This window comes from Micromonospora sp. NPDC049836, assembly GCF_044465125.1.
In the GTDB taxonomy this organism is placed as follows: Bacteria; Actinomycetota; Actinomycetes; order Mycobacteriales; family Micromonosporaceae; genus Micromonospora.
Genome location: NZ_JBITLH010000009.1, coordinates 166,566 through 281,908, shown reverse-complemented (window position 1 = coordinate 281,908; position 115,343 = coordinate 166,566). Strand labels below are relative to the sequence as shown.

Annotated in this window: 92 protein-coding genes (2 of these 92 cut by a window edge); 48 read left to right on the top strand and 44 right to left on the bottom strand. The window is 72.8% G+C overall.

What is annotated here, in order from left to right:
• Positions 1–2,397: the 5' portion of an ATP-binding protein gene (locus ACIBPB_RS24300; protein WP_396841772.1), read on the bottom strand. It extends 354 nt beyond the left edge of the window; only the first 2,397 of its 2,751 coding nucleotides appear in the window; its start codon is at positions 2,395–2,397; its stop codon lies beyond the left edge, outside the window.
• A gap of 85 nt (positions 2,398–2,482) precedes the next feature.
• On the bottom strand, positions 2,483–3,031 hold the full coding sequence (locus tag ACIBPB_RS24295) for a hypothetical protein (protein WP_396841771.1): 549 nt from the start codon (positions 3,029–3,031) through the stop codon (positions 2,483–2,485).
• A gap of 202 nt (positions 3,032–3,233) precedes the next feature.
• Between ACIBPB_RS24295 and ACIBPB_RS24290 the strand changes: the two genes are divergently transcribed.
• Both ACIBPB_RS24290 and ACIBPB_RS24285 read left to right on the top strand, forming a co-directional pair.
• A complete protein-coding gene (locus tag ACIBPB_RS24290) occupies positions 3,234–4,748 on the top strand; it encodes a hypothetical protein (protein ID WP_396841770.1) in 1,515 nt (504 codons plus the stop codon).
• 80 nt (positions 4,749–4,828) lie between these two features.
• The gene (locus ACIBPB_RS24285) at positions 4,829–5,347 is read left to right on the top strand and encodes a hypothetical protein (protein WP_396841769.1); all 519 of its coding nucleotides are present in this window, start codon (positions 4,829–4,831) and stop codon (positions 5,345–5,347) included.
• 12 nt (positions 5,348–5,359) lie between these two features.
• On the opposite strand, the gene ACIBPB_RS24280 is transcribed toward ACIBPB_RS24285, so the two are convergent.
• Both ACIBPB_RS24280 and ACIBPB_RS24275 read right to left on the bottom strand, forming a co-directional pair.
• Positions 5,360–6,046, bottom strand: a complete 687-nt coding sequence (locus tag ACIBPB_RS24280; protein WP_396841768.1) for a DNA alkylation repair protein — start codon at positions 6,044–6,046, stop codon at positions 5,360–5,362.
• Between the two features lie 72 nt (positions 6,047–6,118).
• The gene (locus ACIBPB_RS24275) at positions 6,119–6,874 is read right to left on the bottom strand and encodes a PIG-L deacetylase family protein (RefSeq protein WP_396841767.1); all 756 of its coding nucleotides are present in this window, start codon (positions 6,872–6,874) and stop codon (positions 6,119–6,121) included.
• An 83-nt stretch (positions 6,875–6,957) separates the two neighbouring features.
• Between ACIBPB_RS24275 and ACIBPB_RS24270 the strand changes: the two genes are divergently transcribed.
• The 3 genes from ACIBPB_RS24270 (at position 6,958) to ACIBPB_RS24260 (ending at position 9,456) form a co-directional block, all read left to right on the top strand.
• Positions 6,958–7,857, top strand: coding sequence for an alpha/beta hydrolase (locus tag ACIBPB_RS24270; RefSeq protein WP_357324290.1), 900 nt, complete (start codon positions 6,958–6,960; stop codon positions 7,855–7,857).
• 106 nt (positions 7,858–7,963) lie between these two features.
• On the top strand, positions 7,964–8,578 hold the full coding sequence (locus tag ACIBPB_RS24265; protein ID WP_396841766.1) for a dihydrofolate reductase family protein: 615 nt from the start codon (positions 7,964–7,966) through the stop codon (positions 8,576–8,578).
• A 59-nt stretch (positions 8,579–8,637) separates the two neighbouring features.
• Positions 8,638–9,456: a PIG-L family deacetylase gene (locus ACIBPB_RS24260; RefSeq protein ID WP_396841765.1), complete on the top strand. Its 819-nt coding sequence runs from the start codon at positions 8,638–8,640 to the stop codon at positions 9,454–9,456.
• A 69-nt stretch (positions 9,457–9,525) separates the two neighbouring features.
• Here the strand turns inward: ACIBPB_RS24260 and ACIBPB_RS24255 are convergent, their stop codons facing one another.
• Entirely contained in the window at positions 9,526–10,911 is a 1,386-nt protein-coding gene (locus ACIBPB_RS24255; protein WP_396841764.1) for a PHB depolymerase family esterase, read from the bottom strand.
• Between the two features lie 743 nt (positions 10,912–11,654).
• On the opposite strand from ACIBPB_RS24255, the gene ACIBPB_RS24250 reads away from it, so the two are divergent.
• The 5 genes from ACIBPB_RS24250 to ACIBPB_RS24230 all read left to right on the top strand — a co-directional run bounded on the left by ACIBPB_RS24250 (position 11,655) and on the right by ACIBPB_RS24230 (position 19,803).
• Positions 11,655–13,175, top strand: a complete 1,521-nt coding sequence (locus tag ACIBPB_RS24250; RefSeq protein WP_396841763.1) for an arabinofuranosidase catalytic domain-containing protein — start codon at positions 11,655–11,657, stop codon at positions 13,173–13,175.
• 136 nt (positions 13,176–13,311) lie between these two features.
• The gene (locus ACIBPB_RS24245) at positions 13,312–15,729 is read left to right on the top strand and encodes a ricin-type beta-trefoil lectin domain protein (RefSeq protein WP_396841762.1); all 2,418 of its coding nucleotides are present in this window, start codon (positions 13,312–13,314) and stop codon (positions 15,727–15,729) included.
• A 44-nt stretch (positions 15,730–15,773) separates the two neighbouring features.
• Positions 15,774–17,660: a family 43 glycosylhydrolase gene (locus ACIBPB_RS24240; protein WP_396841761.1), complete on the top strand. Its 1,887-nt coding sequence runs from the start codon at positions 15,774–15,776 to the stop codon at positions 17,658–17,660.
• A 98-nt stretch (positions 17,661–17,758) separates the two neighbouring features.
• Entirely contained in the window at positions 17,759–18,877 is a 1,119-nt protein-coding gene (locus ACIBPB_RS24235; RefSeq protein WP_396841760.1) for an RICIN domain-containing protein, read from the top strand.
• 83 nt (positions 18,878–18,960) lie between these two features.
• The gene (locus tag ACIBPB_RS24230) at positions 18,961–19,803 is read left to right on the top strand and encodes a CPBP family intramembrane glutamic endopeptidase (RefSeq protein ID WP_396841759.1); all 843 of its coding nucleotides are present in this window, start codon (positions 18,961–18,963) and stop codon (positions 19,801–19,803) included.
• A 168-nt stretch (positions 19,804–19,971) separates the two neighbouring features.
• On the opposite strand, the gene ACIBPB_RS24225 is transcribed toward ACIBPB_RS24230, so the two are convergent.
• Positions 19,972–21,459 (bottom strand): endo-1,4-beta-xylanase, encoded by a 1,488-nt coding sequence (locus ACIBPB_RS24225; RefSeq protein ID WP_396841758.1) that lies wholly within the window; start codon positions 21,457–21,459, stop codon positions 19,972–19,974.
• Between the two features lie 43 nt (positions 21,460–21,502).
• The gene (locus ACIBPB_RS24220) at positions 21,503–23,614 is read right to left on the bottom strand and encodes a family 43 glycosylhydrolase (protein WP_396841813.1); all 2,112 of its coding nucleotides are present in this window, start codon (positions 23,612–23,614) and stop codon (positions 21,503–21,505) included.
• 396 nt (positions 23,615–24,010) lie between these two features.
• Here ACIBPB_RS24220 and ACIBPB_RS24215 point away from each other — a divergent pair, with 396 nt between their 5' ends.
• Entirely contained in the window at positions 24,011–25,594 is a 1,584-nt protein-coding gene (locus tag ACIBPB_RS24215; RefSeq protein WP_396841812.1) for a sigma-70 family RNA polymerase sigma factor, read from the top strand.
• Between the two features lie 15 nt (positions 25,595–25,609).
• Here ACIBPB_RS24215 and ACIBPB_RS24210 read toward each other — a convergent pair whose 3' ends face one another.
• A complete protein-coding gene (locus ACIBPB_RS24210; protein WP_396841757.1) occupies positions 25,610–26,995 on the bottom strand; it encodes a ricin-type beta-trefoil lectin domain protein in 1,386 nt (461 codons plus the stop codon).
• Between the two features lie 577 nt (positions 26,996–27,572).
• Here ACIBPB_RS24210 and ACIBPB_RS24205 point away from each other — a divergent pair.
• The 4 genes from ACIBPB_RS24205 to ACIBPB_RS24190 all read left to right on the top strand — a co-directional run bounded on the left by ACIBPB_RS24205 (position 27,573) and on the right by ACIBPB_RS24190 (position 34,797).
• A complete protein-coding gene (locus ACIBPB_RS24205) occupies positions 27,573–28,934 on the top strand; it encodes an RICIN domain-containing protein (protein WP_396841756.1) in 1,362 nt (453 codons plus the stop codon).
• 82 nt (positions 28,935–29,016) lie between these two features.
• A complete protein-coding gene (locus tag ACIBPB_RS24200) occupies positions 29,017–31,398 on the top strand; it encodes a ricin-type beta-trefoil lectin domain protein (protein WP_396841755.1) in 2,382 nt (793 codons plus the stop codon).
• Positions 31,399–31,711: 313 nt separating this feature from the next.
• Positions 31,712–33,250 carry a non-reducing end alpha-L-arabinofuranosidase family hydrolase gene (locus ACIBPB_RS24195; protein WP_396841754.1) on the top strand — a complete coding sequence of 513 codons (1,539 nt, stop codon included), beginning with the start codon at positions 31,712–31,714 and terminating at the stop codon, positions 33,248–33,250.
• Positions 33,251–33,810: 560 nt separating this feature from the next.
• Positions 33,811–34,797: a LacI family DNA-binding transcriptional regulator gene (locus ACIBPB_RS24190; RefSeq protein WP_396841753.1), complete on the top strand. Its 987-nt coding sequence runs from the start codon at positions 33,811–33,813 to the stop codon at positions 34,795–34,797.
• Between the two features lie 108 nt (positions 34,798–34,905).
• On the opposite strand, the gene ACIBPB_RS24185 is transcribed toward ACIBPB_RS24190, so the two are convergent.
• On the bottom strand, positions 34,906–36,387 hold the full coding sequence (locus ACIBPB_RS24185) for an arabinofuranosidase catalytic domain-containing protein (protein ID WP_396841752.1): 1,482 nt from the start codon (positions 36,385–36,387) through the stop codon (positions 34,906–34,908).
• Between the two features lie 540 nt (positions 36,388–36,927).
• Between ACIBPB_RS24185 and ACIBPB_RS24180 the strand changes: the two genes are divergently transcribed.
• From ACIBPB_RS24180 to ACIBPB_RS24130, 11 genes are all read left to right on the top strand, one after another.
• Positions 36,928–38,916 carry an alpha-L-fucosidase gene (locus tag ACIBPB_RS24180; protein WP_396841751.1) on the top strand — a complete coding sequence of 663 codons (1,989 nt, stop codon included), beginning with the start codon at positions 36,928–36,930 and terminating at the stop codon, positions 38,914–38,916.
• Positions 38,917–39,007: 91 nt separating this feature from the next.
• Positions 39,008–41,338 carry a beta-L-arabinofuranosidase domain-containing protein gene (locus ACIBPB_RS24175; RefSeq protein ID WP_396841750.1) on the top strand — a complete coding sequence of 777 codons (2,331 nt, stop codon included), beginning with the start codon at positions 39,008–39,010 and terminating at the stop codon, positions 41,336–41,338.
• Between the two features lie 439 nt (positions 41,339–41,777).
• Positions 41,778–43,460 (top strand): ribulokinase, encoded by a 1,683-nt coding sequence (gene araB, locus ACIBPB_RS24170; protein WP_396841749.1) that lies wholly within the window; start codon positions 41,778–41,780, stop codon positions 43,458–43,460.
• Complete coding sequence (locus ACIBPB_RS24165; RefSeq protein WP_396841748.1) at positions 43,457–44,149, top strand: L-ribulose-5-phosphate 4-epimerase; 693 nt, start codon at positions 43,457–43,459, stop codon at positions 44,147–44,149. Before araB ends, ACIBPB_RS24165 begins: the two co-directional genes overlap by 4 nt.
• Positions 44,150–44,303: 154 nt before the next feature.
• Positions 44,304–45,302: an ABC transporter substrate-binding protein gene (locus ACIBPB_RS24160; RefSeq protein ID WP_396841811.1), complete on the top strand. Its 999-nt coding sequence runs from the start codon at positions 44,304–44,306 to the stop codon at positions 45,300–45,302.
• A gap of 135 nt (positions 45,303–45,437) precedes the next feature.
• On the top strand, positions 45,438–46,979 hold the full coding sequence (locus ACIBPB_RS24155; RefSeq protein ID WP_396841747.1) for a sugar ABC transporter ATP-binding protein: 1,542 nt from the start codon (positions 45,438–45,440) through the stop codon (positions 46,977–46,979).
• Positions 46,976–48,046: an ABC transporter permease gene (locus ACIBPB_RS24150; protein ID WP_357328714.1), complete on the top strand. Its 1,071-nt coding sequence runs from the start codon at positions 46,976–46,978 to the stop codon at positions 48,044–48,046. Before ACIBPB_RS24155 ends, ACIBPB_RS24150 begins: the two co-directional genes overlap by 4 nt.
• On the top strand, positions 48,043–49,032 hold the full coding sequence (gene yjfF, locus ACIBPB_RS24145; RefSeq protein ID WP_396841746.1) for a galactofuranose ABC transporter, permease protein YjfF: 990 nt from the start codon (positions 48,043–48,045) through the stop codon (positions 49,030–49,032). Before ACIBPB_RS24150 ends, yjfF begins: the two co-directional genes overlap by 4 nt.
• Before the next feature lie 26 nt (positions 49,033–49,058).
• A complete protein-coding gene (araA, locus tag ACIBPB_RS24140) occupies positions 49,059–50,561 on the top strand; it encodes an L-arabinose isomerase (protein ID WP_396841745.1) in 1,503 nt (500 codons plus the stop codon).
• Positions 50,562–51,174: 613 nt separating this feature from the next.
• Positions 51,175–52,821: a glycoside hydrolase family 27 protein gene (locus ACIBPB_RS24135; protein ID WP_396841744.1), complete on the top strand. Its 1,647-nt coding sequence runs from the start codon at positions 51,175–51,177 to the stop codon at positions 52,819–52,821.
• 106 nt (positions 52,822–52,927) lie between these two features.
• On the top strand, positions 52,928–53,401 hold the full coding sequence (locus ACIBPB_RS24130) for an OsmC family protein (protein ID WP_396841743.1): 474 nt from the start codon (positions 52,928–52,930) through the stop codon (positions 53,399–53,401).
• 4 nt (positions 53,402–53,405) lie between these two features.
• Here ACIBPB_RS24130 and ACIBPB_RS24125 read toward each other — a convergent pair whose 3' ends face one another.
• The 4 genes from ACIBPB_RS24125 to ACIBPB_RS24110 form a co-directional block, all read right to left on the bottom strand.
• Positions 53,406–54,998: a hypothetical protein gene (locus tag ACIBPB_RS24125; RefSeq protein WP_396841742.1), complete on the bottom strand. Its 1,593-nt coding sequence runs from the start codon at positions 54,996–54,998 to the stop codon at positions 53,406–53,408.
• Positions 54,995–55,897, bottom strand: a complete 903-nt coding sequence (locus ACIBPB_RS24120) for an ATP-binding cassette domain-containing protein (RefSeq protein WP_396841741.1) — start codon at positions 55,895–55,897, stop codon at positions 54,995–54,997. The genes ACIBPB_RS24125 and ACIBPB_RS24120 overlap by 4 nt, the downstream gene beginning before the upstream one ends.
• Positions 55,898–56,031: 134 nt before the next feature.
• Complete coding sequence (locus tag ACIBPB_RS24115; protein ID WP_396841740.1) at positions 56,032–56,706, bottom strand: potassium channel family protein; 675 nt, start codon at positions 56,704–56,706, stop codon at positions 56,032–56,034.
• On the bottom strand, positions 56,699–58,000 hold the full coding sequence (locus tag ACIBPB_RS24110) for a TrkH family potassium uptake protein (RefSeq protein WP_396841810.1): 1,302 nt from the start codon (positions 57,998–58,000) through the stop codon (positions 56,699–56,701). The genes ACIBPB_RS24115 and ACIBPB_RS24110 overlap by 8 nt, the downstream gene beginning before the upstream one ends.
• Before the next feature lie 291 nt (positions 58,001–58,291).
• Between ACIBPB_RS24110 and ACIBPB_RS24105 the strand changes: the two genes are divergently transcribed.
• Positions 58,292–59,608: a cation:proton antiporter gene (locus ACIBPB_RS24105; protein WP_396841739.1), complete on the top strand. Its 1,317-nt coding sequence runs from the start codon at positions 58,292–58,294 to the stop codon at positions 59,606–59,608.
• On the opposite strand, the gene ACIBPB_RS24100 is transcribed toward ACIBPB_RS24105, so the two are convergent.
• The 6 genes from ACIBPB_RS24100 to ACIBPB_RS24075 form a co-directional block, all read right to left on the bottom strand.
• Positions 59,590–60,888, bottom strand: coding sequence for an SLC13 family permease (locus tag ACIBPB_RS24100; protein ID WP_396841738.1), 1,299 nt, complete (start codon positions 60,886–60,888; stop codon positions 59,590–59,592). The genes ACIBPB_RS24105 and ACIBPB_RS24100 overlap by 19 nt on opposite strands.
• Complete coding sequence (locus ACIBPB_RS24095) at positions 60,885–61,331, bottom strand: CBS domain-containing protein (RefSeq protein ID WP_396841737.1); 447 nt, start codon at positions 61,329–61,331, stop codon at positions 60,885–60,887. Before ACIBPB_RS24095 ends, ACIBPB_RS24100 begins: the two co-directional genes overlap by 4 nt.
• A 125-nt stretch (positions 61,332–61,456) precedes the next feature.
• On the bottom strand, positions 61,457–61,744 hold the full coding sequence (locus ACIBPB_RS24090) for a BON domain-containing protein (protein WP_396841736.1): 288 nt from the start codon (positions 61,742–61,744) through the stop codon (positions 61,457–61,459).
• Positions 61,741–62,340, bottom strand: a complete 600-nt coding sequence (locus ACIBPB_RS24085) for an STAS domain-containing protein (protein ID WP_396841735.1) — start codon at positions 62,338–62,340, stop codon at positions 61,741–61,743. Before ACIBPB_RS24085 ends, ACIBPB_RS24090 begins: the two co-directional genes overlap by 4 nt.
• Positions 62,337–62,684, bottom strand: a complete 348-nt coding sequence (locus tag ACIBPB_RS24080; protein ID WP_357328758.1) for a hypothetical protein — start codon at positions 62,682–62,684, stop codon at positions 62,337–62,339. Before ACIBPB_RS24080 ends, ACIBPB_RS24085 begins: the two co-directional genes overlap by 4 nt.
• A 22-nt stretch (positions 62,685–62,706) precedes the next feature.
• Positions 62,707–63,117, bottom strand: a complete 411-nt coding sequence (locus ACIBPB_RS24075; protein ID WP_396841734.1) for an STAS domain-containing protein — start codon at positions 63,115–63,117, stop codon at positions 62,707–62,709.
• Positions 63,118–63,272: 155 nt separating this feature from the next.
• Here ACIBPB_RS24075 and ACIBPB_RS24070 point away from each other — a divergent pair, with 155 nt between their 5' ends.
• The 4 genes from ACIBPB_RS24070 to ACIBPB_RS24055 all read left to right on the top strand — a co-directional run bounded on the left by ACIBPB_RS24070 (position 63,273) and on the right by ACIBPB_RS24055 (position 67,155).
• Positions 63,273–63,944, top strand: coding sequence for a response regulator transcription factor (locus ACIBPB_RS24070; RefSeq protein WP_396841733.1), 672 nt, complete (start codon positions 63,273–63,275; stop codon positions 63,942–63,944).
• Positions 63,941–65,296, top strand: a complete 1,356-nt coding sequence (locus tag ACIBPB_RS24065; RefSeq protein ID WP_396841732.1) for a sensor histidine kinase — start codon at positions 63,941–63,943, stop codon at positions 65,294–65,296. The genes ACIBPB_RS24070 and ACIBPB_RS24065 overlap by 4 nt, the downstream gene beginning before the upstream one ends.
• Positions 65,293–65,856 (top strand): GerMN domain-containing protein, encoded by a 564-nt coding sequence (locus ACIBPB_RS24060; protein ID WP_396841731.1) that lies wholly within the window; start codon positions 65,293–65,295, stop codon positions 65,854–65,856. Before ACIBPB_RS24065 ends, ACIBPB_RS24060 begins: the two co-directional genes overlap by 4 nt.
• 231 nt (positions 65,857–66,087) lie before the next feature.
• Positions 66,088–67,155 (top strand): hypothetical protein, encoded by a 1,068-nt coding sequence (locus ACIBPB_RS24055; RefSeq protein WP_396841809.1) that lies wholly within the window; start codon positions 66,088–66,090, stop codon positions 67,153–67,155.
• A gap of 48 nt (positions 67,156–67,203) precedes the next feature.
• Here ACIBPB_RS24055 and ACIBPB_RS24050 read toward each other — a convergent pair whose 3' ends face one another.
• The gene (locus ACIBPB_RS24050; protein ID WP_396841730.1) at positions 67,204–67,509 is read right to left on the bottom strand and encodes a hypothetical protein; all 306 of its coding nucleotides are present in this window, start codon (positions 67,507–67,509) and stop codon (positions 67,204–67,206) included.
• Between the two features lie 124 nt (positions 67,510–67,633).
• Here ACIBPB_RS24050 and ACIBPB_RS24045 point away from each other — a divergent pair, with 124 nt between their 5' ends.
• Positions 67,634–69,037 carry a protein kinase gene (locus tag ACIBPB_RS24045; protein WP_396841729.1) on the top strand — a complete coding sequence of 468 codons (1,404 nt, stop codon included), beginning with the start codon at positions 67,634–67,636 and terminating at the stop codon, positions 69,035–69,037.
• Between the two features lie 75 nt (positions 69,038–69,112).
• Here the strand turns inward: ACIBPB_RS24045 and ACIBPB_RS24040 are convergent, their stop codons facing one another.
• Both ACIBPB_RS24040 and ACIBPB_RS24035 read right to left on the bottom strand, forming a co-directional pair.
• Positions 69,113–69,907, bottom strand: coding sequence for a hypothetical protein (locus ACIBPB_RS24040; protein WP_396841728.1), 795 nt, complete (start codon positions 69,905–69,907; stop codon positions 69,113–69,115).
• The gene (locus ACIBPB_RS24035; protein WP_396841727.1) at positions 69,898–70,656 is read right to left on the bottom strand and encodes an aminoglycoside adenylyltransferase family protein; all 759 of its coding nucleotides are present in this window, start codon (positions 70,654–70,656) and stop codon (positions 69,898–69,900) included. Before ACIBPB_RS24035 ends, ACIBPB_RS24040 begins: the two co-directional genes overlap by 10 nt.
• An 89-nt stretch (positions 70,657–70,745) precedes the next feature.
• On the opposite strand from ACIBPB_RS24035, the gene ACIBPB_RS24030 reads away from it, so the two are divergent.
• Positions 70,746–70,934 (top strand): ribonuclease, encoded by a 189-nt coding sequence (locus tag ACIBPB_RS24030; protein ID WP_396841726.1) that lies wholly within the window; start codon positions 70,746–70,748, stop codon positions 70,932–70,934.
• Positions 70,935–71,035: 101 nt separating this feature from the next.
• On the opposite strand, the gene ACIBPB_RS24025 is transcribed toward ACIBPB_RS24030, so the two are convergent.
• The 3 genes from ACIBPB_RS24025 to ACIBPB_RS24015 form a co-directional block, all read right to left on the bottom strand.
• The gene (locus ACIBPB_RS24025) at positions 71,036–72,865 is read right to left on the bottom strand and encodes a glycoside hydrolase family 15 protein (RefSeq protein ID WP_396841725.1); all 1,830 of its coding nucleotides are present in this window, start codon (positions 72,863–72,865) and stop codon (positions 71,036–71,038) included.
• A 212-nt stretch (positions 72,866–73,077) separates the two neighbouring features.
• Positions 73,078–74,073: an Acg family FMN-binding oxidoreductase gene (locus ACIBPB_RS24020; protein WP_396841724.1), complete on the bottom strand. Its 996-nt coding sequence runs from the start codon at positions 74,071–74,073 to the stop codon at positions 73,078–73,080.
• Between the two features lie 179 nt (positions 74,074–74,252).
• A complete protein-coding gene (locus ACIBPB_RS24015) occupies positions 74,253–75,479 on the bottom strand; it encodes a PucR family transcriptional regulator (protein WP_396841723.1) in 1,227 nt (408 codons plus the stop codon).
• A gap of 83 nt (positions 75,480–75,562) precedes the next feature.
• Between ACIBPB_RS24015 and ACIBPB_RS24010 the strand changes: the two genes are divergently transcribed.
• From ACIBPB_RS24010 to ACIBPB_RS24000, 3 genes are all read left to right on the top strand, one after another.
• Positions 75,563–76,654 carry a ferredoxin reductase gene (locus tag ACIBPB_RS24010; RefSeq protein ID WP_396841722.1) on the top strand — a complete coding sequence of 364 codons (1,092 nt, stop codon included), beginning with the start codon at positions 75,563–75,565 and terminating at the stop codon, positions 76,652–76,654.
• A gap of 16 nt (positions 76,655–76,670) precedes the next feature.
• Complete coding sequence (locus ACIBPB_RS24005; RefSeq protein ID WP_396841721.1) at positions 76,671–77,810, top strand: fatty acid desaturase family protein; 1,140 nt, start codon at positions 76,671–76,673, stop codon at positions 77,808–77,810.
• A gap of 299 nt (positions 77,811–78,109) precedes the next feature.
• Positions 78,110–79,291 carry an alanine--tRNA ligase-related protein gene (locus ACIBPB_RS24000; RefSeq protein ID WP_396841720.1) on the top strand — a complete coding sequence of 394 codons (1,182 nt, stop codon included), beginning with the start codon at positions 78,110–78,112 and terminating at the stop codon, positions 79,289–79,291.
• Positions 79,292–79,511: 220 nt separating this feature from the next.
• On the opposite strand, the gene ACIBPB_RS23995 is transcribed toward ACIBPB_RS24000, so the two are convergent.
• On the bottom strand, positions 79,512–80,678 hold the full coding sequence (locus ACIBPB_RS23995) for a D-alanyl-D-alanine carboxypeptidase family protein (protein ID WP_396841719.1): 1,167 nt from the start codon (positions 80,676–80,678) through the stop codon (positions 79,512–79,514).
• A gap of 694 nt (positions 80,679–81,372) precedes the next feature.
• On the opposite strand from ACIBPB_RS23995, the gene ACIBPB_RS23990 reads away from it, so the two are divergent.
• From ACIBPB_RS23990 to ACIBPB_RS23975, 4 genes are all read left to right on the top strand, one after another.
• On the top strand, positions 81,373–82,833 hold the full coding sequence (locus ACIBPB_RS23990) for an ATP-binding protein (RefSeq protein ID WP_396841718.1): 1,461 nt from the start codon (positions 81,373–81,375) through the stop codon (positions 82,831–82,833).
• A gap of 23 nt (positions 82,834–82,856) precedes the next feature.
• Positions 82,857–84,674, top strand: a complete 1,818-nt coding sequence (locus ACIBPB_RS23985) for an acyl-CoA dehydrogenase (RefSeq protein ID WP_396841717.1) — start codon at positions 82,857–82,859, stop codon at positions 84,672–84,674.
• A gap of 147 nt (positions 84,675–84,821) precedes the next feature.
• Complete coding sequence (locus tag ACIBPB_RS23980) at positions 84,822–85,211, top strand: hypothetical protein (protein WP_396841716.1); 390 nt, start codon at positions 84,822–84,824, stop codon at positions 85,209–85,211.
• A 206-nt stretch (positions 85,212–85,417) separates the two neighbouring features.
• Positions 85,418–91,057 (top strand): tetratricopeptide repeat protein, encoded by a 5,640-nt coding sequence (locus ACIBPB_RS23975; RefSeq protein WP_396841715.1) that lies wholly within the window; start codon positions 85,418–85,420, stop codon positions 91,055–91,057.
• 98 nt (positions 91,058–91,155) lie between these two features.
• On the opposite strand, the gene ACIBPB_RS23970 is transcribed toward ACIBPB_RS23975, so the two are convergent.
• From ACIBPB_RS23970 to ACIBPB_RS23940, 7 genes are all read right to left on the bottom strand, one after another.
• Positions 91,156–91,572, bottom strand: coding sequence for a RidA family protein (locus tag ACIBPB_RS23970; protein WP_396841714.1), 417 nt, complete (start codon positions 91,570–91,572; stop codon positions 91,156–91,158).
• Between the two features lie 45 nt (positions 91,573–91,617).
• Complete coding sequence (locus tag ACIBPB_RS23965) at positions 91,618–92,130, bottom strand: DinB family protein (RefSeq protein WP_396841713.1); 513 nt, start codon at positions 92,128–92,130, stop codon at positions 91,618–91,620.
• A gap of 137 nt (positions 92,131–92,267) precedes the next feature.
• Positions 92,268–93,359 carry a winged helix DNA-binding domain-containing protein gene (locus ACIBPB_RS23960; RefSeq protein WP_396841712.1) on the bottom strand — a complete coding sequence of 364 codons (1,092 nt, stop codon included), beginning with the start codon at positions 93,357–93,359 and terminating at the stop codon, positions 92,268–92,270.
• Between the two features lie 46 nt (positions 93,360–93,405).
• A complete protein-coding gene (locus ACIBPB_RS23955) occupies positions 93,406–94,479 on the bottom strand; it encodes a hypothetical protein (protein ID WP_396841711.1) in 1,074 nt (357 codons plus the stop codon).
• Between the two features lie 77 nt (positions 94,480–94,556).
• Complete coding sequence (locus ACIBPB_RS23950; RefSeq protein ID WP_396841710.1) at positions 94,557–96,239, bottom strand: long-chain-fatty-acid--CoA ligase; 1,683 nt, start codon at positions 96,237–96,239, stop codon at positions 94,557–94,559.
• A gap of 180 nt (positions 96,240–96,419) precedes the next feature.
• Positions 96,420–96,590, bottom strand: coding sequence for a hypothetical protein (locus ACIBPB_RS23945; RefSeq protein ID WP_396841709.1), 171 nt, complete (start codon positions 96,588–96,590; stop codon positions 96,420–96,422).
• A gap of 70 nt (positions 96,591–96,660) precedes the next feature.
• The gene (locus ACIBPB_RS23940) at positions 96,661–97,374 is read right to left on the bottom strand and encodes a spermidine synthase (RefSeq protein WP_396841708.1); all 714 of its coding nucleotides are present in this window, start codon (positions 97,372–97,374) and stop codon (positions 96,661–96,663) included.
• A gap of 214 nt (positions 97,375–97,588) precedes the next feature.
• On the opposite strand from ACIBPB_RS23940, the gene ACIBPB_RS23935 reads away from it, so the two are divergent.
• Positions 97,589–98,593 (top strand): zinc-binding dehydrogenase, encoded by a 1,005-nt coding sequence (locus ACIBPB_RS23935; RefSeq protein ID WP_396841808.1) that lies wholly within the window; start codon positions 97,589–97,591, stop codon positions 98,591–98,593.
• Positions 98,594–98,612: 19 nt separating this feature from the next.
• Here the strand turns inward: ACIBPB_RS23935 and ACIBPB_RS23930 are convergent, their stop codons facing one another.
• The 5 genes from ACIBPB_RS23930 to ACIBPB_RS23910 all read right to left on the bottom strand — a co-directional run bounded on the left by ACIBPB_RS23930 (position 98,613) and on the right by ACIBPB_RS23910 (position 102,548).
• Positions 98,613–99,221, bottom strand: a complete 609-nt coding sequence (locus ACIBPB_RS23930) for a class I SAM-dependent methyltransferase (protein WP_396841707.1) — start codon at positions 99,219–99,221, stop codon at positions 98,613–98,615.
• On the bottom strand, positions 99,160–100,068 hold the full coding sequence (locus tag ACIBPB_RS23925) for a sulfite exporter TauE/SafE family protein (protein WP_396841706.1): 909 nt from the start codon (positions 100,066–100,068) through the stop codon (positions 99,160–99,162). The genes ACIBPB_RS23930 and ACIBPB_RS23925 overlap by 62 nt, the downstream gene beginning before the upstream one ends.
• Complete coding sequence (locus tag ACIBPB_RS23920; protein ID WP_396841705.1) at positions 100,065–100,664, bottom strand: rhodanese-like domain-containing protein; 600 nt, start codon at positions 100,662–100,664, stop codon at positions 100,065–100,067. Before ACIBPB_RS23920 ends, ACIBPB_RS23925 begins: the two co-directional genes overlap by 4 nt.
• A gap of 93 nt (positions 100,665–100,757) precedes the next feature.
• Positions 100,758–102,158 (bottom strand): rhodanese-like domain-containing protein, encoded by a 1,401-nt coding sequence (locus tag ACIBPB_RS23915; protein WP_396841704.1) that lies wholly within the window; start codon positions 102,156–102,158, stop codon positions 100,758–100,760.
• 120 nt (positions 102,159–102,278) lie between these two features.
• Positions 102,279–102,548 (bottom strand): metal-sensitive transcriptional regulator, encoded by a 270-nt coding sequence (locus tag ACIBPB_RS23910; protein WP_396841703.1) that lies wholly within the window; start codon positions 102,546–102,548, stop codon positions 102,279–102,281.
• Positions 102,549–102,725: 177 nt separating this feature from the next.
• Between ACIBPB_RS23910 and ACIBPB_RS23905 the strand changes: the two genes are divergently transcribed.
• The 4 genes from ACIBPB_RS23905 to eccB all read left to right on the top strand — a co-directional run bounded on the left by ACIBPB_RS23905 (position 102,726) and on the right by eccB (position 106,746).
• A complete protein-coding gene (locus ACIBPB_RS23905) occupies positions 102,726–103,118 on the top strand; it encodes a DUF302 domain-containing protein (protein WP_396841702.1) in 393 nt (130 codons plus the stop codon).
• Positions 103,119–103,327: 209 nt separating this feature from the next.
• Positions 103,328–103,645 (top strand): rhodanese-like domain-containing protein, encoded by a 318-nt coding sequence (locus ACIBPB_RS23900; RefSeq protein ID WP_396841701.1) that lies wholly within the window; start codon positions 103,328–103,330, stop codon positions 103,643–103,645.
• A 112-nt stretch (positions 103,646–103,757) separates the two neighbouring features.
• A complete protein-coding gene (locus ACIBPB_RS23895; protein ID WP_396841700.1) occupies positions 103,758–105,137 on the top strand; it encodes a rhodanese-like domain-containing protein in 1,380 nt (459 codons plus the stop codon).
• Positions 105,138–105,363: 226 nt separating this feature from the next.
• Positions 105,364–106,746, top strand: a complete 1,383-nt coding sequence (gene eccB / locus ACIBPB_RS23890; protein ID WP_396841699.1) for a type VII secretion protein EccB — start codon at positions 105,364–105,366, stop codon at positions 106,744–106,746.
• A gap of 78 nt (positions 106,747–106,824) precedes the next feature.
• Here eccB and ACIBPB_RS23885 read toward each other — a convergent pair whose 3' ends face one another.
• Genes ACIBPB_RS23885 through ACIBPB_RS23870 form a run of 4 tightly spaced genes read right to left on the bottom strand, consistent with a single transcriptional unit; the run spans position 106,825 to position 110,694 of the window.
• Positions 106,825–107,427: a class I SAM-dependent methyltransferase gene (locus ACIBPB_RS23885; protein ID WP_396841698.1), complete on the bottom strand. Its 603-nt coding sequence runs from the start codon at positions 107,425–107,427 to the stop codon at positions 106,825–106,827.
• Between the two features lie 53 nt (positions 107,428–107,480).
• Positions 107,481–108,347, bottom strand: coding sequence for a carbohydrate ABC transporter permease (locus ACIBPB_RS23880; protein WP_396841697.1), 867 nt, complete (start codon positions 108,345–108,347; stop codon positions 107,481–107,483).
• Positions 108,347–109,306: a carbohydrate ABC transporter permease gene (locus ACIBPB_RS23875; protein WP_396841696.1), complete on the bottom strand. Its 960-nt coding sequence runs from the start codon at positions 109,304–109,306 to the stop codon at positions 108,347–108,349. The genes ACIBPB_RS23880 and ACIBPB_RS23875 overlap by 1 nt, the downstream gene beginning before the upstream one ends.
• Positions 109,303–110,694, bottom strand: coding sequence for an ABC transporter substrate-binding protein (locus ACIBPB_RS23870; protein WP_396841695.1), 1,392 nt, complete (start codon positions 110,692–110,694; stop codon positions 109,303–109,305). Before ACIBPB_RS23870 ends, ACIBPB_RS23875 begins: the two co-directional genes overlap by 4 nt.
• 119 nt (positions 110,695–110,813) lie before the next feature.
• Between ACIBPB_RS23870 and ACIBPB_RS23865 the strand changes: the two genes are divergently transcribed.
• The 3 genes from ACIBPB_RS23865 to ACIBPB_RS23855 are packed head-to-tail and all read left to right on the top strand — an operon-like array spanning position 110,814 to position 114,035.
• The gene (locus tag ACIBPB_RS23865) at positions 110,814–111,851 is read left to right on the top strand and encodes a zinc-binding alcohol dehydrogenase (RefSeq protein ID WP_396841694.1); all 1,038 of its coding nucleotides are present in this window, start codon (positions 110,814–110,816) and stop codon (positions 111,849–111,851) included.
• Between the two features lies 1 nt (position 111,852).
• Positions 111,853–112,671, top strand: a complete 819-nt coding sequence (locus ACIBPB_RS23860; RefSeq protein ID WP_396841693.1) for a TIM barrel protein — start codon at positions 111,853–111,855, stop codon at positions 112,669–112,671.
• Positions 112,668–114,035 (top strand): MGH1-like glycoside hydrolase domain-containing protein, encoded by a 1,368-nt coding sequence (locus tag ACIBPB_RS23855; protein WP_396841692.1) that lies wholly within the window; start codon positions 112,668–112,670, stop codon positions 114,033–114,035. Before ACIBPB_RS23860 ends, ACIBPB_RS23855 begins: the two co-directional genes overlap by 4 nt.
• Before the next feature lie 69 nt (positions 114,036–114,104).
• Here ACIBPB_RS23855 and ACIBPB_RS23850 read toward each other — a convergent pair whose 3' ends face one another.
• Together ACIBPB_RS23850 and ACIBPB_RS23845 are read right to left on the bottom strand one after the other, a co-directional pair.
• Positions 114,105–114,803, bottom strand: a complete 699-nt coding sequence (locus ACIBPB_RS23850) for a CBS domain-containing protein (RefSeq protein WP_396841691.1) — start codon at positions 114,801–114,803, stop codon at positions 114,105–114,107.
• A 110-nt stretch (positions 114,804–114,913) separates the two neighbouring features.
• On the bottom strand, positions 114,914–115,343 hold the 3' end of the coding sequence (locus ACIBPB_RS23845) for a molybdopterin-dependent oxidoreductase (RefSeq protein WP_396841690.1). Its footprint extends 1,733 nt past the window's final position; only the last 430 of its 2,163 coding nucleotides appear in the window; its start codon lies off the right edge, out of view — the gene reads right to left on this strand; it ends in the stop codon at positions 114,914–114,916.

The window sequence follows — 115,343 nt, the reverse complement described above, 5'->3', positions numbered from 1 at the left end:
GAGCAGGCAACGGGCGCGGTCCAGCGGCAGCACCCCCGCCGGCACGCTCGCCCGCGCCGCGGCGAGTGCGTCGAGCGCGGCCAGCGGGTCGACCCCGCTCGCGCTGTCCAGCAGCACCCGGCTGCGGGCCAGACCCAGCGTCGTCCACGGCCGGGGCAGCCGTTCGTGCCGCTCCGCGAGCCGGGCCAGCGCCGTGCGGGCCGTCGCCAGGTCACCGGCGCGCACGCACGCCTCGATCCAGTCCGGCTCGAAGCGCTGCGCGAGCGGCTCGACCAGCCCCAGCTCGTCGACGTCGGCGGCGAGGCTGCCGTACGCCCGGGCGGCCTCGTCCGTGCGGCCCGCGCAGAGCGCCACGAAGGCGGCCAGGTGCCGGTAGATCCGGCGGACCCAGCCGTCGCCGGTGTCCTCGGCGCGTCGCAGCCCGGCCTCGGCGACCACGCCCGCCTCGGCCAGCCTGCCCCGGTGCGCGTCGAGCAGCCCCGCCAGCCACCGCTCGCCGTTGAGCCCGGTGCCGAGCTGCTCGCCGAGATCCCGGGCCGCCGCGATGTGCCGCTCGGCGGCCGGCCAGCAGCCGGCCAGCAGCTCGGTCTCGCCGAGATGGCTGAGCAGCTCGTGCTGCAACGGCTGATCGCCGCGCGCGGTGGCCCGGCCGAGCATCCAGTGCAACCGCTGCCGGGCCCGGTCGGCGTCGTCGATGGACTTCCACCAGACCGCGGGTATCGTGCCGGCCAGCCAGGACGGCTCGTCGCCCTCCATCGCCAGCGCCCGGTCCATCAGCCCGGTACGGGCCGGGCGCCCGGCCCGTACCTCCTGGAAGAACAGCTGCAGCAGCGCGGCGGCGGCCAGCCCGCGGTCGTCGGCCCGATCGGCGAGCAGGGCGACGGCCGCCTCCGCGTGCCGGCGAGCGGGCCCCGGCGCGTCGCGGAACCCGGCCAGGTGCGCGTGGATCCGCCCGGCCAGCGGCGACTCCGGCGGCACCGCCGCCAGCGCCCGCTCGGCCGCCCCGACCGCCACCTCGCCCGGCTCGTCGGCGCTCCACGCCACGATCGCCCGCAACAGCAGCGACTCGGCGCGCAGCTCACCGGCGAACTCGTCGGCGATCGACTCGGCCGCGGCGCCCGCCGCCGCGTAGTCGCCGCTGTCGTACCGGCAGCGCGCCGCGGATAGCCGCAGCCGGCCCCGACCGGCCGGATCCTGCGCCGGGACGAGCGCCGCGGCCCGCTCGAAGAGCTGCGCGGCCACCTCCGGCGCGCCCCGGACGTGCTGCCGCTCGGCGGCGCGGGCGATCACGCCGGCGACCGCGAGGTCCGGGCCGACCGTGCAGAGCGCGAGGTGACGGGCCCGCTCGTCCGGGTCGGCGACGACGTCGGCCAGCGCCCGGTGCAGCCGGCGGCGGATTCCCGGCGAGCTGGCCGAGCGGACCGTCGACGCGTACACGGGATGGGTGAACTCGACCGCGACCGGCGTCACGACGAGCAGCCCGGCCTCCTCCGCCGGGTCGAACGCGGCCGGCCGCACCCCGGCGGCGGTCAGGTCGCGCAGCGTCGGGACGGCGAGCAGCGCCGCCAATCGCACCGCGTGCAGGGTCTCGGTGGGCAACCCGGCCAGCACCTCGCCGAGCAACTGCTGCATCGAGGTGGCCACCGGCAGGTCCTCGCCCGGCGACGGCGGCCGGGGCAGCCGCAGCACGGCCCGGGCCAGCTCGATCGCGAGCAGCGGGTTGCCGCCCGCGTCCCGGGCGATCCGGGCCAGCAGCGGACGGCCCAGCGCGGCGCCGAGCCGGTTGCGCAGGATGTGGTGCAGCGCACCCACCCCCAACGGCTCCACGCCGATCCGGGTGAGCCGGCCGCCGGCCGGGCCCTGGCCCAGCCCGAGCGGTACCACCTCCGGCGCCGCCTCGGCCCGGCGGCAGGTGACCAGCGTGGCCAGCCGGGGCGCCACCCGGCGCAGCGCGAACCGCAGGGCCCGTTCGCTGGCCCGGTCCAGCCACGGCGCGTCGTCGATCGCGACCAGCACGGGCACCCCGCTGTCCACCGCCGCGTCCAGCAGCGAGCGGGTGGCGGCACCGATGACCCGCTCGTCGACCGGCTCGTCGCTGTCGGCGGAGAGCAGCACCATCTCGGCGGCGCGGCGCTGCGGGCCGGGCAGCCCGGCCGCCTGCGCGGCGACGGGACGGAGCACGTCGGCCAGCGCCGCGAACGGCAGGTCCAGCTCGGATTCGGTCGGCGCGCAGGCGAGCACCAGCCACCCCGCCCGCTCCGCCTGGGCCACCAGCGCCCGCCACAGGGTCGTCTTCCCGATGCCGGCGGGCCCGTCCAGCAGCACCACGCCGGTCTCGCCGAGACAGCGCCACGCCTGGTCGATCACCGCGTCGCGGCCGACGGTCTCGCCCAGCACGTGATCAATACTGGCACGGGCCCGGACCACGAACCAGGACCGCTCCGGTGGGCCCGGACTGCCGATCCGGATGAATCCGGTGGGCTCAGAGCCGGCCGGCGACCGTACGGGCGACCGTCTCCAGTGGCTTGCGGTTCTCGGCCGGGTCGTTGAGGCGTACCAGCCGGACGGTCACCCAGCGGCCGGACTTGTTGACGAAGACCGCCTCCACGGTGGCGTACGCCTCGTCGCCGACGCCCGACAGTGGCCGCAGTTCGTGCCCGAGGTCGCGTTCGATGTCGAGGTACTTCTTCGCCCCGTCGCCGACGTAGACCTCCACCTGGGCGGTCGGGCCGGTGACCGGGCCGGAGTAGGTGCAGCTGTCCTGGACCGGCTTCGCGTCCGCCAGGGCGGTGCCGGCCAGCCGCTCCGCCTCCGCCTTGGACACCAGGGCGCAGGGGTCGACGGCGGCGGCCGGGCTGGGGGCGGCCTCCTCCGTGGCGGCCGTGGACACGTCGACGCCGGCCGGCTGGTCGGTGGCGGGGGGCGCGGATCGGGGTGCGCTGTCGGAGCCGGCGCAGCCGGCCCCGGCGAGCAGCGGGAGCGTGGCCAGGGCCAGCGCGGCGAGCCGGCGGTACGGGCGGGTGTCGTTCATCGCTGCGGATCTCCCTATCGTCGGACCGGCCGTCGAACAGACCCGCCGACCGGCTCAGCGAGCGGCGCCAGGTGATGCGTCGAACGGTAGGACCCGACGGGCGGTGAGGAATCGGGGGTTTCCCTCTCCTTCGGCCGGAGCCGGCTCTGCATAGGGAATCACCCGATTCGGTGGCCGGCCCTCGCGCCTAGCGTCGGCGGGCATGAGCACCCAAGCGTCCCGACCCGAGCGCGCCGGCCCGACCGGCCTGCTCCGTCACCGGCTCGCCGGCGCGGCCGCACTGGTCTGTCTCGTCGCGCTGACCGCCGGGTGCGGGATGCTCGACCCGGCCCGTTCCGGCCCCGCCGACGCGGCGGACCGGCGGTACGGGTACGCGCCCAGGCCGGACCGCTCGGTGGTGTACCAGCCGGACGTCGTGCTCGTCTCCGGCGGCGGCGACGCGATCCGCTCGGTGAGCGCGGACGGGTTCACGTACGTGCTCGACGGTGACGCCGCCGGCGCCGGCGACCTCGCGCCCGGAAAGATCATGTTCGCCACGAGCGAGGCGCTCGGCCGGGTGGTGCGGGTCGAGCGGGCCCGGGGCGACCTGGCGGTCACCCTGGCTCCGGTCGAGCTGACCGACGTGGTACGCGACGGCCACTTCACCATCGACCAGGCGCTGGATCTCGAGGCGCAGACCTTCGGTCCGCTGCCCGACCTGTTGGGGGAGGTCGCCGGCGAGGCACCCGCCACGCCGGTCCTGCCGGACCCCGAGCAGGCCACCGGGCTGGGCACGAACGCCATCGGGGTGGGCGGCCTGCGGCTCGCCGTGCCGCCGCTGGCGCTCGGGCCGGCCCGCGCGCCGGGAGCGGGCGCGGCCAGCAGCGTCAAACGGAAGGTCGGCGCCTGGGATGTGACGGCCTACAAGGACAACGCGAAGCTGGGGCTCAGCGCCGAGCACTCGACCGCCGCGGCCGGCCTGCGGGTCGACTTCGACATCCAGTTGCTGGTCCGCAACCTGCGCGTCCGCGGTGACCTGCGGGTGACCAACGGCATCATCCCGCACCCCTCGTTCCGCATCGACGGGGTCGAGGGACTCGCCGTGACGATCGCCGCCGGCGCACAGGGCGGGCTCAGCGACAACAAGAAGGCGAAGATCGAGTTTCCGATCGAGGTGAAGCAGCCGATCATCATCGGCGGCTTCCCCGCCACGTTGAAACAGACCTTCAAGTTCCTCGTCGAGACGGCGTTCACGGCGAAGAACGGCAACATCTCCGCGACCGGCCGGTGGGGACTCTCCGGGCCGATCGGCTACGCCGGCTCGTCCGTGCTGACGCCCACCTTCTCCGTGCGGGAGAGCATCATGCAGTCCCTGCGCGGCGTGTCCATCGGCGTCGAGGCGATCGTCCTCGCGGTCGAGTTCCGCTTCGGGTTCCTGATCGGCCTGCCGGTGGCGGGGGCCGGGCCGTTCGTCGCGATCGTGGCCTCGGTGGGCCTGACCAACGGTTCGGCGGCCGGCCGGGTGGGGCTGCCGCTGGCCGGACCGGCGGTGAAGTGTCGCGGGTCCACGCTCGTCGCCACCGTCCGCGCCGGGGAGGGCATCAGCATGTCCGAACCGTTGGCGAAGGCCATCGAGCACGTGCTGAAGGTCACCGTGCCGAAGGAGGCCGACTTCGTCAGGAAGGACATCGTGAACCGCACCGTCGTCGAACCGGACGTGCCCCTCTGCCGGGACTGACGGCCACCGAGACATCCGGCCCGGGCCCGACAGGGTCGCGACCGACACCGACAGCCGAACCGATCAGGAAGGAATGACCCATGGGGATGTTCAGGAAGCTGGCCCAGGTCGCGCTCGTCGGAGGCGCGCTCACCCTGGTCGTGGCGTGTGGCAGCGACGGCGGGCCGGCCGCGTCCGGCCCGGTGGGCGTGCCGGCGGCCGGGGACGAGGCCGCCGACGCCGGGACCGGCGCCAACGGCGACGAGTGCGGGCGCCTGCCGGCGAACGAGGTCGCCGAGGTGATCGGCCCGAACGACGGCGGGCAGCACGACTACGCGCTCGGCGGGTGCATCTGGACGGCGTCCGCCGGGCCCAAGGACGGCATCGTGGAGGCGGTCTCCGCGACCGTGCTGCCCAAGGAGCAGTACGAGGCGGTGGCCGATGCCGGCGGCCCGGTGAGCGGATCCGCCGACGACGCCACCTACAACGACATCCACGGTGAGCTGTGGTTCCCGTGCCGCGGCGGCGACTTCTGCGGGATCAAGGTGAGCATCAGCGACCCGGACAGGCGCAAGGACGCCGCGCTCCGGCTGGGCAAGGTCCTGCAGGGCAAGGTGTAGCGCCCGCGCCAGCTACCCGCCGTGCTGGCGGCGCACCATCTCGGCGATCCAGGCCGGCGCGTACGGGGACGTGCAGCCCGGCGAGGTCGGGTAGTCCTTGAGCACCGCCAGCCGCTCGCCGATGTCGATCGCCCGCGCCCGGTGCTCGGGATGGTCGATGCCGATCTGCGCCAGACAGTGGTTCATCGCCCACTGCAGGCGCTCCGGCGCCGGCTTCAACTCCGCCTCGATGACGTCGAGCAGACCCGCGAGATCGAGGCCCGCGGGCCGGCGCGCCACGCGCTCGGTGGTCAGTGCCCAGCCCGCACTGGCCACCACCGGATCCGCGTCCGCGGACCAGGCCAGGCGCAGCCGCTCGGCGTGCGGGCTCTTCTTCACCACGTAGGTGACCAGCCAGTCGTGCACCTTCGGGGTGCGCGCCTCGCGGAGCATCCCGTCCAACTCGTCCGGCTCGAACGCCTTCGGCCGGCAGATCAGGATTGCCAGCAGCCGCGCCGCGCTGTCACCGCTGCGCCAGAGTTGGCGCGCCAGCTCCGGCTGCGTACCGAGCCGCTTGGCGAGCGCGCGCAGGCTGCCGAGGTTCACCGCGTGGTCGTCACCGTGCCTGCTGTTGACCGCGCGGGTCTTGGGGTCCGCGAGCGCGGCGAGCTCGGCCAGCACCTCGGTCACCGTCGTACCGGTGGGTGTCGTCCCAACCACCGCGGCCTCCTGTCCCGTACGTCCGATCCGGCGCCCCGGGGGGCCCGCCCGCCAGCCTGAGCCGGGGCCGGCTCACAGCCAGGGCGGTGGGCCCTCGAACCGGAGGGCGTGCACGTCGAACAGGACGGCCTCGGCCACGCCCAGCGCCGGCCCGCCCAGCCGGGCCGCCCAGGTGAGGAACGGCCCGGGTTCCGGGCCCGCCACGCCCAGGCCCTTGGTGTACTCGGCGTGCGCGGCCAGCGAGGCGATGCCGCGCCGCAACGGCTCACCCGTGACGTCGACACCGTGTGTGGGGCGCTCGGCGCCGGCGAAGCAGACGTAGCGCACCCCGTCCCAGGGCGACAGCCCCTCGTCCGCCAGCTCGGTGAAGATCCACCGGTTGCCGGCGTCGCGCGCCGCGTCCAACGTGGCCAGCCCCACCGCCCGGTGGTCGGCCTGGTTGGTCATGCCGCCCACCATCCGGATGTCGAACGCGCCGGAGACGATGACGTCGGGCCGGTGCCTTCGGATCGCCCGGACGATGTCCCGACGCAGGTCCGGCCCGTACTCGACGACGCCGTCGCGGTGCGCGAGGAACTCCACGACGTCCACGCCGACCTCCCGGGCGGCGGCGCGCTGCTCCCGCTCGCGCAACGGCCCGGCCTCGTCGGGGTGCACGGCGTCGATCCCCGCCTCGCCCCGGGTGGCCAGCAGGTAGGTGACCTGCTTGCCCTGCGCGGTCCAGCGGGCGATCGCCGAGGCCGTGCCGTACTCGATGTCGTCGGGGTGCGCGGCCACCGCGAGGCAGCGGTCCCAGTCCTCCGGCAGTGCCGGCAGCAACTCCTCCACGTTGCCACCGTAGCCGCCGGCGCGCCGATCCGGCACCGCCGTGTCGCCGACCCGTACCTCGGCCGGGCAGCGATACTGGGCGGGTGGATCCCAGCCGGCTGCACCCGCAGGCACGGGCTGCGATGCAGGTCCAGCAGCGGGTCCCGCTCACCCGGGCGACCCTGCCGGCGGCGCGGCTGAGCATGGTCCGGGCCACGCCCGACGAGGTGGGCGGCGGGCCGGCGATCCGCTCGGTGGTGAGCGTCGACGCGGGCGGGGTGCCGGCCCGCCTCTACCGCGACGCCGGCGACGACCCGCTGCCGGTGGTCCTCTACGCCCACGGCGGCGGCTGGGTGATGGGCGGCGTCGAGACCCACGACGGGTGGTGCCGGCACCTCGCGGCCGCGTCCGGCTGGGCCGTGCTCTCCGTCGACTACCGGCTCGCCCCCGAGCACCCGTACCCGGCCGCGGTCGACGACATGGCGGGCGCGCTCGGCTGGCTGCGCGGGCCCGGGGCGGTGGGGTACGGCCTCGACCCGGGCCGGATCGCGGTGGCCGGTGACTCGGTGGGCGGGCACCTGGCGGCGGTGACCGCCCGGCGGGCCCGGGACGCGGGCATCCGGCTGGCCGGCCAGCTGCTCAGCTGCCCGGTCATCGACCCCGCGGCCGACTATCCGCCGCTGGACGAGTACGGCCTGGACCGGGAGGAGATGCGGTTCTTCTGGGACGCGTACGCGCCCGCCGGGGTGGACCGGACCCACCCGGACCTGGACCCGCTGCGCGCGGACCTCACCGGCCTGCCGCCGGCCGTGGTCATCACGGCCGAGCTCGACCTGCTCGCCGCCGAGGGGGAACGGTACGCCGCCGCGCTGCTGGCCGCCGGCGTGCCGGTCACCGCCACCCGCTACCAGGGGCTCATCCACAACTTCCCGCGCAAGCTCGCCCTCTTCGACGCGGCCCACCTCGCCCTGGCCCAGTTGGCCGCCGCGCTGCGCCGGTGGTGATCCGCCGGGAGGGGTTCCGTGCCGAAACGGGTCGGTGGCCCGCCGATGAGTTTGGAATGCTGCGACGGTCTACCCGTCGACTGGACGCGACTTGAAGGGACTTCCGATGGCAAAGGTCATCTCCACGCTGTTCATCTCCGCCGACGGTGTCGCCGAGATCGACCCGGACTGGCACTTCCCGTACTTCGACGAGAACATGGGCCGGGCCGTCACCGAGGACTACGACACCGCCGACGTGCTGCTCATCGGCCGGGTGACGTACGACAGCTTCGCCGGCGCCTGGCCCGAGCGGGAGGCGGCGGGCGGCGACGACGCCGGCTTCGCCAAGCAGCTCGGTGACGTGCGCAAGGTGGTCGTCTCGCGGCAGCCGCTGACCTTCACCTGGCGCAACTCGGAGCTGGTCGACGGCGATCTCGTGGCGGCCGTCCGCGCGCTCAAGGCCGACGCCGGCAGCAAGGGCATCCTCATCCCCGGGTCCATCTCCGTGGTGCAGCAGCTGCTCGCGGCCGGGCTGGTCGACGAGCTGCGCCTGCTGGTGCACCCGGTCGCCGCGCGCAAGGGGCGCAGGCTGTTCGACGACGGCGACACGCCGTACCACCTGCGGGTGACCGCGACCGAGGTGTTCCCGACGGGTGTGCTGCGGGTGATCTACGCCCCGGCGGAGGCGCCGGGCAAGGTCGGCTACGACGACGTCCAGGACCACGTGCCGTCGGGCAGCTGAACGGCCAGCACCGGAACGGGTCGGCCGCTGCGTGCGGCCGACCCGCCTAAGGTGGTGGGATGGCTGAACGACCATTGACTCTGATGGCGGTGCACGCGCACCCCGACGACGAGGCGACGAGCACCGGCGGGATCCTCGCCCGTTACGCGGCGGAGGGCGTGACGACGGTGCTGGTGACCTGCACGGACGGTCGGTGCGGCGACGGGCTCGGCGGGACCAAGCCGGGCGAGCCGGGGCACGACCCGGGCACGGTGGTGACGATGCGCCAGGCCGAGCTGACGGCCAGTTGCGCGGCGTTGAAGGTCACCCACCTGGAGACGCTCGGCTATGCCGACTCCGGGATGATGGGGTGGCCGGCCAACGACGCCCCGGGGGCCTTCTGGACCACCCCGGTGGCGGCGGCGGCCGACCGGCTGGCCGAGTTGATCCGGCGCTACCGGCCCGACGTGGTGGTGACCTACGACGAGAACGGCTTCTACGGCCACCCGGACCACATTCAGGCCCACCGGATCACGATGGCCGCCGTCGAGCAGACGGGCATCCCCGCGAAGGTCTACTGGACCACCGTGCCGCGCAGCGCGTTCCGGCAGTTCGGGCAGGTCATGAAGGAGATCGGCGTCGAGTTCCCCGAGCCGGACGGGCAGCCGGAGCTGGGCCTGCCGGACGACGAGATCACCACCTGGGTGGACGTCGGCGCCTACGGCGGGCAGAAGTTCGAGTCGCTGGCCGCGCACGCCAGCCAGGCCGAGAACATCTTCTTCCTGCAACTGGGCGAGGAGCGGTTCACCGAGCTGATGGGCGTGGAGACCTTCGTCCGGGTCCGGGACACCACCGGTGCCCCCGTTCCGGAGGACGACCTGTTCGCCGGCCTGCGCTGACCGGGGAGACCGGTACCGGCCGGCACGCCGGGGATGCCCACGGGTTGGGCATCCCCGGCGTGCCGGGCGTCAGCCGATCGTGCAGGGCGCGCCGTTGAGGGTGAACGAGGTGGGCGCGGCCGGGTTACCGGTGTGCGTGGCCTGGAAGCCGATGGTGACGGATCCGTTGGCCGGGATGGTCGGGTTGTAGGCGACGTTCCGGGCCGTGACCTGGCCGGAGGCGGGGGAGTAGGAGGCGTTCCAGCCCGAGGTGATGGTCTGCCCGCCGGGCAGGGTGAACCCCAGGGACCAGCCGTTGACGGTGCTCGTGCCGGTGTTGGTGACGATGATGTTCTCGGTCAGCCCGTTGTTCCAGGCGTTGACGGCCACGGCGACCCGGCAGGCCCCGCCCGGCGACACCGTCGGGCTGGGAGAGAACGTCGGGCTCGGCGACACCGTCGGGCTGGGGGAGAACGTCGGGCTCGGCGAGGTCGTCGGGCTGGCCGAGATCGTCGGGCTCGTCGAGACGGTCGGGCTGGGCGGGGCGGTCAGGCCGAAGAAGCCGATGGCGACCGCGGCCATCCCGCTGGACGGCAGGCTGTGCCCGGCGCCCTGGATGCTGTACGCCTCGACCTGGACGGTGCCGGTCGCGTCGGCGTACCGGCGGCGGTTCCAGTTGGTCTGCGGGGTGTCGGTGGAGGTCGGCGTCTGGCTGAGCCCGAACACGTTGGTCCACTGCTCGATGGTCTCCTGGAGCAGTTGGTACGGCACGAGCGTGTCACTGGTGCCGTGCCACAGCTGCACCCGCGGGCGAGGGCCGGTGTAGCCGGGGTAGGCCTGGCGGACGGCGTCGCCCCACTGCTGCGGCGTCCGGTTCATGTTGCCGCCGGTGCACTGGCTGGAACCGGGCGGGTAGTCCGCCGCGTTGGCGAAGCAGTTGAAGGGCACCCCCATGAAGGCGGCGCCGGCCTTGAACACGTCGGGGTAGAGGGCCAGCATGTGGTTGGTCATCATGCCGCCGGACGAGCTGCCGGTGGCGTAGACCCGGTCGGGGTCGGCGCTGTACCGCTGCTGCACGTACTGGATCATGGAGATGATCGACACCGGGTCGCTGCCGCCGCCGCGCCGCTTGGCGGCGTCGGACCAGGTGTCGAAGCAGTTGCCGAAGCCGGCCTGCTGGGTCGCGGTCGGGTAGATCACGATGAAGCCGTACCGGTCGGCGAGGCTGGCGAATTCGCTGCCGGAGTAGAAGCCCGGGCCCGATCCGCCGCAGCCGTGCATGGCCACCACGGTCGCCGGTCGGGCCGGGCGGGAGTCGGGAACGTAGACGTGCATGCGCATCCCGCCGGGATTGTCGCCGAAGCTGGTCACCTCGACCAGCGACGCCGCGTACGCGGGACGCAGGGTGGGTAGCACCAGGCCGGCGGCGGCCAACGACGCGGCCAGGACGAGCAGCAGTCTTCTTCTGATGGTCACGGGGACGACTCCTTCTATCACCTGTACAGGCGGAGGTCGGGCACGCGCGGTGCGGTCGCGGGAACGCCCGGTTCCCCGCGGTGATCGCGCCCTGCCCGCGTTCGGGGTGGCTCGCCCTGCCCGGCTCCGGATGGCGATGTATGGCAAACAGTGTTCCTGTCGGTCCACAAAGTGTCAATCGATGTGACTCGATGCAGCCGGCCCGTCGCGGCCGGCTTCCGGCCGGCTGGAGTCGTGGCACCCGTCCGGTCGGGTCGCGGGCGCCGTGGTGGGCGCCTTCGCCATCGGGGGAGCGGTGTGCGAGGACGAGGGAGTCGCGTGCTGCGGCTGGCATGGCGACAGGGGGTGTGACGCGACCCCTGCTGGCGGATCAGGTCCTGCGCGCCGGTGCCCGCGCTGCCGTCCGTCGCCATCATCGCGCTGATCAGGGGCCGTGCCGACGGCGGGCTGCCCGGCATCCGGGCGCAGCTCACGGCGGGCCTTCTCCGCGGCGTACGCGGGCACCCGAACACTCCCGCCATCGACGCCGCTGTGCTTTAATCAGGTTACGTCGATGTTATCGATAACATCCCTGCCGAGACGCCACCACCGCAGGCATTCCGGCAGCCTGGCCCGCCGGGACTCACCGGTCCTCCGGGTGTCGTCGGCATCAGCTCCTGCCGCGGATGTTAACGCATCCATCGGCGGCCATCACCCATGAGGCCGCGCCACCGGCGCGGCACCAAGGTATCCGAGGAGCCGTCATGGTGGTCTCTCCCGCCCGGCCCGTCCGGTCCACACTGTCGCGTCCCCTGCGGTGGGCGCTGGCGCTCGTCCTGGTCGTCGGCGGCCTGGCCCTGGTGGCCCGGACCCACCCGGCCGTCGCCGCCGCCGGGCCTGGTGCGATCGTCGGCGTGCAGTCCGGTCGCTGCGTCGACGTGCCGAACGGCAGCACCACCAACGGCACCCAGGTCCAGCTCTACGACTGTTGGGGCGGTGCCGGGCAGACCTGGACGTACACGACGGCGCGGCAGTTCACCGGGAACGGTGGCACCTGCCTGGACGCCAACGGTCAGGGCACCAGCCCCGGCACCCAGGTGATCATCTGGGCCTGCAACGGCCAGCTCAACCAGCAGTGGAACGTCAACGCGGACGGCACCATCACCGGTGTCCAGTCCGGACTCTGCCTGGACGCCAACGGCGCCGGCACCGCCAACGGCACCAAGATCATCCTCTGGACCTGCAACGGCCAGGCCAACCAGCGGTGGACCACCTCGACGACCCCGTCGTCCCCGCCGCCCACCTCGCCGCCACCGACCGGCGGGCGGCCGTGCGACATCTACGCCGCCGGCGGCACGCCCTGCGTCGCCGCGCACAGCACCACCCGGGCGTTGTTCTCGGCGTACGCCGGCAACCTCTACCAGGTCCGCCGCTCCTCCGACAGCGCGACGCGCGACATCGGCGTGCTGAGCGCCGGTGGCTACGCCAACGCGACGACCCAGGACAGCTTCTGCGCCGGCACCACCTGCGTCATCACCGTCGTCTACGACCAGTCCGGGCGCGGCAACCACCTGTGGTACCAGGGCTCGCCGCAGGTCCCCGGGTCCACCTCCAGCCGGCCGGCCACCGCGACCAGCGAGTCGCTGACCGTGGGCGGCGCCAAGGCCTACTCGCTCTACATCAACCCCGGCAACAGCTACTGGCGGGACGGGCACACCACCGGCATCCCCACCGGCAGCGCGCCGGAGGGCATGTACATGGTCACCAGCGGCACCCACGTCAACAGCGGCTGCTGTTTCGACTACGGCAACAGCGAGACCACCCGGTCCGCCGACGCCGCCGGCGCGATGGACGCGATCAACTTCAGCACCAGTTGCTGGTTCGGCGGCTGCTCCGGCACCGGCCCCTGGGTCCAGGCGGACCTGGAGTGGGGGCTCTACCCCGGCGGCAGCCAGTCCTGGAACTACAACCAGCGCGCCTTCACCAGCAAGTTCGTCACCGCCACGCTGAAGAACAACGGCACCTCGCGGTTCGCCATCAAGGGCAGCAACGCCCAGTCCGGCACCCTCTACACCCTCTACGACGGGGCGCTGCCGGCCGGCTACAGCCCGATGAAGAAGCAGGGCGCCATCATCCTGGGCAGCGGCGGCGACTGCTGCAAGCCCGGCGGAGGCGCCAACCTCAGCGCCGGCACCTTCTACGAGGGCGCCATGGTGGCGGGCTACCCGTCCGACGCGACCGAGAACGCGGTCCAGAGCGACGTCGTCGCGGCCGGCTACCGCTGACCAGCGCCATCCTCCGTGCCACCGCCGATCCGGTTGGGCGGCCCGTGCTCCCGGGCGCCGCCACACCCCACCGGCCAACCGCAGACCCCGCCGCCCGCCCCGGCGCATCCGCACCACTACCGAAAGGGAATCGCGTATGTCGAGGCTGAGCACACTCCTCCGTCCACCGCGACCGCTGGCGGGGCTGGCCGCCGTGGTCCTGGCCACCACCGGCCTGGTGGCGGTGACCGCCGGGCCGGCCCAGGCCGCGACGTCGATCACCATCAACGGATCGTCCGGCGGGCAGGCGTTCGACGGTGTCGGTGCGGTCAGTGGCGGTGGCGGTAACAGTCGACTGCTCATCGACTACCCGGAGCCGCAGCGGGGCCAGATCCTCGACTACCTGTTCAAGCCCGGCTACGGCGCCGCGCTGCAGATCCTCAAGGTGGAGATGGGCGGGGACACCAACTCCACCAGCGGCTCCGAGCCGAGCCACGAGCACGTCCGCGGCGACCTCAACTGCAACCGCGGCTACCAGTGGTGGATCATGGAGCAGGCCAAGGCCCGCAACCCCAACATCAAGTTGGCGGCGCTGCCCTGGGGCGCCCCGGGGTGGATCGGCAACGGCACCTTCATGTCCCAGGACATGATCAACTATTTCGTGGACTGGCTGGGCTGCGCCCGGCAGCACAACCTGACCATGGACTACATCACCGCCGCGCAGAACGAGAAGCAGACCGACGCGAACTGGACCATCAACCTGCGCAGCGCGTTGAACAGCAACGGCTACAGCGGCGTGAAGATCATCTACGGTGACGACTACCCGGGCAGCTGGGGTCCGGCCAACGCGGTGGCGTCCAACGCCACGCTGCGCAACAGCATCGACGTGCTCAGCGGCCACTACCCGTGCGGCTACCTCAGCGCGCAGACCTCCTGCTCGGTGTCGTCGACCGCCACCAGCACCGGAAAGCCCCTGTGGGACAGCGAGGGCGGCTCCCAGGACTACAACGACGGCGCCAAGCCGCTGGCCCGGGGCGTCAACCGCGGCTACATCGACGGCCGGATGGTCGCCTACCTCAACTGGGACCTGATCGCGGCGATCACCCCGAACCTGCCGTGGGCCACCGTCGGGCTGATCCTGGCCAACCAGCCCTGGTCCGGCTGGTACTCCGTCGGCAAGAACACCTGGGCGCTGGCCCACACCGCCCAGTTCACCGCGCCCGGCTGGAAGTACCTGGACTCCGCCACCGGCTACCTCGGCGGCAACCGCGCCAACGGCAGCTACGTGTCGTTGAAGTCGACCAACAACACCGACTACAGCACCATCATCGAGACGATGGACGCCACCAGCGCCCAGCAGCTCAACGTCAGCGTCACCGGCGGCCTCTCCACCGGCCAGGTGCACGTGTGGGCGACCAACCTCAACTCGAACAACACCAACGACTTCTTCGTGCACACCAGCGACATCACCCCGTCGGGCGGCGCGTACTCGCTGACCCTCCAGCCCGGCTACCTCTACAGCATCACCACCACCACCGGCCAGGGCAAGGGCACCGCCACCAGCCCCGCCCAGGGCTCGCTGGGGCTGCCGTACCAGGACACCTTCGACAGCTACCCCACCGGCCGGCTGCCGAAGTACCTGCAGGACATGCAGGGCGCCTTCGAAACCGTCGGCTGCGGCGGCGGCCGGTCCGGCATCTGCCTGCGGCAGATGTCGCCGCAGGCCCCGATCACCTGGAAGACCCTCGCCGACCCGGCCACCTACGGCGGCAGCCTGGCCTGGGGCAACTACACCGTCTCCGCCGACGCCCTGCTCGAGAAGTCCGGGTACGCGCAGCTGGAGGGTCGGGTCGGCACCACGAACCTCGATCCCATCGGCCGCTACAACGCCTACTTCCTGCGCGTCACCGACGGCGGCTCCTGGTCGATCCTGCGCAACAACACCGCCGGACAACTGACCACCCTGCGCAGCGGCACGGTCGCGGCGCTGGGCACCAACCGCTGGCACAGCCTCTCCCTCGGCTTCTCCGGCAGCACCATCACCGCGACGATCGACGGCACGACGGTCGGCACCGCGAGCGACACCTCCTTCGTGGCCGGCCAGGTGGGCTTCGGCACCAGCCAGGGCCAGACCGCCCAGTTCGACAACCTGTCCGTGGTGGCCGGCCCCGGTGGTGACCCGGGCGGCACCACCAGCTCGCTGCGCAACACCGCCGCCGGCCGGTGCCTCGACGTGCCCAACCAGTCCCAGACCAACGGCACCCAGGTGACGCTCTGGGACTGCAACGGGGGCGCCAACCAGCAGTGGACCTACACCTCGGGCAAGCAGCTCCAGGTGTACGGCAGCAAGTGCCTGGACGCCAACGCCCAGGGCACCACCCCCGGCACCAAGGTGATCATCTGGGACTGCAACGGCGGCACCAACCAGCAGTGGAACGTCAACAGCAACGGCACCATCACCGGCGTCCAGTCCGGCATCTGCCTCGCCCCCAACGGCGGCGGCACCGGCAACAGCACCCCGATCGTCCTTGCCAGCTGCACCGGCGGCAACGACCAGAAGTGGAGCCGGAGTTGAGGCCCGGCCGACCCCCGTCCGACCCATCCGAAAGGCGACCCATCATGTCACTGTCCTTTGTGCCCGGCCGGCGGGGACCGCGTCTCGCGGCGCGACCCGCCGGCGTGCCGGGGAGGCTCAGCGGGCCCACCCGGCCGGCCCGGGCCAACCGCCGCACCAGGCGGGTGCTGGCCCTGGCCGTGAGCCTGCTGACCGTGCTGGGGCTGTTCCCGGGGATCGCCCGGGCGGACAACCCGATCGTGCAGACCATCTACACCGCCGATCCGGCGCCGCTGGTCTACAACAACCGGGTCTATCTCTACACCGGCCATGACGAGGACAACTCGACCTGGTTCACGATGAAGGAGTGGCGGGTCTGGTCCTCCGACGACATGGTGAACTGGACCGACCACGGCTCGCCGCTCAACCTCGCCAGCTTCAGTTGGGCCAGCGCCGACGCCTGGGCCGGGCAGGCGATCCAACGCAACGGCAAGTTCTACTGGTACGTGCCCATGACGGTCCGCGCGACCGGCCGGATGGGGATCGGCGTGGCGGTCGCCGACAGCCCCACCGGGCCGTTCCGGGACGCCATCGGACGTCCGCTGGTGAGCAACGGGGAGATCGACCCGACGGTCTTCATCGACGACGACGGCCAGGCGTACCTGTACTGGGGCAACCCGAACCTGTGGTACGTGAAGCTGAACGCCGACATGATCTCGTACTCGGGCAGCCCGACCCAGATCCCGTTGACCACCGCCGGGTTCGGCACCCGGAGCGGGGACGCGAGCCGGCCGACGCTGTTCGAGGAAGGGCCCTGGGTCTACAAGCGCAACGGCCTGTACTACCTGGTCTACGCGGCCAAGTGCTGCTCGGAGTTCATCGCCTACTCGACCGCGCCGGGCCCGCTGGGGCCGTGGACCTACCGCGGCACGATCATGCCGACCCAGGGCAGCAGCTTCACCAACCATCCCGGGATCGTCGACTTCAAGGGCGGCTCGTACTTCTTCTACCACAACGGGGCGCTGCCGGGCGGCGGTGGTTTCACCCGGTCGGTGGCGGTGGAGAAGTTCAGCTACGGCACGAACGGCACGATCCCCACGATCACCATGACGACCACGGGCGCCCCACAGGTCGGGACGCTGGATCCGTACGTCCGGCAGGAGGCCGAGACCATCGCCTGGGAGTCGGGGGTGGAGACCGAGCCGAGCTCCGAGGGCGGAATGAACGTCGGCTGGATCGAGAACGGGGACTACATCAAGGTCAAGGGGGCGGGCTTCGGCACCGGCGCCGCCTCGTTCACGGCCCGGGTGGCGTCGGGCGGCAGCGGAGGCAGCATCGAGCTGCGCCTGGACAGCGTCAGTGGCCCGCTGGTAGGGACCTGCCGGGTGACCGGCACCGGTGGCTGGCAGAACTGGACCGACACCACCTGCCCGGTCAGCGGAGCCACCGGCACCCATGACCTGTACCTGCGGTTCACCGGCGGCAGCAGCTACCTGTTCAATGTCAATCACTGGCGGTTCACCGGCGGCGCCGGGCCGACCCCCAGCGACCCGCCGCCGACCAGCCCGTCGGCCACCGAGATCGTGGGCGTGCAGTCCGGCCGGTGCCTGGACGTGCCCAGCACCACCAACGGCACCCAGGCGCAGCTCTACGACTGCTCGGGCAGCACCCAGCAGCGCTGGACGTACACCTCGGGCAAGCAGTTGCAGCTGTCCGGCGGCAAGTGTCTGGACGCGGAGAGCGCCGGCACGGCGAACAACACCCGCGTGATCATCTGGGACTGCACCGGCGGGGCCAACCAGCAGTGGAACGTCAACTCGAACGGCACCATCAGCGGCGTTCAGTCCGGGCGCTGCCTGGACGCGGCCAACCGGGGCACCACCAACGGGACCAAGATCGTCCTGTGGGACTGCCACGGCGACACCAACCAGCAGTGGAGCCTGCGCGGCTGACAACCGGCGCACGGAGCGACCTGCCCGGTCCACTACGCGGCAGGTGGCGGGGCCGATGCTCCGCCGCCTGCCGCCCGGTCAGTCCGAGAGGAACGTACATGAGGAGAACAGCTCGATGGCTCAGCGCGGGCGTCGCGATGGGCCTCACGATGATCGGCCTGCTGGCCCCGGCCGGCCCGGCCGCCGCGGAGTCCAACGGCGGGGTACGGGTGATGCCGCTCGGTGACTCCATCACCGAGGGCACCCAGGTGCCCGGCGGCTACCGCATCGGCCTCTGGCAGCGCCTCGCCAACGGCCGCTACACCACCGACTTCGTCGGCTCGCAGTACAACGGGCCGGGCAGCCTGGGCGACCACGACCACGAGGGCCACCCCGGCTGGCGCATCGACCAGATCGACGCCAACATCGTCGGCTGGCTCAACACCTACCAGCCGCACAGCGTCCTGCTGCACATCGGCACCAACGACATCCTGCAGAACTACAACGTCTCCACCGCGCCGAACCGGCTCTCCACCCTGATCGACCGGATCACGAACACCGCCCCCACGGCGGAGGTCTTCGTCGCGCAGCTGACCCCGTTGGCCAACAGCGGCCAGGAGTCGGCCGTACGCACCTTCAACGCGGCCATCCCCGGCATCGTGCAGGGCAAGGTGAACGCCGGCAAGCACGTCCACCTCGTCGACATGCACAGCGCCGTGACGACCGGCGACCTGATCGACGGCATCCACCCCACCGCCACCGGCTACGACAAGATGGCCGCCGTCTGGTACGCCGCCCTGCAGGCGGTCCCCGGCAGCATCGGCACCCCGGGTGGCACGGGGGGCGGGTCGACCACCGCGATCGTCGGCGCGCAGTCCGGGCGCTGCCTGGACGTGCCGAACGGCAGCACCACCAACGGCACCCAGGTGCAGCTGTACGACTGCTGGGGCGGCACCATGCAGCAGTGGACCTACACGACGGCCAAGCAGTTGCAGGTGCTCGGCACCAAGTGCCTGGACGCTGAGGGCGGCGCCACCGCGAACGGCACCCGCGTGATCATCTGGGACTGCAACGGCCGGACCAACCAGCAGTGGAACGTCAACGCGAACGGCACCATCAGCGGCGTCCAGTCCGGACGCTGCCTCGACGCCTACAACTGGGGCACCGCCAACGGGACCAGGATCGTCCTCTGGGACTGCCACGGCGGCACCAACCAGCAGTGGAGCCTGCGCAGCTGACAACCGGCGCACGGGGCGGCCGGGCGGCCTGACGGTCGCCCGGCCGCCCCGTGATCCCGCACACCGATCGGTAGGCTGTGCGCGTGGCCGAGCCGGTGCGCGAGTCCGGCGCCCGGCCGGTGGTCGCGTTCTTCGGGCTGGTCTTCGTCCTCAGCGGCGCGTTCTACCTGCTGGGCCCGCTGCTCGGCGGCCTGTCCCGCTGGACCCGGGCGGAGGTGCCGGCCAGCGCCCTGATGTTCGTCTGCCCGGCGATCGCAGCCGTCGTCCTGACGTACCGCCGGCGCGGACGGCGAGGACTGGGTGACTGGGCGTCCGGCCTGGTACGCCTGCCACGCGCCACCCACCTGGTCTGGTATCTCCCGGCGCTGCTGCTGCCACCCCTGGTCCTGGCGACGTCCTACCTGGTGCTGCGCTGGACCGGCGCGCCGCTGCCGGAGCCGGCCATCGCCTGGTCGGCGCTGCCACCGCTGGCCGCCGTCTACCTGGTCAGCGCGCTGGCCGAGGAGGTCGGGTGGAGCGGGTACGCCACGACGCCGTTGCGGCAGCGCTGGGGAGCCCTGGCCGCGGCCCTCGTCATCGGCGTGGTCTGGGCGATCTGGCACATCGTGCCGCACCTGCAGACCGGTCGCTCCACGTCCTGGATCGTCGGGCAGTCCGTGTTCACCGTGCTCTTCCGCGTGGTGCTGGTCTGGCTGTACGACAACGCCGGCGGCGGCATCCTGGCGCCGGCCCTCTGCCACGCCTCCTACAACGTGGCCTGGTCGTCGTTTCCCCGAGCCGGCTCCCACTACGACCCGTCGCTCGCCGCCGCCGTCATGGCGGTGGCCGTCGCGGCCATCATCGCGTCCGGGCAGAGGCCGGACCTGACCGCGACGCCGCCGAGGCGCCGCGACCGGACCTCCCGCTCGACGCCGGACAACGCGTAGCGACGACCCACGCGCCGCACCACCGGGATTCCCGGCCCCCGCCGCCCACCGGCTCGTGGCCCCGCGGCGCGGCGATGTCCCGGTGCTCCCCGGACGGGAGCACCGGGACACCCGGTCAGCGGATCGGATCGGTGCCCCGCCGCCGGACGGCGGCGCGATCCCGCCCCGCTAACCGACCCGGACGAGCTGCCACTGTTGGTTGGCGCCGTTCCAGTCGGCGTACTGCACGACGTTGGCGCCGTCGGTGGTGGCGGCGCCCTGCACCTCGACGGCCTTGCCGCTGTTGCGGTTGATCAGCCGCAGGTAGCCGCTGGAATCGGCGAGTTGGAACTGCTGGTTGCCGGCGTTGTTGTCGGTCCACTGGATGATGGCCGCGCCGTCGGCGGTGGACGCGCCGTTGACGTCGAGCACCTTGCCGGAGTTGCGGGACTTGACGCGGTAGTAGCCGCCGCCGGAGTCGACGAACTGCCACTGCTGGTTGGCGCCGTCGTTGCGGGTCCACTGGGTGATCCGCGCGCCGTCGGTGGTCGACTTGCCGTAGACGTCCAGGGCCTTGCCGCTGTTGCGGTTGACCAGCACGTACCAGGCACTGGTGTCGACCTGGCCCGGCGGCGGCGTGCTGCCGCCGCCGGCGTTGAGGGCGTTCAGCACCGCGGTGTAGGCGGCCTTCTTGTTGCCGTTGGCGTCGAAGAGCAGGGGGTTGTCGCCGCCGCGCCAGGAGTCGCTGTCGCGGACGCCCCAGGTGGTGATGCCGGTGCAGCGGGCGACGGCGAGGCACGCCCGGGTGACGGCCGCGTACATGTTGGCCTGGTTGGAGCCCTGGGTGATGTCCAGCTCGGTGATCTGCACGTCGACCCCGAGGTCGGCGAAGCGTTGCAGGTTGGCCTGGTAGTCACCGGGCATCGTGGTGCCGAGGTGGGACTGGAAGCCGACGCAGTCGATGGGTACGCCGCGGGACTTGAAGTCGCGGACCATGTTGTAGATGCCGGTCGACTTCGCGTTGACGCCGTCGGTGTTGTAGTCGTTGTAGCAGAGCTTGGCGCCCGGGTCGGCGGCGCGGGCGGTGCGGAAGGCGACCTCGATCCAGTCGTTGCCGGTGCGTTGCAGGTTGGAGTCGCGGCGCCCGCCGCTGCCGCCGTCGGCGAAGGCCTCGTTGACGACGTCCCAGGCGTAGATCTTGCCGCGGTAGTGGGTGGCCACCTGGGTGACGTGGTTCATGGCGGCGTTGCGCAGCGTGCTGCCGGACATGTTCTGCGCCCAGCTGGGCTGCTGGGCGTGCCAGAGCAGGGTGTGGCCACGGACCTTCATGCCGTGTGCCTGGGCGTGGCTGACGATCTGGTCGCCGCCGGTGTAGCGGAACTGGTTCTGGGACGGCTCGGTGGCGTCCCACTTCATCTCGTTCTCGGGGGTGATCGCGTTGAACTCGCGGTCCAGGATGCCGGTGAACTGGCTGTCGGAGAGCTTGAACGCGGGCACGGCGGCGCCGTAGTAGCGGCCCTTCTCCGCGGCCGAGGCGCCCAGCGTGGTGCCCGCGTCGGCGGAGCCGGACATCAGCAGCGGGGCGCCGACGGCGAGCAGCGCGGCGGTCAGCAGGGTCAGGATCGCCCGGAGCCGCTGCGGGAGCCGTCCGTGCGGCGGGCGGGGAGGTTGTCTCATCTGCACACCTTCCGGGGTTTCTGGTGGTGGGGGCGGTGCCGGATCAGGGGGTGGTCATGTCGAACTTGCGGACGGTGACGGCGCCGCCGAGGGCGCGGGTCGCGTAGTTGAAGATCCCGTAGCGGTAGCCCATGAAGAACTGCCAGGCGTTGTTGAGGGTGAAGGCCGGACCGAGGGCGGTGAAGGTGACGCCGTCGGTGCTGTAGGAGAAGCGGGCCTGCCGCCCGCTGCCGGGCCGGATGTCGGCGTTGGCCCGCAGCCAGATCCGGCCGCCGGAGACCGCGGCGGAGGCCGCCTCGGTGCCGGTCCCGGTGGTGTTCCAGTTGCCGTCCATGGTCAGGCCGTTGACCAGGGTGACCCGGGTGGCGCCGTTGTCGCGTTTGACGCCGATCCAGGCCGAGGAGTCACGCAGCATCGCGAGCCCGGCCCGGTCGCCGTCGCTCATGGCCGAGTAGTCCAGCTCGATGGTCGCCGTGGACGTGGGCCCCTGGATCCGGTGGGTGAGCGTGTTACGGGCCGCGTACAGGTCGTTGGTGACCGTGGCCGTCTGCAGGCGCAGGCCGCTACCGGTCGACCACTTGGTGTTGTCCGGGTTGTGGTTCCACTCCCAGCGCGGGCCGAGGCCGCTGCCGGTGAAGGTGTCCGCGCCGGTCATCGGCTGCACCGTCTTCGACGAGGCGGGGATGTTCGGCGTCGGGTAGCTCGCGCCCCACCCGCCGTTGACGGTCTGGACCTGCGGCCAGCCGTCGCCGGTCCAGGTGATCGGGGCCAGCGCCGGGACCCGGCCGCCGGGGTAGGCGTCGACGAAGGCCATGTAGTACCAGTCGCCGTTCTGGGTCTGCACGAGGCCGCCCTGGTGCGGCACGCCGCCGCCGGACATCGGGCCGGGCATGTTGAGCAGCACCTGGCGCATCTCGTACGGGCCGAACGGGCTGGTGGAGCGCAGGACGTACTGGCCGTTGGCGGGGCGGGTGAGCCAGATGTAGTAGTAGCCGTTGCGCTTGTAGAAGCGCGACCCTTCGAGGGTGCCGACGCTGGACGGGGTGCTGAACACCTGCTGGGAACGGACCTGGCTCAGCCCGTCGGCCGACAGTTGGGCCACGCTGATGTTCGTGTTGCCGTACGCCACGTACATGGTGTCGTTGTCGTCGACGAGCAGCCCGGCGTCGTAGTAGCAGTTGTTGATCTGCGAGCGCTTCTGCCAGGTGCCGTCGACGGCCGTCGAGGTGTACACGTACGTGCGGTTGAACTCGACGCAGCCGATCCAGTAGTACGTGCTGTTGCTCTTGCGGTAGTTGAAGGCCGACGCCCAGATCCCCTTGACGTACGCGCGCCCGCCGTTGAGGTTGTACGCGTTGGAGCCGAAGTCGAGGCTCGGCACGGAGTGCCCGGCGTACTCCCAGTGCACCAGGTCGTAGGAGCGCAGGATCGGCGCGCCGGGGGAGTAGTGCATGGTCGACGCCGAGTAGTAGTAGGCGTCGCCGACGCGGATGATGTCACCGTCGGCGAAGTCCTGCCACACCACGGGATTCGTGTACGACGTACCGGACGGCGGCGGCGTGGTGGGGGTCGGGTCGCTGCCGTCGACCCGGGCGAGCTGCCACTGCTGGTTGGCGCCGTTCCAGTCGGTGTACTGCACGACGTTGGCCCCGTCGGTGGTGGCGGCGTTCTGCACCTCGACGGCCTTGCCGCTGTTGCGGTTGAGGAAACGGACGTAGCCGTCGGCGGAGTCGGCCAGCCGGAACTGCTGGTTGGCGCCGTTGTGGTCGCTCCACTGCACTATGGCCGCGCCGTCGGCGGTGGACGCGCCGTTGACGTCGAGCACCTTGCCGGAGTTGCGGGACTTGAGGCGGTAGTAGCCGCCGCCGGAGTCGACGAACTGCCACTGCTGGTTGGCGCCGTTGTTGCGGGTCCACTGGGTGATCCGGGCGCCGTCGGCGGTGGAGGCGCCGTAGACGTCGAGGGCCTTGCCGCTGTTGCGGTTGACCAGGACGTACCAGGCATTGGTGTCGACCGACGCCGCGGCCGCCTCGGTGACGTTGACCGCCACGGCGGCCATGCTGGCCAGCAGGGTCACGACGGCCGCGGCGGCCAGCCCCGGGCGCCGGCCGCGCCGGCTTGGGGCGGCCGGTGGGGGCGCGTGGTCGATGGGCATGGGCATGTTCCCTCCACTCGGAGTTGACGCCACGCTGTTAGCGCTAACAACTCTCGGTAGGCGTCGGGTCGTAAACGGTGGTGGTGCTGGGGGTCCCGAGGTGTGCAGGCCCTACGCCCACTGCACAGACATCGAGGTCGCCAACGTTGCCAGAATGTTTCGCGGCATTCAAGAGCTAGGCGCTGATCGATGTATTCGGCCGCCGGGTGGTCGCCTGTCGACTCGCCATCGGCGCGACCGATAACACTTTTTGGCACGCTCATTTGCCGCCCCCGGTCCCGCCTCTTCTTGACGGGGTGGTCGGTCTTCGGCGACAGTCAACGACCACCGCCAACCGGCTGCGGCCGCCACCACTGATCACCCGCCCCGATCGAACTGTGTGACTGCGACGTGAGGATGCGAGCTACCGGCAGGAACGAGACGGACCTCGTGGTCGCGGCCCAGGCAGGCGACCGGCGGGCCCTGGACGAGTTGCTGGCCCGCGGCCTGCCGCTGGTCTACAGCCTCGTGCACCGCGCGCTGAACGGGCACCCGGACACCGACGACGTCGTCCAGGACGCCATGCTGCGGGCCATCCGCCGGCTTCCGGAACTGCGTACCCCCGAGAGCTTCCGGCCCTGGCTGGCCGCGATCGCGCTGCGCCAGCTCGGCACCCACCTGCACCGCCGGCGGGCGGCTGCCCGCCGGACCGCGCCGCTGGACGAGGCGGCCGGGACGCCCGACGTCGACGCCGCCGTCGAGGACGTCACGACCCTGCGCGTGGAGCTCTCCCGGCAGCGCCGCCAGACCGTCCGGGCGAGCCACTGGCTCGACCCGGACGACCAGGCCCTGCTCTCCCTGTGGTGGCTGGAGGTGGCGGGCGAGCTGACCCGGGCCGAGTTCGCGGCGGCCCTGGGGGTGAGCGTCGCGCACGCGGCCGTGCGGGTGCAGCGCATGCGCCATCAACTCGACCTGTGCCGGGAACTGCTGGCCGCGCTGGAGGCCCGGCCGAGGTGCCCCGAGCTCGACGCCGCGGCGGCGGCGTGGGACGGCGTGCCGAGCCCGTTGTGGCGCAAGCGCCTGGTCCGACACACCAGGTCCTGCCCGCGCTGCGGGCACGCCGCCGACGGCATGATCGGTGCGGAGCGGCTGCTCCTCGGGCTCGGCCTGCTGCCCGTACCGGTCGGGCTCGCCGCCGTGCTGGTCGCCCGGGGAGCGCTCGGCACGGCGGCCGGGTCGACCACCGCCCTGCCCGGCGCGCTGAGCTCGGCGTCCGGCGGCGGGGCCGGCGCCGGTGTCAAGGCGGCGGTCTTCGGCCAGCTGCTCCAGCCGGTCGTGGCACACCCCGTCGCCGCCACCGTGGTTGCCGCGGCCCTCGCCGCCGGCGCCGCGGTCACCGTGGCGGTCCTGCCCACGCCCGCGCCGCCCGCGCCGGTCGCCGCGCCACCGTCCCCGGCCGGGCCGCGGACCACCGCCGCCCCGGCGCCGGTGGGCACCCCGCGGGAGCCGACCGCACCGGCGTCCCGGGCACCGAGACCGTCCGCCGTCCGGACCGCCGCGCTGACCGCGGGCCGGCCCGTGTCGCTCGAGGCGGCCACCGCGACCGGACGGTACGTCGCGATCGTCGACGATCTCGGCGTCCTGCTGCCGCTCGGGCCGGACAGCACCGAGGCGGCCCGCCGCCAGGCGACCTTCACCGTGCTCGCCGGCCTGGCCGACGCCCGGTGCGTCTCCTTCCGCGCGCGGGACGGCCGCTACCTGCGGCACGCCTACTGGCGGCTCCAGCTCAGCCCGGACCAGGGGACGGAGCTGTTCCGGGGTGACGCCACCTTCTGCCCGCGGGACGGGACGGCGGCCGCCACGACGTCGCTGGAGGCGTCGAACTATCCCGGCTGGTTCCTGCGGCACCGCGACGGCCAGCTCTGGGTGGACCAGGCCGACGGCACCGCCGCCTTCCGCGCCGACAGCTCGTTCCGGGTCCGCCCGGCCCTGGCCGGCTGACCCGGCCGGGCCGGGTCAGCTCCGGTTCCACCGCTGGTTGGCCCCGCCGTTGCACGTCCAGAGCTGGACCTTCGCTCCGTCGTTCGTGGCCTGGCCGTTGACGTCCAGGCAGAGCCGGGACTGGACGCCGAGGACGGTGCCGTCGGCGGCCAGCATCCACTTCTGGTTGTCGCCGCCGTTGCAGTCCCAGATCACCACCGCGGTGCCCGCCGCGGTGCCCTGGCCGTAGGCGTCCAGGCACTTGTTGCCGTACACCCTCAGCTCGCCGGCCGGGCTCGGCGCGAAGGTCTGGTACGCCGCGCCGGTGCAGGTCCGCAGCTGGGCGGCCGCGCCGTTGGCCGTCGAACCGTCGGCGATGCTCAGGCAGCGCCCGGACTGCGCCCCGACCAGCCGGGACGCCGGCAGGGTCAGGGCTCCGCTGGCGGTGTCGACGCCCCACGAGCTGAACCAGCTCAGCGCGGCGGTGCCGCCGGGGGTGAGGGTGATCGGCAGCCAGACCGGCAGCGAGGAGTTCAGGTCCGACGGGTTCCACCGGTCGCCCAGGTACACGTAGCTGGTCCCGGCGCTGCCGCTGACCGGCAGCAGGAACGACGTCTGCGAGTCGTAGGTGCGACTGCCGGCCGGCGCGACGTTCCGGAACTCGCTCCACGGCCCGGCCGGCGAGGTCGCCGTCGCGTACACGTTGTCGTTGGTGGACCAGCCGGTCAGATGCGAGGCGAGCAGGAAGTAGCGGCCACCGACCTTCGCCATCGCCGGCGACTCCAGGTCCGGGAGGACCGCGACCGCGCCGACCACGCTGGTGTAGTCGGCGGAGAGCCGGTCGATCCGCAGACCGTGGTCGCGGTCCTCGGTGAGCAGGTACGCGGTGCCGTCGTCGTCCTTGAACAGGCCCAGGTCCCGGCTCAGGAAGCCGAGTGGCCGGCTGGAGCCCAGGTAGGTGTAGGGACCGCACGGCGTGCTGCTGACCGCGACCCCGGCGCGGGCGTCCCCGTACGAGCTGGAGTCGATGTGCATCCACATCACGTAGCGGCCGGTGGCGCTGTTGAAGATCACCTTCGGCCGCTCCACGATCCGTCCGGCGGCGAGGTCGCCGCTGGCCTGCCGGGAGAGCGCGTCGGTCTGCCGGGTCCAGTGCGCCAGGTCCGTCGAGGAGTAGCAGGCGACGGCGGTGAAGGTGGACCCGGCGCTCTTGTCCTCGCCCACCAGGTAGTAGGTGGAGCCGACGGTGAAGATGCCGGCGCCGTGTGCCTGCAGGCGCCGGCCGGCGGTGTCCGTCCACGGGGTACCGGGCGTGATCGTCGCGGTCGCCGCCTGCGCGGGCGAACCGATCCCCACCACGGCGAGGGTGCCGGTCACGGCCAGCACCAGTGCCAACAGGGTACGCCGGAGTCTCTGCTGCATGACGTCTCCGAGGTTCGAGGGGAAGGTGCTGCCGGGGCCGGCCGCGACGTCAGCGTCGGGCGATGCCGCTCGCCGGGTGGTGTGGTCGGCGGTCCGGATGGTCGGCGGTCCGGATGGTCGGCGGTCCGGATGGTCGGCGGTCCGGATGGTCGGCCTGCGCGTTGCCCGGTGACGCCAGCAGATTGCCAGAACGGCCGGACGCGTACAAGGGGCCGGACCCGCCTATTGTGTCGACCTTATGCGGGCATCGCGCATAACACTTTTCTCGCAACGGTGTCGGTCGCCGCCGGCGGGATGGTTCGACAATTCAAAATAGATGCGCTTCATTGCTGATCGCTGCTGTTATCGCTAACATAGCCCCTGCCGGGCTGGGCGGAGGCTGGGAGCCGGGCGACCCCAGCGCCCGCTCGGCCCGGGCTGCGCCCGGCTCGCCGGACCCGCCATCGACGGTCCGCGCGCCATCCCCCCTGCATCTGCTCGCAGGCCATCTCGGCGTGCCGACGCCCCCCGGCGTCGACCCGCCCACGCGGCACGCGCCCGTCCCCCTCGCGCGTGTCCCGCCTGGAAGGAGTGGTTCATGAAGGTGACAGCCCCGTCCTGGATCGGACGTCGTTGGCGATCGGCACTGGCCGCCGCCACGGCGGTGCTCGTCGCGACCGGTTCGCTCGTCGCGCTGCAGGCCGGGCCCGCCGCGGCGGCGTCGGTCGACACCAGTGCCTGGTACGTGCTGGTCAACCGCAACAGCGGCAAAGCCCTCGACGTCTACGGCGCCGCCACCGCCGACGGCGCGCGGATCACCCAGTGGACCCGCAACGACGGCACCAACCAGCAGTGGCAGTTCGTCGACTCCGGCGGCGGCTACTACCGCCTCAAGTCCCGCAACTCCGGCAAGGTGCTCGACGTCAACGGCGCGTCCACCGCCGACGGCGCGGCCATCATCCAGTGGACCGACAACAACGCCGGCAACCAGCAGTTCCGGCTGGCCGACTCGGCCGACGGCTACCTGCGGCTGATCAGCCGCAACAGCGGCAAGGCCGTCGAGGTGCAGGGCGCCGCCACCACCGACGGCGCCAACGTCGTGCAGTACGCCGACTGGAACGGCGCCAACCAGCAGTGGCAACCGGTCCTGGTGTCCGGCGGTGGCGGCACCGGTGGCGGATGCGGCAACGCGCCCGGGCTCTCGAACGGCAACCACACGATCCAGAGCGGTGGCAAGAGCCGCAACTACCTCCTGCGACTTCCGGGCAACTACGACAGCACCCGCCAGTACCGCCTGATCTTCGCGTTCCACTGGCGCGGCGGCACCGCCAACGAGGTCGACTCGGGTGGCACCAGCGGGGCCGCCTGGTCCTACTACGGCCAGCTGGAGCAGTCGAACAACAGCGCGATCCTGGTCGCGCCGCAGGGCCTCGGCAACGGTTGGGCCAACTCCGGCGGCGAGGACGTCACGTTCGTCGACGACATGATCCGGCAGCTCGAGGGTGCCCTCTGCGTCAACACCCGGCAGCTGTTCGCGCTCGGGTTCAGCTGGGGCGGCGGCATGAGCTACGCGCTGGCGTGCGCCCGGGCGAACGTGTTCCGGGCCGTCGCGGTCTTCAGCGGCGCGCAGATCAGCGGGTGCAGCGGCGGCACCCAGCCCATCGCGTACTTCGGGCTGCACGGCATCACCGACAACGTGCTCAACATCTCCCAGGGCCGGGCGCTGCGCGACACGTTCGTCCGGAACAACGGCTGCACGCCGCAGAGCCCGCCCGAGCCGGCGGCCGGCAGCCGGACCCACATCACCACGGCCTACTCGGGCTGCCGCAGCGGCTACCCGGTGCAGTGGGCGGCGTTCGACAACGGCCACATGCCGGGTCCGGTCGACGGCACCTACGCCGAGAGCGGCGTCACGACCTGGACCAAGGGTGAGGTCTGGCGGTTCTTCGCCCAGTTCTGACCGAGCCACCAGGCGCGTCGGCCGGGCCCCCGACCCGGCCGACGCGCGCACCACACCACCGCCATGACAGGAGACCGTGCCCATGTCCCCCTCGCCACCCAGTCGCAGACAGCTGGCCGTCGGCCTCGCCGGGGCGGTCATCGGCGCCACGGGCGCGCTGGTCGCCGCCGCGCCGGCCGCCGCGGCCACCACCACCCTCTACGCCGCGCCCAACGGGACAGGCAGCACCTGCTCGGCCAGCCAACCGTGCTCACTGACGGCCGCTCAGGAGGCCGTACGGTCGCGGAACGCCGCGATGTCCGGCGACATCGTGGTGGAGTTGGCCGACGGCGTGTACCGGCTCGCCGCCCCGCTGCGCATGACCGCCGCCGACTCCGGCAACAACGGCTACACCGTGGTCTGGCGGGCCGCCGCGTCGGCCCGACCGGTGATCAGCGGGGCGCGGGCGGTCACCGGCTGGTCGCTCGTCGACGCCGGGAGGAACATCTGGCGGGCGAACGTCGGCGCCGGGATCGACAGCCGGCAGCTCTACGTCAACGGCGCCCTCGCCACCCGCGCCCGGACGGCGGTGAACCGCGCCGACTTCACCTTCACCACCACCGGCATGCGGTTCAGCAACAGCGCGCTGAGCTACCTGAACAACCTCGCCAACCAGAACCGGATCGAGGTGGAGAGCGTCGGCTCGTTCACCGACCGGTACGCGCCGGTGCAGAGCATCTCCGGCAACGTGCTGACCATGCAGCAGCCGGCGTGGAACAACAACACGTTCGGCTACGACACCCTCAGCCGGCCGCACCGGGCCGGCCCGCTCTACCTCGCCAACGCCTACGAGTTCCTGGACTCGCCGGGGGAGTGGTACCTCGACCCGGGCTCCGGCGGGCTGTCCTACATCCCGCTCGCCGGGCAGAACATGGCCACCACCAGCGTCGAGCTGCCCGTGCTGTCGTCCCTGCTGGACGTCGGCGGGACCTACGACGGGCCGGCGCACCACCTCTCGTTCAGCGGGATCACCTTCAGCGGCACGAGCTGGCTCGGGCCGAGCAGCAACCAGGGCTTCGCCGACCAGCAGACCGGGGCCCACATCACCGGTACCTGGGCCCGGCCGGCCGACGCCCTGACCTCCTGCCAGGAGGGCTGCCAGCTGTTCGAGGCCACCCGGCCGAGCTGGAGCCAGATGCCGGCGGCCGTGCAGGTGTCCGCGGCCAACACGATCAGCTTCAGTGACTCCCAGTTCGTCAACCTGGGCCAGACGGCGGTGGGGATCGGCAACGACGCGAACGCGCACGCCAGCGGGGTCGGCCTCGGCGCCAGCAACATCACGATCACCCGCTCCGAGATCGCCCGCAGCTCCGCCGGGGGCATCGTGGTCGGCGGCGTACGCGCCGACGCGCACCACCCGAGCGACTCGCGGATGGTCAATCGGAACATCACCGTGAGCAACAATCGCATCCACGACCTCGGGCTGGACTACCGGGGCATCGTGGCGGTCCTGACCACCTACGTCAGCACCGCCACGGTCACCCACAACGAGGTCTACAACCTGCCGTACACCGGCCTGTCGGTCGGTTACGGGTGGGGCAGCAACGACGCCGGCGGCAGCACCGAGTACGCCAACCGGGGTTTGTACAACTACCAGCCGCGCTACAGCACGCCGACCACCGCGTCCAACAACCAGCTCACCGGCAACTACGTCCACGACGTCATGCAGCAGATGACCGACGGGTCCTGCATCTATACCCTGTCGAACCACCCGAACGGGCTGATCAGCGACAACTACTGCCTGCGCAGCAACGGCTGGTTCGGGCTCTACTTCGACGAGGGCTCCCGCTACTACACCGCCCGCTCCAACGTCTTCTCCTCGACCGGCACCTGGGCCACCGCCAACTACTGGGGCGGGGAGAACATGGGCAACTTCACCGTCACCGGGAACTGGTCGACCAACGGCAGCAGCAACGTGACCAACGGCGATCGCGGCAACGTGGTCTCCGGCAACACGACGGTCACGAACAACAACTGGCCGTCGGCCGCCCAGGCGGTGATGGCCGCCGCCGGGGTGCAGAGCACCGGCGGCCAGCAGGGCGTGCAGATCGTCGGCGGCCAGTCCGGCCGGTGTGCCGAGATCGGCGGATCCAGCACGGCCAACGGCACCCAGGCGCAGCTCTGGGACTGCACCGGTGGCACCAACCAGCGGTGGACCTACACCGGCGGCCGGCAGTTGCAGGTCTACGGCAGCAAGTGTCTCGACGCGTCGGGGCAGGGCACCACGAACGGCACCCAGGTGATCATCTGGGACTGCAACGGCCAGACCAACCAGCAGTGGAGCGTGAACGCCAACGGCACGGTGACCGGCGTCCAGTCGGGGCTGTGCCTGGACGCGTACGGCGCCGCCACGGCGAACGGCACGAAGCTCGTCCTCTGGGCGTGCAACGGAGGCACGAACCAGCAGTGGACGTTGCGCTCGTGAGCACGGCGCGGCCGGCCGGCCGGCGGTTACCGGTCCGGGAGCCACCCGCGCCCGGGCCGGGAGGCACCTCCGGCGGGCCGCGAATATTACGTCTTGACGAACGATATGTTATCGCTCACAGTCGATGGGCAAGGACGACGGGACCCCTGGCTCACCGGGCAGGGCCTGGTCTCCTCGGCATGCAGGTCCAGGCGTTGGGCAGGGCGGGTGAGCTCGCTGTTAGCGCTAACACGCCGCGCGTTCGTCCGGTCATGCGTCCCGGTGCGCCCGGCTGCGGGCGGACCGTTCGGCTTCCGGTCACTGAAGGAGGAACATGTCTGCCTTGGGTACGTCTCCCTCGATAGCGCCGCCCTCGCCTCGGCGTAGGTGGTTGCCGCGGGTGGTCGCCGCCGCCGCGGCGTCCGTGCTGGTCGGTGGTGCCGCCGCGGTGGTGGTGTCGACGCCCGCCGCGGCGGCCACGGTCGACACGAGCGCCTGGTACGTCCTGGTCAACCGCAACAGCGGCAAGGCCCTGGACGTCTACAACCTGGCCACGAACGACGGCGCGCGGATCGTGCAGTGGACGCGCAACAACGGCAACCAGCAGCAGTGGCAGTTCGTGGACTCGGGCGGCGGCTACTACCGGCTGCGCTCGCGGCTGTCCGGCAAGGTGCTCGACGTCTACAACTGGTCGACCGCGAACAGCGCCAACATCGTGCAGTGGACCGACGGCAACCAGGCCAACCAGCAGTTCCGGCTGGCCGACTCCGACAGCGGCTACGTCCGGCTGATCAACCGGAACAGCAACAAGGCCATGGAGGTGATGGGTGCCTCGACCGCCGACGGCGGCAGCATCGTGCAGTACGACGACTGGAACGGCACCAACCAGCAGTGGCAGCTCGCCCGCGTCGACGGCGGTGGCACCCCCACCACGCCGCCGCCCACCACGCCGCCGCCCGGCGGCACCTGCTCGCTGCCGTCGAGCTACCGCTGGTCGTCGACCGGCGCGCTGGCGACCCCGCGGTCGGGCTGGGTCTCGCTGAAGGACTTCACCAACGTCGTGTACAACGGCCGGCACCTCGTCTACGCCACCACGCACGACACCGGCTCGTCCTGGGGGTCGATGAACTTCAGCCCGTTCACGAACTGGTCCGACATGGGCTCGGCCAGCCAGAACGCGATGCCCTTCTCGGCTGTCGCACCGACGCTGTTCTACTTCGCTCCGAAGAACATCTGGGTGCTCGCCTACCAGTGGGGCGGGACGGCGTTCTCCTACCGGACGTCCAGCGACCCCACCAACGTCAACGGTTGGTCGGCACAGCAGACGCTCTTCACCGGCAGCATCTCCGGCTCCGGCACGGGTCCCATCGACCAGACGCTGATCGGCGACGGCTCGAACATGTACCTCTTCTTCGCCGGGGACAACGGCAAGATCTACCGGGCCAGCATGCCGATCGGGAACTTCCCGGGCAACTTCGGGTCGAGCTACACGACGATCATGAGTGACTCGACCAACAACCTGTTCGAGGGGGTCGAGGTCTACAAGGTCCAGGGCCAGAACCAGTACCTCATGCTGGTCGAGTCGATCGGCTCGCAGGGCCGCTACTTCCGCTCGTACACCTCCAGCAGCCTCGGCGGGTCCTGGACCCCGCAGGCCACCAGCGAGAGCAACCCCTTCGCCGGCAAGGCCAACAGCGGTGCTACCTGGACCAACGACATCAGCCACGGTGACCTGGTGCGGAGCAACCCGGACCAGACCAAGACCATCGATCCCTGCAACCTGCAACTGCTCTACCAGGGGCGGTCCCCGAACTCCGGCGGCGACTACGGCCTCCTGCCGTACCGCCCGGGGGTGCTGACCCTGCAGCGCTAGGGCAGTGACGCTGGTCCGGTCCGGGTTTCCGGGCGGCCGCGGCGACGGCGCCGCCGGACCGGACCAGCGTTCCCACCCCCGAACGGGGCCGGGATGACCCTGGGTGGGCTCGGTGGGCGGCCGAGCCCATCCACGGTCATCCCGGCCGCGCCCCGGCGCACGCCGTTCGTCCCGACCCAGGCCCGGCCGGGCCCCGGCGCACGCCGTTCGCCCCGACCCCGACCCAGGCCCCGGCCGCGCCCCGGCGCACGCCGTCGTCCCGACCCCGACCCCGACCGCGCCGCACCGGCGCACGCCGTCGTCCCGTCCGGTCCGGGACCGCGCCCGTCCGGGCGACCGCGGCCGACCCGCGGCGTTCCGACCAGTGGGCGCGGCCGTGCCTCGCCGGGGCGGGAAGCCGGCTGGGCGTACACTGACGCTGGCCTTGTGCCGGGCTGCCCTGGGCACGCTCGGCCGGGGCGGGGGCAGGGCTGCGGATGGCGCGTCCAGCCGCTCCGGCGTTCGACCGCCGGAGCACGGTCGGGGCTTGGCGGGAGGGTGAGCGCGTGCGGGGTCCCGCGATGACGGATGTGGCCCGCCTTGCCGGGGTCTCCCACCAGACGGTGTCGCGGGTGCTCAACGGGCACCCCAACGTCCGTGAGCAGACGCGGCTGCGGGTGCAGGCGGCGATCGCCGAGCTCGGCTACCGGCCCAACCGGGCCGCTCGTGCGCTGGTCACCGGCCGGTCGCAGGTCATCGGGGTGGTCGCGCAGAACACCACGCTGTACGGTCCGGCGTCGCTGCTGGCGGCGCTCGAGCAGACCGCCGCCGAGGAGGGCTTCGCGGTCACCGTGGGCAGCGTGCGGGACCTCGATCGGGTCTCCATCTCCGCCGCCGTCGAGCGGCACCTGGCCCACCGGGTGGCCGGCATCGTGGTCATCGCTCCGGTGGAGTCCGCCGGTGAGGCGCTGGAGCACCTGCCGAAGGACGTCCCGCTGGTGACCGTCGACGGCGACCCGCGCCGTCCGGTGCCGCTGGTGACGGTGGACCAGGTGGCCGGTGCCCGGGACGCCACCCGGCACCTGCTGGACGCCGGCCACCGTACGGTCTGGCACGTGTCCGGGCCGGCCGACTGGTTCGACAGCGCCGGTCGCATCGAAGGCTGGCGGGAGGCGCTGCGGTCCGCCGGCGCCGAGGTGCCGCCGCTGGTGCCGGGGGACTGGTCGGCGGCGTCCGGCTACCGGTGCGGGCAGATGCTGGCCCGGATGCCCGAGGTGACCGCCATCTTCACCGCCAACGACCACCTCGCGCTGGGTGTGCTCCGCGCGTTGCACGAGTACGGCCGCCGGGTCCCGGACGACATCAGCGTGGTCGGCTTCGACGACGTGCCGGAGGCGGCGTACTTCATCCCGCCGCTGACCACTGTCCGGCCGGACTTTGACGCGGTGGCCCGGGCCAGCCTGGAGCTGCTGCTGGCGCAGATCGGGGCCGGGGCGGTGGGTGAGCTGCGGCAGACCATAGCGCCGACCCTGGTCTCCCGGCAGAGCGTCGGGCCGCCCGCCCGCTGATCGCTCGCGGCGCCGGTGCCCGCCGGCGGGGCGGAGCGGTGCCCGCTGCGCGGTACGGCTCCACCCCGCCGTCCGTGGTGCCGTCGGCGGCACCGGGCGGAGGTGCGGTCAGTTGCGGAGGGCGAACTGCTGGTTGGTCCCGCCGTGGCAGGTCCACAGCACGATCTTGGTGCCGTTCGTGGTGCCCCAGTTGTAGGCGTCGAGGCAGAGCCCGGACTGCACGCCGCTGATGGTGCCGTTGGCGTTCAGATTCCACTGCTGGTTGGACTGGCCGTTGCAGTCCCAGATGATCGCCCGGGTGCCCGGGGTGCTGCTGGCCCCCTCGGCGTCGAGGCACTTGTTGCCGTACACGGTCAGCTGCTTGGCCGAGGTGTACGTCCAGCGCTGCATGTTCCCACCCCAGCAGTCCCAGAGCTGGACCTGGGTCCCGTTGGTGGTGCTGCCGTCCGGCACGTCGAGGCAGCGGCCCGACTGGTTGCCCACGATCTCGACGTTCTGCCGGGTGCCGCCGCCGGTGCTCGCCGCGTAGCCGGCGGCGTTGATGTTGGCCTGGACCGAGTTCTCGGTGGCGTCGGAGGGGTAGCCGGAGGTCATCACGCCCTCGTAGAAGGTGCCGGCGGAGCCGTGGCTGTTGTCGCCGCCGATGCCGAGGATGATCGCGCCCTCCTTCTTCATCGGGTTGTAGCCCGCGACGTTGGGGCGGGGCCCGTTGTAGTAGGTGGACAGCCCGCCGGACTGCGCGTTGCCGGCCCGGATGGCCCAGTGGTTCGGCTCGCCCTTGACGATGGCGGTCAGGAACCGGTGGGTCACGGTCGGGTCGTTGGCGTTGTAGCCGGCGTTGACCCCGGAGAAGAGGCCGTTCTCCAGGTCGGCCATGACCCAGGGGCCCGGGCCGGTGCCGTAACCCCAGACCTTGATGTTGCCGAAGTAGATGGCCTCCATGGTGCCGTTGCCGTTGTCCCGGCTGTTGGTCTCGGCATTGCCGTAGTCGAAGCAGCATCCGCCGTTGTAGTGGGTGCCGTCGAAGATGGCGTACATGCCCTCCGGCTGGTCGCCCCTGGCGATGCCGTTGGTGTTGTTGTTGCGGTAGCCGGTCCCGGGCGCCACGAACACGCCGTACGCCTTGTGACCGTTGACGGTGACCGGCGCGAGGGCCGCGTCGGCGAGGTTGTCGTAGCCGCCGGCCGCCGGGCCGGAGAACCCGCCGGGCGGTGCCTGGGTCAGGTGGTTGCCCCGACCGGACTGGTCGTAGATGACGGAGATGACGCAGTTGGTGCCGGCGCAGAACGTGTCCTGCGTGGCGGCGTTGGCCACGTCTCCCGGGGCGAGCGGGGCGACGTCGCGGGTGGCGTTGTCGGACGAGCGTCGGACCTGGTAGAGCGGCCCGTTGTAGGAGCCGTAGAGCGCCCGGGTGGTGCTGTGCGCGGCCACGCACGGCGTGCCGCCGGAGGCGTAGATGTCGCAGGGCCCGGTGGTCGCAGCCCGGGCCTGGGGCGTCGCGGCGGACACGCCGCCGGTGATCGCGGCGACCAGCACCAGGGGTGCCAGGGTGGCCGTCAGGCGACGCCGACGGCCGACGTTCGGTTTCATCGTTCCTCCCGGATGGATGACGGGCATGTGAACGCTAACATCGACAATTAGCGTCGCGTTCACATCCGCATCTGTCAACGTCCGGTGCGCGCTGGGCGGGGTCGGACCCGGCTCTGAGCACTCGTTATCCGTCCCCCTTTCGCAGTTGATCAGGGAGGGTGGTGCGGTCGCGCCGACGGCGCCCGGGCCGGGCCGGAGTCGACTATTGACATCGGCGGTCATCCACCTGTTACATAAACCAGGCCGGGCGATGTTAGCGGTAACAGGGCAGGGTCGAGGGGCGCGGCCAGACGACGAAGGCGGCTCGCCGCCGCCGGATCGACGCTCCTACCGGCCCCGCGTTCGTGCCGCCCACCGGTGAGCGACAAACCCCGCCGGGTCCGATGTGCATCCCGCGCGGCACCACCAGCAAGCACCCGCCGGCGTCCGGGCCACCACTCGTCCCACCACCCCGGGCCGGTGCCCCTGTTCCTCGCGCCGCCGCCTCCTGGGTCGTCCCGAAGGTCAACAGCTTCCACCCTCCGAGAGAGGTTTGCCGGTATGTCCCCGTCCCCCCTGCACCTCAGCCGCCGAAACCTGCTCGCGGCCGTCGGGCTCACCGGCGCCGCCACCGTCGCCGGCCTGGCGAACGTCCGCCTGGCCCTGGCCACCGTGGGCCCGAGCAGCTACACCGCCAGCTGGTCCTCGGTCGACCAGCACCCGCCGGCCGCCGAATGGTTCCAGGACGCCAAGTTCGGCATCTACTACCACTGGGGGGTGTACAGCGTCCCCGCGTACGCCAGCGAGTGGTACCCGCGCAACATGTACAACTCGGGCTCGAACGAGAACAACCACCACCGCAGCGTGTATGGCGACCCGTCGGTGTGGCCGTACCACAACTTCATCAACGGGGCGCCCGACCGGGCCGGCAACTGGGTGCAGTTCGCGCCGAAGCTCCGCTCGGCCGGCGGGAACTTCGACCCGGACGAGTGGGCGCAGCTCTTCGCCGACGCCGGGGCGAGGTTCGCCGGGCCGGTGGCCGAGCACCACGACGGCTTCTCGATGTGGAACAGCAGCGTCAACGAGTGGAACTCGGTGAGCCGGGGGCCCCGGCTGGACCTGCTGCGCCTGCAGGCCGACGCGATCCGGGCCCGGGGCCTGAAGCTCTGGGTGTCGTTGCACCACGCGTACAACTTCACCGGCTACTTCCAGTGGGTGCCCGGCCAGTCGGACGCCAGCCTCAAGAAGCTCTACGGCCAGCTCGGCGGCACCGCGGAGTACCAGCTCTGGTACGACAAGCTGCGCGAGGTCATCGACGGCTACCAGCCCGACATCATCTTCCAGGACTTCAACCTGTCCCAGATCCCGGAGTCGCAGCGGCTGAACTTCCTGTCCTACTACTACAACCGGGCCGTCGCCTGGAACAAGGACGTGGTCGCCACCTACAAGGACGGGTTCAACAACCGGGGCGAGGTCTACGACTTCGAGCGCGGCGGCCCGGCCGGCATCCAGACCCCGTACTGGCTGACCGACGACAGCGTCTCCAGCTCCAGCTGGTGCTACACCCAGGGCATCGGCTACTACTCCACCAGGTCGCTGATGCACGCGCTGCTGGACCGGATCAGCAAGAACGGCACCATGGTGCTCAACATCGCCCCGATGGCCGACGGCACCATCCCGTCGGGCCAGCGCGCGATCCTGCAGGGCTTCGGCGATCACCTGAGCCGCTTCGGCGAGTCGGTCTACGCCACCCGGGCCTGGTCGGTTTACGGCGAGGGTCCCACCCAGATGGGCGGCGGGTCGTTCCAGACCCCCCGCGAGGGCACCGGCCAGGACATCCGCTTCACCCGCAGCAAGGACAACACCGTCCTGTACGCCATCGTGCTGGGCTGGCCGGGCGGCACCCTGCACATCACCACGCTCGGCGCGAACCGGATCAACCTCAGCACGCTGACCTCGGCCCGGTTGCTCGGCTCCACCGCGGGCACCTACGTCGACCTGCCCAACCGCACCCAGGACGGCTCGGGTCTGCACCTGACCATGCCCTCGTCCAACGCCCCGTTCAGCGCCCTCGCGTACGTCGTGAAGCTCACCTTCGCGGGCCAGATCCCCGCGCTCGGCGGCGGTTCGACGCCGACCGGGTTTGTGAAGATCGTGAATGGGACGACGGGTCTGGTGTTGGACAGTGGGGGGAGTGTGGGGTCGGGGTCGGTGGTGAAGCAGTGGAGTGATGTGAGTAGTCCGAATCTGCAGTGGCAGTTGGTGGATGTGGGTGGTGGTTACTACCGGATCGTGAATCGGGCCAACGGGATGGTGGTTGACAGTTGGGGTAACGCGTCGAATGGGGCGAGTGCGTTGCAGGCGCCGTGGAACGGCGGTAACAACCAGCAGTGGCGGTTGGCCGGGGTGGGCAACGGCCGTTATCAGGTGATCAATCGGGGCACGGGTACGGCGCTGGACGGGATGGGCAACGCCACGGTCGGGTCGACGGTGTGCATGTGGGCGCCCAACGGCAGCACGAACAACCACTGGACCATCACCGCCCTCTGACCGGATCCGGCCACCCGGCCCGGTCCCGTCCACCGTGGACAGCCGGCGGCGGCCAACCCGCACCTCCCCCCGCACCCTCGAGAGGATTCCGATGGCAACGCATGACCACCCGATCCACCGCCGGACCCTGCTGCGCGCCGCCGGCGTCGTGCCGGCAGCCGTCGCCGTGGGCGCCGCGGCGCTGCCCGCGTCCCGGGCCGAGGCGGCCGTCGCCCCCGCCCGCCCGGACATCGGCGTCTCGGCGTACCCGTTCCCGCCGGGTCAGGTACGGCTCACCGCCAGCCGGTGGCTGGACAACCAGAACCGCACCCTGAACTACCTGCGTTTCGTCGACGCCGACCGGATGCTCTACAACTTCCGGGCCAACCACCGGCTCGGCACCAACGGCGCCGCGACGAACGGTGGCTGGGACGCGCCGAACTTCCCGTTCCGCACCCACATGCAGGGGCACCTGCTCACCGCGTGGGCCCAGGCCGCGGCCGTCCTCGGCGACACCACCTGCCGGGACAAGGCCAACTACGTCGTCGCCGAGCTGGCCAGGTGCCAGGCGAACAACGGCGCCGCCGGCTTCACCGCCGGCTACCTGTCCGGCTTTCCGGAGTCCGATTTCACCAGCCTGGAGTCGGGCTCGCTGTCCAACGGCAACGTGCCGTACTACGTCATCCACAAGATCATGGCCGGCCTGCTCGACGTCTGGCGGTACCTCGGCAACGCCCAGGCCCGCGATGTGCTGCTCAACCTCGCCGGCTGGGTGGACTCGCGCACCGGGCGGCTGAGCTACAACCAGATGCAGTCGGTGCTGAACGTCGAGTTCGGCGGGATGAACGCGGTGCTGACCGACCTCTACCAGCAGACCGGCGACGGCCGCTGGCTGACCACCGCGCAGCGCTTCGACCACGCCGCGGTCTTCAACCCGCTGGCCTCCAACCAGGACCAGCTCAACGGGCTGCACGCCAACACGCAGGTGCCGAAGTGGGTGGGCGCGGTCCGGGAGTACAAGGCGACCGGCACCACCCGGTACCGCGACATCGCCACCAACGCCTGGGCCATCACCGTCGGCGCGCACACCTACGCCATCGGCGGAAACAGCCAGGCGGAGCACTTCCGTGCCCCGAACGCCATCGCCGGATACCTCAGCCGGGACACCTGCGAGCACTGCAACAGCTACAACATGCTCAAGCTCACCCGGGAACTGTTCACCCTCAACCCCGACCGCGTCGACCTGGTCGACTTCTACGAGCGCACGCTGCTCAACCACATCATCGGGGCGCAGAACCCGGCCGACAGCCACGGCCACATCACCTACTTCACCCCGCTCAACCCGGGCGGTCGGCGCGGCGTCGGCCCGGCGTGGGGCGGCGGCACCTGGAGCACCGACTACAACTCCTTCTGGTGCTGCCAGGGGACGGGGGTCGAGGCCAACACCGCGCTGATGGACTCGGTCTACTTCTTCGCCGGCAGCACGCTGATCGTGAACCTGTTCATGCCGTCGGTGCTGACCTGGGCCGAGCGGGGCATCACAGTCACGCAGACCACGGACTACCCGGTGAGCGACACGACCACCCTGACGGTGACCGGGTCGGTCTCCGGGTCGTGGGCGATGCGGCTGCGCATCCCGGCCTGGGCCAGCGGGGCGACGATCAGTGTCAACGGGGTGGCGCAGAACATCACCGCCACTCCCGGCAGCTACGCCACCCTCAGCCGGTCCTGGACCTCCGGCGACACCGTCACCCTCCGGCTGCCCATGCGGGTGGCGACGCGGGCGGCCAACGACAACCCCGCCGTCGCCGCGGTCACCTACGGCCCGGTCGTGCTGGCCGGCAACTACGGCAACGCGACCCTGTCGTCGCTGCCGTCGTTGACGGTCTCCTCGGTCACCCGGTCCAGCACCTCGTCGCTCGCGTTCACGGCCAGCGCCAACGGCGCCGCGGTGAACCTGGCGCCCTTCTACGACGCGCAGGGCTACAACTACACCGTCTACTGGAACCTCACCGGCGGTTCGACGCCGACCGGGTTTGTGAAGATCGTGAATGGGACGACGGGTCTGGTGTTGGACAGTGGGGGGAGTGTGGGGTCGGGGTCGGTGGTGAAGCAGTGGAGTGATGTGAGTAGTCCGAATCTGCAGTGGCAGTTGGTGGATGTGGGTGGTGGTTACTACCGGATCGTGAATCGGGCCAACGGGATGGTGGTTGACAGTTGGGGTAACGCGTCGAATGGGGCGAGTGCGTTGCAGGCGCCGTGGAACGGCGGTAACAACCAGCAGTGGCGGTTGGCCGGGGTGGGCAACGGCCGTTATCAGGTGATCAATCGGGGCACGGGTACGGCGCTGGACGGGATGGGCAACGCCACGGTCGGGTCGACGGTGTGCATGTGGGCGCCCAACGGCAGCACCAACAACCACTGGACCATCACCGCCCTCTGAGCGAACCCTGATCGCGCGGCCCGACCACGTCGGGCCGCGCGATCGTGTTGCCGGCCGGCTCGCCCGGCGACCCGCACCCGCGGCACCGGCTCGGATCCACCCGGCCGGCGGCGGAGCGGCCCGTCACGAGCCACGCGCGCCACGACCGGTCGCAACCCGAGTGGATCAAGGCGACCCACCGCGAGCACCGTCGTGACGGACCGTGGGTTAGCGCTAACAGATCTTCGGCCCGGCGTCGAGCGGCTCACCGTCCCGGGAAGGACTTGGGCGACGGATCGACAACTGTGAACGTTAACATCCGCTGCTCGCGCCCTCTCGATCCCATCGAGGTGACCCGATGGGGTCGGTGGGCCGCGCCGTTACGGGACTGTTGCGATCGTGTCTTGACCAACGCCGATGTGAGCGCTAACAATGTGAGCCACGGCACGCGGAGGTGGAGATGATGGGTGTGGACGGACCGGGCGACCGGTACGTCGTCGGGGTCGACTTCGGGACACTGTCGGGTCGGGCGCTGGTGGTCCGGGTGGGCGACGGCGCCGAGCTGGGCACGGCGGTCCACGAGTACCGGCACGGCGTGCTCGAGTCAGCGCTGCCGACCGGCGTGCCGCTTCCGCCCGACTGGGCCCTGCAGGATCCGGAGGACTACCGGGACGTGCTGCGCCACGCGGTGCCGGCCGCCGTGGCGGCCGCCGGGATCGACCCGGCCCGGGTCATCGGCATCGCCACCGACTTCACCGCCTGCACCGTCCTGCCCACCCTGGCCGACGGCACCCCGCTCTGCGAGTTGCCCGAGCTGCGGGACCGGCCGCACGCCTGGGTGAAGCTGTGGAAGCACCACGCGGGTCAGCCGCAGGCCGACCGGATCAACGCCCTGGCGCAGGAGCGCGGCGAGCCGTGGCTCGGCCGGTACGGCGGGAAGATCTCCGCCGAGTGGCAGTTCGCCAAGGGCCTGCAGCTCCTCGACGAGGACCCGGAGGTCTACCGGCGCGCCACGCGGTTCGTCGAGGCGGCCGACTGGATCGTCTGGCAGCTGTGCGGCGCCGAGACCCGCAACATCTGCACCGCCGGCTACAAGGGCATCCGGCAGGACGGCCGGTACCCGTCCCCGGACTTCCTGGCGGCGCTGGACCCGGACTTCGCCGACTTCGTCGACAAGCTGGACGGCCCGTTGCTGCCGCTGGGCGCCCGGGCCGGTGGCCTGACCGCCCAGGCGGCGGCCTGGACCGGGCTGCCCGAGGGCATCGCGGTCGCGGCCGGCAACGTCGACGCCCACGTCACCGCCGCGTCCGCGCAGGCCCTGGTGCCCGGCCACCTGGTCGCCATCATGGGCACCTCCACCTGTCACGTGGTCAACGGCACCGAGCTGGCCGAGGTGCCCGGCATGTGCGGCGTGGTCGAGGGCGGGCTCAGCCCCGGCGCCTGGGGGTACGAGGCCGGCCAGAGCGGTGTCGGCGACATCTTCGGCTGGTTCGTCGAGCACGCCGCCCCGGCGGGCGCGGACTCGCACCAGCGGCTCTCCGAGCTGGCCGCGGCCCAGCCGGTCGGCGGGCACGGGCTGATCGCCCTGGACTGGTGGAACGGCAACCGCTCGCTGCTGGTCAACCACGACCTGAGCGGCCTCATCGTGGGGCTGACCCTGGCCACCCGGCCGGCGGACATCTACCGCGCGCTGTTGGAGGCCACGGCCTACGGCACCCGCATGATCATCGAAGCGTTCACCGAGGCGGGCGTGCCGGTCCGGGAGCTCGTGGTGGCCGGCGGGCTGACCGCCAACCCGCTGCTCATGCAGATCTACAGCGACGTCACCAACCGGCCGCTGCACCTCATCGGCTCGGCCCAGGGGCCCGCGCTGGGCTCGGCGATCCACGCCGCGGTCGCGGCCGGCGCGTACCCCGACGTCTACGCGGCCTCGGCCGCGATGGGCCGGGTGGACCGGGACGCCTACCAGCCGGACCCGGAACGGGCCCGGGCCTACGACGCGCTCTACGCCGAGTACCGGTCCCTGCACGACCACTTCGGTCGCGGCGGCAACGACGTCATGTCCCGGCTGCGCGCGATCCGCAACGCCGCCGTCCACCCGTCGGCGGCCCAGGTCACGACACCGTTGGAGGTGGTCGCATGAGTGCCGAGCTCGGTCAGCAGCTGCGCGGGCTGCGGGAGAGTGTCGCCCGGTTGCACGGCGAACTCACCCGCTACGGGCTGGTCGCCTGGACCTCGGGGAACGTCTCGGCCCGGGTGCCCGGCCAGGACCTCATGGTGATCAAGCCGAGCGGGATCGACTACGACGACCTCGCCCCGGAGAACATGGTCGTGTGCGACCTCGACGGCCTGGTGGTCGAGGGCGACTTCGCGCCGTCGAGCGACACCGCCGCCCACGCGTACGTCTACCGCGCCATGCCCGAGGTGGGCGGCGTGGTGCACACCCACAGCGGGTACGCGACCGCCTGGGCGGCCCGCGGCGAGTCCATCCCCTGCCACCTCACCGCCCAGGCCGACGAGTTCGGCGGCGAGATCCCGATCGGTCCGTTCGCCCTGATCGGCGGCGACGACATCGGCAAGGGGATCGTGGCGACCCTCGCCGGGCACCGCTCGCCGGCGGTGCTCATGCGCAACCACGGCGTCTTCACCATCGGCCGGGACGCCCGCGCCGCGGTGAAGGCCGCGGTGATGTGTGAGGACATCGCCCGCACCGCGCACCTGACCCGGGCGCTCGGCGAGCCGCTGCCGATGGCGCCGGCCGACATCGACGCCCTGTACGAGCGCTACCAGAACGTCTACGGACAGCGATCCCCCTCACCCGCGAGCCCCTGACGGCCGCCCTGAATCGCGCGGCCGCCCACACCGGGCCGTCCGCGTCGCACCACCTTCGGACCATCTGACCAGCACCACCACCAGCGCGGGGCGCACGCCGTCGAGGCGTAGGGCCCGCGGAACGGTTACCCCGAGGAGATTTGCGGTGAAGAGAATGAGGACCTACCTGCCGTCCCGAAAGGTCATCGCGGTGCTCGCCGCGGCGTTGCTCGCCACCGGCACGGCGGCCTGCGGCAACAGCGACACGGGCGACAACGCCGGCAAGGGCGACGACGGCAAGATCACACTCGGCTTCTCCCAGGTCGGCGCGGAGAGCGGCTGGCGTACGGCGAACACCACCTCGATCAAGGAGGCCGCCGCCGAGGCCGGGATCGACCTGAAGTTCGACGACGCGCAGCAGAAGCAGGAGAACCAGATCAAGGCCATCCGCAACTTCATCCAGCAGAAGGTCGACGTGATCGCCTTCTCGCCGGTGGTGGAGTCCGGGTGGGACACCGTGCTCAAGGAGGCCAAGGACGCCAAGATCCCGGTCATCCTCACCGACCGCGCGGTCGACTCGGCCGACAAGTCCCTCTACAAGACCTTCCTCGGCTCGGACTTCGTCAAGGAGGGCCGGCTCGCCGGGGAGTGGCTGGTCGAGCAGAAGAAGGCGGCCAGCGGCCCGGTCAACATCGTCGAGCTGCAGGGCACGACCGGTTCGGCGCCGGCGAACGACCGGAAGAAGGGCTTCGCCGAGGCGATCGCGGCCAACCCGAACCTCAAGATCATCGCCTCGCAGTCCGGTGACTTCACCCGCGCCGGCGGCAAGCAGGTGATGGAGCAGTTCCTCAAGGCCAACCCGAAGATCGACGTGCTCTTCGCGCACAACGACGACATGGGCCTGGGCGCGCTCGAGGCGATCACCGCGGCCGGCAAGGTGCCCGGCAAGGACATCACCATCATCACCGTCGACGCGGTCAAGGACGGCATGCAGGCCCTGGCCGACGGCAAGTTCAACTTCATCGCCGAGTGCAGCCCGCTGCTTGGCCCCCAGCTCATGGACCTGGCCAAGAAGGTGCACAACGGCGAGGAGGTCCCGGCCCGGATCGAGACCGAGGAGACCACCTTCACCCAGGAGCAGGCCAAGGAGGCGCTGCCCAACCGCAAGTACTGACCGGACCGCGGGGGTGCCGACACCCCCGGAACTCCGATGCGGCGGCCGGGCCGCGGGCCCGGCCGCCGCGCGGCCCCACCGACCGGAGCACACCGGTCGCCTTCTCACCAACCTCAGGAGGAAAGGTCCGGTGGCATGACAGGCAGCCATCCAGTCCTGACGATGACGGGGATCAGCAGGTCGTTCCCCGGGGTCCGCGCGCTCGACAACGTGGACTTCCGCCTCTTTCCCGGCGAGGTGCACGCCCTGATGGGCGAGAACGGCGCCGGCAAGTCGACCCTCATCAAGGTGCTCACCGGTGTCTACGGCACCGACCAGGGCACCGTGACGCTCGCCGGCGAGCAGGTGTCGTTCACCGGTCCGATGCAGGCCACCGCCGCCGGGGTGAGCACCGTCTTCCAGGAGGTGAACCTCTGCACGAACCTCTCGGTGGCGGAGAACATCTTCATCGGCCGGGAGCCCCGCCGGCTGGGCGCGGTCCGCTGGGGCGAGATGCGCCGCCAGGCCCGGGCCCTGCTCGCCCGGCTGGACCTGGACATCGACGTCAACGCGCAGCTCGGCAGCTACTCCCTGGCCGTGCAGCAGATGGTGGCGATCGCCCGCGCCATCGACATCAAGGCCCGGGTCCTGGTCCTGGACGAGCCGACCTCCAGCCTCGACGCCGGTGAGGTCGCCCAGCTGTTCCGGGTCATGCGGCAGCTGCGCGACGACGGCATCGCGATCCTGTTCGTCACCCACTTCCTGGACCAGGTCTACGAGATCGCCGACCGGATCACCGTGCTGCGCAACGGTCAGCTCGTCGGCGAGTACCTGACCGGCGAGCTTCCCCAGCTCGGCCTGGTGGAGAAGATGATCGGCAAGGAACTGCGGGTGCTCGAGCGCCTCGACGAGCAGCCCCGCCGGGCCGCCACCGACCGGGCCGCGGACACCCCGCTGCTGGACGTGCACGAGCTGGGCCGCCGCTCGGCCGTGGCGCCGTTCAGCCTGACCATTCACGAGGGTGAGGTGGTCGGCCTCGCCGGCCTGCTCGGGTCGGGCCGTACCGAGGTGGCCCGGCTGCTGTTCGGCACCGACCGCGCCGACCACGGCGGCGTCCGGGTGCAGGGCTCACCCGCGTCGCTGCGTACCCCGGTGGCCGCCATCGGGCACGGCATCGGCTTCTGCTCGGAGAACCGGCGGGCCGAGGGAATCATCGCCGAGCTGTCCGTGCGGGAGAACATCATCCTCGCCATGCAGGCCGCCCGGGGCTGGCTGCGGCCCATTCCCCGCCGCCGCCAGGACGAGCTGGTCGAGCGGTACGTGCGGGCGCTGAGCATCCGGCCGGCGGACCCCGAGCTCCCGGTCGGCAACCTCTCCGGCGGCAACCAGCAGAAGGTGCTGCTCGCGCGCTGGCTGATCACCGAGCCGCGCCTGCTCATCCTCGACGAGCCGACCCGCGGCATCGACATCGGCGCCAAGACCGAGATCCAGCGGCTGGTCGCCCAGCTCTCCGACGGCGGCATGGCGGTGCTCTTCGTCTCCGCCGAGCTGGAGGAGGTGCTGCGCCTCAGCCACAAGATCGCCGTGATGCGCGACCGGGAGATGGTCGCGCAGCTCGCCAACGACCAGGACGTCGACGCCGACCGGATCATGCAGAGCATCGCCGCCGGCGCCGGGCACGAGGGGGTGCCGTCATGAGCAACCGAACCGCCGCCTACCGGGCGTTGACCACACACCGGCTCTTCTGGCCGATCGTCGTCCTCGTCGTCCTGCTGGCCGCCAACACCGTCTACCGACCCGGCTTCCTGTCCGTGCAGATGCGCGACGGCCACCTGTACGGCAGCCTGATCGACATCCTGCGGCTGAGCGCGCCGCTGATCCTCGTCGCGCTCGGCATGACGCTGGTGATCGCCACCGGCGGCATCGACCTGTCCGTCGGCTCGCTCTGCGCGATCAGCGGCGCGATCGCCTGCCTGCACATCAGCCGCCAGCCCGACCAGAACAGCGTCGGCGGCGTGCTCACCGCGCTGGCCCTGGGCCTCGGGGTGGCGCTGGTGCTCGGCGCCTGGAACGGCGTGCTGGTCGCGGTCATCGGCATCCAGCCGATCATCGCCACCCTGATCCTGATGGTCGCCGGCCGGGGCCTGGCCCAGCTGATCACCGAGGGGCAGATCCTCACCATCAACTCCGACCCGTACAAGGCGATCGGCGTCGGCCACCTGCTGACCCTGCCGCTGGCCATCTTCATCGCGCTCGCCGCGGCGCTGGTGGTCGCGGCGGTGACCCGGCGGACCGCGCTCGGCCTGATCATCGAGTCGGTCGGGGGCAACGCCCAGGCCAGCCGGCTGGCCGGCATCCGCTCCGCGCGGATCACCTTCCTGGTCTACGTGATCAGCGCGGTCTGCGCCGCGGTCGCCGGCTTCATGATGACGGCGAACGTGTCCAGCGCCGACGGCAACGCCGCCGGGCTCTGGGTCGAACTCGACGCCATCCTCGCCGTGGTCATCGGCGGCACCTCGCTCGCCGGTGGCCGGTTCTCCCTGGGCGGCACCATTCTCGGCGCGCTGCTCATCCAGACCCTCACCACCACGGTGTACGCCATGAACATCTCGCCCCAGACCTCGCTGCTGTTCAAGGCGGTCGTGGTCATCGCGGTCTGCCTCATCCAGGCACCGGGCTTCCGGGCCCGGTTCGCCCGACGCCGGGCCCCGGCGGCCGCGCCCGCCCCCGTGACCGAGCAGCCGAAGGAGCAGGTGCCGGCATGACCACCCTGTCCCTGTTGACCACCCGTACCTGGTCGCGGCTGCCCCGGCGGCACGTCCCGGTCCTGGCCACCCTGGTCCTGCTGCTGGTCCTCTACGGCGTCGGCGTCTCGCAGTACCGCGCGTTCTCGAACGTCCAGGTGATCTTCAACGTCTTCATCGACAACGGCTTCCTGCTCGTCGTCGCGGTCGGCATGACCTTCGTGATCCTCACCGGTGGGATCGACCTCTCCGTCGGCTCGGTCGTCGCGATGACCGCCATGGTGTCGGCGTTCCTGCTGAGGGAGGGGCTGCCGGCGGCGCTGGTGCTGCTCATCGCGCTGCTCATCGGGCCGACGCTCGGCTTCCTCATGGGCTGCGTGATCCATTTCTTCGACATCCAGCCGTTCATCGTCACCCTCGCCGGGATGTTCTTCGCCCGCGGCATGTGCACCTTCATCAGCGGCTCGTCGATCCCGATCAGCGACGGGTTCTGGACCAGGATGTCGCAGGAGCGGATCGGGAACCCCAGCGGCAACTTCGTCTCGATCAGCGTGCTCATCGCCTTCGCGGTGGTCGCCGTGGCGGCGTACGCGCTGGCCTACACCCGGTTGGGCCGCAACGTGTACGCCATCGGCGGCAACCCGCAGTCGGCGCTGCTGATGGGCCTGCCGGTCGGGCGGACCCGGATCGCCGTCTACACGATCAGCGGTCTGTGCGCGGCGATCGGCGGCATCCTGCTCTCCTTCTACACCCTCTCCGGCGCCCCGCTGATCGCCGTCGGCATGGAGCTGGACGTCATCGCCGCCGTGGTCATCGGCGGGACCGTGCTCACCGGCGGCTCGGGCTACGTCTTCGGCACCGTGCTGGGAGTGCTCGTGCTCGGGGTCATCCAGACGCTGATCACCTTCGACGGCAGCCTCAACTCCTGGTGGACCAAGATCGTGATCGGCGGCCTGCTCTTCGCGTTCATCCTGCTCCAACGTCTGATCGGAATCCGCTACAAGTGACCGACCATCTCGCGGAAGGCAACCCCATGGCAACGCACGCTGAGCCTGAGATCTGGTTCCTGACCGGCAGTCAGGCCATGTACGGCGAGGACACCCTCCGCCAGGTGGCCGACCAGTCGCGGCAGATCGCGGCGGCGCTCGACGACTCGCCGCACGTCCCCGCCCGGGTCGTCTGGAAACCGGTTCTCACCACCAGCGGCGACATCCTGCGGGTCTGCCGGGACGCCGCCGCGCACGGGGCCGTCGGCGTGATCGCCTGGATGCACACCTTCTCGCCCGCCAAGATGTGGATCGCCGGCCTGGACGCGCTGCAGACGCCCCTGCTGCACCTGCACACCCAGGCCAACGTCCTGCTGCCGTGGGACGAGATCGACATGGACTTCATGAACCTCAACCAGGCGGCGCACGGCGACCGCGAGTTCGGGTTCATCCAGACCCGCCTCGGGGTGGCCCGCAAGACCGTCGCCGGGCACGTCAGTGACCCGCGGGTGGTGTCCCGGGTGGGCGCCTGGGCGCGGGCGGCGATCGGCTGGTCGGCGATGCGCTCGCTGCGGCTGGCCCGCTTCGGCGACAACATGCGCGACGTGGCGGTGACCGAGGGCGACAAGGTGGAGGCGGAGCTGCGCTTCGGCGTCTCGGTGAACACCTACGGGGTCAACGACCTCGTCCAGGTGGTCGGCGAGGTGACCGACGCGCAGGTGGACGACCTGGTGAAGGAGTACGACGACAGCTACCGGATGGTGTCCGAGCTGCGCCCCGGCGGCGACCGGCACGAGTCGCTGCGCTACGCCGCCCGGCTGGAACTCGGCCTGCGCGCCTTCCTCGAGCGGGGCGGGTTCCGCGCCTTCACCACCAACTTCGAGGACCTGGGCGGGCTGCGCCAGCTCCCGGGCATCGCGGTGCAACGCCTGATGGCCGACGGCTACGGCTTCGGCGGCGAGGGTGACTGGAAGACCTCCGTACTGGTGCACACGCTCAAGGCGATGGCGGTCGGGGTCGACGGCGGCACCTCGTTCATGGAGGACTACACCTACGACCTCACCCCGGGTCGGGAACTGGTCCTCGGCGCGCACATGCTCGAGGTGTGCCCGAGCATCGCCGCCGACGTGCCGTCCGTGGAGATCCACCCACTGAGCATCGGCGGACGGGAGGATCCGGTCCGGCTCGTCTTCGACGCCGAGCCCGGTCCCGCGGTCGTCCTCGGCCTGGCCGACATGGGCGAACGGTTCCGGCTGGTCGCCAACGAGGTCGACGTGGTGGCGCCGCCGCACCCGCTGCGCCGGCTGCCGGTGGCCCGGGCCGTCTGGCGCCCGCGCCCGCACCTGGCCGGTTCCGCCGAGGCGTGGATCACCGCGGGGGCCCCGCACCACACCGTGCTGTCCCAGGCGGTGGGGGCCGAGGAGCTGCACGACCTGGCCGAGATGAGCCGGACCGAACTGGTCGTCATCGACGCCGACACGGATCCGCGCCGGTTCGCCGACGAGATCCGCTGGAACCAGGCGTACTACCGGCTCGCCCGGGGGTTCTGAGGCCCGTCCGCCGCGGGTCACGCGGTCCATCTCGCCCGGGCCCGGTAGGCGGTCACCGCCTGCCGGGCCCGGCTGCGTTGGTGGACCGGGTCAGCGGGGGGAAGGCGCTGGTGCAGTGCCGCCGGCGGGGTGCGGGACCGGTCGACCGTGGTCGCCGCCGCCTCCCCGGGGCGCGCGGGGCGAGGGCATGTTATCGATAACAAGGCCGGACCCTCTACTGTGGCGGAAGCTGTCGCGCTGACCGCGCGCCGAGCGCCGCGACCGGCGCCAGTGACATCAATGGATTGCGATGTTATCGCTCACACGGTAGCTTGTCGCTGGGGAGCGAAGGGCACGTCTCGGCGGAGCGATCGGGCCGCGATCCGGGCGACGCGGCAGGCCTCCGGTCCCGCCGCCGGTCGGCGAGCACCGCCGGCTCAGCCCCGAGCGACGCGAGCCCCGCACCGTCCACCGCGGCGGTGACCGCCGGACCCGTCCGGCCCGACCGTCCCGGGCCGGGGCGGGCGCAGAGCCGCACCAATCCACCACCGTCCCGTCCCGCCGCCGGCGCAGCGCCGACCGCCGGCCGGACCGTCACCTGTGACGGCGTACGCCGCCACGGGAAGGAGATCCGATGAGACCCTTCGCCTCGGGCCGCCGCTGGGCCGCCGGCCTTGCGGCCGGCCTGCTGCTGGCCGGCACCCTGACCGCGCTGCGCCCGGACGCCGCCCAGGCCCTGGAGAACGGGGTCGCCCGCACCCCGCCGATGGGCTGGAACAGTTGGAACTCGTTCGGCTGCAACATCAACGAGACGCTGATCCGGCAGGCCGCCGACGCCATCGTCAGCAGCGGCATGCGCGACGCCGGCTACCAGTACGTCGTCGTCGACGACTGCTGGTTCAACCCCAACCGGGACTCCGCCGGCAACCTCCAGGGCGACCCCGGCCGGTTCCCCAGCGGCATGAAGGCGCTCGGCGACTACCTGCACGGCAAGGGCCTGAAGTTCGGCCTCTACCAGGTGCCGGTCGACCGGACCTGCGCGCAGTACTTCAACTCCTACCCGGGCGCCACCGGCAGCCAGGGCCACGAGGCGCAGGACGCCCGGCAGTTCGCCGCGTGGGGCGTGGACTTCCTCAAGTACGACTGGTGCTCGCCGAACGGCACGATCGACCAGCAGGTGGCGACCTTCGCGAAGATGCGTGACGCGCTCGCGGCGACCGGCCGGCCCATCGTCTACAGCATCAACCCGAACAGCATCCACGCCAAGACGGGCCCGCAGCGCAACTGGGGCGACGTGGCCAACATGTGGCGGACCACCGAAGACATCACCAACGCCTGGGACACCGGCCAGACCAACGGCTACCCGATGGGCATCCAGAACATCATCAACGTCACCGTGCCCCTGGCCGGGTACGCGCGCCCGGGCGCGTTCAACGACCCCGACATGATGGAGGTCGGCCGGGGCGGCATGACCGACACCGAGATGCGCAGCCACTTCGCCATGTGGGCCGTGCTCGCCTCGCCGCTGATCGCCGGCAACGACGTACGGTCGATGAACTCGGCCACCCAGAGCATCCTGACCAACCGGAACCTGATCGCGATCAACCAGGACACCCTCGGCCGGCAGGCCACCCAGGTCTCCTTCGACGGCACCCGCCGGGTGCTGGCCAAGCCGCTGGCCAACGGCGACGTCGCGGTGGCCCTGTTCAACCAGGGCAGCAGCACCACGACGATCTCCACCACCGCGGCGGCCGTCGGCAAGAGCGGCAGCAGCTTCACCCTGCTCGACGCGTGGACCAACGCCACCAGCACCACCAGCGGCACCATCTCGGCCAGCGTCCCCGGGCACGGCACGGTGGTCTACCGGGTCAGCGGCGGCGGCACCACCACCCCGCCCCCGACCACCAGCGGCACGCTGGTCAGCGCCGCCTCCGGTCGGTGCCTGGACGTGCCGCAGAGCAACACCGCCAACGGCACGCAGCCGGTCATCTGGGACTGCAACGGTGGCAGCAACCAGCGGTGGACGGCCAACGGGGACACCCTGCAGGCCCTGGGCAAGTGCCTGGACGCGCCGTTGAACGCCACCGCGGGCGCCAAGGCGCAGATCTGGGACTGCAACGGCGGGACCAACCAGCGCTGGACCCGCAACTCCGACGGCACCATCAGAAACCAGCAGTCCGGCCTCTGCCTCGACGTCAACGGCGCGGCCACCGGCAACGGCACCACCGTGATCCTCTGGACCTGCACCGGCGCCGCGAACCAGCGCTGGACCCTGCAGTAGGAGCGGCCAGCCCGCAGCGGGTCGACACCCGCTGCGGGCGCGGTCCGCGTCCCCGGGCGGCACCTCTGCGAGCAGCCGCGGCCGTCGGCCCGGTAGCGTCGCGGCCATGAGTGACGACAGCTTCCGCTCGGTGCGGATCGAGCGCACCGGCATGGGGACGTACGCCGTGCGGAACACCCGCGGCGGGTCGATGTCCGTGGGCATGGGCGAGGACACCAGCTTCACCCCGGTGGAACTGCTGCTCGCGGCCATCGGCGGGTGCACGGCCATCGACGTCGACCTGATCACCAGCCGGCGGGCCGAGCCGATCCAGTTCTCCGTCGACGTCTCCGGCGACAAGATCCGGGACGAGGCGGGCGGCAACCGGATGCGGAACCTCAAGGTCGAGTTCACCGTGACGTTCCCGGCGGGCGCGGACGGCGACCGGGCACGGGAGGCGCTGCCCCGGTCGGTGCAACAGTCACACGACCGGCTCTGCACCGTCTCCCGTACCGTCGAACTCGGCACTCCCGTCGCGATCGAGATCGACGGCGCCGCCGGGGTCCGGCAGGAGCAGGAGAGCAGCGACGACGACCGGTGAGGGTTCACCCCCACCGGTCGCGCCGACGGTAGCCCCAGGCGCCCGCGCCGGTCACCGCGACCGCCACCCCGAGCAGGACGGCGACCGCCGTCCAGTTCGGCGCGCCGGCGGGTACCGGGGACAGGTGCGCGAACGGCGACAGGCGGCCGACCCAGGCGGGTGCGTGGACGCTGTCCGCGGTCACCTTGAGCAGGAACCCGCCGGCCGTGGGCAGCATGCCGATGGTGGCGACCGCCCGGGGCGCCAGGCCGAGCGCGAGGGTGGCCGCCGCGGCGCCGAGCAGCGCGACCGGCAACACGTTGACGGTGCCGGCGAGCGCGGCGTCGAGCGGCAGGTCGCCGCCGACCACCGTCGCACCGGCCCAGGTGGCGACGGCCGCCACGGCGGCGAGCGCGGCGGCGCCGGCCACGGTGGTGGCCACCTCGGCGGTCAGCAGCCGGGCGGCGGTGACCGGCCCGGCGTGCAGCAGGGTCAGCCGTCCGGCATTCTCCGCCGCGGCGAACGCGGCCAGCCGGGCGGTGGCGAACGCGCCGATCGGGATGGCGAGCAGGGCGAACAGGGTGGCGGCGTACCCCCGGGCGGTGCCGAGACCGGCGAACCCGGCCTGGGCGGCGAGGTCGGCGAAGCGGGGATTGTCGGTGAGGAAGGCGGTGAGCGAATCGACGAGCAGGCCGATCAGCAGGAAGTACGCGCCGATGCCCGCCGACCAGCCGGCGAGCGGCCGCAGCATCCGCCGGACCGCGAAGGCGCCGACCGAGCCGAGCAGCCAGTCGCGGGGCGGCCGACCGGCCGGCGCGCGCAGCAGCCCGGCCCCGACGTCCCGCCGCCCGGCAAGGATCAGCGCGAGACAGGCCAGCGCGGCTGCCGTGAGCGCGAGCGCGAGCAGGGGAGCCCATCGGTCGTCCCGGTAGGGGCGGGTCAGGGCGAGCGGCCCGTACGGGGGCAACCAGCGCAGCCAGGCCAGCGCCGGAACGCCGTCGCCGACCATGCGGGCCAGCAGCCCGAGACCGAGGCAAGCCAGGGTGGCGCCGGTGGCCCCGGCGCGGGTGGGAAAGACCTGCCCGGCGCAGGCCGCCGCCGCGACGGCGAGCAGCCCGGCCAGCGTCAGGCCGGCGGCGTGCAGCAGCGCCCCGGCCGCAGGCGTGCCGGCGGTCGCCAGCGCGGCGGCCAGCAGCATCCCGGTCAGCGTCATCGCCGCCGTGCCCACGGCCAGGTGCCGGACCAGGACGCCGGCCGGAGTCAACCGGCCGGCGAGCAGCAGGTCCCACCGGCCGCTCTCCTCCGCGCCCCGGGTCAGTCGGGTGGTGGCCAGCGCGCCCCAGGTGGTGAGCAGGACGGCGAGGACGGTGCCGGTGCGCCAGACGGTGAACCCGCCGGCGCTGTCCAGCGCGACGGGGGCGCCGAACAACGTGCGGATCGCCGGGTTCCCGGCGAGCGCGGCCAGCGACTGCACGGCAGCGGCGTCGCCGACGGTACGGGCGTAGGTGCCGACGACGAGCGTGGACATGCCGACGGTCACCGCCGCGACGACGACCGCCGGGCGGCGCAGCTGGCGGGCCGCGAGTCGGGTGACCGCGGGCCCGGGCGCGCCGCTCACCGGTCCCCCTGGCCGTAGTAGTCGAGGAAGATCTCCTCCAGGCTCGGTTCGCGCACGGTGAGGGCGGTGACGTCGGCCGCGGCGAGGGCGCGCAGGGCGGCGGCGGGCGGCCCGGCCAGCGAGAAGCGCAGCATCCCGTCCGCCCGGTCGAGCAACTCGATGCCGGGGACCTCGGTGAGGTCCGGGGCGCGACCGGCGAACTCCGCGGTGACCTCACTGCGGTGCAGCCGCCGCAGCTCAGGCACCGTCGCGACGTCGACGAGCCGACCGGCGCGCAGGATCGCCACCCGATCGCAGACCGCCTCCACCTCGGCCAGCTGGTGGGAGCAGAGGAACACCGTCTGCCCGTTGTCGCGCGCCTCGGCGACGGCCCGGCGGAACTCGAGTTCCATCAGCGGGTCCAGGCCGCTGGTCGGTTCGTCGAGCACCAGCAGGGGAGCCCGGGTGGCGAACGCGGCAACGAGCGCCACCTTCTGCCGGTTGCCGGTGGAGTAGGCGCGGGCCGGCCGGGACAGGTCGAGGCCGAAGCGCTCGACGAGCGCGGCCCGATAGGCGGAGTCGATGCCCGGGCCGGTGGCGGCGAGCAGTTCCAGCAGTTCCGCGCCGGTCAGCTGGGGCCAGAGCGCCACATCGGCCGGCACGTAGGCGAGCAGACGGTGCGCGGCGGCGACGTCGCCGGCGTCGGCATCGAAGATCCGGGCCCGGCCCGCGGTGGGACGGGCCAGGCCGAGCAGCAGCCGGATGGTGGTGGACTTGCCGGCGCCGTTGGGCCCGAGGAACCCGAACACCTCGCCGGCGTGCACGGACAGGTCCAGCCCGTCCAGGGCCAGCAGGCGGCCGTAGCGTTTGGTGAGCTGGTGGGTGCGGATGGCGGGCGTGCTCAGCACGGGTGTGGTCATCGGTGGCCTTCCGGTCGGCAAGGATCACGACTGCCGACCAGGCTTCCCGGCACACCACTGGTCACCGTACCCACGATCCGCCACCCGCGGAAGGCACGGATGTGCCGGCACCCGGGCGCGCCGAAGGAGGCGCGTCACTCGCTGGCGGCGAAGCGCTCCACGTTGTCGACCGGCCCGACGATGAGGATCAGATCGCCGTAGGCCAGCACGGTGTCCGGAGTGGCATGGGTGAATTCGGGGCGCCGGCCTATTGTGGCCTGCGGTTTGACCGCGACGACCGTGACGCCCCACCGGCTGCGCAGTCGGGAGTCACGCAGCGGCCTGCCGACGACATCGCGGGGCGGGGTGGTCTTGACCACGGCGAAGTCGGCGTCGACCTCGACGTAGTCGAGGATCCGACCGGACAGCAAATGGGCCACCCGTTCGCCCATGTCGTGTTCCGGCGCGACGACCTTGTGGGCGCCGACCCGGGTGAGGATGTGCCGGTGCTGGTCACTGACGGCCTTGGCCCAGATGTCGGGGATGCCGAGTTCGGCCAGCAGGCTGGTGGTGAGGATGCTGGCCTGGATGTCCGTGCCGATCGCCACGACGGCGCGCCGGAACTCGCCCACTCCGAGTTGCCGCAGCGCCTCGATGTCGGTGGAGTCGGCGGTGACCACGTGCGGCAGGCGCCCGGACATCGCCTGCACCACCTTCGGGCGGTGGTCGAGCCCGAGCACTTCCGTGCCCCGGCTGGCCAGTTCCAGGGCCAGGGCGGCGCCGAAGCGGCCCAGACCGATGACCACCACGGGTTCTGTCAGGTCAGCCAACGATCGTCCTCTCCTCGGGCAGTTCGAAGCGTCGGGTACGGTCGCGCAGCGCCAGCGCGGTGGCCAGGGTGAGCGGCCCGATGCGGCCGGCGAACATCAGCACCGTCAGCAGCAGGTCGGCCTGCGGTGGCAGGCTGCCGGTGATCCCGGTGGACAGCCCGACCGTGGCGATGGCCGACACCACCTCGAACAGCACCTGTTCGAGACCGTGCTGGGTGATCGCCACCAGGGCGAACGTGGCGGTGACCACGGCGCCGACGCTGAGCAGCGCCACGGCCAACGCCTGCCGCTGGTTGCTGGCCGGAATGCGCCGTTTCCCGATGTTGACATGGATCTCGCCGCGCATCTCGGACCAGAGTACGAACGCCAACAGCCCGAATGTGGTGACCTTGATGCCGCCGGCGGTGCCGGCGCTGCCGCCGCCGATGAACATCAGGACGTCGCTGGCGAGCAGGCTCTCCGGGCGCATGGCACCGATGTCCAGGCTGTTGAACCCGGCGGTACGGGTCATCGCGGAGGCGAAGAACCCGGCCAGCAGCTTCTCCGGCCCCGTCAACGGGCCCAGCGTGTCCGGGTTCGTGAATTCCGTTACGGTCAGCACGGCAGTGCCCAGCACCAGCAGGGTCACCGTGAGCGTGACGGTCAGGCGGGTCATGACGGACCAGAGCGCAGGCCGGCGCCAGCTCCGCGCGAGTTCGAACACCACCGGAAACCCGAGACCGCCGAGGATCACGGCTGCGGCGATGGTGAGGCTGATCCAGGGGTCGGTGACGTAGCCGACGAGGCTGTCGGCGTTGGTGGAGAAGCCGGCGTTGTTGAACGCCGACACCGCGTGAAACACCCCGTGGTAGAGGGCCGGCCCCGCCGCTTCTCCGTATCCTCCGGCGAACCGTAGTGCCAGCGCCACGGCTACCACGGCCTCGCTGGCGAGGCTGAACAGCACGATCCGCCGGACCACCCCCCGTACGTCGGTGAGGTCGAGGCTCCTGGTCTCCGCCTGCGCGAGGAACCGGGCCCGCAGTCCCAGCCGCCGTGACACCAGCACGGTGAACAGCGTGGCCACCGTCATGATGCCCAGCCCGCCGGCCTGGATGAGCAGCAGGATGACCACCTGCCCGAACGAGGACCAGTAGCTGCCCGTGTCGACGGTCACCAGGCCGGTCACGCACACCGCCGACGTCGCGGTGAACAGCGCGTCGACCAGCGGTGCCCGCTGCCCCGACTGGGTCGCCGTCGGCATCGACAGCAGCCCGGTACCCACCGCGACCGCGGTGCCGAATCCGATGGAGATCACCTGAGCCGGATGGCGGAACCGGCCGCCGCGCTGCTGCCACACCGGCCGCCGCCTGATCAGCGCCACGACGCGCTCGCCGGTCCCGGGCCCGCCGCCGTTGTCGCCTGCCCCGCCCGTCGTTCCCGCATCACGCCTGGATCCTGCCACGACCCGGCTGGCGACGATCATCGGCGCTGCTCCGCGGTGACGCCCGGAACGTGGACCGGCGGGAGCCGATATGATCGCCGGGATCCATGGCGCGCCGGGAAGTCTGGTCGGCACCGTGAACGACCGTGCGCTCCGGAGGTCCCCTTGCTGCTGTTGTGCTTCGCCGCTGTCCTGCTCGCTGCCGTGCTGGTGTCGGCGCTCGCGCACCGCACGATCCTGTCCACCGCGGCGTTGTTCCTGGTCGCCGGGTTCGTCCTGGGGGAGGGCAGCGCCGGGGTGCTGCACCTGCACGCCGATTCGCCGATCGTGGCGCAGTTGGCGGAGCTGGCCCTGTTCGCGGTGCTGTTCACCGACGGCATGCGGGTGGGTTGGGCGGACCTCCGGTCGGCGTGGCGGCTGCCCGGGCGGGCGCTGGGCTGGGGCCTGCCGTTGACGCTGTTGGTCACCGCCGTGCTGGCGCACTACGTGGCCGGACTCGGCTGGGCGGAGTCGTTGCTGATCGGGGCGATCCTCGCACCGACGGACCCGGTGTTCGCGGCCGCGCTGGTCGGCAACGACAAGGTGCCGGCGCGGCTGCGGCACCTGCTGAACGTCGAGTCGGGCGTGAACGACGGCCTGGCGTTGCCGTTCGTGGTGGTGCTGCTCGCGGTCGCGGCCGGCTCCGACGACCTGCACCTGGGGGAGCTGGCCACCGAGCTGGCGGTCGGGCTGGCGATCGGGGTGCTGGTGCCGCTCGCCGCGATCGCGCTGGAGCGGACCCGGTTCTTCGCCGCGTCGGCGGCGTACGCGCCGCTGAACGGGGTCGCGATCGGGCTGCTGGTGCTGGCGCTGGGCAAGGCGACCCACGGCAACCTGTTCCTGGCCGCGTTCGCGGCCGGCATCACCGTGGCGACCTTCGGGCCCCGGGAACGGTCCGCCTTCGAGCACTTCGGCGAGAACGTGGCCGAGTTGCTGAAGCTGGCCGCGCTGCTGGTGTTCGGCGCGCTCATCTCGCCCGCGTTCCTCGGGGAGATCGCCTGGACCGGTTGGGTGTTCGCCGTGCTGGCGATCGTGGTCGCCCGGCCGGTCGCCCTGTGGGTGTCGTTCCTGCGCAGCGGTCTCGGCCTGCGCGAGCAGGCCGCGGCGATGTGGTTCGGGCCGAAGGGCTTCGCCTCGGTCGTCTACGGGCTGCTGGTGCTCGAGTCCGGCATCGGGGCCGCCGACGAGATCTTCCACCTGGTCGCGTTGACCATCGTCATCTCGATCCTGGCGCACTCCTCGACCGACGTCGTGGTCGCCCGGGCCTTCGACGACACCGCCGACACGCCGACCTGGCACGGCGTGGTGAACCGGATCCAGCGGGCGCGGCGAGGACCGGGCCAACCCGCCGCCGAGCCGGCCGGGACTGGAGCCGAGCGGGCCGGCCGGGGCGGCGGTGGCGGGGACGACGCGGCGGCCGGGGATCACGCCAGCAGGAAGTAGCGCAGCCACAGATAGGGCACGGCGAGCCCGACGGTGACCAGGGTGACCAGGATGCCGTACCGGGTGAACTGCCAGAAGGTGATGCGCTGCCCGGCACGCTCGGCCAGGCCGAGCACCACGACGTTGGCGGAGGCGCCGACGGCGGTGGCGTTGCCGCCGAGGTCGGCGCCGAGCGCGAGCGCCCACCACAGCACCCGGGACTGCCCGGTGCCGCCCTGGGCGTGCACCAGGTCGGCGACGACCGGGCTCATGGTGGCCACGTACGGGATGTTGTCCACGATCGCGGAGAGCGCCGCGGACCCCCAGAGGAGCACCATCGTCGCCGGCAGCATCCGGCCCTCGGTGGCGTTGATCGCGGCGCGCGAGATCTGCTCCACCACGCCGGTGTTGACCAGGGCACCGACCATGATGAACAGGCCGGCGAAGAAGACCAGGGTGGGCCACTCCACGTCCCGGCTGATCTCTCCGGCGTCGAGCCGGGACAGGGCCAGCAGCAGCAGGCCGCCGAGCAGGGCCACCACCGCCGGCTCCAGGTGCAGGGTGGTGTGCAGGACGAACGCGGCGGTCACTGCGGCGAGCACGGCCAGGCCGAGCGTCAGCAGCCGGCGGTCGCGGATGGCGTCGCCCTCGTGCAGGGCGGCGATCTGCGCCGCCCGCTGCGGGTCGTAGCGGAAGGCGTCCCGGAACAGCACCCGGCACAGCCCGAGGAAGGCCACCAGGAGCAGCACCACGAGTGGCGCGAGGTGGATCAGGAAGTCGTTGTAGGACAGGCCGCCGCGGCTGCCGATGATGATGTTCGGCGGATCCCCGACCAGGGTGGAGGTGCCGCCGATGTTGGACGCCATCGCCTCGGCGATGAGGAACGGCGCCGCCGGTACGCCGAGCCGCTCGCAGACGAGGAAGGTCACCGGGGCGACGAGCAGGACGGTGGTGACGTTGTCCAGAGCGGCCGACGCGACCGCGGTGATCAGCACCAGGATCACCATCACCCGGTACGGGCGTCCCCGGGCGCGTTTGGACGCCCACACCGCCACGTACTCGAAGCCGCCGGTGCGTTTCAGCACGGCGACGATGAGCATCATGCCGACCAGCAGGAAGATCACGTTCCAGTCGATGCCGGCCTGCTCGGAGAAGAAGGCGTGCGCCGTGTCGGTGGCGCCGATCAGGAACATCACGGCGGCGCCGCCGAGCGCGGCGGCCACCCGGTGGATCTTCTCGGTGGCGATCAGGACGTACGCGACGGTGAAGACGGCGACCGCCGCCCAGGCCACGCCCGTCATCCGGCGAGCATCCGGTCGAGCAGGGCGTCGAGGGTGATGCCGCCGATCATCGGGGCACGGGGCGCGGCCACCGCGACCAGGGGGCTGCGCTTCTGCGCCATCACGGCGGCGATCTCGAGGGCGGTGGCCTGCGGGTCGACCACCGGCGGCTCGGGATGCTCCGGCGGCAGGAGATCAGCCACCGTACGCCCCTCGGCGCCGCGCAGGAACACGTCCGCCGAGGGCTCGTCGATCATCCGGGCCAGGGTCGGATCCTCCCGGCAGTAGCCGGGAATCACCAGGCGCAGCACCTGGGTGCCGGGCAGCACGGTGACCGGGCAGCCGCGCTCGTCGACCACGATCAGACCGGGCAGGTTGTGCCCGGCCAGCAGCCGGGCCGCCTCCAGCACCGACGTGGCCAGGGTGATGGTGGGCAACGGTACGGCCAGATCTCGGGCTCGCACGACGGCTCCTGTGGGTTCGGGACATGACGGGTCACACGCCGACCAGACTTCCCGGCACACCGACGATCACCCTAGCGGCCGGAGTCCCGGATCTCACCCGTACCCGGAAGTGGCGGTCGGCGGGGTCACCGGCGGCCACGACCGCGCGGGAACAGCCTCATCGCGTTGCACACGTCGAAGACGCCGGGGACGTCCCAGGCCAGTTCGGCGGCCGCCCGCCGGGTCTCCTGGTCGGCCACCATGCCGGTCAGGATGACCACCCGGTTCTGCACCGACACCGAGATCTGCTGGCGGCGGGTGGTCCAGTCGATGCTGAGCCGCTGCGCGACCAGCGCCGCGAGCCGCAGGTCCCCGTCGAGCGGCTGGTCGTCCCGGTGGAACGGGTTGTGGTCGGGATAGGGCCACGGCATCATCGGGCGACCTCCCTGCTCGCCACCGGCGAGGCCGCCCGGGCCGGTGCCCCGACCGCCCGGGTGCAGTGCCGGAAGGCGGCGGCGCGGGTCGGGAAGATGGGAAAGACCTGTTCCAGTCGCATCGTGTGCAGCACCGTCCGGATGAATCGGGAGGGGGCGACCAGGCAGAGCGTCCGGCCCTCGTTGCGGGCGTCCTGGTGGGCCCGCACGAGCAGGCCGAGGCCGGTGGAGTCGATGGTGGCCACGTCGCCGAGGTCCACCAGCACCTGCGGGCCCAGCGTGAACGCCTCGCGCAGCACCCGCCGCACCGACTCCGCGGTGTCCGCCTCCCCGGCCGGCCGGTCGTCCGGCCCGTCCAGGTCATCGATGCCCAGCGGATTGCCCAGCCCGGACGCGTCGCCGCCCACCGACGGGTCGAGCGAGCACCGCGGGCAGTGGTGCGGGCCGGAGGCGAAGGCGGAGCCGCTCCACCCGTTGTCGAGGACCAGCGTCCACACCACCTCGGCGTCCGGCAGGACGTTGCCCGCGCCGGTGACGGTGTCACCGCAGCCGTCACAGATCATGCTCAGCAGATTCTCCGTCGGTACCACCGTCATGCCTGACCTCCCACCGTCCGGCCGTCGCGCAGCCGGTCCCCGTCCTCCGGCCGGCCGGCCGGACCACCGCTCAGCTCGGGCGTCCGGCGCCGGCCGGCGGCCACGACGCCCAGGACGACCGCCGGGAGGGCCAGGCCCACCTGGGCCACCAACCGGTGCGGCGCCAGGTTGTCGAGATCCACGCCGAGCAGGCGGGCGATGACGGAGCCCAGCAGGGCCGCCGCCACGCCGAGCGCGATGGTCAGCCACACCGGCGCGGCCTTCGGGCCGGGCAGGGCCAGCCGCCCCACCAGACCGACGCCGATGCCGACGGCCAGGGCGCTGAGAAGCGCGCTGCCACCCACGTTCTTCTCCTCTCCGTCGCGGTCAGGGCGTTACCGGACTGACCCGGGCCCGCCCCCGTACCGGACCGATCGGTCCGCCCGCGGCCTCGCCGCGCGGCGACCGTGGCGGCGGGGGCGACGCCACGACGCGCAGGACCTGGTCGAGGTGGGCGGTGTCGAGGATCCGCCGGATCCGGGGGTGGGGATCACGCAGGGTGAGCGCGCCGCCACTGCGGGCCAACCGGCGCTGGACGTCCAGGAGCAGGCCGATGGCGGCGGCGTCGATCTGCCGGCACTCGGACAGGTCGATCACCACCTCCGCCGGTTGCAGGGACAGGACCCGGTCGAGGGCCGCGCCGACCTCGGCGAGGTGCGGCAGGTCCAGCTCGTCGACGATGTCGAGCTCGACCCGGGGCACCCGGCACTCCGGCTCGGGTGGCTGGCGCGAGGTCACTGACGGCTCCTCCGGATCTCTGGTTGTCCGACTCCCTGACGACTCTGGGTACGGATCGTGGAGGTCCCTGCGCAGCTTCATGACAGTTGTGTGACAAAACCGGGTGGGCCGGCACCGGGTTGGGCATCGCGACACGGAGCAGGGATGATGCGGCTATGACGGCCGTACTGGTGATCGAGGACGACGACCGGATCCGGCTGGCGCTCCTGCTCGCGCTGGAGGAGGAGGGTTACACCGCGTACGGGGCGGCCAGCGCCGAGGAGGGACTGCGCCGGCACCAGCAGGCGCCCGCCGACAACATCCTCGTCGATCTGATGCTGCCGGGCCTCGACGGCTTCGAGTGCATCCGGCAACTGCGCCGCGACGACGATGTACCCATCGTGGTGGTCAGCGCGCGCGACGACACGCACGACATCGTCGCGGCGCTGGAGGCCGGCGCGGACGACTACGTGGTCAAACCGGTGGCGATCAAGGAACTCACCGCCCGGCTGCGGGCGCTGCGCCGGCGGGCGCGGGCCGGCACGGCGGTCTCCGTCCAGGTCTTCGGTGACCTGGAGATCAGCGCCGAGGCCGGCGAGGTGCGCCTCGACGGTCGCCCGGTCGCCGTGACCCGGACCGAGTTCCGGCTGCTCTGCGAGCTGGCGCTGCACGTCGGCAAGGTGCTGTCCCGCCAGCAGTTGCTGCAGCGGGTGTGGGGCTACGACACCGGCGACGAACGGCTGGTCGACGTGCACGTCGGCCGCCTCCGGCAGAAGATCGAACGCGACCCGGCCAACCCCCGGCACCTGGTGACGCTGCGCGGGCTCGGCTACAAGCTGCAGCGATGAGCCGCCTCGGACTACGCGCCCGGGTCACCGCCGCGTTCGCCGTCGGCGCCGCACTGCTCGCGGCGGCCATGGCCCTGTTCTCGTACGACCTGACCCGCCGGTCACTGCTGGAGGAGCGGGAGCGCACCGCCGTGCGGGCGGCGTTCTTCGACGCGGCGGTGGTCCGGTCCGGGCTCGACACCGACGCGCCGGACATCGCGGCGGTGCTCGGCTCCCTGGACACCGGCAGCGCCCGGCGGCCCCTGCTGCACCGGGACGGGCGGTGGTACGCGCGGAGCGCGGAGATCCGCGGCAGTTCCGTCCCGGAGGAGCTGCGGCGGACGGTCTCCTCGGGCACGCCGGCCGTGCAGCGGGTCCGCGCCGACGGGCAGCCAGCCCTGCTGGTCGGCGTGCCGCTGTCGGCGACGGTCAGCTATTACGAGATCACCTCGCTGCGGGAGGTCGAGGAGACCTTCCAGTTGGTCGCGTTGACCCTCACCGCCGTGGCCATCATGGTGGCGGGCGCGGGCGCCGCCCTCGGCTGGTACGCGACCCGGCACAGCCTGCGTCCGCTGACCGCGGTCGCGGACGCGGCCGAGCGGATCGCCGCCGGCGACCTGGAGACCCGCCTCGACCCGGCCACCGACCCGGACCTGACCCGCTTCTCCACCTCCTTCAACCGGATGGTCGAGCAGTTGGCCCGGCACCTGGAGCGGGACCGCCGCTTCGCCGCGGACGTCAGTCACGAGCTGCGCTCGCCGCTGCAGACCCTGGCCGCCGCCGGTAGCGTGCTGCAGCGCCGCCGGGAACATCACGACGAGCGGACCGCGGTGGCGGCCGGCCTGGTGGCCGACGAGATCAACCGCTTCCAGCGGCTGGTCGACGACCTGATCGAGCTGGCCCGGGCGGAGCAGCCGACCAGCCGCGAACGGGTCGACGTCGCGGCGCTGGCCGGCGAGGTGTGCCACCGCCACGGGCTGCCGGCGGACCTGGTGCGGGCCGTGCCGCCGGCGGGCGTCCGCTGGCACGTCGACCGGCGCCGGGTCGGGCAGATCCTGCACAACCTCGTGGAGAACGCCGTCCGGTACGGCGGCGGACCGGTCGCGATCCGGCTCGGCTGCGACGGCGACGGGACCGGGGTGATCGAGGTCGACGACGACGGGCCCGGCGTGCCCGTACCGGACCGGGAGGTGATCTTCGACCGCTTCGTCCGTGGCCGGGCGGCGCACGACCGGGCCGGCACCGACGGCACCGGGCTCGGACTCGCCCTCGTCGCCGAACACGCGAGCGCGCACGGCGGTCGCGCGGTGGTCACCGATCGCCCCGAGGGCGGCGCCCGGTTCCGGGTGGAGCTGCCGGGATGTGCCGGATGAGGCGTCTCCTGCTGGTCGCCAGCTGCGTCGCCGTGCTGGCCACCGGGTGTGGCGTGCCGGTCGACGACGCGCCCCGCCCGGTCCCGGTGCCGCCGGGACCGTTCGCCAACCCGGCGCCCGACGCGACCGCGACCAGCTCGGGGCGGAGCGCGGAGCCGCTGTGTTTCCTGCGCGACGACCGCCTCGTCCGGGTCGTCCGGCCGGTGGAGTACCTGCCCGACGTGGCCACCCACCTGGAGCATCTGCTCGCCGGGCCGGCGGAGGCCGACCGGGACGGTGGCCTGACGAGCGCCCTGACCGGGCGGGCGGTGCGCCCGGGTGGCCGGCTCACCGCCGGCGTGGCGGAGGTCGAGGTCGCCGAGGCGGCCGACGAGAGCGGACGCAGCGACGAGATCCTGGCCTTCGGCCAGATCGTCTGCACCTTGACCAGCCGGGCCGACGTGCACTCGGTCACCTTCCGCCGGGACGGCCGGCCGCTGGAGGTGCCGCGGGCCGACGGCGCACTGACCACGGAGCCGCTCACGGCGGCCGACTACCGGTCGCTGATGGCGGCCCGCTGAGCCGTGCGGCGGGTCCGTGGACCCAGCCGGCCGGCGGCCCGCGCCGGCACCGGACGGGGTGCCGGTGGGCCCAGGGGGAGCGGGACGGGCAACTGCCGTCGTAACCTCTGCTGGCGGTGCCGCCGCCCGGTCGCGGCGGCCGGGGCGGGCCGGGCCGGGACGATGTGAGGGGCAGTGGGGGAGCGGCACGGGCGAGCGTGGGGCCGGCGGAGCGCCGGATGGGCCGCGGTGATGCTGGCGCTGGCGCCGGCCGGCGCGGCGGTGGCGGCACCGCCACCGGCCGCCGCGGGCGCGGTGCCGCTGCGGGCAGCGTCGCCCGCCGGGGTGCCGGTGTGCCGGGTACGCGACAGCCGGCTCAACGAGATCTCCGGGCTGGCCGTCACGGCGGGCGGGTTCGTGGTGGTGAACGACAGCGCCGACGACGAGGCCCGCCGACGGATCTTCTTCCTCGACCAGGGCTGCCGGGTGACCCGGACGGTGCGGTACCCGTCGCGCCCCCGGGACACCGAGGACCTGGCCGTCGGGGCCGACGGCACGGTGTGGATCGCCGACACCGGCGACAACGACCGCTCCCGGCAGACCGTGGCCGTGTGGCGGCTGCCGGCCGGCGGCGACCGGCCGGTGCTGTACCGGTTGACCTACCCGGACGGGGCGCACGACGCCGAGGCGCTCCTGCTCGACGGCGACGGACGGCCGCTCATCGTGACGAAGCAGGGCGGCCCGGCCGGGATCTACGCCCCGGCGCGAGACCTCGTGGCGGGGCGCGCCGTGCCGCTGGTCCGGCGCGGGCAGGTGGGGCTGCCGGGCACCGACACCAGCAACCCGTTCGGGTTCCTCGGCCGCGCGGTGGTCACCGGCGCGGCGACCTCGCCGGACGGCCGGCGGGTGGTGCTGCGCACCTACGCCGACGCGTTCGAGTTCGACGTGCCGGGTGGGGACGTGGTGGCCGCGGTGACCGGCGGCACGCCGCGGGTCGTGCCGCTGCCGGACGAGCCGCAGGGCGAGTCGATCGCCTACAGCCGGGACGGCCGGTCACTCCTCACCGTCTCCGAGGTCGCCGACCAACCGGCCGGCACCCGACCGACCATCCTGCGCTATCCCGCGCCCGGTTCGCCCCGCTCACCCAGCGCGGCGGCGACGACGCCGGCGCCGGCGTCCACCCGTGCCGCGTCGCCGGCCGTCGCGGCACCGTCCGAGCGGGACGGTCGTCGGGGCCTGCCGGCCGTGCTGCTGGTCGGGGCCGGGCTGGCCGCCGCCGGCCTGCTCGCGATGATCGCGGCCCGCCGCGCGAAACGCTGACCGTCGGGAATCGGTCCTCGGTCCCTGCGTACGTCCCGGCCGGCGAGGTCAGCCGTCGCTGCGCGGTAGACCGCGGTGGGCGGCCCACAGGACGCCGGCGCGGCTGGCCGCCCCGGCGACCAGGTCCGCCAGTTCGGGCCGGTCCGGCACGGCGAACGAGACGTAGGTGCCGCGACCGCCGGCCGTCGGCCGGCCGTACGCCTTCGCCGCGAGGTGCCCGTCGCGGAGGAGCCGGACGTTCAAGGTCGTCAGGGTGAACTCCGTACCGCGCCGGGTGTCGGTCCAGCGCAGTTCCTCCGGGATCGTGACGTTGATCGCCAGGGCGCCCACGTCGGGGGTGACGTCGCTGCTCATGGGCGTCATCGTCGCACGGGCACCGGAACCGCCGGCAGCACCGGAGCCGCCGTCGGCACCGGGCATCCGGGACGGGCCTGGCGTGACGGACGAGCCGGCGGGGTACGAGAATCGAATGCCAGAAGTGGGTGACCTCGTCGGCGCCCGGTACCGCCTGACCGAGCGGATCGCCGCCGGCGGAATGGGTGAGGTGTGGCGCGCCGTCGACCAGACGTTGAAACGCGACGTGGCGGTCAAGGTGCTGCACGGCCGGGCCGTGACCGAGGCGAGCGCCGGTGAGCGGTTCCGGCGGGAGGCGCGGGCGATGGCGGCGCTGCGCCATCCGGGCGTCGCCGAGGTGTACGACTACGGTGAGACGGGCCTGCCGGGTGAGCCCGGCACCGCGTACCTGGTCATGGCCTATGTGCGCGGTCAGCCGCTGTCGGCCCGGATCGCGGAGGCCGGCCGGCTCGGCACCGCCGAGACCATGTCGATCGTCGCGCAGACCGCCCGTGCCCTGCAGGCCGCGCACGAGGTCGGAGTGGTCCACCGGGACGTGAAGCCGGGCAACCTCGTCATCGAGCCGGACGGGCACGTCGTGCTCGTCGACTTCGGCATCGCGCTCTCCGCCGACGCCGCGGAACTGACGGCGGCCAACCAGGTCATGGGCACGGCCCTCTACATGGCGCCGGAGCAGCTCGGCAAGACCGGTGTCAGCCCGGCCGTGGACATCTACGCGCTCGGCGCGGTCGCCTACCACTGCCTCGCCGGCCATCCCCCGTTCCCGGGCGACAATCCCATCGCGGTGGCGCTGCGCCGCCTCGACGAGGAGCCGCCGCCGCTGCCCGACGACGTCCCGCCGGCCGTCGGTGACCTGGTCGCGACCGCCATGGCCCGGGAGCCGGAGCGCAGATTCCCGACCGCCGCGGCGATGGCCGACACGGCCGACACCCTCAGCGGACCGCCGGGTGAGCACCCGGTTGCCGGACCGCTCGATGAGCGCCTTGGCGCTGGGCCGCTCGGTGCGCACCCGGCCGCCGGATCGCCGGGGGAGGGCCCGGAGGCCTTGCCCGCCACCGTGGCCGTACCCCGGGCCGTCGCCCCACCGCCGGCTCCCGCCGCCGGTCCGACCGGGCGGGCCGGCGGCCGACGGCGGGCCATCGCCGGGCTGGTCGTGACGGGTCTGGCCGCCGTCGCCGCCGTCCTGGTCTTCGCCGACGGCACCGGCTGGTCGCCGGGACGCTCCGGAGAACCCACGCCGTCCGTGACCCGCTCGGGCGAGCCCGGCCCCGCCGGCGGCGATCCTCGACAGACGCCGGGAAAGGCGCACGACACGACCCCTGGCCGGCGCGCGACCCCGACCGCCGGCGGCGCGTCCGGCGCCGCGTCGGCCGGCCCGCAACCGGCCCGCACCGACCGTCCCGCCCCGACCGGCGGCACGCCGTCGGACGCCCCGGCCAGCGAGTCGCCGGCCGAGCCCACCGCGGCACCGACCGACGAGCCGGATACCCAGTCCAGCGCGCCGTCACCGCAGGCGACCACGGAGTGACGCGGCGCCCGCCGCAGGCCGGTCCGGGCATGTGCGGTGCCAGGGTGCAGGGCTGCCGGTCGGAGCCCGTCCGGATCAGCAGGCGGCGAGGTCGGTGCAGTGCGCGATGGTCGCATCGTCCGCCGGCACCGCGTGGCGCGCCTCGGCCTGGCGGACGCGCCGGATGATCTCGACGGGTCCGCTCGCCGCGAGGACGGCCAGGACCACTGGCCAGTCCGCGAGGTGGAAACGGTCCACGAGGCGACTGGCGCCGTTGCTGAGCAGGACCGCCCCGGCCAGCTCGGAGGCCGGACAACGCCCGGTGAGCGCCTGGTCCGCCGCCCGCGGGTCGTCCTTGGCCAGCCAGAACCCGCCCGGCTGGTTACGGTGGGCGCGCAGTTCCCGCAGGACCCGGTGGTACTCGTCGCTTCCCTCGGCGGTGGCCGCCAGCTTCGACTGGTACGCCCGGCTGATGACCACCTCGCGGGGATCGGAACGGAGCAGCGGCGGCCCGTCCGCCCGGTCGAGCAGCACGTACGAGTCACCGAGCACCAGGTGCTCGACGAGGCCGTCGGCGACGCGCAGCATGGCGACGGTCGCCGACGGACTGATGGGGTCGGCGACGTCGCAGGTGTCCCGATGGGCGTCCGTCACCCGTTCGATCGCCTCGGCGAGCAGCGCGGAAAGGCTGCGGTCCAGCACGAGTGACAGGAGGCCGAGCAGGTTTCCGCCCAGCCGGCTCGCGTACCAGGCCACGCCGTGCCGGCAGACGGATTCGGCGCCGGGGATACCAGCGCCGTCGATCAGCACCGCCGCCGTCGGTACGGCGCCGGTGAAGTCCTCGTTCGCGCGGTCGACCCGGGCCGCCGCGCTCGCCATCGTCACTCGCACGCGTGCCGTCTGATCTCGGCGAGGACATGGTCCGCGTGCGGGCGTACCTGTGCCCGCAGCTCGTCACTCCAGCTCTCCTCGGCGTACCGGCGGTTGAGGTACAGCTCCTTGGCATGCTGAAGCACGGGGCGGTGCTCCGCCGGCAGCCGGGCCAACGCCCAGTCCGCGGCGGCGTCCTTCGACCTGATCTGACCGGTGGCGAGGGTGGTCCAGACCCGGGCGAAGGTCAGCAGGACGTTGCGGGTGTCGTCGTCGAGATCCTGGAGCAGGCCGGGAACGCCGGCCACGGTCGCGCGTACCAGGTCCGCGTGCGGCACCGGGTCGAGGACCTGCGCGGGCGGCGCACCGGTGAGCGGATGGTCGCCGGCCAGGACCATCGCGACCAGCAGGGCCAGGTCGGGCATGGGTACCGGCGGAGGCGGCCCGCCGACCTCGAAGTCCTGGCGCAACCACTCACCGTAGTGGAAATCGCAGGTCGGCGGGAACCGCCACGGGCGAACCTCCGACTGGACGACCACGGTGAGTTCGACGGGGCGGGCCTGGTTCCGGGAACCGGAGAGCGGGAAGAGCCCGTCGAGGAGTTGACGCCGCTCCTGATCGTTCATGGACCGCCGGGTGACGACGAGGACGTCCAGGTCGCTGGCCGGTCTGAGGCCACCGAGCACCGCGGAACCGTCCAGGTAGCTGCCGACGACCTCCGGACCCAGGACCCGGCCCACCAACCCGACGATCTCCCGAAGCTGGTCCATCGCGCCAGTTTCGGCCCTCGCCGGGTACGGGCGCATCCGGATTTCCGCCGGTCGGCATGGCCTTGGCGGGCACCGGGTATGGGGTGGTGGTGACCGGACCTGAGCAGAGCAGACGGCAGCAGGAAGAAGCGCTCGAGCGCGGCGAGATCTACCAGGACGCCGAGGGACGCCGGACCGACGAGCCGCGGGCCGGCGCGGGACACGCGCGCAGTGAAGCCGACCGGAACGCCGAGCACCTGCGGCGCGGCGAGGTCGGCCCGGGCGTACCGGAGCAGTAGCGGCCGGCGGTCCCACCGGCCCGCCGAGGCGGCGTGCGGCCGACGACGCGGTTGGCAGCACGCCGGCGGGCGTCGGGCGGGACGACGGGTCCGCGTACCGCTCAGCGGCGCTGGTTGTCGAGCATCTCGTTGAGGTGCAGCGCCGTGGTGATGAGCGCCAGGTGGCTGAACGCCTGCGGGAAGTTGCCGATCTGCTCACCGGTGAGGGCGATCTCCTCGGCGTACAACCGCAGGTTGCTGCTGAAGGTGAACATCTTCTCGAAGGTGAGCCGGGCGTCGTCGAGCCGGCCGGCGCCGGCGAGCGCCGAGACGTACCAGAAGGTGCACATGTTGAAGGTGCCTTCGTCGCCGGGCAGCCCGTCGGGTGCGGCGGCCGGGTCGTACCGGTGCACCAGGCTGTCGGAGACCAGTTCCTCCTCGATGGCGCGCAGCGTCGAGCGCCAGAGCGGGTCGGTGGGGGTGATGAAGTTGACCGCCGGCATGATGAGCAGCGCCGCGTCGAGGACGCTCTCCCCGTAGCTCTGCACGAAGGAGCGGCGGATCGGGTGGTAGCCGCGCTCCATGATCTGGTTGTAGACGGTGTCGCGCTGCTGGACCCAGCGGTAGACGTCGGCGGGCCGGCCGTGCCGGCCGGCGAGACGGATCGCCCGGTCGAAGGCGACCCAGGACATCATCCGGCCGTAGGTGTAGTTGCGGGGGTGGTGGCGGCTCTCCCAGATGCCCGCGTCAGGCTGGTCCCAGTTGCGGCAGAGCCAGTCGACGAGCCGGACCGTGCTGCGCCACACCTGGTGCGAGGGCCGGATGCCCTGCTGGTCGGCGAGGTGCATGGCGTAGAGGGCCTCGCCGTGGATGTCGAGTTGCAGCTGGTCGGCCGCGCCGTTGCCGATCCGTACCGGGCCGGAGCCGCGGTAGCCCTCGAAGTGTTCGAGCACCTCCTCGTGCAGGTCGGAGGAGCCGTCCACCCGGTACATGATCTTCAGGGGGGCGGCGTTGTCGCCCGCCTCGCGGATCCGCTCGTCCAGCCAGTCCACGTACCGGCTGGCCTCCTCGGTGAAGCCGAGACCGAGCAGTGCGTGCACCGAGAAGGAGGTGTCCCGGATCCACGTGTAGCGGTAGTCCCAGTTGCGGGTGCCGCCGATCTGCTCGGGCAGCGAAGCGGTCGGCGCGGCGATCATCGCGCCGGTCGGGGCGTACGTCATGAGCTTCAGGGTGATCGCGGACCGCTCCACCATCTCCCGCCAGCGCCCGCCGTAGGTGGAGCGCTCCAGCCAGCGGCGCCAGAAGTCGAGGGTCCGCTCGAACATCGCCTCGATCTCGTCGGCCGGCATGATGCGGGGCGCCCGGGCGGAGGCCGTCTCCAGCACGACGCCGCCGGTCTCGCCCTCCTGGAGGGTGACCCGGCCGACCAGGTCGTGACCGTTGTCGACATCGCGTTCCCGGAACAGCTTCGGCACCGGCTGGACCGGGTTGAGCGTCAGGCTCATCGACGGGCTGCGGAAGACGTACCCCTCGGCGTGCACCTCCAGTTCGTGGCGCTGCCGGCCGTAGTCGAAGCGCGGCCGGCACTCCAGCTTGAAGGGCATGCTGCCGCGGATCATCCGGACCAGCCGGACCAGGCGATGCTGGTCGGTGGGGCGGTCCCCGGCGATCGGCATCCAGTCGATGATCTCGGCGACCCCGTCCGCGCTGATGAAGCGGGTGATCAGGATCGGCGTGTCGGGCTGGTAGAGCTGCTTGGTCACGTAGCGGACGCCGTCGGGGGTGATCCGGAAGTAGCCGCCCCGCACCCGGTCCAGCAGCGCCGCGAAGATGCTGGGGGAGTCGAAGCGCGGCGCGCAGAACCAGTCGATGGTGCCGTCGCACGTGACGAGGGCAGCCGTCTGGAGGTCACCGATGAGCCCGTGGTCCTCGATGGCGGGATAGTCGTCCACGCCGCCCTCCCCACGTCACCTGTTTCCGTTCGGACGGTAGACGGGCGGGGCGGGCGCGGGACGGCGGAGCGGGGACGATCACCCGTCGGGGGTATCCCGGCGCGACGGTGCCGACCGGCGGGGCACGCCGCGCATCGCGCTCGACGGCACCGCCGCCGGGCGCGCCGCGCATCGCGCCCGACGGCACCGGCCGCCCCGCCGCCAGGAAGGGGTCAGGTGTCAACCTCGATCACCTCGTCCGGGGTCCGTCGGGGGGTGGCCGGCGGCTCGCCGTCGGGCGCCCAGCCGACCCGGATCACCAGGTAGGGCGTACCGACCCCGGCGAGCAGGTCGCGCAGCACCTGGCGCGGCCAGGCCAGCTCGATGGCGTCGCTGATCGGCGCGGTGGCCAGCCCGTCGGCGGTGGCGGTGAGCAGCAGCGCGGACAGCGCCTCGCCGCCGCGCAGCCAGGCCGCCGGGTCGTCGCGCTCGCCGAAGAGGATCAGGTACGCGGCGCCCCGGTCGAAGCCGTCGCCGGCGCTCAGCCCGGCCGTACCGCCCGGCACGTGGTCGCGTACCGGCACCCGGCGGGGTGCGGGCCGCACGGCGGCGGCGCTGGGCACCCCGTCGCCGTACTCGGCCGGCCGGTCGGTCCACCGGCGCAGCTCCGCCCGGTACGCCGGATCGGCCAGCTCGGCGTCGGCGGCACGGCCGGTGGTCACGGCGAGCATCGGCATCTGGTCGTCCCGGACGAGGTGCAGGTAGGCATCCTCGGCCTCGACCGCGGCGCGCAGCCGGGCCAGCAGCGCCGCCGGCACCGGCCGGTCCGAGTAGGCCCGGCGGTCGGTGTGCCGGCGGGTGATGGCCTCGACCAGCCGGCCGGCGGTGAGGTCCAGGTCGGCCGGGCCGGTCACGCGCAGCCGGGCCAGCAGCGCCGGGTCGGCCGGGTCGGGGAGCCGGGTGACGGTCACCGCCCAGCCGGCCGCGGCCAGCATCACCCGGGCGTGGTGCAGGGCGGCGCCGCAGCTGAGGGTGAGCAGCCGGCCGTCCGGGTCGATGGTGGCCAGCCGCCGGTCGGGGTCGGCGCGCAGCTCGAGGGCGTCGGAGGTGATCCGCCAGCGCCAGGGCTGGGTGTTGAACACCGACGGCGCGTGCCGGGCCTGCCGGGCCGCGGCCTCCAGCACCCGTACCACGGGGGTCTGCTCGGTCCAGGTCGATGGCCGGCTCATGGTGGCCTCCTCGTTGCTCGTCCCCTTCGACCCTGCCTCTGCGGCGGGACGGGGGGACAGGGCCGGAGGGCCCGCGGCGGCGGGTCGGGCGGCCCGCGCGCACCCGGCGGGGCGGGCCGCCCGCGCCCACCCGGCTTGCCGGGCGGCCCCCGTTCAGTCGGCTTGCCGGGCGGCCGCGCTCAGTCGGCGGGGGGCGGGGCCGGCGGCATCGCGAGGGCCAGGGTGAGGGCGAGCACCGTCGCGGGTTCGTGCAGCCGGTCGCCGTAGAGCTCGCGCAGCTTGCCCATCCGGTAGCGGACGGTCTGCGGGTGCACGAACAGCTCGGCGGCCACGTCGTCGCGGCGGCCCTGGTGCAGCAGCCAGGACCGCAGCGTCTCGGCCAGCCGGTGCGCGGTGGCCGGGGGAAGCGCGGCCAGCGGGCGCAGCGCCTGGGCCCGCAGGTCGGCCAGCGCCTCCGGGTCCAGGCTGAGCAGCAGCTCAGCGAGGTGTTCCTCGGTGTCGACCGGCGCGTCGTCCGGCTGGCCCAGGCCGAGGGCCAGCACCCGGGTGGCCCGCTGGTAGGAGGCGGCGACCCGGTGCCAGGGGCGCGCCGGCCCGAGCACCGCCCGGTGCCCGTGCAGCAGCCGGGCGAGCTGGCGGCGCCGGCCGCCGTGCATGTCCGGCACCAGCAGTACGGCCAGCTCCTCGGCCGGGTCCATGCCGGGCAGGTCGTCGCCGCTCTCCAGGGTGTGCGGGCTGAGCAGGGCGAGCACCGCGCGCAGGTTCCGCCGGGGCAGCAGCACCACGGTGAGCGTCTGCGGCTGTGGCCAGTCGGCCCGCTCGGCGCCCCGGCGCAGGATCTCCTCCGGCTCCCCGGCCAGCAGCTGCTGGGTGAGCCGCTCCAGATAGCGGCGCCGCACCCGGCCGGCGCTGGCCAGCTCGTCGGCGTGCCCGGCCACGCTGGCCGCGGAGAGCTCGTCGATGTACGCGAACATCAGCTCGGCGAACTCGGCCACCGTCCCGGCGGACAGCCCGCTGCGTACCGTGGTGGTGGAGACCTCCCGCCAGGCCACCCGAGCCCCGACCCGGTACGCGGCCAGCAGCGCGTCCATGCTCCGACCGGAGCGCGCCTCCCCGCTGCCCAGCGCGTACGCCGCCTCCAGCGCGGGGGTGAGCGGGGTGCTCGGGTCGGTGGGCTGGGCACCCTCGATGAGCTGGAGGAACGTGCCGAGGGCGATGCGGACGGCGTTCTCGATCTTCTCCCGCATGGTGCCGGTGAGCGCGCCGGAGTAGTCGGGCACCTCGGCGGTGATCGCGGTGACCGTCCGCTCGGCCACCAGCGGCAGCCGGCCGCGCAGCAGACCGGCCACCTGCTCGTCCAGTTCGAGGCGGGCGGCGCGGTGGGGCATCCCGGGCTCGTCCGACATCTTGTTCTCCCCGAACAAAAACCTACGACTGTTTCACCTTTGCCGGTCAAGATGTTATGCGATTGCGCGGTCACGCTGGTCATATGACCACAACTGTCCCGCGCCGCCCCCAGAAGGCCTCCTTCCGGACCAGGCTGTTGCGGCTGGCCGAGACGGTGACCACCCCGTTGCTGCCAGAGGACTACCTCGATCTCGTCGCGCCGCTGCGTTCCGGCACCGCGCTGCGCGGCCGGATCGTGGCCGTCCGCCCGGAGACCCGGGACGCGGCCACCGTGGTGATCCAACCCGGCCGGGGCTGGCGGGGCCACCTGCCCGGACAGTACGTCCGCCTGGGCGTGGACGTCGACGGGGTGCGGCAGTGGCGGGCGTACTCGCTGACCTCGGTGCCGGACAGCCAGGACGGCCGGATCACCGTCACCGTCAAGGCCATCCCGGACGGCAAGGTCAGCAACCACCTGGTCCGCCGGGTGCGCCCCGGCACGATCGTCCAGCTCGACCAGGCGCAGGGCGACTTCACGCTGCCCGCGGCGGCCCCCGAGCGGGTGCTCTTCCTGACCGCGGGCAGCGGGATCACCCCGGTCATGGCGATGCTCCGGGCCGGCCTGGCGGACCGTGCCGACGTGGTGCTGGTGCACTCCGCGCCCACCCGCGACGCGGTCATCTTCGGCGCCGAGCTGCGGGCGCTGGCCGAGTCGGGCGGGCTGCGGCTGGTCGAGCGGCACACCGACGTCGAGGGCGTACTCGGCGTGGACGAGCTGGCCGCGCTGGTGCCGGACCACCTCGACCGGGAGGCCTGGGCCTGCGGACCGGTCGGCATGCTCGACGCGGTCGAGGGGTACTGGTCGGCGAACGGGCTCGCCGACCGGCTGCACACCGAGCGGTTCCGGCCCACCGTGATCTCGCCGGGGGAGGGCGGCACCGTGACGTTCACCGGCAGCGGCGTGACCGTCGAGGCGGACGGCGCCACCCCGATCCTCGACGCCGGCGAGAACGCCGGGGTGCTGATGCCGTCCGGCTGCCGGATGGGGATCTGCTTCGGCTGCGTGGTCCCGCTGCGCCAGGGAGCCGTCCGCGACCTGCGCAACGGTGACCTCACCACCGCCGTCCCCGGCGACGGCGTGCTCGTCCAGACCTGCGTGTCGGCGGCCGCCGGTACCTGCGACATCGAACTCTGACAGGAGGCCACCCGACGTGACCGTGATCCAGAACAAGGCCGACAACCCGATCGCCCACCTGAGCGCCGAGGACATCGAGATCATCGGCAAGGAGCTGGACGCGATCCGGGACCGGGTGATCGCCGACCGGGGCGAGCGGGATGCCCGCTACATCCGCAAGGTGATCAAGACCCAGCGGACCCTGGAGATGAGCAGCCGGGTGGTGCTGCTGTTCTCGCTCTTCCCGCCGGCCTGGATCGTCGGCACGGCCGGGCTCACCGTCGCCAAGATCCTCGACAACATGGAGATCGGGCACAACGTCCTGCACGGGCAGTGGGACTGGATGCGCGACCCGAAGATCCACTCGACCACCTGGGAGTGGGACCACGTCTCCCCGGCCGAGCAGTGGAAGCAGTCGCACAACGAGCTGCACCACCGGTACACCAACGTGGTCGGCAAGGACAACGACCTCGGGTACGGCATCATGCGGGTCGACGAGGACCAGCCGTGGAAGGCGGCTTACCTCGGTCAGCCGCTCTACAACCTGGTCAACGCCTGCTTCTTCGAGTACGGCATCGCCGCGTACGACCTGGAGTTGAGGGACAACCTCAAGAACGGTGGGCACAAGGACCCGGCGTTCCGGGCCCGGGCGAAGGCGGTCGGCCGCAAGATCCGGCGCCAGGTGCTCAAGGACTACGTGGTGCACCCGCTGCTGTCCGGTCCGGGCTTCCTCACCACGCTGGCCGCCACCTTCACCGCGAACCTGATCCGCAACCTGTGGAGCCACTCGGTGATCATGTGCGGGCACTTCCCGAACGGGGTGGAGACCTTCGCGAAGAACTCCATCGAGGGCGAGACCAAGGGCGAGTGGTACCTGCGGCAGATGCTCGGCTCGGCCAACATCAGCGGCAGCCGGCTGCTGCACATCATGACCGGCAACCTGTCGTACCAGATCGAGCACCACCTCTTCCCCGACCTGCCGAGCAACCGCTACCAGGAGATCGCCCCGCAGGTCCGGGCGCTGTTCGACCGGTACGGGCTGAAGTACACCACCGGCCCGCTGCCCAAGCAGGTCGCGTCCGCCTGGTGGAAGGTGATCCGGCTGTCCCTGCCGAACCGGCGCCGCAAGGAGAGCCAGTCGCTGGCCCCGGCGCCGCTGGCCTCCGCCGGCGCCTGACACCGCCCCCACGAGGATCCTGGACAGCGTCCGCCCGCGGCGGCTGTCCAGGATCGCGTGCGGGCGGGCGGCGGGGAAAAACAGTGGGCGACGCCGGCGCACCGCGCTAGCGTCGAGGCATGCACACCAGGCGTCGCATCACCGCCGCGGCCGCGCGAGCTTCCCGCTCGCCGGTTGCCGCCGCCTGACCTGCTCTTTTCCCGCCGGCGACCGGAAACGGTCCGCCGGCGTCGTGCTGTCCAGGCCACCGCCGGCCCGGCGGACCCTTCCGGTCGCGCCGAACCCGGAAGGCCCACGCCATGACACCCGACGAGATCGTCCGCACCTTCCTCGACCACTACCACCGGCTCGACCATCGGGACGCGCCGGAGAGCTCGCTGATCCCGCCGCCCGGTGATCCGGTGCTCTTCACCACCTCCGGCATGCACCCGCTCACCCCGTACCTGCTGGGCCGCCCCCATCCCGGTGGCCGACGCCTGGTCAACGTGCAGCGCTGCCTGCGCACCACCGACCTGGACGAGGTGGGCGACCGTATCCACCTGACCGTCTTCGACATGCTCGGCTCCTGGTCGCTGGGCGACTACGACATCGCGACCAGCCTCCGCTGGGGCCACCACCTGCTCACCGCGGGCTTCGGCATCGACCCCGGCCGGCTGCACGCCACCGTCTTCGGCGGCAACGACCAGCTCGGCCCGGACGAGACCGCGTGGCGGACCTGGACCGAGCTGGGCGTACCGGTCGAGGCGAACGACGCGGAAAACTGGTGGTCGAACGGACCGACGGGCCCCTGCGGGCCCGACTCGGAGATCTTCGTGTGGACCGGGGACGGGCCGCCGGCCGGCACCCCCGGCACCGACGGACGGTGGATGGAGATCTGGAACCACGTCCAGCTGCGCCACCACCGGCACGAGGACGGCCGGCTCACCCCGCTGCCGCTGTCCAGCATCGACACCGGAATGGGCCTGGAACGCCTGGAGCTGGTACTCACCGGCGGCCGGGACGTCTACCAGGGCGAGCGGCTGCGCCCGTGGGTGGCGGCGGTCCGCGACCGCTGGTCGCTGGGCGAGACGGAGCTGCGGGTCGTCGTCGACCACCTGCGCTCCGCGGTGGTCGTCCTCGCCGACGGGGTACGCCCCGGCAACACCGGCCGCGGCTACGTGCTGCGCCGGCTGCTGCGCCGGGCGCTCACCACGCTGTGGCGCGACGACCCGTCGCGCAGCCTCGCCGAGCTGCCCGACGACCCGTTCCGGGACACCGGCCGGTGGTTCCGGCAGCAGCCCGACGTCGCGCGGCTGCGCGCGGTCGTCGCGGACGAGGAGCGCCGGTTCCGCGGACTGCTGGAGCGGGGCCGCCCGCTGGTCGACCGGGTCCGGGCGCGCGGACCGCTGACCGAGCGGGACTACCACTGGCTGCACGACACCCACGGCCTGCCCCGGGACCTGGTCGACGGCCTGCTGGACGTGGCCACCGTCGAGCCGTAGCGGCGACCCGCCCCGCCCCACCGGTCCGCGCCAACCCCCCGCCGCCGGTCGGCGGGTGGCCCCGAGATGCGGTAGGTCGTGGTGTCGGCGGTGCCGGTCGCGGCGATTTGCGGCACGTCGTGGTGTCGGTGGGTCGGTAGCGGGGAAGGCGAGGGTCGGCAGTGGTTACGGCCGGCCCTCGCGGGGGGCGTCAGGGTCGCGGCGGCGGGCGCGGTGAGCGCTACGGGCGGCGGGTCAGGCGCCACCACAGGGACGGGTCCGCAGTGGTGGCGTCGGCGCGCAGTTCGACGCTCCGGCCCGCCGCCTCGACCGAGCCGACGCCCTGGCCGGCGGTGACCTCGGCACCCGGAGCGGCGGTCGACACCCGTACCGGCACCGCCAGTCCCGGCCAGCCGATCACCTTCAGCGCCTCCGCCGGGCCCACCGGGGCGGTGGCGCCCCACGCGGTCCGCACCTCACCGGCCGGACCCGCGGCGAGCAGGGTGTACTCCTTGACCGTGCGGCGCACCGCCACGAGCAGCCGGCGGACCACCGTGTTGACCGCGGCGAGTTGCTCGGGGGTGTCGGTGCCGGGCTGGTTGAACACCGCGCCGACCACGATCAGCGTACGGGCGCCGACCTTGAGCCGGGCGGCGAAGACGAGGTTGCCACCCGCCTCGTCCGTCGAGCCGGTCTTGATGCCGAAGACGCCCTCGACGCCGAGCAGGTCGTTGTAGTTGCGGATCCGTCCGGCGACCGGGATGGTGGCCTCGGGCAGCTCGACGATGGCGGCGAAGACCGGCATCGCGAGCGCGGCCCGGGCGAGGGCGACCTGGTCGGCCGCCGTGCTGACGGTGCTCGGCAGGAAGCCGCTCGGGTCCGTGTAACGGGTGTCGGTGAGACCCAGTTCCTCGGCGGCGGCGTTCATCTTGTCGACGAAGGCGGCCTCGCTGCCGGCGTCCCAGACCGCCAACTGGTGGGCGATGTTGTTCGCCGACGGGAGCATCAGGGCTTCCAGCGCGTCCCGCTCGGTGAGCCGTTCCCCGGCGACGACCGGCACCAGCGACTGCCCGCTGGGAATCCGCGCCCGGTAGTCGGCCTCGTCCGCGGCCGTCACGGTCAGGGTCGGGCCCGGCTCATCCCCGCTGAGCGGGTGCTCCTTGAGGATGACGTACGCGGTCATCACCTTGGCCACGCTGCCGATCGGCTGGGCCGGGCCGCCCCCCGACCCGCCGAGCCGGCCCAGGCCCTCGATCATCAGCTCCGCGGAGCCGCTCTTCGGCCAGGGCAGGGCCGGCGCCCGGCCCGGCACGCGCAGGGTGGCGGCGATCGAGGTGGTGACGGTGGCGGTGGGCAGGTCCCGGGTGAGTTGTACGGCGACACCCGAGCCGAGCAGCGCGGCCAGCACGAGGATCAGGACGAGGGGGAGTACCCGGCGACGCCGCTTCGCGGGCCGGGCAGCCGGGCCGGGCGCACCGGCGGCGAACGGCGGCCCGCCGGGGGCGGTGCCGTCGACGGGCGGACTACCGGCCCGCCCGGCGCCGAGGCCACCTGCCCCGGCCGGCGTGGCCCAACCTGCGCCAGCGCCCGGGTCCGGCGTTGCCCGACCTGCGCCGGCCCCCGGGTCCCGCGTTGCCCGACCTGCGATCGGGGCGGGCGTTGCCCGACCTGCTGGTCGGGGCTGCGGGTGCGGTACCGCGGGTGGTGGCGGCCCGACCGGTCGGCCGTACACCTGGCCGCCAGGGCTGGCCGGGCCGCCCGCGTTCGGCTCCGGCGGGCCGTCCACGCGGCGGCCGTAGACGGCGCCGGACGGTCGCGGGGCCGCGGCGGCCTCCCGCCGGTCGATGCCGTCGGTCGTCGGCCGGTCCGGCCCCTCGCCGTCGGCCGGCCATCTCGCCTGCGGCATGCCCGCGCCCTTCTCCCCGTCCCCGAAATGCCAGGTAGAACCTAGCAACCGAGCGCCGGCCGTGGTCGCCGGCCGCATCCCCGTCCAGCCGGGGGAGTGAGCGGCGGGCCCGGCCGGGGGCGCGGTGCGGTGGCAGCCGGGGTGGGCCGGTGTCAGACTCGGCAGCGGGGACCGCCGCACCGAGGGACGTGGACGCATGGGCTACGAGGTCAGGCCGGACCAGGAGACGATCACGCTGGTCGGCGCCCGGGTCACCGTCGTGGATGCCGCCGTGCTGCTCAGCGCCGCCGAGGCCGGCCCGGTCGAGCTGCTCGCCGGCACCGACTTCCCCGCCCCGGTCCGCGAGGTGCGCAGCACCGTGCGCGCCGCCGACGGGCTGCACCGCTTCGAGGCGTACCTGCGGGTCGACGGGCCGGGCTCGACGGTCGGGCTACTCGCGCTCGGGCTGGCCGGGCCGGTGGGGCTGCTGCTCGCCCAGCGGCTGGCCGCGCGTACCGGGGACGGGCTGGCCGCCGGCGTCGGCCGGATGGCCGCGGAGGCCGGCCGGCGGTTGGGGCTGCGCCCGGCCGACACCGCGCTCGCCGAGCCGCCCCGCGACCGGGCCGGCCAGGAGGTGCTGCGCACCGCCGAGAAGCTGGGACTGCGCCCGAAGGTCAGCCAGGACGGTGGCGCGCTGACCGTACGCGCCGCCGTGCCCAGCGCCGAGGTGACCCCCGCACACCTGCACGCCATGCTCGGGGTGGTGCTGCAGACCGTACGCGAGCTGGCCGGTGACGGACCCGAGCCGGCGGTGCTGCGCGGCCGGTCGTACACCGTGGGTGGGAGCGTGGCCGCCGCGGCGCCGGCCGGCAGCGCGGCGGTGACCCTCGACCAGGTCGGCGGCCTGGCCGACGTGGTGGCCCGGTTCCGCGAGGTCGCGGTGTCGTTCCGGCACCCCCAGGTGATGGCCCGTTGGGGCGCCCGCCGCCCGCAGGGCATCCTGCTGTACGGGCCGCCCGGCACCGGCAAGACCATGCTGGCCCGGGCCCTCGCGAACGAGGTCGGCGCGGACTTCGTGGAGATCCGCACCCCGGAGATCCTGGACAAGTACCTCGGCGGCTCGGAGCGCAACATCAAGCGGATCTTCCGGGAGGCGCGCCGCTACCGGCGGCCCACCGTGATGCTCTTCGACGAGTTCGACAGCATCATCAGCTACGCGGGTGCCGGTGGGGACGCCGCCAGCCAGGCGGTCAACGCGGTCGCGGGCATCTTCAAGCAGGAGATGAACACCCTGTTCGAGGAGAACCCGAACGTGATCGTGGTGGCCACCACCAACTTCCCGCAGCGGGTGGACGCCTCGCTGATCCGCTCCGGGCGCTTCGACCTCAAGATCGCCATCCCGGCGCCGGACGAGGCCGGCCGCGCCGAGATCATCACCAAGATGATCCGCGAGCTGATCGACCGGCACGAGCGCTCCGGGTTCCGGATGTTCGCCGCCGACGTCGACCCGGTGGCGCTGGCCGCGGAGACCGCCGGACTCACCGGCGCGGACCTGCGCGAGGTGCTGCGCCGGGTGCAACTCGCCAAGGCGATGCGGGAGGCCACGGTGGGTGCGCCGGCCGCGCCGATCAGCCAGGATGAGCTGCGGGAGGCCGTCGCGGGGCTGCGCCGCGGCTGACGACGGCCCGCGGAAGGAGCACCGTGTCGTCGTCCACCCTGCTGTCCCGCCGTGATCTGGCGTTCCTGCTCTACGACTGGCTCGACGTGACCCGGCTGACCGACCGGCCCCGCTACGCCGAGCACTCGCGGGACACCTTCGACGCCGTGCTGGACCTCTCCGCCCAGGTCGCCGCCGAGCACTTCGCCACCCACAACAAGGCCGCCGACGCCACCGAACCCACCGTCGACGGTGGCCGGGTACGGATCATCCCGCAGGTCAAGGCCGCCCTGGAGGTGTTCGCCCGGACCGGACTGCTGTCGGCCACCATGGACGAGGCGGTCGGCGGGATGCAGTTGCCGCACGCCGTGGCCGAAGGCTGCTTCGCCTGGTTCCACGCCGCCAACGTGGGCACCGCCGCCTACCCGTTCCTCACCCGGGGCAACGCCAACCTGCTGCTCACCCACGGCAGCGCCGAGCAGATCGACACCTGGGTCCGGCCGATGGTCGAGGGCCGGTTCTTCGGCACCATGTGCCTGTCCGAGCCGCAGGCCGGCAGCTCGCTGGCCGACATCACCACCCGGGCCACCCCGCAGGACGACGGCACCTACCGGCTCGCCGGCACCAAGATGTGGATCTCCGGCGGAGACCATGAGCTGGCCGAGAACATCGTGCACCTGGTGCTGGCCCGGATCCCCGGCGGACCGCCCGGGGTGAAGGGCATCTCGCTGTTCATCGTGCCGAAGGTGCTGCTCGACGAGGACGGCAGGCTCGGACCGCGCAACGACGTGGTGCTGATCGGCCTCAACCACAAGCTGGGCTACCGGGGCACCACCAACACCCTGCTCAACTTCGGCGAGGGCGTGCACCGGCCGTACGGGCGGGCCGGGGCGGTCGGCTACCTGGTCGGCGAGCCGCACCAGGGGCTCGCGCAGATGTTCCACATGATGAACGAGGCGCGCATCGGGGTGGGGGCCGGCGCCACCGCCCTCGGCTACACCGGCTACCTGAAGTCCCTCGGCTACGCCCGGCAGCGCCCGCAGGGCCGGCCGGTCGCCGACAAGGACCCCAGCACGCCACAGGTGCCGATCATCGCCCACCCCGACGTACGCCGGATGCTGCTGGCCCAGAAGAGCTACGTGGAGGGCGCGCTCGCGCTGATCCTCTACTGCGGACGGCTGCTCGACGAGGAGAAGACCGCGCCCGCCGAGGCCGACCGGGCCCGCGCCCGCCTGCTGCTGGACCTGCTCACCCCGATCGCCAAGAGCTGGCCGTCGCAGTGGTGCCTGGCCGCCAACGACCTGGCCATCCAGGTGCACGGCGGCTACGGCTACACCCGCGACTACGACGTCGAGCAGCACTGGCGGGACAACCGGCTCAACCCGATCCACGAGGGGACGCACGGCATCCAGGCCCTCGACCTGCTCGGCCGCAAGGTCACCATGCGCGGCGGAGCCGGCCTGGAACTGCTGCTGGAGACGATCCGGGCCACGGTGACCCGAGCCTGGAAGGCCGAGGGCTTCGCCGCCGAACTGGCCGCGCCGCTCGGTACGGCCGTGGACCGGATCGCCCTGGTGACCCGCCGGCTGCACGGCACCGGCGACCCCGAGCTGGCCCTGGCCAACGCCAGCCTCTACCTGGAGGCGGTCGGGCATGTGGTGATCGCGTGGATGTGGCTGGAGCAGGTGCTCGCGGTGGAGGCGCTGGGCTCGCCGGAGGGCGCGGAGGGGGAGTTCCTGGCGGGCAAGCGGCAGGCGGCCCGGTACTTCTTCCGGTACGAGCTGCCGAAGACGGTGGTGCAGTTCGACCTGCTGGACAGCCTGGACCGGACCACGCTGGACACCCGGGAGGACTGGTTCTGACCGGGCCGCTGGCCGGCGACGGCCGCGGACTCCTGTCGCGCGGACGGTCTGCACCGTCGTCGAGATGCCGGCCCGGAGACGTCACGTCCGCCGCGGCGGCAGAGGTCGGGCGCTCGACAGAGGTGGCAGGCAGAGAATAATGGCGGGATGTCGACCGAGGCGCACCTGCAGATGATCCAGGCCGTCGTCAGCCGGCTGGCCACGCAGTCCACCACCGTCAAGGGTTGGTGCGTGACCGTCACCGCCGCGGTGCTCGGTTTCGGCGTCACGACCACCACCCCGGTCGCCGTGTTGATCGCGGGCTACGTCATCGCGGCCTTCGCCATGCTGGACAGCTACTACCTGGCGCTGGAGCGCGCCTATCGAACCCTCTACAACCGGGCCGTGGCGGGCGGAGTGCCACCGTGGACGCTGACCATCGAGCGGATCGCCCTGCGCGATGTCGTGGCTGCCTTTCGCAGCCCGGCGGTCGTCCTGCTCTACGGGGCCTCTCTCCTCGCCGCCCTGGGCGTCGGTGGCTTCCTGCTGAGCAGGTAGCGGCGCTCCGGCCGCGGTTCCGCTCGGCTCGGTCGGATTTCCGACGCAGCGCCGGGGCGATCGTTTTGCCGTGGTACCTCTGGGCATTCACCCAGACGCCGTAGCCCTGACGGATTGTGGTACGCCCCTCGCTGGAGGCCATTGTGGCGGCTCCCGAAGACCGGACGGCCGACGATATCCGAGACCAGGAGGATGTGGCGCCACCGGTGCGCGTCCTGATCTCGTACGCGCACGGCGACCCGGCGCACGAGGAGGACGTCCGCCGGTTGTGGACGCTGCTGCGCGCCGAGGGCGTCGACGCGCGGCTGGATCTGGCGGCGGCGAGCCAGCGCCAGTTCTGGCCGCAGTGGATGTCGGAGCAGATCCGCCTCGCCCGCTTCGTCATCGTGGTCGGTACCCCGACGTACCGGGAACGTGCCGAGGGGCGGACCACCGGGCCGGTCGGACGCGGAGTGCGCTGGGAGGCGCGACAACTTCAGGAACTGCTCTACGCCGACGTGGAAGAAGGCACCCGGAAGATAGTTCCGGTCCTCCTTCCCGGCGGCGAGGAGACCGATCTGCCGGACTGGCTGCACCCGGTGGGTGGCACGACGTACCGGATCGCCACGCTGAGCCCATCCGGCGTCGAGGAACTGCTGCGGCTGCTCACGAATCAGCCGTTGGACAGGGATCCGCCCCTGGGCACGGTGCGACCCCTGCCGCCGCGGCCGCGCACCGCCTCGCGAGCCGAGAGCACGGACCACGGTACGGCGGTGCCGTCGCCGCTGCGATCCCAGCTTCTTGTCGAGGCCAGCCTGGCCGACGACGTGCTGTCCTGCACCGTGTCGCTGGCCGGCTCGCCGGTCTGCACCCGGCAGAGCCGCATCTCCTCGGAGGTCTGGCAGGTCTGGCAGGGGCTGCAGGCGGGACCGCAGGTGGCCGCCCAGCGGATGTATGCCGTCGGCCAGTCGCTGGCCCAGGCGGTATTCGACCAGGACGGGCACCGCCTGGTCGCGGACCTGGTCAGCCGGTTACGACCGGGCGACTGGGTCGAGGTGGTGCTGAGCGCGGCGGACGGCGCGCTGATGCTGCCCATCGAGTTGCTGCGGCTTGCCGGCCCGGATGCCGAGGACCTCGGGCCACTGGGCCTCATCGCGGGGGTCTCCGTGCGGCGCCAGGTGGCACCCGCCCCCAAGCCGCCGAGGCACCGGCTCGGTCGCCCGTTCAAGGTGCTGGCCGCGGTGGCCGCGCCGGACGAGGACGGGAGCACGAGCGCGCCGCTGGATGTCGAGGCGGAGATGCAGGCGGTGCTGGACGCGGTCAGCGATCCCACCGCGGAGCACGGTGGCGAGGTGCAGATCCTCGAGGTCGCTTCGTTGCGGCAGATCAGCGAGGCGTTGGCCAAGGACGACTACCACGTACTGCACCTGTCCGCGCACGGCTCACCGCAGTCCGTGGAACTGGAGGACGAGGACGGTCGTCCGGCCCAGGTGGGCACCCGGCAGCTCATCGAGGCGCTGCGGGATGTCGGCAAGGCGGTGCCGCTGATCGTCCTCTCGTCCTGCTCGGGAGCGGCGGGCAGCGCGGACGCGATGGCGGCCGGACTGGTACGCGCCGGCGCCGATCGGGTGATGGCCATGCAGGCCCCGATCAGCGACGCCTACGCGACCGCACTGCTCGCCCAGCTCTACCAGGAACTCGCCACCCGGCCCACGCAGCCCGTGGCCGCCGCGCTGGCCCGCGCCCGCCGCCGCGCTGAGCGGCAGTTCCGGGACGATCCGCCGCGGCTACCCGAGTTCGCGGTGCCGACGATCCTCTCCGCCGCGGACGACCCGGCGCTGGTCGACCTCGACCTGCCCGCAACGCCCCTACGCGGCACCCGGATCATGCCCACCGGCACGTCGGTACGGGAACTCTCGGTCGGGCAGCTGATCGGACGGCGACGCCAGTTGCGGGAGGCCACCGCCGCACTACGTCGTGCCGCCGAGGCGAGGGAGACGAACGGCACGATCGCCGGCGTGCAGATCATCGGAGCGGGCGGAATCGGCAAGACCGCGATCGCCGGGCGAGTGACGGCTCGCCTGCGCGGTGACGGTGCTCTCGTCGCCGTCCACGAGGGCCGGTGGAACCCGACCGCCCTGCTGGCCTCGGTCGCTCAGGCCGTCCAGGACGTACCCGCCCTGGCCGGGGCCGCACAACTGTTGCGCTCCGATGCCATCGAGGACACCGTCAAGGCCGATCTTGTCCGGCAGCTGCTCGGCCATGTGCCGCTGCTGCTGGTCTTCGACGATTTCGAACAGAACCTCACCCCGGGGGGTACGGCATTCATCGACCCGGCCTTCGACGACCTGTTCACCGACTGGTGTGACGGAGCTGAGGTGGGGGCCATCCTCGTCACCTGCCGCTACCCGTTGCCGGACGATGACCGCTACCTCGTCCGTATCCCGGTGCCACCGCTGTCGCCGGCGGAACTGCGCCGTCTGCTCCTGCGCCTGCCCGCGCTGCGCAGCCTGCCGCCGGACGAGGTCCGGCTGTTGCTCAGGGTCATCGGCGGGCACCCCCGTCTCATCGAATACATCGACGCCCTGGTCCGCGGCAAACCCGCCCAGATGAGAAGCGTGCAGCGCAAGTTGCGCGAGCTGGCCCGCCAGGAGGGGGTCGACCTACGCCGGCCGCGCCCGTTGGACCAGGCGGTCAACGCCGCCCTGATCCTCGGCAGTGCCGACATCCTGCTGGACGAGTTGCTCGGGCTGCTCACCGACGACCAGCGGGCGGTACTCCTGCAACTCTCCGTCGCACGCGCCCCCATCGATATGGACGATCTTGCGTTCGTGATGAGCCCGCCGGGCGCCGAGCCGGCGAGCCGGGCGGAGCTGACGCATACCGTCGAGCGCCTCACCGATCTTGCCCTGCTCACCCCCGGCCCGGAAATTCTGATCCACCCGTTCACCGCTGAGCTTCTCGTTCAGCAGTTCGGGCGGGTACAGCATGATCTCCAGGAGAGGGCTCTGGCAATGCGAACGCGGCGATTCGAGCAAGGGAAGGCGGACTACGCGGACCTGCTGGAAGTGCCGCGCCACCTCGCCGCCCTGGGCCGCTACGAAGAGGTCGCGGCGATAGCCGAGATGGCCAACCGCATGATGCCCGGCAGGTTGGCGGTCGGTGCTTATCTGGCCGAAGTTCGCCCGCTCATTCCCGAATCGGAACCGAGCTGGTGCAGGGTGGTGAAATTGGAGTTCGAGGCGGTTCGCGACAGCGGCAACCTCACGACCGCCCGTGACCTGCTGGAACGAATGCGCCGGGTGGTTCAGCGCGGAGTTGACGAGCAGCCGTCGAGCCCGGAGTGGCAGGAGGCGTTTTCGCTCCTGCTGGTCGACCTCGGCGATACCGCCACCGCGGCCGGCAACCTCACCGAAGCGTCCGCCCACTACGAGAAAGCGTTGACCTACGCCGAGGAATGGAACCAGGGTCGGGACAACAGCCGCTGGTGGCGACACCGGCCGGGACTCATTCACGGCCGCCTCGGCAATGTGGCGCTGGCCGCCGGGGACCTGCCGGCCGCGCGGGCGCACTACCAGGCCGCGTTGACGATCGCCGAGCTGCTGGTTGCCGCGGACCCGGACGATATCGGCTGGCAGCGAGGGCTCTCCGTCAACCGCAACAAGTTGGGGGACGTGGCGGTGGCGGCCGGGGATCTGGAGTTGGCCCGCGGGCATTACCAGGCGGCTCTGGAGATCCGGCAGCGGTTGGCGGCCGCGGATCCCAGCAACACCGAGTGGCGGCGCGACCTGTCGATCAGCCGCGAGAAGCTGGGCGATGTGGCGATGGTGGCCGGGGATCTGGGGCTGGCCCGCGGGCATTACCAGGCGGCTCTGGAGATCCGGCAGCGGTTGGCGGCGGCGGATCCCAGCAACACCGGGTGGCGGCGGGACCTGTCGGTCGGCCTCAACAAGTTGGGGGACATGGCGCGAGCGGCCGATGACCTTGGCGCGGCTCGGGGGCATTACGAGGCCGGTCTGGAGATCGCGGAGCGGTTGGCGGCGGCGGATCCCAGCAACGCCGAGTGGCAGCGGGACCTGTCGATCAGCCGTGACAAGTTGGGGGACATGGCGCGAGCGGCCGGGGACCTCGGCGCGGCTCGGGGGCATTACGAGGCCGGTCTGGAGATCGCGGAGCGGTTGGCGGCGGCGGATCCCAGCAACACCGAGTGGCAGCGGGACCTGTCGATCAGTCGCAACAAACTGGGGGACGTGGCCGTGGCGGTCGGAGACCTGGGGGCGGCGCACGCGCATTACCAGGCCGCCCTGGAGATCCGGCAGCGGCTGACGGCGGCGGATCCGAGCAACACCGGCTGGCAGCGGGATCTGTCGGTCAGCCGGAACAAGTTGGGCGATGTGGCGCGAGCGGCCGGTGATCTGGGTGCGGCTCGGGGACACTACCGGGCGGCTCTGGAGATCGCGGAGCGGTTGGCGGCGGCGGATCCGACCCACACGGGCTGGCAGCGGGACCTGTCGGTCAGCCGTACCAAGTTGGGCGATGCGGCGGTGGCGGCCGGGGATCTGGGCGCGGCTCGGGCGCATCACCAGGCCGGTCTGGAGATCGCGGAGCGGTTGGCGGCGGCGGACCCGAGCAACCGCGAGTGGCAGCGGGACCTGTCGATCAGCCGCAACAAACTGGGCGATGTGGCCGTGGCCGCCGGGAACCTGGAGCTGGCTCGGGCGCACTACCGGGCCGCGCTGGAGATTCGGCAGCGGTTGGCGGCGGCGGATCCGCGCAACACCGAGTGGCAGCGGGACCTGTCGGTCAGCCGCGACAAGTTGGGGGACATGGCGCGAGCGGCGGGGGATCTGGCGGCCGCACGAGGCCATTACGAGGCTGGCCTGGAGATCGCGGAGCGGTTGGCGGCGGCGGACCCGAGTAACCGCGAGTGGCAGCGGGACCTGTCGGTCAGCCGTAACAGGTTGGGCGACGTGGCCGGGATGGCGGGAGAACTGGAGGCGGCGCGGGGGCATTACCAGGTGGCTCTGGAGATCGCGGAGCGGTTGGCGGCGGCCGACCCGAGCAACACCAGATGGCAGCGGGACCTGTCGATCAGCCGCAACAAACTGGGCGATGTGGCCGTGGCCGCCGGGAACCTGGAGCTGGCTCGGGCGCACTACCAGGCGGCTCTGGAGATTCGCGAGCGGTTGGCGGCGGCGGATCCCAGCAACACGGAGTGGCAGCGGGACCTGTCGGTCAGCCGCGACAAGTTGGGCGATGTGGCGAGAGCGGCCGGGGACCCGGCGGCGGCACGCATGCACCACCAGGCCGGTCTGGAGATCGCCGAGCGGTTGGCGGCGGCGGATCCCAGCAACACGGAGTGGCAGCGGGACCTGTCGATCAGCCGTAACAAGTTGGGCGATGCGGCGGAGGCGGCGGGGGAGCCGGAGGCGGCGCGGGGGCACTACCAGGCGGCTCTGGAGATCGCGGAGCGGTTGGCCGCGACGGACCCGAGCAACACCGACTGGCAGCGGGACCTGTCGGTCAGCCGTAACAGGTTGGGCGACGTGGCCGGGATGGCGGGAGATCTGGAGGTGGCGCGGGGGCATTACCGGGTGGCTCTGGAGATCGCGGAGCGGTTGGCGGCGACGGATCCCAGCAACACGGAGTGGCAGCGGGACCTGTCGATCAGCCGTAACAAGTTGGGCGACGTGGCGCAGGCGGCGGGGGAGCCGGAGGCGGCGCGGGGGCACTACCAGGCGGCTCTGGAGATCGCGGAGCGGTTGGCGGCGACCGACCCGAGCAACACCGAGTGGCAGCGGGACCTGTCGATCTGCCAGGAGCGGCTGACGTCATTACCGCGGCCGGACCACCCGTCACCGGAGTGAGGTCCGATCGACCGGCGAACGGCGGGCCAGACCGGACGTGCACCCCCACGGGCCGCATCCCGCGCTTCGTCGCACCGACGCGCGGCGAGCGGTGACCGCTACGGGCGCTCGTCCCGTACGACGGCGTCGACCTCGAATTCCACCAACCACTCTGGATCGATGAAACGCGACACCTCGACGAAGGTGCACGCGGGTCGCACCTCGGCGAAGCGTTCGCCGTGCGCCCGCGCCGCCTCGCGCCAGCGGCCGACGTCCACGAGCATGACCCTGGTTCTGATGACGTCGGCCAGCGTCGCACCGGCCTCGCGCAGCGCGTGTTCGGCGATGTCCAGGCAGCGTACGGACTGGGCGTAGACGTCTCCGGGAGCGGTTGTGGTCCCGTCGTCCGCGATCGGCGCGGTGCCGGCCACGGAGACGTACGGCCCTACCCGTACGGCGCGGGAGAAGCCGATCTCGGGTTCCAGCGGTGATCCCGATGTCACCAGGCGGCGGAAAGTCGTCACGGGGTAGAGCATCGCAGGAAAGGCGACCGCGCCGGGGCCCCGGGCGTCGCGCCCCCGCTACGTGGGAATGACCAGCCAGGTCCGGCCGTCGATGAGTTCCCGGACCGCGTCCAGGTGGCCGGCGTGGCACGCGGTCTCGGTGATCACGTGCAGGATGACCTCCCGCGCGCTGGCCAGTCGGTGGTCGCCGAAGTGGTCCGGCGGCCACCAGGCCGGTGCGGCGTCCAGTGGCGTGGCGGCGATGACGGCGTTGGCGCGGTCGATCTCCTGCCGGTAGCGGTCCAGCACCACGGCGGCCGGGACGTCCGGGTCGACCTGCCAGGCTTCCGCGCCCTGGCTCAGCGTGGCGATGGCCGCCGGCTCGCCGCCCATGACGCAGCGGAACCAGAAGCGCTCGACGTCCTCGGTGAGGTGGCGCACCAGGCCGAGGCAGCTCCAGCCGGAGGGCAGCACCGGCCGGCGCAGCGCGGCCTCGTCGAGCCCCTCCAGGATGCCCAGCACGTGCCGGCGCTGGCCGTCCAGGTGGGTGACGAGCAGGTCGGTTTCGATCGGCGTGGCTGGTTGTGGCACAGGGTCCTCCGCGGGGTCTCGGGTGACGCGGCGGCTGGTGTCGTCGCGTCGACTCACCTCAGCTGACGAACGGCGCCGCCGGTTCCGGACAGCCGACCCGGAAATGGCGGCACGAAACCGGGCCCGGCACGAGGCGACTAATCGGCGAACTCGACCCCGGCGAGGGGGACGCCCCGGTACGCGGCGAGCCGTTCGGCCTGTGCCACCACGGCCTCGCGCCGGGTCCTGGGCAGCTGGCGCCAGGGCTGGACGGCGATGGTCAGAGCCCTGCCGGCCTTGCGGGGACGCCAGGTGCCGACCAGCTCGCCGTCGGCCAGGACCGCGCCCGGGCGGCCCAGCACCGGCCACAGCTCCTTGGCCCGCGCCGGGTCCGGCAGCAGAGTGGCCCGGTCCTTGGCCTGGAGGAAGAGGTCGAACGGGCCGAGCAGGCGGGTCACCGGGGCGTCGGTCGGGGCCAGCGCCGCCTCGTCGGCGGCCAGCAGCCACCGCGGCTCGCCGTCGACCGGCACCTCGACCACGTCCTGCGGCCAGTGCGCCTTCACCTCCTTGACCGGGGCGTCGAGGTAGCCGGCGACGTGCTGCGGGGTGGCCGGACCGAGCAGCCGCAGGTAGGCGCGGATCAGGTCGAACCGGTCGCTTGGGGTGGCCGCCTTCCGGAACCCGCTGATCCGTTGCAGGACCGGCGGCGACGTGTCGAGCCGCAGCTCCAGCCCGGCTCGCACGGCGGCCAGCCGGAACGGCATCTCGTACGGGTGGGTGGCGTCGCAGGGCCGGCAGAACCGCAGGTACGGCTCGGGCAGCAGCTCGGCCAGGCGGCCGGAGACGTCCCCCTTGACGATTGGCCGGGTGACCACGGCGCGCATCCGGTCGGCCACCTCGTCGAGGGCGGCCAGGATGCCGATCCCGGCCGCTCTCAACGGCTTGGCGGCGTCGTAGACGCGCTTGCCGGCGTCGGGGTCGGAGAACGGCTCGACCGCGGCGGCCACCTCCGCCAGGTCGGCGCGGCGGTAGAGGTGGGGCGCGCCGCGCACGGTCCAGAGCAGGATCAGGTCCTCGCCGTCGAGCGCGGTCACGTCGACGCCGCGAACGGCGAGCGCCCACCGGCCGCCGTCCGGACCGGTGTCCTGCGCCCCGATGTCCAGCACGGCGGTGTCGGCGAGCGTGCCCTCGGCCCGGTCGAGCTGCTGGGACCGGACCCGGAAGGTCAGCACCTGACGACGATCGACCACGCTCACACCATAGGTGGCGGCCCGGACAGCGGGGCGCGCCGCCCCGTCAGGTGACCGTCAGCGTGAGGGCGCCGACCTGGTTGCCCCGCTGTGCGTAGTGCGGCAGGTAGAGCTTCCAGGAGATGGTCAGCTCCCGCCCGGCGCGCATCGTGGCCGGCACCTCGGCGACCATCTCGAACACGGCGGCGCCGCCGCCCGGGACCGCGGCGAGCGGGCGGCAGTTCAGCCGGTACAGCTGGGCGGTGTTCACCGCCTGGTCCGTCGCGTTGCCCAACGAGAAGCGTTCCATCAGGTAGCCCGGGCAGGGGTCCAGCGCCAGCGGGGCGGCGGTCGGGTTGCCGAGCGTCACCCGGAAGGTGAGCCGCGAACCGGCCGCCGCGCTCGGCGGCCCCGCGACGGTGACGGTGAGCTGATCGAGCGGTGCGGAGGGCGGCGGCGACACCGTGACCGGCTCGGTGAATCCGCCCGCGCTGAGCGTCGCCCGGGCGTTCGGGTTGGCCCCTGCACCCCGCTGGCAGCCGGGGCGGTCGTCGGCGGTGATCGGCGCCCGCAGCGTACCGCCGTCGTCCGGCACCTCGATGGCCAGCTCCAGCGGGCCGTCGACCGGCTCGCAGAACGGCCCGGACCAGTCCAGGCGCAGGCTGGCGTGACCGCGGGCCGGCACGGCGACCACCCGGTTCCGGGCCTCGTCGTTGATGCCGTGCGGGTAGCGCATGGGGATCTCGCGGCCGCCGGCGAGCATGGTGGTGGGTACCTCGCCGCGCAGGGTGCACTCGACCGTCGAGGTGTTGCGCAGGTCCACCTCGCCGATGAGCTTGCCGATGGCGGCGTCCCTGCCGCGGGGGGTCTCGCCGCCGGTGCCGGGCCGTCGCCAGTCCGTGAGCCGGCCGGCCAGCTGGGCCGCGCGGCAGGGCTCGCTTCCGGCGGCCGGGGACCGGGGTCCGGCGGGGCGCCCGTTGAGGTCCGTCGCGGTGATCTTCAGGTCGGCCCAGGGCACGGTGCCGTCGGGGAGCAGGGTGGCGGCGGACTCGGCCGCCGCGGGGTGACCCGGTCGGGCAGCCGGTTCGGCGCAGGCCGCCGCGACGGCGAGGACGAGCAGCAGGGGCAGCAGTCGACGCATCCCGCCACCCTCACACACCGGCACGGTGCCGTTCCTGAGTAGCCGGGCTCAGCGCGGCCCGACCCGCCCCGGCCGGCTCAGCCCTCGGCGAGCAGCTTGTCGCGGACCTCGCGGCGGAGGATCTTCCCGATCTGGGAGCGCGGCAGCTCCTCGACCACCACGACCCGGCGGGGCACCTTGTAGCCGGCGAGATGCTCCCGGCAGGCCGACCGGACCGACTCCGGGTCCGCGCCCGCTCCCGGGTCGAGGATCACCACGGCGACCACGTCCTCGCCGCCGGCCGCGACGGGCACGCCGACGGCGCAGGCCTCCCGGACCCCGGCCACCCGGCGCAGCGCCTCCTCCACCTCGGACGGGTAGACGTTGAACCCGCCCGTGATGATCAGCTCCTTGATCCGGTCCACCACGGTCACGAAGCCGTCGGCGTCCATGGTGACGATGTCCCCGGTGCGCAGCCAACCGCCGGGCAGCAGCACCTTCGCCGTCTCCTCCGGGCGGTTCCAGTAGCCGGCGAAGACCTGTGGACCCCGGATCAGCAGCTCACCGGGCTGGCCGGGGGGCCGGTCCCGGGTCGGGTCCGTCGGGTCGACGATGCGTACGTCGGTGGCCGGGAAGGGCACGCCGACGGTGCCGGGGCGGCGGGTCGGGGCGACCGGGTTGCCGAGGGTGATCGGGGAGGTCTCGGTCATCCCGTATCCCTCGACGAGCAGGCCGCCGGTCACCGACTCCCACAGGTCCACCGTGGCCGGCGGGAGCGCCATCGCGCCGGAGATGGCGTACCGGATCGAGGTGAGGTCCACGCCGCGTTCCCGGGCCGCCAGGGCGAGCCGCGCGTAGATCGGCGGGACGGCCGGCAGGAACGTCGGCGGGCGGCGACGGACCGCGTCGAGCACCTGGTCGAGGTCGAAGCGGGGGAAGAGCACCAGGGTGGCGCCGATGCTCACCGCGAAGGTCAGGCACAGCGTCAGCCCGTACGCGTGGAACAGCGGCAGCACGGCGTAGATGGTTTCGGCGCCGTCGCGCAGGCCGGGCACCCACGCCCGGCCCTGCGCGGCGTTGGCCCGCAGGTTGCGGTGGGTCAGGATGGCGCCCTTCGGGACGCCCGTGGTGCCGCCGGTGTACTGCAGCAGCGCGATGTCGCCCACGGCGGGCGCCGGATGGTCGGCGGGCAGCGGCGGCGCGGCCGCGACCAGCGCCGACCAGGCGTGCGTGCCGGGCGCCGGGGCGGTCATCGCGGCGCGGGCGGCGCGCACCTTCGGCAGCGGCAACCGCAGCGCCCAGCGCTTGAGCCGCGGCAGCGCCGCGGTCAGGTCGACCGCGATCACGGTCCGGACCGCGCCGCGGCCGGCGACCAGCGGGGCGACCTTGTCCCAGACCACCGCCACCTCGGCGCCGTGGTCGGTGAGCTGCTGCTCCAGTTCCTGCGCCGTGTAGAGCGGGTTGTGCTCGACCACCACGGCACCGAGGCGCAGCACCGCGTAGAAGGCGACCACGTGCTGCGGGCAGTTCGGCAGCACCAGGGCGACCCGGTCACCGCGGGCCACGCCCAGCCGGCGCAGCGCCTCGGCCGCGCGGGCCACCTGGTCGGCCAGATCGGCGTACGTGGTGGTGGCGCCGAAGAAGTCCAGCGCGATCCGGTCGCCGTACCGGCGGGCGGTGCCGGTCAGCAGGTCGACCAGCGAGCCGTCGGGCGCGGCCACGGTGGCCGGCACGCCCGGGGCGTAGCTGCGGATCCAGGGGCGCTCGGCGGTCGCGTCCATCGCCGTCTCTCCTCGTGGCCGGGGGTGGCCGAGCGGACACGATCGGCCACCACCCCGCCAACTTACCAGCTGGTAACCTGCGCCGACGTGGCCGCCTCCGGGGTGAACGGCCGCCCGCCGGACCCGGCCGGCCGAGAAGCAGGCCCGCCGGCCCGGCCGGCCGAGAAGCGGCCCGACGGCTCAGCGACGGGGCCGCTGCATCGTCCGCCGGCCCCGGACGAAGGCGAGGATGATCACCACGATCACCGCGATCACGCCGATGATGATGAGCCAGCGGACCGCCTCGAGGAACAGTCCGAGCAGGATGAGGATCGCGGCGATGATGCCGATCACCCAGAGCAGTGCGCGCATGTCCCGACCTCCCGTGCAGACGGCAGACCACCGGCCTTCCCGTTCCGGGCCGGACCATGCGGGCGACCGATCAGAAGCGGGCCACGTAGACGGTGTTCGCGGCCTCCCGGCCCTGCAACGGGTTGGGAAAGCGGACCACGTGCGCCACCGAGGTCGGGAACACCGCGGTCAGCACCCGCTGGAACGCCTGGTCGGGCGGATCGTTCGACCAGAGCGCGAACACCCCGTCCGGGTGCAGCAGCGCGGCCAGCCGGCGCAGCCCGTCGACCGTGTAGAAGTCGGCGTGGCTGGGATGCAGCACCTGGCGGGGGGAGTGGTCCACGTCGAGCAGCACGGCGTGGAACCGCCGGCCCGGCGACTCCGGGTCGAAGCCCGTTCCGGCGGCGACCGCGGCGAAGAAGTCGGCCTGGACGAACCGGGTCCGCGGGTCGGCGGCCAGCCCGGCGGTGAACGGCAGCAGGTCGCGTCGGTGCCAGTCGATCACGTCCTCGATCGCCTCGACCACCAGCAGGTCGCGCACCCGGGGATCCTCCAGCGCGGTGCGCGCCGTGTAGCCGAGGCCGAGCCCGCCCACCACCACGTCCAGCGGCTGTTCGCCGAGCGGGGCCAGCCCGAGCCGGGCCAGTTCGATCTCCGCGACCGGGAAGAGGCTGGACATCAGGAACTCGTCGTCGAGCTTGACCTCGTACACGTCGACGTCCAGCGACGGGTCGCGGCGCCGGCGCAGGCTGATCTCGCCGATCGGGGTCTCCCGCCAGGCCAGTTCCTCGAATCGTGCGCCCACCCGGTGGTCCTCTCCGCCGTTCCGTCACCGGATGGTATCGGCCCGCCCGGTCCGCGCGCGGTCTTCCCCCGCCCCCGGCCTTGCCCGTCCGGTCCGCGCGGTTCTCCGCCGCGCCCGGCATTGCCCGGCCGGTTCCGGGTACGCCAACGGCTCCCGCTCGGCGCGGCGACGGCGGGCCGTCGCGGGGCGAGGAGAGGAGCGCGAGGTGGCGGAGATGCTGGCCGGACGGCTGCACGTGGGCGAGCGGGCGCTGCGGATGGAGTCCGTACCGGTGCCCGAACCCGGTCCCGGGCAGGTCCGGATCAAGGTGGCCGCGGCCGGGGTGTGCCTGTCCGACGTGCACCTCATCGACGGCACCCTCACCCCGCTGCACCTGCCCGGCGATGTGGTCACGCTCGGTCACGAGGTGGCCGGGGTGGTGGACGCCCTCGGTGACGGCGTGACGGGCTGGCAGCCGGGCCAGCGGGTGCTGCTCCAGGCGGGGGAGCGGGACCGGCGCGGCACCCTGCTCACCCGCGGCGTCGACTACGACGGCGGCTGGGCCGAGTACACGCTGGCCCGCGAGGACACCCTCGTGCTGATCCCCACCGCGATGCCCTTCGAGCACGCCTGCATCGTCCCCGACGCGGTCTCCACCCCATGGGCGGCGGTGACCGACACCGCGCGTACCCGGCCGGCGGAGGCGGTCGGGGTGTGGGGCGTCGGCGGGCTGGGCGCGCACGCGGTGCAGTTGCTGCGGCTGGTCGGGGCGGCGCCGATCCTCGCGGTGGATCCGCTGCCGGCGGCCCGGGAGCGGGCGCTGACCCTCGGCGCCGACCTGGCGCTGGACCCGAAGGACGACGGCTTCCGGGACGCCGTGCTGGAGTTCACCGCGGCCCGGGGCCTGGACGTCGCGTTCGACTTCGCCGGCGCCACCCCGGCCCGGGAACAGGCCATGACCGTGCTCGGCGCGCAGGGCCGGTTGGTGCTCACCGGCATCGCCAACCAGCCGGTCGCCATCCCGTCGGACAGCCGGTTCAACTACAGCCGGCAGGCGGTGCTCGGCCACTACGGCTCGTCGGCGGAACACGTCGAGCAACTGGTGGCGCTGGCCGGGCTGGGCCGCTTCGACCTGACCGCCTCGATCAGCGACGTGCTGCCGCTGGCCGACGCGGCGGAGGCGGTGCGCCGGGTGCGGGACAAGCAGGGCGACCCGATCCGGCTGGTCCTCCGCCCGTGAGCCGGGTCGCCCGGGTGCGTCAGTCGGCCGAGCGGGTGGCGACGACCACCGTGTCGAGGGCATCCACGCTGCCGCCGTCGCCGGTGGGCACCGGCCGGCGGGTCGTCTCGGCGCGCCGGATGCGCAGCCCGGCGAGCCCGTCGACGACCGTCTCCGGGGTGAGCAGCACCGCCGGATCCTGCGGCCCGCCGATGCCGCCGCGCAGGTTGGCCAGGTCGTGCCCGACCACGACGAGGGTGCCGCCGGGCCGCAGCGCCTGCCGGGCCGAGTCGAGCACGCCGGCCAGCGCCGGGGCGGGCAGGTGCAGGTAGCTGATCAGCACCAGCTCGTAGCTGCCCGGCACCGGCCGGTACGCGGTGACGTCCGCGACCCGCCACTCGACCGGCACCCCCCGCGCGGCGGCCAGTTCCCGGCCCCGGTCGACGGCCACCGGCGAGAAGTCCACGGCGGTGACCCGCCAGCCCTGCTCGGCCAGCCAGACCGCGTTGCGTCCCTCCCCGGCGGCCAGGTCGAGCGCGGCGCCGGGGGGTAACCCGGCGACCGACTCGACGACGAAGCGGTTCGGTTCAGCGCTCCACACCAGTCCCGACGTGTTCGCGTACCGGGCGTCCCAGGCGCTGCTGTCCACTGTGTTCCCTCCTCCGGCGGCGCACCCCCGCCACCGTGACCGTACCGGCTACGGCAAGCGCTCCCACGACAACGAGGCCGAGTGCCGGACGTGGCGGCAGTTGCTGGGCGAGGACGAAGACGCCCATCACCACGACGAACCAGCCGAACGCCTGGCGCAGCAGCGCCGCGGGGATCTTCCCGGCGAGCCGCCCGCCGAGGAAACTGCCGGCGACGGCGGCCGCGGTGACCGCGAGCGCGAGACCCCAGTTGATGCTCACGCTGGACAGGTAGCCGGCGAGTCCGGCGAAGGACTTCATGGCGATGACCACCAGGGAGGTGCCGACGGCGACCGGCATCGGCAGGCCGCCGAGCAGGGCCAGGGCGGGCACCACCAGGAAGCCGCCGCCCGCGCCGACCAGGCCGGTGACCAGCCCCACCACGATCCCGTCCAGGATCACCCGGGCCGCCGGCAGCTCGTGCGGCACCGGGCGGCCCTCGGTGGCGCGCCGGCCGCGGATCATCGCGACCGCGGTGGCCAGCATCATCAGGGCGAAGCCGGTGAGCAGGAGCCCGGCCGGGACGAACGCGGCCAGCCGGCCGCCGGCGTAGGCGCCGGTCATGCCGGCCAGGCCGAAGATCAGACCGGTACGCCAGCGGACCCGCCCGGCCCGGGCGTGCGGCAGCACGCCGACGGCGCTGGTGGCGCCGACGACGAGCAGGGAGGTGGCGATCGCCTCCTTGGCCGGCAGGTCGGCCACGTACACCAGCAGCGGCACGGCGAGGATCGACCCACCGCCGCCGAGCAGGCCGAGGCTGACGCCGATCAGGACGGCCAGTCCGATGGTCAGGGCCAGGGTCGCGGTCATGCCCGCCCCCCGGTGCCCTCGCGCAACTGACCGACGATGCTGTCCAGGTCGCAGCTGGCCCCCCGGTTGTACGGCAGCTTGCTCAGCAGCATGCCCATCGCGCAGGTGTTGCTGACCGCGGCGAAGGTGAGGCCGGCGCCGATGAAGCCCGCGACCCACTTGAGGCCGGGGACGAGGACCGAGCCGAGGACGCTGAGCAGGACGATCGAGCCGGCGACCAGGCGGACCTGCCGCTCCAGGTCCCATCGCGGCGCGCCCTGCCGGACCGGCGCGTTCGTCGCCTGCCAGGCCAGCATCCCGCCGTCGAGGATCTTCAGGTTCGGCAGGCCGACCCCGGCGAGCGTCTGCCCGGCCTGGGTGGCGCGGGCGCCCGAGCGGCAGATCAGCACCACGTCCTCGTCGAGGTGGGCGCGCAGCTCCTCGCGGTGCTCCTTGAGCAGGTCCAGCGGGACGTTGTAGGCGCCGGGGATGTGCACGGTCTCGAACTCGGCGGGGGTGCGTACGTCGAGCAGGCGGGGGGCGCGCCCGGCGTCGATCAGCTCCCGCAGGCCGGCGGCGTCCAGGGTGGCCGGGCGGGTGGTCTCGGGAGTGCTCATATCTCCTCTTTCTGGGATAAATAACTCGAATTACTGGCAGGGCGGGGTGCCGGCCGGCGCGCGGTCGCGCCGGCCGGAGGCCCCGGGCCTGGGTCAGGCGTTGTCGGTGATGGCGACGCCGGCGGCGGCGGCCGTGCCGAACGCGTCGTCGATGACGACGACCTCGCGGCCGGCGTTGGTCAGCAGTGACGCCGCGGCGGTGGCGCGGTAGCCGGAGCCGCAGTGCACCCAGACCGCCCCGGCCGGCACGTCGGCGAGCCGCCTGGGCAGGTCGGGCAGCGGGATGTGGACCGCGCCCTCGACGTGGCCGGCCCGCCACTCGTTGGTCATCCGGACGTCGAGCACGACGTCGGGCGCGGGCAGCCCGGCCGGGACGGCGCCGGCGCGGGCCGCCGCCAGGGCCGGGAAGTCGGCCATCCGCAGCTCGCGGAGCTGGTCGGGCCCGTCGGCCCACCGCTCGGCCGGGCCGGTGGCCTGCGCGGCCGGCCGGTCGATGCCGATCCGGACCAGCTCCCGCTGGGCGTCGGCGACCTGCTCCGGGGTCTCCGCCAGCAGGGTGATCGGGGTGCCCCAGTCGATCAGCCAGCCCAGCCAGGTCGACATCGGGCCGTCGAGCCCCAGGCTGACCGTGCCGGCCAGGTGCGCGGTCGCGTACGCCTTGCGGTGTCGCAGGTCCACCACCCACTCGCCGGCGGCCATCCGGTCCCGGAGCTCGGCGGCGTCGGCGCGGGTGACCGGGGTGAGGTCGACCGGCGCGGGCCCGGCGCCGTTCGCCACGCCCATGTGGGCGTAGTAGGCCGGGTACGCGTCCAGGCCGGCGAGGGTCTGGCTGACGAACTCGTCCGCGGCCAGCCGCAGCACCGGGTTGGCCTGCTTCTCCCGCCCGATCGTGGAGTCGGGGGCGTCGGCCTGGCTGGCCGAGCAGAAGCTGCCGAAGCCGTGGGTGGGCCACACCTGCGCCCCGTCGGGCAGCAGGTCGGCCAGCCGCCGGGCCGAGGCGTGCTGGTGCTGGGCCAGTTCGTGGGCGTGCTGCTGGCCGAGCAGGTCGGTGCGTCCGGTGGTGCCGAACAGCAGGGAGCCGCCGGTGAAGACGCCCGCCGGCTGCCAGTCGCCGTCGGTGGACTCGTCGAGGACGTACGACAGGTGGTGGAAGGTGTGGCCCGGCGTGCCGACCACCCGCAGCCGCAGCGTGTCGGAAACGGCCACGGTGTCCCCGTCGGCGACCGGTGTCCGGTCGAAGCCGACCTGGTCGGCGGCGGCGACCAGGTAGTGGGCGCCGGTGATCCGGGCGAGTTCCAGCCCGCCGGAGACGTAGTCGTTGTGCAGGTGGGTCTCCACCACGTGGGTGATCCGTACCCCCTTGGCCCCGGCCAGGTACAAGATCCGGTCGATGTCGCGCTGGGGGTCGACCACGATCGCCACCCGGCCGTCGGCGGCCAGGTAGCTGCGGTCGCCCAGCGAGGACGTCGCGATCACGGACACCTCGACTGCCATGTGCGTTGTTCCTTCCTGTATACCCCTGGGGGTATGTGGCGGACAGATTTCGACCTGGGTTCACGGGTGCGGAATTACCCGCCCCCGTCGCGATCACGCGTTAGGGGCGGGGGTTCTCGGTCAGGCCAGGGCGAGGAAGAGCTTCTCCAGCTCCTCCTCGGTCATCTCGGGCTCCTCGCCCCGGTCGCGGGTCGCGCCGCAATGCCGCATCCCGGACGCGATGATCTTGAAGCCGGCCCGGTCGATCGCCTTGGAGACCGCGGCGAGCTGGGTCAACGCAGCCCGGCAGTCCTCGCCGTTCTCCATCATCTCGATCACGGCGTTGAGCTGACCCCGGGCTCGCTTGAGCCGGTTCAGCGCGTCGCTGGTCATCTCGGGTTGAAGCTTCACGGCACTACCTCCTGCGTCCGAACATACCCCAGGGGGTACCAGCCTCGCCAATGCCATACCCCTACGGGTATCCGCAACACCGCGGGCCGCCGGCCGATTCCCACCGCGCCGCGAAGCGGATTCCCGGCAACGCGCACATTCCGGGCGGCATGATGTCCAGCGAGGGGGAACAGAAGCATGAGCTACGCGATGACCGTCCGCCTGTCCGCCGGGTTCGCCCCGACCGTGGATCGCGTCCGGGCGGCCCTGAAGGACCAGGGCTTCGGAGTGCTGACCGAGATCGACCTGCGCGCGACACTGCGCGAGAAGCTCGGGGTCGAGCTGGCGGAGTACGTCATCCTCGGCGCCTGCAACCCGCCCCTGGCGCACCGCGCGGTGCGGGCGGACCCGGCGATCGGCCTGCTCCTGCCGTGCAACGTCGTGGTCCGCGCCGAAGGACCGGACAGCACGCTGGTGCAGGCCCTGGACCCGCAGGTGATGGTGCAGGTCAGCGACGCTCCCGAGTTGCGGGCGGTTGCCGACGAGGCCACCGCCCGGCTGTGCGCCGCGCTGGACGCGCTGACCGACTGAGCCGCATCGCCGGGCCCGGCCACCGAGCCGCGCCCGGGAGCGCGGACGGCTGCCCGCGCCCCGCGTCCGGCGGCGTCAGCAACCGGCGCTGCTTCCGGCCGGCGTCTGTGCCCCGGTGCCGCACGGCTCAGGTGGGAATGTCGATGTGCCCGGATGGGTTAAGCTCGAACGTGGATACCCCCGGGGGTATACGGATTCGAGGAGGAAGCATGCGAGAGGTCGACCTGGCGGAGTTCGCGGCTGCGCACGCCGACGGCGCCGTCGCCGTGGACGTGCGGGAACCGTTCGAGTACGTCGAGGGGCATGTGCCCGGCGTCCGCTCGGTGCCGCTGGCCCAGTTGCCGACGGTGGTCGGGGAGTTGCCGCGCAACCGCCCGGTCTACGTGATCTGCGCCAGTGGCAGCCGGAGTCTGTCCGCCGCGCAGTTCCTGGCCCGGGCCGGTGTCGATGCCCGCTCCGTCCGGGGCGGCACCGGTGGCTGGGCCCGCAGTGGCCGTCCCGTCGTGACCGGGGCCGACGCCCGCTGAGCTGAGCCGGGCCGGCGATCCCGGAAGGGCGGGATTCTGGGCCATGAATACCCCCAGGGGTATATGTGATCGATAAGTGCATCGCCAGTCATCACTGCGAAGGAGTTCGGCCATGTTGTTCACCCAGTACTACCTGGACTGCCTGTCCCAGGCGTCATACCTGATCGCCGACGACACCACGGGGCGGGCGGTGCTCGTCGACCCGCGCCGGGACATCGACGAGTACCTGACCGATGCCCGGGCACACGGCCTGACCATCGAAGGGGTGATCAACACCCACTTCCACGCCGACTTCCTCGCCGGTCACCTCGAAGTGGCCGCGGCCACCGGCGCGTGGATCGGCTACGGGCACCGCGCGGAGACGGAGTACCCGAGCCGCAAGCTCGTCGACGGCGAGCGGATCAGCCTCGGCGACGCGACGCTCGAAATCATGGAGACCCCCGGACACACCCCGGAATCGATCAGCATCCTCGTCTACGAGCACGCCACCGACCCGGTGCCGTACGGGGTGCTCACCGGCGACGCGCTCTTCATCGGCGACGTGGGCCGGCCCGACCTGCTCGCCTCGCTCGGCGCCACCGCCGACGACCTCGGCCGGATGCTCTACGACAGCGTTCAGCGCAAGCTGATGGGCCTCCCCGACGAGGTCCGGGTCTTCCCGGCGCACGGCGCCGGCTCGGCCTGCGGCAAGAACCTCTCCACCGAGCGGCAGTCCACCATCGGCGAGCAGCGCCGCACCAACTACGCCTGCGCCCCGATGAGCGAGGAGCGGTTCCTCGCCCTGGTCACCGGCGGGCAGCCGGCCGCGCCCGGCTACTTCGCCTTCGACGCGGTGCTCAACCGCAAGGCCCGCGAGCTGTTCGACCACAGCCGGGCCCCGCGCCCGCTCGATGCCGCCGAGTTCGCCCGGGAGCGCGCTGAGGGCGCCGTGGTGGTGGACGCCCGCGACCCGCACGAGTTCGCCACCGGGCACATCCGGGGGGCGATCAACATCCCGGCCGACGGCCGGTTCGCCGAGACCGCGGGCAGCGTGATCGCGCCGGACCGCAAGGTGCTCGTGGTGGCCCCGCAGGACCGGGAGGAGGAGATCGTCGTACGCCTCGCCCGGATCGGGTTCGATCACGTCGTGGGCTACCTGCGCGAGCCCGAGGGCGCGTTCCTCGAGATGGTTGCCGAGATGACCCGGGCCAGCCGGGTCACCGCCACCGAGTTGCGCGCGGCGCTGGACACCGCCACCGCGCCCGTGGTGCTGGACGTCCGTAACGCCGGGGAGCGGGAGCAGGGCGCCGTCGACGGCTCGCTGCACATCCCGCTCGCCGAGCTGCCCCGCCGCCTCGACGAGGTGCCGGCCGACCGCCCGGTCGTGGTGCACTGCGCCGGCGGATACCGCTCCTCGGTCGCGGCCAGCCTGCTGCGTAACGCCGGCCGGGCCGACGTCTCCGACCTGCTCGGCGGCTACGGCGCCTGGCAGGGCCTGCACGCCGCCATCTGACCCATCCGAATCGCCGGGTGACCGGGGCGGCCGCCCCGGTCACCCGCCTCAGGTCAGGAGACGGCTTGACGGCCGCCTCCGTCGCGCCCCGGCTGGGCCTGCGGGCGGATGTGGCCCAGTTCCTCCTGCGAGACCCACGTCCGGCCCCGAGCCGGACACGCAGGGTCCACCACGGATAGACGGAGCGTCTATCCTGTGCGCCGACGAACCAGGCGGAAGGGACCCGATGCCGTCGCGGCAGGACCAGCTCCACTCGTACCAGTTCACCGTGCAGCGGGCGGTCGCGGCGCTGGTGATGCGGGAGACCGATCCCGCGCAGTCGCCGTTCCGGCGGCTGGCCGGAGCGGGCCTGGCCAGCGTGCTGGTCGCGGTGATCGCGCTCGGCGGGGTCGCCCTGTACGGCCTCTTCGCCGGCGGCGGCAGCGGCTGGCGCGACCCCGGCGCGGTGATCGTCGAGAAGGAGTCCGGCGCGCGGTTCGTCTATCGGCAGGACAAGCTGCACCCGGTGCTCAACTACGCCTCCGCGCTGCTGATCATCGGGGCGGAGCAGCCGCGGACCGTGCTGGTCTCCCGGCGTTCGATCGAGGGCGTGCCGCGCGGCCTGCCGCTCGGCATCGCCGACGCGCCGGACTCGCTGCCCGCCGCCGGCCGGCTCGCCACCGGTCCCTGGACGGTGTGCTCCCTCGCCCCGGCCGAGTCGGGACGCGCCGAGGCCCGGTCCGCGCTGCTGATCGGACGGGAAGCCACCGGCGGCCGCCCGCTCGGCGACCAGGGACTGCTGCTGCGGCACCCGGACGGCAGCCTGCACCTGCTCTGGCACGACCGCCGCTACCTGCTGCGCGACCCCGACCGGGTGCTCGCCGCGCTCGCCGCGACCCGGGCCCGGGCCGTGCCGGTGGCCGCCGCGCTGCTCAACACCGTGCCGGCCGGCGCCGACCTGGCCCCGCCGGTGCTGCCCGGCCTGGGCAGGCCGTCCGACCGGGTCGGCGGCGCCACCATCGGCGACGTCTACCTGGTGCGCAACTCCGGCGGCGGCCGCCAGTACGCGGTCGCCGAGCGGGACGGCCTGGCCGGTATCACCGAGTTCCAGGCCGCCCTGCTGCTCGCCCGCACCGGGCAGGACGACCCGAAGCCGGTCACCCTCGGGCGCTTCGCCGCCCTGCCGAAGGTCCCCGACCGGGCACCGGGCGGCCCGGCCGCGCCGCCGGCCGTACCGCCCCGGCTGGCCACCGGCGACGGCGGCGTGCTCTGCGCCCGCGCGGCCGACGACACCGGCGTACGCGAGGTCCGCCTCGGCGTCACCCCGCCAGACCTCTCCGCCGCCGCCCCGACCGCGGCCACCCACGGTGGCCGCGTCGACCGGGTGGTGGTCGCGCCCGGCCGGGGCGCGGTGGTCGAGTCGGTCGCCGCGCCGGGCGCCGGCGGCGGGGCGGTCAGCGTGGTCACCGACCTGGGCCGGCGGTACGTGCTCACCGGCGGCGACGTGCTCGGCATGCTCGGCTACGCCGGCGTCCGGCCGCTCCGGCTGCCGGCGAGCCTGGTCAGCCTCGTCCCCGCCGGCAGCCCGCTGGACCCGGCCGCGGCCCGTGCCGTCGCCGCCCCGGCCTGACCGGCCGGTCGGGGGCGGCCGTCCGGGGCGGCCGTCGGGGCGGGCATCCGGAGTGTCGGCCGCTCCGGTGTGGCCGGCTCAGGCCGGCTTGCGCAGGACCGTCACCGCCCAGTCCGCGTCGTCGTGCCAGGGGCGCAGGTCCCAGGTGGCGAAGCGGTGCTCCAGCCGGAGGCCGGCCGCCGCCGCGTGGGCGTCGAGGTCGGCGAGCGGATAGCCGCGCCCGGTGTCGAAGCCGACCACCACCAGGCCGTCCGGCCGGACGTGCGCGGCGACCCGGGCCAGCACGTCCGGCTCGGTGCCGGGCGCGACGAAGACCATCACGTTGCCGGCGATCAGCGCGGCGTCGAACGGCTCGGGTTCGCCCTGGGCGGCCAGGTCCAGCTCAGCCAGGTCGGCGACGAGGAAACGCGGGCCGGGGTGGTCGGCCCGGGCGGCCTCGATCAGCGCCGGGTCGGCGTCCACCCCGACCGCGGTGTGTCCGCGCGCGGCCAGCGCGGCGGCGACCCGGCCGGTGCCGGTGCCGGCGTCGAGGATCCGGGCGCCCGGCGCCACCAGGGCGTCCAGCAGCCGGGCCTCGCCGGCCAGGTCCGCCCCCTCGGCCGCCAGTTGGCGGAACCGGTCGATGTACCACTGCGAGTGTCCCGGCTTGGTCTCCGTCACCCAACGCGTCGGCTTGCCCATCCGGCCACCGTAGCTGATCTTGCTGGTTGGCCGCGCGTCGACGGCAAGGTCGATCACCCCTTCTCGGCGCCGCTGGTCAGCCCCTCGGTGAGCAGCCGTTCGCTGGCGAAGAAGAGGATCACGATGGGCAGGGTGAGGATCACCGACCCGGCCATCAGCACCGTCTTGGGCACCTCCACCCCGTCGGAGAGCAGCGACAGCCCCAGCGACACGGTCCACCGGTTCGGCCGGTCCACGAGGAAGAGCAGCGCGAAGAGGAACTCGTTCCAGGCGATCATGAAGTCGTAGAGCGCGACCGCCATGACCGACGGGGCGGCGAGCGGGAGGCTGACCCGGCGGATGATGCCGAGCCGCCCGGCCCCGTCGATCGCGGCGGACTCCTCCAGGCTGACCGGGATGGTCTCGAAGTAGTTCTTGAGCATGTAGACCGAGACCGGCAACGTCTGCGAGATGTAGACCAGCACCAGCCCGACCAGCGACCCGCGCAGCCCGGCCCGGGTGAAGACCACGAAGAGCGGAATCGCGATGACGATCGAGGGGAACAGGTAGACCGCCAGGAACAGCGCGCTGACCTGCCGCCGGCCGAAGAACCGCAGCCGGGCGACCGCGTACGCGCCGGGGATGGCGACCAGCAGCGTGAGCACGGTGGCGGAGAGCGCCACGATGCCGCTGTTGCGGATGAAGGCGAGGAAGCCCTGCCCGCCGTCCTCGACCGACCGGAGCACCTCGGCGTACGTGTCGACGGTCAGCTCGCCGAGCGGCACCAGCAGTGACCCCGGGTCGAGCAGCAGCCGCTCGATGGGGCGTACCGAGAGCACCAGCATGTACCAGAACGGCAGCAGGGTGACGAGCAGGAAGACGGCGATCACCAGCCGGCGCAGCCAGCGCAGGCTCACCGTCTCGATCCGGTCCCGGTCCATCACGCCTCCTCCCGTCGTCCGGTGAAGAAGCGCAGGTAGATCACCACGAACACGATCAGCACCAGGGCCAGCACGACCGCCTGGGCCGCTGCCGCGCCGATGTCGGTGCGCGCGGTGAGGAACTGGTAGACCCGGACGCTGACCACTTCGGTGCCGGCGGCGCCGCCGGTGAGCAGGTAGACGTCGTCGAACTTGTTGAAGGTCATGATGAACCGGAGCACCCCGAGCAGCGCGATCACCGGCATGAGCTGGGGCAGCAGGATGTGCCGGAAGCGCTGGGTCGGGGTGGCCCCGTCCACCCGGGCCGCCTCCTCCAACTCGGCCGGCACCGCCTGGAGCCGGGCCAGCAGGAACAGGAACGCGAACGGGAAGTACCGCCACGCCTCGAACGCGATGACCGTCCAGAGCGCGGTGGACTCCTGCGACAGGAAGGGGATCGGTTGGTCCCAGCCGAGGAACCGCTGCCCCCAGTCGTTGACGATGCCGAGCTGCGGGTCGAGCATCACCTGCCAGACGAACGCCATCGCCACCACCGGGGCCACGTACGGCAGCAGCATCGACGCGCGTACGACGGTGCGGCCCCGGAACGGCCGGCGGACGACCAGCGCGGCGACCAGGCCGACGACGATCGAGCCGGCGGTGCCGCCGAGGCTGTAGAGGACGGTCGTCCAGAGCGTGTCGGCGAAGCCGGGGGTGTGCAGCACCCGGTCGATGTTGTCCAGGGTGAACTCGCCGAACAGGCCGGTCCGCCGCAGGGTGGCCAGGCGTACCCGCTGGAAGGCCAGCACCACGGTCCAGACGATGGGGATGCCGATCACCGCCACCACGACGAGCAGGGTGGGGGTGACCAGCGCGAGCCCGGCGCGGGACTCGCGGCGGCGCAGGGTGAGCGGGCGTCTGCCGGGGCGGGGCCGCTCCCGGGTGGGGGAGCGGCCGGCCTCCGGCGTGGTGGTGGTCAATTGACGCCCTTGGCGATCGCCTCGACGTCCTTCTTCGCCCGGCCCGCGGCCGCGGCGGCGTCGGACTTCCCGGCGATCACGTCCGCGAGCGCCTTCGGCACGGGCAGCTCGCCGAGGATCGCACCGACCAGCTTCCCCTGGCCCTGCGGCAGCCCCCACCGCTGGAAGGTGTCCGGGCTCTTGCGCAGGGTGTCGAGGACGTCCTCGCCGTAGACCGCGGCGAGCGGTTGCTTGCGGTCCACCCCGGCCTGGCTGGTGTTCCAGGCGGTGAGGAACTTCTGCTTGTCCTCGGCGGTGCCGGTACGCGCCGGGAAGCGGCCCTCCGGCGACATGCCGAACCAGCGCGGGTAGCCGTCGGAGAGCATGTACTCCACGAAGGACGTCGCCGGGTCGGCCGCGCCGTCGAGCACCGCCCAGGAGCTGATCTCGCCGTACTGGGCCGGCTCGGTGCCGTTGGGACCCTTGATCGCGGTGACGAAGCCGCTGTTCCTGGCCAGCCACGCCGGGTCGGACTGGCACTGCGGGCAGGTCGGCTTGGCGTCGTTGCGCAGCCCGGCCAGCTCGTCGAGGATGAACGGCGACCAGATCAGCATGGCCGCCTTGCCGGCGAAGTAGGTGGCCCGGGTGGTGTCCACGTCCTGCGCGCCCTTGACCGAGTGGTCGCGCATCAGCTCGCCGAAGAAGCGGAACGCCTCGACGCACTCGGGGGAGTCCAGCTTCACCGCCCCGGAGTCGTCGGTGAGCTGGCAGTTGTTGGCCAGGGCCAGGTGCTCGAAGGTCTGCTGGGTGAAGACGTCGCCGGGGGCGGTCGCCGCGGTGATGCCGGCGACGCCGCCGGTGTTCAGCTTCGCCGCCGCGGTGGCGATCTTCTCGTACGTGTCGGGGGCGGGCAGGCCGGCGGCGGCGAACAGGTCCTTGCGGTAGACCAGCAGTTGGCCCCACCCGTCGCTGGGCACCGCGAGCTGCTTGCCGTCCTCGCTGGTCAGGTCGAGTGCCCGGGGCGAGAAGGTGGCCCGGCCGAGCTTGTCGACGATCCGCCGGTTGGCGTCCGGCTCGAGCAACTCGTTGCCGGCGAGGGTGCGGACGCCGGCGAGCGGGACCGAGCCGACCACGTCGGGCAGGTCCCCGGCGGCGGCGCTGGAGGCGATGAGCGCGGGGAACTGGTCCTCGTTCACGGTGACCAGATTGACCTTGACGCCGGTCTTGGCGGTGTAGTCGGCGATGATGGCCTTGGTGGCGTTCACCCGATCCGCGACGTCCTCCAGGCTCCAGACGGTTATCTGGGAACTGTCGGATTTCGGATCGTCGTCACCGCAGGCCAGCAGGGCTGTCCCGGCAACTGCCACGATCAGGGTGGAGGCGAGGATCCGCATCGAGGGCGATGACATCAGTGGCACTCCTCTCGAAGGGTACATCAGGGATCCAACCCTCTCGATTGATCATTTACAAGACATTCACCAATATTTCGATTTAGAATCGGGGTCGGCACTTCCCTCGGAGCGACGCCATGGCCAACTGGGTTGTCTCGCTGGCCGGGCCCCGGCGCGTGAGCCTGGAGCCCTGCCCCCCGGACCCGCTCGGCCCGGGCCAGGTCCGCGTCCGCACCTGCTACTCCGGCATCTCCGCCGGCACCGAGCTGACCCTCTACCGGGGCAGCAATCCCCGGCTCAGCAAGGACTGGGACGACACCGCCCGGCTGTTCGTGCCCCGGCAGGCCGCGCCCGCGTACCCGGTGGTCGGCTTCGGCTACGAGGAGGTCGGCGAGGTCGTCGAGGTTGCCCCCGACGTCCCCGACCGCCACCCCGGGCAACTGGTCTGGGGGATCTGGGGTCACCGGGCCGAGGCCGTCGTGGCCGCCGGCGCGGTCACCCCGCTCGCCCCCGGCCTCGACCCCCTCGCCGCCGTCTTCGCCCGTCCCGGCGCCATCGCGTTGACCGCGGTGCTCGCCGGCGACCTGCACCTCGGCGACTGGGTCGGGGTCTTCGGACAGGGCGTGATCGGGCTGCTGGGCACCCGACTCGCCGTCCTCTCCGGCGCGCGGGTCGTCGCCGTCGACCGGGTGCCGACCCGGCTGGAGCACGCCGCCCGGCTCGGCGCCCGGCTGGTCGTCGACGCCGCCACCGACTCGGCCGCCGCGGTGCTGCGCGCGATCACCGCCGGGCGCGGCGCCGACGTCTGCCTGGAGCTGTCCGGGTCGTACCCGGCCCTGCACGAGGCCATCCGCGCCACCACCCACGCCGGCCGCGTCGTCGCCGCCGGCTTCTACCAGGGGTACGCCCACGGGCTGGGACTCGGCGAGGAGTTCCACCACAACCGGATCCAGTTGGTGGCGGCCCAGGTCTCCGGGCCCACCCCGGCACCCGGCACGGCCGGCCGCTGGACCGGGCCCCGGATCGCCCACACCTTCATGGACCTGGTGGCCGAGGGCAGCGTCGACCCGCTGCCGCTGGTGAGCCACGTCGTCGACGCGGGCGCGGTGGCCGACGCGCTCGCGCTGCTCGACCGCGGTGACGGTGACGTCCTCCAAGTGGTGCTGAGGTTCTGACATGACCATCCCCCTGGCCTGCCAGGAGCAGCTGCTCCCCGGCACCGGCCTGACCGACAAGTACGCCCTCGCCGTCTCCCTCGGCTACCAGGGCATCGAACTGCGCGGCCGGGGTGACCTGGCCTTCGCCCGGCGGCTGCCGGAGCTGCGCCGGGCCCGCGCCGAGGGCGTGGTCATGCCGACCGTCTGCGTCGAGATGGACCACTTCATCGGCGACTTCGACCCGGCGCGCTCCCGCGACGCGGTACGCAACCTGCGCTCCCAACTCTCGGTCATCGCCGAACTGGGCGGGATCGGCGCGATGACCCCCGCCGCCTGGGGCATGTTCTCCCGCCGCCTGCCACCGTTCGAGCCGCCCCGCCCGCCCGAGGGCGACCGGCAGGTGCTCGTCGACGCCCTCGGCGAACTCGGCGAGCACGCCCGCGCCGAGGGGGTCAGCCTCTTCCTGGAACCCCTCAACCGGTACGAGGACCACATGGTCAACCGGCTCGACGAGGCGGTCGCCCTGTGCCGGGCCGTCGGGCTGCCCTCGGTCCGCGTCGTCGCCGACACCTTCCACATGAACATCGAGGAGGACGACGTCCACGCGGCGCTGCGCGCCGCCGCGCCGTGGCTGGGACACGTGCAGGTCAGCGACTCCAACCGGTACCAGCCCGGGGCCGGGCACCTGGACTGGGCGGCGCTGCTGGGCACCCTCGACGACCTCGGCTACCCCGGCTGGCTGGCGCTGGAGTGCCGGCTGCGCGGCGAACCGGTCGCCGCGCTGCGGCAGGCCGCCGCGGTGCTCGGCCCGGCCCCGCAGCGGCGGGCGGCGGCATGAGTGCCGGCACCCCGGGCGGTGCGCCGGGCAGCCTGCGCGCCGCCGGCCGGGCCGGCGCCGAACGACTCGCCGCCCTGCGCCGGCTGGCCGTGTCCACCCTCGACGCCAACTGGGAGCACGACCACACCGTGCCCTCGCGCACCCTCTACCCGCACCAGTGGAGCTGGGACTCCGCCTTCATCGCCGTCGGGCTGGCGCACGTGCGCCCCGACCGGGCCTGGCGGGAACTGGACACGCTCTTCGCCGCCCAGTGGGCCGACGGGCGGGTACCGCACATCGTGTTCAACCCGGCGCTGCGGCCCGGCGCGTACTTCCCCGGGCCGGAGTTCTGGGACGCCGCCCGCGCCGACGGTGCCCCGGCCGGAGCCACCTCCGGCATCGTCCAGCCGCCGGTGCACGCCCCAGCCGCCTGGCTGGTACACCGCCGGGCCCCCTCGGCGGCGTCGGTGGCGGCGCTGCGCCGGCTCTACCCCCGGCTGGTCGCCCAGCAGCGCTACCTGACCGGACGGCGGGACGTGGGCGGCGGCGGCCTCGCCGCCATCGTGCACCCGTGGGAGTCCGGGCTGGACAACAGCCCCGCCTGGGACGCTCCGATGGCCGCGGTACCGGCTGACCAGGAGGTGATGCGGGCGTACCGCCGGCACGACACCGCGCACGCCGACGCGGCGCACCGCCCCACCGACCTCGACTACGCCCGCTACGTGGCCCTGGTGGAGTCCTACCGAACCGGCCGGTACCGGGACGACGGCCTCGCCGGGCGCCACCCGTTCCTGGTGGAGTGCCCACTGGTCAACGCCGCGCTGGGCGCCGCCGAGCACGCCCTGGCCCGGATCGCCACGGTGATCGGCGCCGACCCCGGGCCGCACCGGGCCCGGGCCGCCCGCACCACCCAGGCCCTCGTCGACCGTCTCTGGGACCCGGCCACCGGCGCGTTCCACCCGCGCGACCTGCGCACCGACCGGCTCGTCCCGGCCCGCACCGTGCTCGGGCTGATCCCGTTAATCCTGCCCGACCTGCCCGACCGCCAGGTCCGGGCGTTGCTCACCGAGGCCTGCTCACCCCGGTTCGGCCTGGCCGCCCGGATGGACCGCCCGCTGCCCACCTACGACCGGACCGCGCCGGACTTCGAGCCGCTGCGCTACTGGCGCGGCCCGAGCTGGCTCAACACCGGCTGGCTGGTGTGGCGGGGGCTGCTCATCCACGGCCGCCCCGACCTGGCCGCCGGGCTGCGCGAGTCGATGCTCGGCCTGGTCGCGGGCGCCGGCTGCCACGAGTACTTCCACCCCGACACCGGGGCGGGGCTCGGCTCCCCGGCGTTCAGCTGGACGGCCGCGCTGCTGCTGGACGCCCTCGCCGAGGGCTGAACCGCGGCCGCGGTGCTCCCCGACGGGGGCGGCGCGGCCAGGCTCGGCCCGCCCACCCGGTCGTGGCGATCAGGTGATGCCGGCCGGCGTCGCGCCGGGCCGCAGCGCTGACCTCGGCGAGTCGTCGATCGCGTAGCCGAGCGCGTCGACCACCTCGACCACGCCGCCCACCTGGCGGGCCAGCCGCAGCGCGAGGTGCCGGGTCGACCAGCGGTCGAGCTGCCCGGTCAGGGCCACCACGCCGCCGTGGACGGCCACGTCCACCACGCCGGACGGCACGCCGAGCGTGCGGCGCAGCACGTCGACCACGTCCCAGCGGATCCCGGCGTCCCGACGCAGATGCACCTTGAGCAGGTCGCCCCGGGTCACGATGCCGACCAGACGGCCCAGGTCGTCGACCACGGGCAGCCGCTTGACCTGCCGCTCGTCCATGAGCCGGGCCGCCTCCGGCAGCGGGGCGTCCGGTGCCACGGTGACCGCGGGCGCGGTCATCAGGTCGGCGGCCAGGGTGGCGGACGCCTTCGCGTGCGCCTCGCGTCGGTGCCGGCTGGCGAAGACCCGCCGCTGCCGCGGCCGGCCCAGCAGCTCCACCTTGTACAGCAGGTCCGCCTCCGAGACCACGCCGAGCACCCGCCGCGTCCCGTCCACCACCGGCACCGCCGTGACCCGCCTGCCGGCCAGCCCGTCGATGATCTCCCGGTACGTCGTGCCCTCCCGTACCGACAGCACGTCGGCGGTCATCACGTCCCGCACCTGCCACGTACGCATGGCGACCTCCTCGTTCCCGCCACCGACGCTACGGACCGGCGGTGGTCGGGAGCAGGGGCGCGGGAACCGCCCGGCCGGGCCGGAAGTCCCGGCCCGGGCTGCCCTCCGGGTCAACCGGCCGGCACGGACCCCACCGGCTGCGCGCCGGACCGGGCCGGGAAGTCCGCCGGGCCGCGGGGCGCCGGCTCGGCGTCCCGGGGTGGCTCGACGGTCAGCAGCTCCGCCGGCGCCGGCTCGACCTCGACCCGGCAGTCGTGGAAGGCCGGCGCGCCACCCAGGTCGGCGTCGCGGACCGCGGTGACCGCGTTGACGGTGGCCCGTCCCGGGCTCAGCCGCGCCCAGTACGCCTTGTAGGTGAAGGCCAGCCCGGGCCGGGTGGCGTCGTCCACGGCGACCGCCGCCAGGAAAGCGCCCCGGTCGTTGCGCACCCGCACCGCGTCGCCGTCGGCGAGCCCACGCGCCGCCGCGTCGTCCGGGTGCAGGTGGACCCGGGGCGGCCCGGTCCGCCGGGCGTGCCAGGGCAGCGAGGCGAAGGTGGAG

Excerpts from the sequence above, each read along its gene's own strand:
- ACIBPB_RS24155 (WP_396841747.1), top strand. The coding sequence starts at position 45,438 with ATGACAGGCAGCCATCCAGTCCTGACGATGACGGGGATCAGCAGGTCG.
- ACIBPB_RS24250 (WP_396841763.1), top strand. The coding sequence starts at position 11,655 with ATGGTGGTCTCTCCCGCCCGGCCCGTCCGGTCCACACTGTCGCGTCCC.
- ACIBPB_RS24175 (WP_396841750.1), top strand. The coding sequence starts at position 39,008 with ATGGCAACGCATGACCACCCGATCCACCGCCGGACCCTGCTGCGCGCC.
- ACIBPB_RS24035 (WP_396841727.1), bottom strand. The coding sequence starts at position 70,656 with ATGGACCAGCTTCGGGAGATCGTCGGGTTGGTGGGCCGGGTCCTGGGT.
- ACIBPB_RS24225 (WP_396841758.1), bottom strand. The coding sequence starts at position 21,459 with ATGAGACAACCTCCCCGCCCGCCGCACGGACGGCTCCCGCAGCGGCTC.
- ACIBPB_RS24190 (WP_396841753.1), top strand. The coding sequence starts at position 33,811 with ATGACGGATGTGGCCCGCCTTGCCGGGGTCTCCCACCAGACGGTGTCG.
- ACIBPB_RS23870 (WP_396841695.1), bottom strand. The coding sequence starts at position 110,694 with ATGTCATCGCCCTCGATGCGGATCCTCGCCTCCACCCTGATCGTGGCA.
- ACIBPB_RS23915 (WP_396841704.1), bottom strand. The coding sequence starts at position 102,158 with ATGGCAGTCGAGGTGTCCGTGATCGCGACGTCCTCGCTGGGCGACCGC.
- ACIBPB_RS24185 (WP_396841752.1), bottom strand. The coding sequence starts at position 36,387 with ATGAAACCGAACGTCGGCCGTCGGCGTCGCCTGACGGCCACCCTGGCA.
- ACIBPB_RS23880 (WP_396841697.1), bottom strand. The coding sequence starts at position 108,347 with ATGGACCGGGACCGGATCGAGACGGTGAGCCTGCGCTGGCTGCGCCGG.
- ACIBPB_RS23955 (WP_396841711.1), bottom strand. The coding sequence starts at position 94,479 with ATGCGTCGACTGCTGCCCCTGCTGCTCGTCCTCGCCGTCGCGGCGGCC.
- ACIBPB_RS24135 (WP_396841744.1), top strand. The coding sequence starts at position 51,175 with ATGAGACCCTTCGCCTCGGGCCGCCGCTGGGCCGCCGGCCTTGCGGCC.
- ACIBPB_RS24200 (WP_396841755.1), top strand. The coding sequence starts at position 29,017 with ATGTCCCCCTCGCCACCCAGTCGCAGACAGCTGGCCGTCGGCCTCGCC.
- ACIBPB_RS23935 (WP_396841808.1), top strand. The coding sequence starts at position 97,589 with ATGCTGGCCGGACGGCTGCACGTGGGCGAGCGGGCGCTGCGGATGGAG.
- ACIBPB_RS23895 (WP_396841700.1), top strand. The coding sequence starts at position 103,758 with ATGTTGTTCACCCAGTACTACCTGGACTGCCTGTCCCAGGCGTCATAC.
- ACIBPB_RS24050 (WP_396841730.1), bottom strand. The coding sequence starts at position 67,509 with ATGAGCAGCGACGTCACCCCCGACGTGGGCGCCCTGGCGATCAACGTC.
- araA (WP_396841745.1), top strand. The coding sequence starts at position 49,059 with ATGGCAACGCACGCTGAGCCTGAGATCTGGTTCCTGACCGGCAGTCAG.
- ACIBPB_RS24070 (WP_396841733.1), top strand. The coding sequence starts at position 63,273 with ATGACGGCCGTACTGGTGATCGAGGACGACGACCGGATCCGGCTGGCG.
- ACIBPB_RS24055 (WP_396841809.1), top strand. The coding sequence starts at position 66,088 with ATGCTGGCGCTGGCGCCGGCCGGCGCGGCGGTGGCGGCACCGCCACCG.
- ACIBPB_RS24205 (WP_396841756.1), top strand. The coding sequence starts at position 27,573 with ATGAAGGTGACAGCCCCGTCCTGGATCGGACGTCGTTGGCGATCGGCA.
- ACIBPB_RS23885 (WP_396841698.1), bottom strand. The coding sequence starts at position 107,427 with ATGGGCAAGCCGACGCGTTGGGTGACGGAGACCAAGCCGGGACACTCG.
- ACIBPB_RS24150 (WP_357328714.1), top strand. The coding sequence starts at position 46,976 with ATGAGCAACCGAACCGCCGCCTACCGGGCGTTGACCACACACCGGCTC.
- ACIBPB_RS24165 (WP_396841748.1), top strand. The coding sequence starts at position 43,457 with ATGAGTGCCGAGCTCGGTCAGCAGCTGCGCGGGCTGCGGGAGAGTGTC.
- ACIBPB_RS24160 (WP_396841811.1), top strand. The coding sequence starts at position 44,304 with ATGAGGACCTACCTGCCGTCCCGAAAGGTCATCGCGGTGCTCGCCGCG.
- ACIBPB_RS24180 (WP_396841751.1), top strand. The coding sequence starts at position 36,928 with ATGTCCCCGTCCCCCCTGCACCTCAGCCGCCGAAACCTGCTCGCGGCC.
- ACIBPB_RS24295 (WP_396841771.1), bottom strand. The coding sequence starts at position 3,031 with ATGAACGACACCCGCCCGTACCGCCGGCTCGCCGCGCTGGCCCTGGCC.
- ACIBPB_RS24130 (WP_396841743.1), top strand. The coding sequence starts at position 52,928 with ATGAGTGACGACAGCTTCCGCTCGGTGCGGATCGAGCGCACCGGCATG.
- ACIBPB_RS23990 (WP_396841718.1), top strand. The coding sequence starts at position 81,373 with ATGGGCTACGAGGTCAGGCCGGACCAGGAGACGATCACGCTGGTCGGC.
- ACIBPB_RS24260 (WP_396841765.1), top strand. The coding sequence starts at position 8,638 with ATGGCTGAACGACCATTGACTCTGATGGCGGTGCACGCGCACCCCGAC.
- ACIBPB_RS23920 (WP_396841705.1), bottom strand. The coding sequence starts at position 100,664 with ATGAGCACTCCCGAGACCACCCGCCCGGCCACCCTGGACGCCGCCGGC.
- ACIBPB_RS23970 (WP_396841714.1), bottom strand. The coding sequence starts at position 91,572 with ATGCTCTACCCCGTGACGACTTTCCGCCGCCTGGTGACATCGGGATCA.
- ACIBPB_RS23905 (WP_396841702.1), top strand. The coding sequence starts at position 102,726 with ATGAGCTACGCGATGACCGTCCGCCTGTCCGCCGGGTTCGCCCCGACC.
- ACIBPB_RS24240 (WP_396841761.1), top strand. The coding sequence starts at position 15,774 with ATGTCACTGTCCTTTGTGCCCGGCCGGCGGGGACCGCGTCTCGCGGCG.
- ACIBPB_RS24065 (WP_396841732.1), top strand. The coding sequence starts at position 63,941 with ATGAGCCGCCTCGGACTACGCGCCCGGGTCACCGCCGCGTTCGCCGTC.
- ACIBPB_RS23950 (WP_396841710.1), bottom strand. The coding sequence starts at position 96,239 with ATGGACGCGACCGCCGAGCGCCCCTGGATCCGCAGCTACGCCCCGGGC.
- ACIBPB_RS23855 (WP_396841692.1), top strand. The coding sequence starts at position 112,668 with ATGAGTGCCGGCACCCCGGGCGGTGCGCCGGGCAGCCTGCGCGCCGCC.
- ACIBPB_RS24210 (WP_396841757.1), bottom strand. The coding sequence starts at position 26,995 with ATGCAGCAGAGACTCCGGCGTACCCTGTTGGCACTGGTGCTGGCCGTG.
- ACIBPB_RS24235 (WP_396841760.1), top strand. The coding sequence starts at position 17,759 with ATGAGGAGAACAGCTCGATGGCTCAGCGCGGGCGTCGCGATGGGCCTC.
- araB (WP_396841749.1), top strand. The coding sequence starts at position 41,778 with ATGATGGGTGTGGACGGACCGGGCGACCGGTACGTCGTCGGGGTCGAC.
- yjfF (WP_396841746.1), top strand. The coding sequence starts at position 48,043 with ATGACCACCCTGTCCCTGTTGACCACCCGTACCTGGTCGCGGCTGCCC.
- ACIBPB_RS24290 (WP_396841770.1), top strand. The coding sequence starts at position 3,234 with ATGAGCACCCAAGCGTCCCGACCCGAGCGCGCCGGCCCGACCGGCCTG.
- ACIBPB_RS24245 (WP_396841762.1), top strand. The coding sequence starts at position 13,312 with ATGTCGAGGCTGAGCACACTCCTCCGTCCACCGCGACCGCTGGCGGGG.
- ACIBPB_RS23925 (WP_396841706.1), bottom strand. The coding sequence starts at position 100,068 with ATGACCGCGACCCTGGCCCTGACCATCGGACTGGCCGTCCTGATCGGC.
- ACIBPB_RS24285 (WP_396841769.1), top strand. The coding sequence starts at position 4,829 with ATGGGGATGTTCAGGAAGCTGGCCCAGGTCGCGCTCGTCGGAGGCGCG.
- ACIBPB_RS23865 (WP_396841694.1), top strand. The coding sequence starts at position 110,814 with ATGGCCAACTGGGTTGTCTCGCTGGCCGGGCCCCGGCGCGTGAGCCTG.
- ACIBPB_RS24100 (WP_396841738.1), bottom strand. The coding sequence starts at position 60,888 with ATGACGGGCGTGGCCTGGGCGGCGGTCGCCGTCTTCACCGTCGCGTAC.
- ACIBPB_RS23860 (WP_396841693.1), top strand. The coding sequence starts at position 111,853 with ATGACCATCCCCCTGGCCTGCCAGGAGCAGCTGCTCCCCGGCACCGGC.
- ACIBPB_RS23945 (WP_396841709.1), bottom strand. The coding sequence starts at position 96,590 with ATGCGCGCACTGCTCTGGGTGATCGGCATCATCGCCGCGATCCTCATC.
- eccB (WP_396841699.1), top strand. The coding sequence starts at position 105,364 with ATGCCGTCGCGGCAGGACCAGCTCCACTCGTACCAGTTCACCGTGCAG.
- ACIBPB_RS24265 (WP_396841766.1), top strand. The coding sequence starts at position 7,964 with ATGGCAAAGGTCATCTCCACGCTGTTCATCTCCGCCGACGGTGTCGCC.
- ACIBPB_RS24000 (WP_396841720.1), top strand. The coding sequence starts at position 78,110 with ATGACACCCGACGAGATCGTCCGCACCTTCCTCGACCACTACCACCGG.
- ACIBPB_RS23980 (WP_396841716.1), top strand. The coding sequence starts at position 84,822 with ATGTCGACCGAGGCGCACCTGCAGATGATCCAGGCCGTCGTCAGCCGG.
- ACIBPB_RS24195 (WP_396841754.1), top strand. The coding sequence starts at position 31,712 with ATGTCTGCCTTGGGTACGTCTCCCTCGATAGCGCCGCCCTCGCCTCGG.
- ACIBPB_RS24015 (WP_396841723.1), bottom strand. The coding sequence starts at position 75,479 with ATGTCGGACGAGCCCGGGATGCCCCACCGCGCCGCCCGCCTCGAACTG.
- ACIBPB_RS23850 (WP_396841691.1), bottom strand. The coding sequence starts at position 114,803 with ATGCGTACGTGGCAGGTGCGGGACGTGATGACCGCCGACGTGCTGTCG.
- ACIBPB_RS24120 (WP_396841741.1), bottom strand. The coding sequence starts at position 55,897 with ATGACCACACCCGTGCTGAGCACGCCCGCCATCCGCACCCACCAGCTC.
- ACIBPB_RS24060 (WP_396841731.1), top strand. The coding sequence starts at position 65,293 with ATGAGGCGTCTCCTGCTGGTCGCCAGCTGCGTCGCCGTGCTGGCCACC.
- ACIBPB_RS24020 (WP_396841724.1), bottom strand. The coding sequence starts at position 74,073 with ATGAGCCGGCCATCGACCTGGACCGAGCAGACCCCCGTGGTACGGGTG.
- ACIBPB_RS24085 (WP_396841735.1), bottom strand. The coding sequence starts at position 62,340 with ATGACGGTGGTACCGACGGAGAATCTGCTGAGCATGATCTGTGACGGC.
- ACIBPB_RS24215 (WP_396841812.1), top strand. The coding sequence starts at position 24,011 with ATGCGAGCTACCGGCAGGAACGAGACGGACCTCGTGGTCGCGGCCCAG.
- ACIBPB_RS23900 (WP_396841701.1), top strand. The coding sequence starts at position 103,328 with ATGCGAGAGGTCGACCTGGCGGAGTTCGCGGCTGCGCACGCCGACGGC.
- ACIBPB_RS24090 (WP_396841736.1), bottom strand. The coding sequence starts at position 61,744 with ATGATGCCGTGGCCCTATCCCGACCACAACCCGTTCCACCGGGACGAC.
- ACIBPB_RS24010 (WP_396841722.1), top strand. The coding sequence starts at position 75,563 with ATGACCACAACTGTCCCGCGCCGCCCCCAGAAGGCCTCCTTCCGGACC.
- ACIBPB_RS24220 (WP_396841813.1), bottom strand. The coding sequence starts at position 23,614 with ATGCCCATCGACCACGCGCCCCCACCGGCCGCCCCAAGCCGGCGCGGC.